This is a genomic window from Pseudoalteromonas sp. BZB3 (assembly GCF_040104455.1).
Classification (GTDB): Bacteria; Pseudomonadota; Gammaproteobacteria; order Enterobacterales; family Alteromonadaceae; genus Pseudoalteromonas.
In genome coordinates, this window is sequence record NZ_JBECOS010000019.1 from 1 (window position 1) to 115,343 (window position 115,343).

Annotated in this window: 88 protein-coding genes, 1 tRNA gene and 1 pseudogene; 29 read left to right on the forward strand and 61 right to left on the reverse strand. The window is 41.4% G+C overall.

What is annotated here, in order from left to right:
• Positions 1 to 122: 122 nt before the first annotated feature.
• On the reverse strand, positions 123 to 812 hold the full coding sequence (locus ABMY35_RS19680; RefSeq protein ID WP_349287776.1) for a hypothetical protein: 690 nt from the start codon (positions 810 to 812) through the stop codon (positions 123 to 125).
• 48 nt (positions 813 to 860) lie between these two features.
• On the reverse strand, positions 861 to 1,328 hold the full coding sequence (gene ybaK, locus ABMY35_RS19685) for a Cys-tRNA(Pro) deacylase (RefSeq protein WP_349287777.1): 468 nt from the start codon (positions 1,326 to 1,328) through the stop codon (positions 861 to 863).
• A 128-nt stretch (positions 1,329 to 1,456) separates the two neighbouring features.
• Here ybaK and ABMY35_RS19690 point away from each other — a divergent pair, with 128 nt between their 5' ends.
• Together ABMY35_RS19690 and ABMY35_RS19695 are read left to right on the forward strand one after the other, a co-directional pair.
• Positions 1,457 to 2,407, forward strand: coding sequence for an alpha/beta hydrolase (locus ABMY35_RS19690; RefSeq protein ID WP_349287778.1), 951 nt, complete (start codon positions 1,457 to 1,459; stop codon positions 2,405 to 2,407).
• A complete protein-coding gene (locus ABMY35_RS19695; protein WP_349287779.1) occupies positions 2,404 to 3,552 on the forward strand; it encodes a sigma-70 family RNA polymerase sigma factor in 1,149 nt (382 codons plus the stop codon). Before ABMY35_RS19690 ends, ABMY35_RS19695 begins: the two co-directional genes overlap by 4 nt.
• Before the next feature lie 169 nt (positions 3,553 to 3,721).
• Here ABMY35_RS19695 and ABMY35_RS19700 read toward each other — a convergent pair whose 3' ends face one another.
• From ABMY35_RS19700 to ABMY35_RS19740, 9 genes are all read right to left on the reverse strand, one after another.
• Complete coding sequence (locus ABMY35_RS19700) at positions 3,722 to 4,891, reverse strand: cystathionine beta-lyase (protein WP_349287780.1); 1,170 nt, start codon at positions 4,889 to 4,891, stop codon at positions 3,722 to 3,724.
• A 28-nt stretch (positions 4,892 to 4,919) separates the two neighbouring features.
• Entirely contained in the window at positions 4,920 to 5,840 is a 921-nt protein-coding gene (gene nudC, locus ABMY35_RS19705) for an NAD(+) diphosphatase (RefSeq protein ID WP_349287781.1), read from the reverse strand.
• Positions 5,841 to 5,961: 121 nt separating this feature from the next.
• Complete coding sequence (nagB, locus tag ABMY35_RS19710; protein ID WP_349287782.1) at positions 5,962 to 6,756, reverse strand: glucosamine-6-phosphate deaminase; 795 nt, start codon at positions 6,754 to 6,756, stop codon at positions 5,962 to 5,964.
• Positions 6,757 to 7,004: 248 nt separating this feature from the next.
• On the reverse strand, positions 7,005 to 8,132 hold the full coding sequence (locus ABMY35_RS19715) for a DUF5009 domain-containing protein (RefSeq protein WP_349287783.1): 1,128 nt from the start codon (positions 8,130 to 8,132) through the stop codon (positions 7,005 to 7,007).
• A gap of 66 nt (positions 8,133 to 8,198) precedes the next feature.
• Positions 8,199 to 9,323 (reverse strand): N-acetylglucosamine-6-phosphate deacetylase, encoded by a 1,125-nt coding sequence (nagA, locus tag ABMY35_RS19720; RefSeq protein WP_349287784.1) that lies wholly within the window; start codon positions 9,321 to 9,323, stop codon positions 8,199 to 8,201.
• The gene (locus ABMY35_RS19725; protein ID WP_349287785.1) at positions 9,323 to 10,234 is read right to left on the reverse strand and encodes a BadF/BadG/BcrA/BcrD ATPase family protein; all 912 of its coding nucleotides are present in this window, start codon (positions 10,232 to 10,234) and stop codon (positions 9,323 to 9,325) included. The genes nagA and ABMY35_RS19725 overlap by 1 nt, the downstream gene beginning before the upstream one ends.
• A 323-nt stretch (positions 10,235 to 10,557) precedes the next feature.
• Complete coding sequence (locus ABMY35_RS19730; RefSeq protein ID WP_349287854.1) at positions 10,558 to 10,746, reverse strand: YdcH family protein; 189 nt, start codon at positions 10,744 to 10,746, stop codon at positions 10,558 to 10,560.
• Positions 10,747 to 11,046: 300 nt separating this feature from the next.
• Positions 11,047 to 12,057 (reverse strand): LacI family DNA-binding transcriptional regulator, encoded by a 1,011-nt coding sequence (locus tag ABMY35_RS19735; protein ID WP_349287786.1) that lies wholly within the window; start codon positions 12,055 to 12,057, stop codon positions 11,047 to 11,049.
• Between the two features lie 233 nt (positions 12,058 to 12,290).
• Positions 12,291 to 12,959 carry an HD domain-containing protein gene (locus tag ABMY35_RS19740; protein WP_349287787.1) on the reverse strand — a complete coding sequence of 223 codons (669 nt, stop codon included), beginning with the start codon at positions 12,957 to 12,959 and terminating at the stop codon, positions 12,291 to 12,293.
• A gap of 69 nt (positions 12,960 to 13,028) precedes the next feature.
• On the opposite strand from ABMY35_RS19740, the gene ABMY35_RS19745 reads away from it, so the two are divergent.
• Positions 13,029 to 14,219 (forward strand): class I SAM-dependent methyltransferase, encoded by a 1,191-nt coding sequence (locus ABMY35_RS19745; protein ID WP_349287788.1) that lies wholly within the window; start codon positions 13,029 to 13,031, stop codon positions 14,217 to 14,219.
• A 136-nt stretch (positions 14,220 to 14,355) separates the two neighbouring features.
• Here ABMY35_RS19745 and ABMY35_RS19750 read toward each other — a convergent pair whose 3' ends face one another.
• Positions 14,356 to 16,257: a beta-ketoacyl synthase gene (locus ABMY35_RS19750; RefSeq protein WP_349287789.1), complete on the reverse strand. Its 1,902-nt coding sequence runs from the start codon at positions 16,255 to 16,257 to the stop codon at positions 14,356 to 14,358.
• A 113-nt stretch (positions 16,258 to 16,370) separates the two neighbouring features.
• Here ABMY35_RS19750 and ABMY35_RS19755 point away from each other — a divergent pair, with 113 nt between their 5' ends.
• A complete protein-coding gene (locus ABMY35_RS19755; protein ID WP_349287790.1) occupies positions 16,371 to 17,381 on the forward strand; it encodes a helix-turn-helix domain-containing protein in 1,011 nt (336 codons plus the stop codon).
• Positions 17,382 to 17,385: 4 nt separating this feature from the next.
• Here ABMY35_RS19755 and ABMY35_RS19760 read toward each other — a convergent pair whose 3' ends face one another.
• Positions 17,386 to 17,778: a hypothetical protein gene (locus ABMY35_RS19760; RefSeq protein WP_349287791.1), complete on the reverse strand. Its 393-nt coding sequence runs from the start codon at positions 17,776 to 17,778 to the stop codon at positions 17,386 to 17,388.
• A gap of 152 nt (positions 17,779 to 17,930) precedes the next feature.
• On the opposite strand from ABMY35_RS19760, the gene ABMY35_RS19765 reads away from it, so the two are divergent.
• The 3 genes from ABMY35_RS19765 (at position 17,931) to ABMY35_RS19775 (ending at position 20,296) form a co-directional block, all read left to right on the forward strand.
• Complete coding sequence (locus ABMY35_RS19765; protein WP_349287792.1) at positions 17,931 to 18,785, forward strand: hypothetical protein; 855 nt, start codon at positions 17,931 to 17,933, stop codon at positions 18,783 to 18,785.
• 87 nt (positions 18,786 to 18,872) lie between these two features.
• On the forward strand, positions 18,873 to 19,280 hold the full coding sequence (locus ABMY35_RS19770) for a hypothetical protein (RefSeq protein ID WP_349287793.1): 408 nt from the start codon (positions 18,873 to 18,875) through the stop codon (positions 19,278 to 19,280).
• Between the two features lie 101 nt (positions 19,281 to 19,381).
• Positions 19,382 to 20,296, forward strand: coding sequence for a M14 family metallocarboxypeptidase (locus ABMY35_RS19775; RefSeq protein ID WP_349287794.1), 915 nt, complete (start codon positions 19,382 to 19,384; stop codon positions 20,294 to 20,296).
• An 89-nt stretch (positions 20,297 to 20,385) separates the two neighbouring features.
• Here the strand turns inward: ABMY35_RS19775 and ABMY35_RS19780 are convergent, their stop codons facing one another.
• Positions 20,386 to 21,906, reverse strand: coding sequence for an aldehyde dehydrogenase family protein (locus ABMY35_RS19780; protein WP_349287795.1), 1,521 nt, complete (start codon positions 21,904 to 21,906; stop codon positions 20,386 to 20,388).
• Positions 21,907 to 22,062: 156 nt separating this feature from the next.
• Here ABMY35_RS19780 and ABMY35_RS19785 point away from each other — a divergent pair, with 156 nt between their 5' ends.
• Entirely contained in the window at positions 22,063 to 22,950 is an 888-nt protein-coding gene (locus tag ABMY35_RS19785; RefSeq protein ID WP_349287796.1) for an AraC family transcriptional regulator, read from the forward strand.
• A gap of 34 nt (positions 22,951 to 22,984) precedes the next feature.
• On the opposite strand, the gene sohB is transcribed toward ABMY35_RS19785, so the two are convergent.
• A complete protein-coding gene (sohB, locus tag ABMY35_RS19790; RefSeq protein ID WP_349287797.1) occupies positions 22,985 to 23,989 on the reverse strand; it encodes a protease SohB in 1,005 nt (334 codons plus the stop codon).
• 90 nt (positions 23,990 to 24,079) lie between these two features.
• The gene (locus tag ABMY35_RS19795; protein ID WP_349287798.1) at positions 24,080 to 26,470 is read right to left on the reverse strand and encodes a VolA/Pla-1 family phospholipase; all 2,391 of its coding nucleotides are present in this window, start codon (positions 26,468 to 26,470) and stop codon (positions 24,080 to 24,082) included.
• A 196-nt stretch (positions 26,471 to 26,666) separates the two neighbouring features.
• Between ABMY35_RS19795 and ABMY35_RS19800 the strand changes: the two genes are divergently transcribed.
• Complete coding sequence (locus ABMY35_RS19800) at positions 26,667 to 27,404, forward strand: YciK family oxidoreductase (RefSeq protein ID WP_058030016.1); 738 nt, start codon at positions 26,667 to 26,669, stop codon at positions 27,402 to 27,404.
• 85 nt (positions 27,405 to 27,489) lie between these two features.
• Here ABMY35_RS19800 and rluB read toward each other — a convergent pair whose 3' ends face one another.
• From rluB to ABMY35_RS19825, 5 genes are read right to left on the reverse strand one after another with little or no spacing between them, the layout of a single operon-like run.
• A complete protein-coding gene (gene rluB, locus ABMY35_RS19805) occupies positions 27,490 to 28,350 on the reverse strand; it encodes a 23S rRNA pseudouridine(2605) synthase RluB (protein WP_349287799.1) in 861 nt (286 codons plus the stop codon).
• Positions 28,350 to 28,937 (reverse strand): SMC-Scp complex subunit ScpB, encoded by a 588-nt coding sequence (gene scpB, locus ABMY35_RS19810; protein WP_349287800.1) that lies wholly within the window; start codon positions 28,935 to 28,937, stop codon positions 28,350 to 28,352. Before scpB ends, rluB begins: the two co-directional genes overlap by 1 nt.
• Before the next feature lie 48 nt (positions 28,938 to 28,985).
• Positions 28,986 to 29,774: a segregation/condensation protein A gene (locus ABMY35_RS19815; RefSeq protein WP_349287801.1), complete on the reverse strand. Its 789-nt coding sequence runs from the start codon at positions 29,772 to 29,774 to the stop codon at positions 28,986 to 28,988.
• A 19-nt stretch (positions 29,775 to 29,793) separates the two neighbouring features.
• Positions 29,794 to 30,414 carry an L-threonylcarbamoyladenylate synthase gene (locus ABMY35_RS19820; protein WP_349287802.1) on the reverse strand — a complete coding sequence of 207 codons (621 nt, stop codon included), beginning with the start codon at positions 30,412 to 30,414 and terminating at the stop codon, positions 29,794 to 29,796.
• Entirely contained in the window at positions 30,414 to 31,265 is an 852-nt protein-coding gene (locus ABMY35_RS19825) for a PHP domain-containing protein (protein ID WP_349287803.1), read from the reverse strand. Before ABMY35_RS19825 ends, ABMY35_RS19820 begins: the two co-directional genes overlap by 1 nt.
• 442 nt (positions 31,266 to 31,707) lie before the next feature.
• Between ABMY35_RS19825 and ABMY35_RS19830 the strand changes: the two genes are divergently transcribed.
• Genes ABMY35_RS19830 through trpA form a run of 6 tightly spaced genes read left to right on the forward strand, consistent with a single transcriptional unit; the run spans position 31,708 to position 38,240 of the window.
• A complete protein-coding gene (locus ABMY35_RS19830; protein ID WP_349287855.1) occupies positions 31,708 to 33,279 on the forward strand; it encodes an anthranilate synthase component 1 in 1,572 nt (523 codons plus the stop codon).
• On the forward strand, positions 33,279 to 33,869 hold the full coding sequence (locus ABMY35_RS19835; RefSeq protein ID WP_349287804.1) for an aminodeoxychorismate/anthranilate synthase component II: 591 nt from the start codon (positions 33,279 to 33,281) through the stop codon (positions 33,867 to 33,869). The genes ABMY35_RS19830 and ABMY35_RS19835 overlap by 1 nt, the downstream gene beginning before the upstream one ends.
• Before the next feature lie 8 nt (positions 33,870 to 33,877).
• On the forward strand, positions 33,878 to 34,882 hold the full coding sequence (trpD, locus tag ABMY35_RS19840) for an anthranilate phosphoribosyltransferase (RefSeq protein WP_349287805.1): 1,005 nt from the start codon (positions 33,878 to 33,880) through the stop codon (positions 34,880 to 34,882).
• The gene (trpCF, locus tag ABMY35_RS19845) at positions 34,875 to 36,242 is read left to right on the forward strand and encodes a bifunctional indole-3-glycerol-phosphate synthase TrpC/phosphoribosylanthranilate isomerase TrpF (protein WP_349287806.1); all 1,368 of its coding nucleotides are present in this window, start codon (positions 34,875 to 34,877) and stop codon (positions 36,240 to 36,242) included. Before trpD ends, trpCF begins: the two co-directional genes overlap by 8 nt.
• 7 nt (positions 36,243 to 36,249) lie before the next feature.
• Complete coding sequence (gene trpB, locus ABMY35_RS19850) at positions 36,250 to 37,434, forward strand: tryptophan synthase subunit beta (protein WP_349287807.1); 1,185 nt, start codon at positions 36,250 to 36,252, stop codon at positions 37,432 to 37,434.
• On the forward strand, positions 37,434 to 38,240 hold the full coding sequence (gene trpA / locus ABMY35_RS19855; RefSeq protein WP_349287808.1) for a tryptophan synthase subunit alpha: 807 nt from the start codon (positions 37,434 to 37,436) through the stop codon (positions 38,238 to 38,240). The genes trpB and trpA overlap by 1 nt, the downstream gene beginning before the upstream one ends.
• A gap of 136 nt (positions 38,241 to 38,376) precedes the next feature.
• On the opposite strand, the gene ABMY35_RS19860 is transcribed toward trpA, so the two are convergent.
• Positions 38,377 to 38,652 (reverse strand): HU family DNA-binding protein, encoded by a 276-nt coding sequence (locus ABMY35_RS19860; protein WP_349287809.1) that lies wholly within the window; start codon positions 38,650 to 38,652, stop codon positions 38,377 to 38,379.
• Positions 38,653 to 38,777: 125 nt separating this feature from the next.
• Between ABMY35_RS19860 and ABMY35_RS19865 the strand changes: the two genes are divergently transcribed.
• Together ABMY35_RS19865 and ABMY35_RS19870 are read left to right on the forward strand one after the other, a co-directional pair.
• Entirely contained in the window at positions 38,778 to 39,374 is a 597-nt protein-coding gene (locus tag ABMY35_RS19865) for an inner membrane-spanning protein YciB (RefSeq protein WP_349287810.1), read from the forward strand.
• An 85-nt stretch (positions 39,375 to 39,459) separates the two neighbouring features.
• Positions 39,460 to 40,110 carry a CPBP family intramembrane glutamic endopeptidase gene (locus tag ABMY35_RS19870; RefSeq protein WP_349287811.1) on the forward strand — a complete coding sequence of 217 codons (651 nt, stop codon included), beginning with the start codon at positions 39,460 to 39,462 and terminating at the stop codon, positions 40,108 to 40,110.
• Positions 40,111 to 40,372: 262 nt separating this feature from the next.
• Here the strand turns inward: ABMY35_RS19870 and ABMY35_RS19875 are convergent, their stop codons facing one another.
• The gene (locus tag ABMY35_RS19875) at positions 40,373 to 41,797 is read right to left on the reverse strand and encodes a sodium-dependent transporter (protein ID WP_349287812.1); all 1,425 of its coding nucleotides are present in this window, start codon (positions 41,795 to 41,797) and stop codon (positions 40,373 to 40,375) included.
• 178 nt (positions 41,798 to 41,975) lie between these two features.
• Between ABMY35_RS19875 and ABMY35_RS19880 the strand changes: the two genes are divergently transcribed.
• From ABMY35_RS19880 to ABMY35_RS19900, 5 genes are all read left to right on the forward strand, one after another.
• Positions 41,976 to 42,275, forward strand: coding sequence for a YciI family protein (locus ABMY35_RS19880; RefSeq protein ID WP_349287813.1), 300 nt, complete (start codon positions 41,976 to 41,978; stop codon positions 42,273 to 42,275).
• Between the two features lie 79 nt (positions 42,276 to 42,354).
• Positions 42,355 to 42,603 (forward strand): PepSY domain-containing protein, encoded by a 249-nt coding sequence (locus ABMY35_RS19885; protein ID WP_349287814.1) that lies wholly within the window; start codon positions 42,355 to 42,357, stop codon positions 42,601 to 42,603.
• 1 nt (position 42,604) lies between these two features.
• On the forward strand, positions 42,605 to 43,279 hold the full coding sequence (locus tag ABMY35_RS19890) for a response regulator transcription factor (RefSeq protein WP_138484580.1): 675 nt from the start codon (positions 42,605 to 42,607) through the stop codon (positions 43,277 to 43,279).
• The gene (locus ABMY35_RS19895; RefSeq protein WP_349287815.1) at positions 43,273 to 44,604 is read left to right on the forward strand and encodes an ATP-binding protein; all 1,332 of its coding nucleotides are present in this window, start codon (positions 43,273 to 43,275) and stop codon (positions 44,602 to 44,604) included. The genes ABMY35_RS19890 and ABMY35_RS19895 overlap by 7 nt, the downstream gene beginning before the upstream one ends.
• Entirely contained in the window at positions 44,597 to 45,007 is a 411-nt protein-coding gene (locus ABMY35_RS19900) for a hypothetical protein (protein WP_138484584.1), read from the forward strand. The genes ABMY35_RS19895 and ABMY35_RS19900 overlap by 8 nt, the downstream gene beginning before the upstream one ends.
• A 42-nt stretch (positions 45,008 to 45,049) precedes the next feature.
• Here ABMY35_RS19900 and ABMY35_RS19905 read toward each other — a convergent pair whose 3' ends face one another.
• Positions 45,050 to 46,090, reverse strand: coding sequence for an AI-2E family transporter (locus ABMY35_RS19905; RefSeq protein WP_349287816.1), 1,041 nt, complete (start codon positions 46,088 to 46,090; stop codon positions 45,050 to 45,052).
• A gap of 110 nt (positions 46,091 to 46,200) precedes the next feature.
• Here ABMY35_RS19905 and ABMY35_RS19910 point away from each other — a divergent pair, with 110 nt between their 5' ends.
• Complete coding sequence (locus ABMY35_RS19910) at positions 46,201 to 47,097, forward strand: TIGR01777 family oxidoreductase (RefSeq protein ID WP_349287817.1); 897 nt, start codon at positions 46,201 to 46,203, stop codon at positions 47,095 to 47,097.
• 102 nt (positions 47,098 to 47,199) lie between these two features.
• On the opposite strand, the gene ABMY35_RS19915 is transcribed toward ABMY35_RS19910, so the two are convergent.
• The 6 genes from ABMY35_RS19915 to ABMY35_RS19940 form a co-directional block, all read right to left on the reverse strand.
• Entirely contained in the window at positions 47,200 to 49,869 is a 2,670-nt protein-coding gene (locus ABMY35_RS19915) for a DUF349 domain-containing protein (RefSeq protein ID WP_349287818.1), read from the reverse strand.
• Positions 49,859 to 50,140, reverse strand: a complete 282-nt coding sequence (locus ABMY35_RS19920; protein ID WP_058030038.1) for a DUF1315 family protein — start codon at positions 50,138 to 50,140, stop codon at positions 49,859 to 49,861. The genes ABMY35_RS19915 and ABMY35_RS19920 overlap by 11 nt, the downstream gene beginning before the upstream one ends.
• A 1-nt stretch (position 50,141) precedes the next feature.
• Entirely contained in the window at positions 50,142 to 50,468 is a 327-nt protein-coding gene (locus ABMY35_RS19925; protein WP_349287819.1) for a hypothetical protein, read from the reverse strand.
• A gap of 98 nt (positions 50,469 to 50,566) precedes the next feature.
• Positions 50,567 to 52,243 carry an AGCS family amino acid carrier protein gene (locus tag ABMY35_RS19930; RefSeq protein ID WP_349287820.1) on the reverse strand — a complete coding sequence of 559 codons (1,677 nt, stop codon included), beginning with the start codon at positions 52,241 to 52,243 and terminating at the stop codon, positions 50,567 to 50,569.
• Between the two features lie 71 nt (positions 52,244 to 52,314).
• Positions 52,315 to 53,442: a M14-type cytosolic carboxypeptidase gene (locus tag ABMY35_RS19935; protein WP_349287821.1), complete on the reverse strand. Its 1,128-nt coding sequence runs from the start codon at positions 53,440 to 53,442 to the stop codon at positions 52,315 to 52,317.
• Between the two features lie 179 nt (positions 53,443 to 53,621).
• Positions 53,622 to 55,067, reverse strand: coding sequence for a glyceraldehyde-3-phosphate dehydrogenase (locus ABMY35_RS19940; RefSeq protein ID WP_138480116.1), 1,446 nt, complete (start codon positions 55,065 to 55,067; stop codon positions 53,622 to 53,624).
• A 246-nt stretch (positions 55,068 to 55,313) separates the two neighbouring features.
• Between ABMY35_RS19940 and ABMY35_RS19945 the strand changes: the two genes are divergently transcribed.
• The gene (locus ABMY35_RS19945; protein WP_349287822.1) at positions 55,314 to 56,114 is read left to right on the forward strand and encodes a DUF2989 domain-containing protein; all 801 of its coding nucleotides are present in this window, start codon (positions 55,314 to 55,316) and stop codon (positions 56,112 to 56,114) included.
• 57 nt (positions 56,115 to 56,171) lie between these two features.
• Here the strand turns inward: ABMY35_RS19945 and ABMY35_RS19950 are convergent, their stop codons facing one another.
• The 4 genes and pseudogenes from ABMY35_RS19950 to ABMY35_RS19965 form a co-directional block, all read right to left on the reverse strand.
• Positions 56,172 to 57,014, reverse strand: a complete 843-nt coding sequence (locus ABMY35_RS19950) for a 2OG-Fe(II) oxygenase family protein (protein WP_349287823.1) — start codon at positions 57,012 to 57,014, stop codon at positions 56,172 to 56,174.
• A 234-nt stretch (positions 57,015 to 57,248) separates the two neighbouring features.
• Positions 57,249 to 58,044 (reverse strand): annotated as a pseudogene (locus ABMY35_RS19955) (M48 family metallopeptidase).
• Positions 58,045 to 58,173: 129 nt separating this feature from the next.
• Complete coding sequence (grpE, locus tag ABMY35_RS19960) at positions 58,174 to 58,758, reverse strand: nucleotide exchange factor GrpE (RefSeq protein WP_349287824.1); 585 nt, start codon at positions 58,756 to 58,758, stop codon at positions 58,174 to 58,176.
• A gap of 54 nt (positions 58,759 to 58,812) precedes the next feature.
• Positions 58,813 to 59,748, reverse strand: a complete 936-nt coding sequence (locus ABMY35_RS19965; RefSeq protein WP_349287825.1) for an HrcA family transcriptional regulator — start codon at positions 59,746 to 59,748, stop codon at positions 58,813 to 58,815.
• Positions 59,749 to 59,831: 83 nt separating this feature from the next.
• Here ABMY35_RS19965 and nadK point away from each other — a divergent pair, with 83 nt between their 5' ends.
• The 3 genes from nadK to recN all read left to right on the forward strand — a co-directional run bounded on the left by nadK (position 59,832) and on the right by recN (position 63,083).
• Positions 59,832 to 60,716, forward strand: coding sequence for an NAD(+) kinase (gene nadK, locus ABMY35_RS19970; protein WP_138480122.1), 885 nt, complete (start codon positions 59,832 to 59,834; stop codon positions 60,714 to 60,716).
• A 52-nt stretch (positions 60,717 to 60,768) separates the two neighbouring features.
• A complete protein-coding gene (locus tag ABMY35_RS19975) occupies positions 60,769 to 61,338 on the forward strand; it encodes a hypothetical protein (protein ID WP_349287826.1) in 570 nt (189 codons plus the stop codon).
• Between the two features lie 68 nt (positions 61,339 to 61,406).
• Positions 61,407 to 63,083: a DNA repair protein RecN gene (recN, locus tag ABMY35_RS19980; RefSeq protein ID WP_349287827.1), complete on the forward strand. Its 1,677-nt coding sequence runs from the start codon at positions 61,407 to 61,409 to the stop codon at positions 63,081 to 63,083.
• A 108-nt stretch (positions 63,084 to 63,191) separates the two neighbouring features.
• Here recN and ABMY35_RS19985 read toward each other — a convergent pair whose 3' ends face one another.
• The 12 genes from ABMY35_RS19985 to ABMY35_RS20040 all read right to left on the reverse strand — a co-directional run bounded on the left by ABMY35_RS19985 (position 63,192) and on the right by ABMY35_RS20040 (position 91,920).
• Positions 63,192 to 64,607, reverse strand: coding sequence for an FAD-dependent oxidoreductase (locus tag ABMY35_RS19985; RefSeq protein ID WP_349287828.1), 1,416 nt, complete (start codon positions 64,605 to 64,607; stop codon positions 63,192 to 63,194).
• 10 nt (positions 64,608 to 64,617) lie between these two features.
• Positions 64,618 to 69,075 (reverse strand): glutamate synthase large subunit, encoded by a 4,458-nt coding sequence (gltB, locus tag ABMY35_RS19990; protein ID WP_349287829.1) that lies wholly within the window; start codon positions 69,073 to 69,075, stop codon positions 64,618 to 64,620.
• 503 nt (positions 69,076 to 69,578) lie between these two features.
• Complete coding sequence (locus ABMY35_RS19995) at positions 69,579 to 85,598, reverse strand: tandem-95 repeat protein (RefSeq protein ID WP_349287830.1); 16,020 nt, start codon at positions 85,596 to 85,598, stop codon at positions 69,579 to 69,581.
• Positions 85,585 to 86,781: a TIGR03032 family protein gene (locus tag ABMY35_RS20000; protein WP_349287831.1), complete on the reverse strand. Its 1,197-nt coding sequence runs from the start codon at positions 86,779 to 86,781 to the stop codon at positions 85,585 to 85,587. Before ABMY35_RS20000 ends, ABMY35_RS19995 begins: the two co-directional genes overlap by 14 nt.
• A 51-nt stretch (positions 86,782 to 86,832) precedes the next feature.
• On the reverse strand, positions 86,833 to 87,990 hold the full coding sequence (locus tag ABMY35_RS20005) for a S8/S53 family peptidase (protein WP_349287832.1): 1,158 nt from the start codon (positions 87,988 to 87,990) through the stop codon (positions 86,833 to 86,835).
• 4 nt (positions 87,991 to 87,994) lie between these two features.
• Positions 87,995 to 88,543 (reverse strand): tail fiber protein, encoded by a 549-nt coding sequence (locus ABMY35_RS20010; RefSeq protein WP_349287833.1) that lies wholly within the window; start codon positions 88,541 to 88,543, stop codon positions 87,995 to 87,997.
• A gap of 12 nt (positions 88,544 to 88,555) precedes the next feature.
• Positions 88,556 to 89,083: a tail fiber protein gene (locus ABMY35_RS20015; protein ID WP_349287834.1), complete on the reverse strand. Its 528-nt coding sequence runs from the start codon at positions 89,081 to 89,083 to the stop codon at positions 88,556 to 88,558.
• A 15-nt stretch (positions 89,084 to 89,098) separates the two neighbouring features.
• Positions 89,099 to 89,647: a tail fiber protein gene (locus ABMY35_RS20020; RefSeq protein ID WP_349287835.1), complete on the reverse strand. Its 549-nt coding sequence runs from the start codon at positions 89,645 to 89,647 to the stop codon at positions 89,099 to 89,101.
• 41 nt (positions 89,648 to 89,688) lie between these two features.
• A complete protein-coding gene (locus tag ABMY35_RS20025) occupies positions 89,689 to 89,982 on the reverse strand; it encodes a hypothetical protein (RefSeq protein WP_349287836.1) in 294 nt (97 codons plus the stop codon).
• Positions 89,983 to 90,039: 57 nt separating this feature from the next.
• Positions 90,040 to 90,552, reverse strand: a complete 513-nt coding sequence (locus ABMY35_RS20030) for a GNAT family N-acetyltransferase (protein ID WP_349287837.1) — start codon at positions 90,550 to 90,552, stop codon at positions 90,040 to 90,042.
• A gap of 5 nt (positions 90,553 to 90,557) precedes the next feature.
• Positions 90,558 to 91,199 (reverse strand): aspartyl/asparaginyl beta-hydroxylase domain-containing protein, encoded by a 642-nt coding sequence (locus ABMY35_RS20035; protein WP_349287838.1) that lies wholly within the window; start codon positions 91,197 to 91,199, stop codon positions 90,558 to 90,560.
• 4 nt (positions 91,200 to 91,203) lie between these two features.
• On the reverse strand, positions 91,204 to 91,920 hold the full coding sequence (locus ABMY35_RS20040; protein WP_349287839.1) for a hypothetical protein: 717 nt from the start codon (positions 91,918 to 91,920) through the stop codon (positions 91,204 to 91,206).
• A gap of 261 nt (positions 91,921 to 92,181) precedes the next feature.
• On the opposite strand from ABMY35_RS20040, the gene ABMY35_RS20045 reads away from it, so the two are divergent.
• Positions 92,182 to 92,715 (forward strand): hypothetical protein, encoded by a 534-nt coding sequence (locus ABMY35_RS20045; RefSeq protein WP_349287840.1) that lies wholly within the window; start codon positions 92,182 to 92,184, stop codon positions 92,713 to 92,715.
• A 26-nt stretch (positions 92,716 to 92,741) separates the two neighbouring features.
• Here the strand turns inward: ABMY35_RS20045 and ruvB are convergent, their stop codons facing one another.
• The 9 genes from ruvB to ABMY35_RS20090 form a co-directional block, all read right to left on the reverse strand.
• On the reverse strand, positions 92,742 to 93,749 hold the full coding sequence (gene ruvB, locus ABMY35_RS20050) for a Holliday junction branch migration DNA helicase RuvB (RefSeq protein WP_138630609.1): 1,008 nt from the start codon (positions 93,747 to 93,749) through the stop codon (positions 92,742 to 92,744).
• Between the two features lie 8 nt (positions 93,750 to 93,757).
• Positions 93,758 to 94,375, reverse strand: a complete 618-nt coding sequence (gene ruvA, locus ABMY35_RS20055) for a Holliday junction branch migration protein RuvA (protein WP_349287841.1) — start codon at positions 94,373 to 94,375, stop codon at positions 93,758 to 93,760.
• Between the two features lie 5 nt (positions 94,376 to 94,380).
• A complete protein-coding gene (gene ruvC / locus ABMY35_RS20060; protein ID WP_349287842.1) occupies positions 94,381 to 94,902 on the reverse strand; it encodes a crossover junction endodeoxyribonuclease RuvC in 522 nt (173 codons plus the stop codon).
• Between the two features lie 56 nt (positions 94,903 to 94,958).
• The gene (locus ABMY35_RS20065) at positions 94,959 to 96,314 is read right to left on the reverse strand and encodes an ATP-binding protein (RefSeq protein WP_349287843.1); all 1,356 of its coding nucleotides are present in this window, start codon (positions 96,312 to 96,314) and stop codon (positions 94,959 to 94,961) included.
• A 1-nt stretch (position 96,315) separates the two neighbouring features.
• Positions 96,316 to 97,719, reverse strand: coding sequence for a sigma-54 dependent transcriptional regulator (locus tag ABMY35_RS20070; protein WP_349287844.1), 1,404 nt, complete (start codon positions 97,717 to 97,719; stop codon positions 96,316 to 96,318).
• Positions 97,720 to 97,734: 15 nt separating this feature from the next.
• Complete coding sequence (locus tag ABMY35_RS20075; protein ID WP_349287845.1) at positions 97,735 to 100,155, reverse strand: ABC transporter permease; 2,421 nt, start codon at positions 100,153 to 100,155, stop codon at positions 97,735 to 97,737.
• A 10-nt stretch (positions 100,156 to 100,165) separates the two neighbouring features.
• Positions 100,166 to 100,873, reverse strand: a complete 708-nt coding sequence (locus ABMY35_RS20080; RefSeq protein WP_349287846.1) for an ABC transporter ATP-binding protein — start codon at positions 100,871 to 100,873, stop codon at positions 100,166 to 100,168.
• Positions 100,874 to 100,900: 27 nt separating this feature from the next.
• Positions 100,901 to 102,157 carry an HlyD family efflux transporter periplasmic adaptor subunit gene (locus tag ABMY35_RS20085; protein ID WP_349287847.1) on the reverse strand — a complete coding sequence of 419 codons (1,257 nt, stop codon included), beginning with the start codon at positions 102,155 to 102,157 and terminating at the stop codon, positions 100,901 to 100,903.
• A 185-nt stretch (positions 102,158 to 102,342) separates the two neighbouring features.
• Positions 102,343 to 102,933: a CBS domain-containing protein gene (locus ABMY35_RS20090; protein WP_349287848.1), complete on the reverse strand. Its 591-nt coding sequence runs from the start codon at positions 102,931 to 102,933 to the stop codon at positions 102,343 to 102,345.
• Between the two features lie 284 nt (positions 102,934 to 103,217).
• Between ABMY35_RS20090 and ABMY35_RS20095 the strand changes: the two genes are divergently transcribed.
• A complete protein-coding gene (locus ABMY35_RS20095) occupies positions 103,218 to 104,177 on the forward strand; it encodes an FHA domain-containing protein (protein ID WP_349287849.1) in 960 nt (319 codons plus the stop codon).
• Positions 104,178 to 104,202: 25 nt separating this feature from the next.
• On the opposite strand, the gene ABMY35_RS20100 is transcribed toward ABMY35_RS20095, so the two are convergent.
• From ABMY35_RS20100 to ABMY35_RS20125, 6 genes are all read right to left on the reverse strand, one after another.
• On the reverse strand, positions 104,203 to 104,715 hold the full coding sequence (locus ABMY35_RS20100) for an Mpo1-like protein (RefSeq protein ID WP_349287850.1): 513 nt from the start codon (positions 104,713 to 104,715) through the stop codon (positions 104,203 to 104,205).
• 275 nt (positions 104,716 to 104,990) lie between these two features.
• Entirely contained in the window at positions 104,991 to 106,928 is a 1,938-nt protein-coding gene (recD, locus tag ABMY35_RS20105; RefSeq protein WP_349287851.1) for an exodeoxyribonuclease V subunit alpha, read from the reverse strand.
• The gene (gene recB, locus ABMY35_RS20110; RefSeq protein WP_349287852.1) at positions 106,928 to 110,497 is read right to left on the reverse strand and encodes an exodeoxyribonuclease V subunit beta; all 3,570 of its coding nucleotides are present in this window, start codon (positions 110,495 to 110,497) and stop codon (positions 106,928 to 106,930) included. Before recB ends, recD begins: the two co-directional genes overlap by 1 nt.
• Positions 110,484 to 113,768 (reverse strand): exodeoxyribonuclease V subunit gamma, encoded by a 3,285-nt coding sequence (recC, locus tag ABMY35_RS20115; protein ID WP_349287853.1) that lies wholly within the window; start codon positions 113,766 to 113,768, stop codon positions 110,484 to 110,486. Before recC ends, recB begins: the two co-directional genes overlap by 14 nt.
• A gap of 187 nt (positions 113,769 to 113,955) precedes the next feature.
• A complete protein-coding gene (locus tag ABMY35_RS20120) occupies positions 113,956 to 114,987 on the reverse strand; it encodes a GGDEF domain-containing protein (RefSeq protein WP_138482038.1) in 1,032 nt (343 codons plus the stop codon).
• Positions 114,988 to 115,183: 196 nt separating this feature from the next.
• Positions 115,184 to 115,273 (reverse strand) — tRNA-Ser (locus tag ABMY35_RS20125).
• Between the last annotated feature and the right edge of the window lie 70 nt (positions 115,274 to 115,343).

Consider the following 115,343-nt stretch of genomic DNA (forward strand, 5'->3'; position numbering starts at 1 on the left):
GATGAATGGTTAGATATTTATAATTATGAGCGACCTCATGATTCACTTGGTGATATGACACCAATTGGTTACCTTGAGGCTGCATAAAATTCTACAAAAGAGCTGTACTAAATTGGGTGGAGTTACACTAAAGCATAAGTTGAATCTCCGATAACCAATCGTTCTACTTGATTTACATAATCTGACTGTAAAAATTGTTCTATAACTTCGATGCCATCTGAACCTAAATAAAAATAAAAACCTTTAGCTTCTGTCGGTAAGTTTCTAAATTCACGATAACTTTTAGGTAGGTTTGAAGGTATACCAAAATAAACATCGATTTGACGTTCCATCTCAATTAGTCGTTGCTTTTCTTTTCTGGCGTTTATTTCTTCTGATCTTTTAGCATTACCATCTGAGTCAGAATTAAATTCTAATATAGGTAAAAATTCTAAAGCCCACTCATCAACTCTGTTGAGATGAATACGTGCAGAGACAAAGCTAATACCAAATATTAAAGGAGTTAATAAGTAATAAAGTGGACTTAACTCTAAATATAAACACCCAGTAATATGCAGGCAAACCGCGATTAATCCTACTGGTATTCTATGCTTGGCCTTATGTGTTTTTCCTAAAAATTTTGCAGTAAATCCAACAATCAATGGGGGTAAAAGAAACAATAGTATTGCTGCAATGCGAATGTCTTCGATTAATAAATACAAGCATGCAGCTGGTATTGAACCAATAAATGCCCCTAATATAGCACCCGATGGACTTTCTTTTCTTATGAGTTCTTCATAAGCTGTTTTCATTTCTTCATTTGAGAAAAGCATGCAACATTCCTTTATACTTATAAATATCAGTTTTCTGGATAGACTGAATTAAGTATTGATTTCTGCAAACTGTCCTTGCGTTAATTCACATAGAGTATCTGCCGCCAATTCAATTTCGAGCCCTCTGCGCCCTGCACTCACAAAAATGGTTTCAAAGTTTTTGGATGAGCTATCTATTACGGTGGCGAGGCGTTTCTTTTGTGCCAATGGGCTAACGCCACCTAAAATATACCCAGTTGAACGCTCGACTAATTGCTGTGGTGCCATGGCAGCTTTCTTTGCACCGACGGCTTTTGCCAAAGACTTTAAGTTCAGTTGTTGGTTAACGGGTAAAACCGCGACCACAAGTTGTTTGCTGTCAGTTTCAACTACTAAGGTTTTAAATACTTGAGATGGGTTTAAACCTAGCTTTTCGGCCGCCTCCAAGCCATAAGATTGCGCTTTTGGGTCGTGCTTATACTCGTGTACGTTAAATGTAATTTTGGCTTTTTTGGCGAGTAAAATCGCAGGAGTCATGACTTTAATCCTTTTACTTAACTTTTCTAATGTAATTGCTGTTACTTTGGATAACAAATAAATTTAATAAAAGTTGTCACACTTTAGATTGCTCAGGTGACTTAGTTATATAACCAACAGGAGCTAATATGATTAAGTCACACATCAAACCAAATAAACCTACAAAATTAAGCCTATTGATTGTTTTGTTCATCGCGATTGCGGCAGCATTAAATACCGCTAAAGTTTGGGCGCATAATCACTTTACTGTTAAAACAGTCGGAAATAACCAAACAGAAAATGCCGATATCGTTCTGATCCCAGGTCTTATGTCTAACGGTGAAGTTTGGCAAGGCACTCTAGACACAATTAAAGATAAACACCGTGTACATGTGGTATCAATCACTGGATTTGCCGATAGTCAAAAACCTACAAACTTTTCGATGAACGAGTTAAAAAATGAGCTAATTGATTTTATTACTGAAGAGAGTCGCAAGTCAGAAGCTTCAAATGCTGTAGCAAATAAAACAATTCTAATTGGCCATAGTCTGGGAGGCTTTTTAGCTATGTCTATCGCATTAGAAAAGCCAGAACTTATTAGTAAGGTCGTTTCAGTAGATAGCCTACCCTATATTGGCCCGATATTTACCGGCACAAATCAAACGACACCTGCTTCACTTAGCAACCAAGCTGAACGTGTACTTTTAATGCACAAATCAATGACTCAAACACAACTAGCTGAGCAAACTAAGCGCGGTATATATATTCATGCGACTCAGGCTATGCATCAAAAACACATCATTGATATGGCTGAACGCTCTGATCCGGTTACCGTTGGCAAAGCTATACACTATTTAATGAACAATGATTTAAGACCATCATTGACTGAAATAAAAGCGGATTTGCTTATTCTGGGTGCATCAGGTGGATTTAACGATAACTCTCGCAAACAAGCCGTTGAACAACTTTATAAAGGGCAAGTGGCAAATTTACCTAACGCTGTAGTCAAAATGAATACAACCTCTCGCCATTTTATTATGTATGATGATCCTAAATGGCTAAACGACCAAATTACAGCATTCATTAAGGATAAATCATGAATACATTAGCGTATAAACTAGACATGAAAGACAGTACCAGTATTGCTTTATATGTGTCGCATGCACGAAAAGGTGATGTAAATGCCTTTGAAGCACTTCACAAAGCATGTCGACAACTCATTTGCAGTATTGCGCTCGCTATCACGAAGGACGTGCATGCGAGTGAAGATGTAGCGCAACAAGTATTTATCAATGCATGGCAAAACCTCGATAAGTTAAAAAACGATCACAGCTTTTTACCTTGGCTTCGCCAAACTGCTCGTTATAAAGCTTTAAACGTATTGCGAGAAAAGTCGAATTTAGTATCTGACAATGATGAGTCACTCGAGCAATCACTTGAGCAGTTGCTTGCTCACCATGATTGTCCTGATAGTGATTTATTAAAAGATGAACAAGTCATGTTGATGAATCAACTTGTTTCAGCTTTACCAGAAGAGAGCCGTGAGATTTTAATCTTATACTATCGAGAAGAACAATCGAGCAAGCAAGTCGCTGCATTATTAGATATCTCTGAGGAAAAAGTACGTCAGCAGTTATCAAGAAGCCGAAAGAAGCTTAAGTCTCAATATTTAAATCGCTTTGGTACATTGGCAATTTCGACGATTACCCCAGCTGTTGCTTTAGGCTTCGTCGCCCCAAGTGCACCCGTTGCTGCGGCAACACTGGTCAGCAATACAACGTATAGCTCACCAATATTTAAACTTTTTGCTGTGCTTGGTGGTGCTTTTATCGGCGCATTCGCAGCTATGCTCGTGGTGTTTTACAGCATGAAATTGCCAATTAAGTATGCAAAGACTGAGCAGACAAAAGCAATACTTAAAGTTATGAGAACCAGAATGTTAATCACCACGTTTGTATTTGGGGTGCTATTCGTTATGAGTTACTCATTTAGCGCGGGGTGGATTATGCCAGCGCTCGCTTATACAGCATTTGCATTGATACTTGGCTTACAGATTTACCAAGCTCAAAATATCATTAACAAAGACCTGCAACACATGACTGAAAGTGAAGTGGCAGCAAAACCATTTCTATGTCGCCCTAAATGGCAAAAGCTTTTTGGCCGAATTGGTCTGGTGCTTGGGTTTGCCAGCGGCGGCTTTGGTTTAGTGATGGGATTAATTGGCTCGGGCAGATTGGTTTTATGAGTTTAATTAGTGAATGAAGTTTTAAAAGTTGCGCGACATAAAGTCGCGTCTACAAGTTAAGGTTCGTTGTGGACTTTGGCTTGCACTTACTAAAGCAGCACAGATATGAAACAAAAACGCGACATTAAGTCGCGTTTTAATAAATCAGCTTCAATTTAATAATCGCACCTTACAAATTTTCTTTATACACTTGCAATGCTTGCTCTAAATCTGCGATCAGGTCTTCAACATCTTCTAGGCCTATGTGCAGGCGAATAATCGGGCCATGCTCCCACCCTGTTGTTGAACGAAGCTTCGCCATGGTTTTATTGGCAGTGACTAGGCTTTCGTAGCCTCCCCATGAAAAGCCCATTTTAAAATGATGCAATGCATCTAAAAATGCATTGATTGATTTTAGGTTGCCCTCTTTCATAACAAACGAAAATAAACCGTTACTGCCATCAAAATCGCGTTTAAAGAATTCATGCCCAGGGCATGTTTCAAATGCAGGGTGGCGAACATGATCAACCAATTCGTGTTCAGACAACCACTGCGCCACTTGTAAGGCCGCTTTTTCGTGTTGGGCCAAACGCACAGGCATAGTACGAAGACCACGTAATGCTAAGTAAGCATCATCGGCTGACGTACATTGACCTAACAAGTAAGAATGCTCTCGCAATATCGGCCAATAGGCTTCATTCGCTACCGCAACGCCCATCATCACATCTGAGTGACCAACAATGTACTTGGTTGCCGCTTGAATGCTTATATCTACGCCAAAATCAAGCGGTCTAAAATGCCAGCCATTTCCATAGGTATTGTCTAGCATTGTGATGATGTTATGTTTTTTCGCAACCTCAACAAGTGCAGGCACATCTTGAATTTCCATGGTGATTGAACCCGGCGATTCCAAGAAAATCACTTTGGTATTTTCTTGTATATGGGCTTCGATGCCAGCACCAATTGTCGGGTCATAATACGTTGTGGTGATCCCTAGGCCGGCTAAAATCTTATCGCATAGATCACGTGTCGGCTCGTATGCATTATCAACCATTAATAAATGGTCACCTGACTTCAAAAAAGACAATAAAGATTGACTGATGGCAGCGGCGCCCGATGGATAAAGTGCACACCCTGCACCATTTTCAAGTTCGGTAATGGCATCTTGCAGCGCATAGTGTGTGTTTGTACCACGGCGACCATAAAATAAAGTGCGATCAGCACGCTCTTTGATGGCAGTTTGCATTTCTTCTACGGTATCAAATACGACCGTTGAGGCACGTTGAACAACTGGGTTTACGACCCCTTGGGTATATTGTTTTTTTCTGCCAGCACTGACAATCTTAGTGTTCTTTTTCATTGTTAAACCTTGGTATTTCTAACTTAATTTATTCGCCAAGTGCGCGCCAATATTCGACCAAATAGCGTGAAATTGAATCTCTTCGGGTAAGTTTGAACCTAGGCGTATCATCGCCCCACTCAGCAAATGTATTTAATTCTGCTCTTGAGAACCACTTAGCATCTTGTAATTCATCTTGTTCCACTGAGATCTCTGTGGTTTTCGCTTTAGCAATAAAGCCCAGCATTAATGACGACGGAAAAGGCCATGGCTGCGATGCAATATATTGGGCATCATCTGCGATAATACCCGACTCTTCTTCTACTTCACGCAGTACCGCTTGCTCCAGTGATTCCCCCGGGTCGACAAAACCTGCAAGCGTTGAATACACGCCTTCTGGCCAGCTTTCTTGACGACCCATTAAACAACGCTCAATGCCATCGGCAAAAGTATGGGTTACTAACATGATCACCGCCGGATCAGTGCGCGGGAATGTAATATGACGACATTCACTATTTTGACAACGACGCGCATGACCGCCTTCATAGGGCTTATTTGCTGTACCACACCGGCCACAAAAAACATGAGTTTTATGCCAATAACACATGCCCCTTGCGAGCACACCAATAGACGCTTCAAAGCCATTCAGTTTTGGCCCAACTTTACGCATATCTTCAAATGTGCCACCGGCAGATAAATCATTCACTTCATCTGGATCTATATTCGACACATCTAACACAAAATAGTGTAATTCGTCTTGATGACCAATATACACGGCATCATCGGTATTTAAGTGTGCGACTGAAGACCAGAGTAATAGCTGAAGCTTTTGTAAATCAGCGCTAAAAAAGTTTTTATCTTGGTGAATTAAAAGCCATCGGCTGTTGGTCGTTTTTTGCGTGTTTAGCCAGTTGCTATCTTTGCGTTGCTGCGACGCTCTGTCTAAACTCATCTGCGTGTAATGAAGCATATTCACTCCTTTGCGTGATTTGAGCCTAAGCTAACACACAGACACTCTAAGCTAAATAAATAAGCCGTAAAATTTGCAAAAAAAAAGCCCTAACGGGCTTTTAAAACATGTAGTTGCGTTACTACAAAGAGGCTAAGTAGGCCTGAAGCTTTTGGTTTTCAGCTTCGATGTGCTGATAAAACTCAATGTCTTTTAACTTGCTTGCTGCAGCCTTATCAATCACGATAACCGCATCACGGTGCATTTGTAATGCAGATGCTGGGCAAGCTGCCGTTAACGGGCCTTCAATCATTGCATGAACCGCTTCAGCTTTGTTTTCACCCGTTGCCAGTAACACCACTTTTTTGGCATCAAGAATAGTACCGATACCCATAGTGATAGATAAATGCGGTTGGTATTCGTCTTCTTTGAAGAAACGCGCATTATCATCAATGGTTGCTTTGGTTAATGTTTTAACACGTGTACGTGAAGTTAAGCCTGAAGACGGCTCGTTGAAACCAATGTGACCGTTACGACCAATGCCCAATAGTTGAACATCAATACCGCCTGCCGCAACAATGTGACCTTCATATTCTTGACATGCAGTGATTGGGTTTTTCGCATCACCAGGTGGTACATGGGTTTTATCCTTGTCGATGTCTACATGGTTGAACAACTGCTCGTTCATAAAATAACGGTAGCTTTGCGGGTGTGAACCATCTAGACCTAAGTATTCGTCTAAGTTGAATGTTGTCGCATCTTTAAAGCTAATTTCACCTGCTTCGTTACGACGAATTAGTTCTTGGTAAAGCGCTACTGGTGTTGAACCGGTCGCTAAACCTAACACAGACTCTGCTTTCTTTTGTAGTTGTTTTGTAAAGATATCTGCGCCATAAGCTGCAACTTCATTGGCGTCGTTTAGGATTACTATTTGCATGGTTTTGGCTCGTTGTAGAAGAAAAGAAAAAATGGGATCTGGGCTTACTTCGCGTGCAATCAAAATAAGCGCCAGATCAAAACCTAATCGGGATAATCTTATTAGGCTGTACCATTATGACAACGCTGTCATTATTATCATTAATTGAGCGCTTGTAAAGTAAAAGTGAAAAAAAACTTGTGTTTTTTTATAACAAAAAGGCTCATTAATATGAGCCTTTTGCATAAGTAAATAATCAAGGTTTGAAATTAAACGCTGACAAAGATCTTACGACGATACATCCAGTGCAGCACTAGCATTTGCACCGCCATCAACCCAGTGACCGCCAATACCGGCTGCCATTCACTTGGGGCTGCGTTCACCACACCACCGAACACACTTCGGCTAATATATTCCCAATCGACTAAAGATGACGCTAGGTAGATAATGATTGAGTTTGCACCAATAATTACAAACGGGTAAGCCAGCTTTTGACCATTTAGAATGTCGACTGCTGCGTAGAAAACAGCAAGTAGAATCGCACTCCACCCTACTGTTACCAATACAAATGAACTGGTCCAAAGCTCTTTATTAACTGGGAAGTGTAAATCCCATGTCCAACCAAGCACTAAGCTTACAATACCTGCACCGAATAAAATGCCACAGGTTTTCCATTCGCCGCGCTCATTAGCTTTAGCAATCAGTTGACCTGCAAATACACCTGCAATTGCATTCACAATCGCAGGTAAACTCGACAAAATACCTTCAGGGTCAACTACACGGTTTTGATATGAAATGCCAGGTAAAAGGTGTTTATCGAACCATGCATTCCAACTACCTGCCGCAGATAAGTCACCTGCGACACCACCCGGCACAGGTATAAAGCAAAGTAGTACCCAGTAGAATATTAGAATACCAACCCCAGAATAAGCTAAAACACGTAAGCTAAAATGCCAAACTAATAAAGCACAGAAGAACCAAGCAATAGCGATTCGCCCTAGCACACTGGCATAACGTACTTCTTCAAATGCAAATGGTGCACCTGTACCCCAGCCATGGTTATACAAAACACCAAATGCCATAAGTAAAAACAATCGCTTGAGTGCTTTGTTGTATAACGGGCGTCTTTCGTTAAAAGGAAGGTGATCAATACGCTTTGGGGCCAGGCCCATGGCAACACCAGATAAAAAGATAAATAAGGGGAATATTAAATCGTAAAAAGTAAAGCCATGCCATGGGCTATGCACTGTGTGTGCTTCAAATGCTTTCCATCCCTGCCAGCCAGTTAAAACAAATAAAGCGGCAAATATACCTTGGCCGCCTAAAATCCAAAACATATCCATGCCTCGGAGTGCATCTAAAGATGCTAATCGTTTTTTTTGTGTTTTTGTTGTCATATTTTATTCCAGTACAAATAAAAAAAGCCCCGCTATACTGCAGCGGGGTTTTTTCCTCAGGGAAAATTAAATCTGAGCACCAGCGATATACGTTGCCTGTGCAAATAAATTCTCATCAAGATGAACGAAGTCTGCATCTGCCCCTTCACGCAAATGCCCTTTGCTGTTTAAGCCTAAATATTGCGCTGGATATAAAGATGCCATACGAAGCGCTTCTGGCAGACTTACGTCTAACCAATCAACCGTATTTCGTACTGCGCTTGCCATGTCTAACACACTGCCAGCAAGTTCGCCAGTTGTTGAATTTAAACGATCGCCAGTGCGAATAACTTTACGGCCATCGAAAAAAGCAAACTCAGTATCGTCTGTACCTACAGGCGGCATCGCATCTGTCACTAGCATGATTTTGCCACGCTGTTTAGAGCGGATCGCTAATTTAGCAGACGTGTTATGAACATGATGACCATCGACAATTAAACCGCACCAGCTGTTATCATCCCATAACGCCGCGCCAACAACGCCAGGCTCACGTGAAGTAAACGCAGACATAGCATTGAATAAATGGGTAAAGCCATCTGCACCGGCTTTAAGCGCAGTGTTAGCTGTTTCAAAATCTGCATTTGAATGACCAATACTCACTTTAACACCTAAACTAATTAAGCGTTCGATATCAGCTAGAGGCACTGTCTCAGGTGCTAAAGTGACCATTTTTATGCCCAAGTCTTGACGCGCATAAATATCAAATTCTTGTTCAGTGATAGGTCGAATAAACTGCTCGCTGTGCGTGCCTTTTTTCGGGTGAGACAAGTGTGGGCCTTCAAAATGGATCCCCACAACACCAGATTGATTGCTTTCAATGGCAGCTGCCATCGCATCAGCTGCCGCTTGCATCACTTCAATTTTATCTGTGATCAAAGTTGGCATAAGCGCAGTCGAACCAAATTGTGCATGCGCCGACACCATTTTCTCAAGGCAGGCTGTCGTTTGTTCAGCATTATAAAACGCGCCACCACCACCGTTCACTTGAACGTCGATATAGCCAGGCACGACTAGTCCATCAAGATTGATTACTTCAGCGTTTTCAGCCGAAACGTTATAACTAACTTTGCCGTCATCTACTGAGAAAACAACATCATGATGAAAATGTTCACCATCAAAAAGCTTTTTTGCTTTGTAAATATACTGGCTCATTAGTTCACCTTTCTTATTTCATGCTGAGTGCTTTCCATCGCAAAATAAATAGCACCAATTTCTGGCGGCTGTTTTGGTTGCTGAACAAGTTTAGCAATATCAGCATCTAACCATTTATTTAACGGCTCAGCTAAACCACCGATCATAGATAAGCGCGGTGGGTTAATTTCTAATAACCTTTTCGCAAGGTTGCTAATATATTCAGCACCTTGTTTAACAATTTGCAATGCAACTTCATCGTTATGCTCTGCAGCTGAAAATACGTGTCGTGCTAGCTTTGCATAACCGCTTGAAGGTTGACCTGCCATTTGCTCGGCGACCCCCATTGCATCTGTGACATGAAAATGTTGCTTTAACGTGTCTGATAACACGGTTTTTGGCCCGAGACCATCAAGATCTACAAGTACAGCTTTAACAGCCTCAAGACCCATCCATGCACCACTGCCCATATCACCTTGAGCAAAACCATGACCGCCGTAATTGACTGTTTCACCGTTTACAATAGCGAAACCGCATGAGCCTGTGCCCGTAATAATCACTGCGCCGTCACAACCGTCATGTGCACCAATACACGCAGTGTGCAAGTCGGTTGTAAGATACATTTCTTTAAATGGATGGTCCCATTGCATGATTTTGTCGTAAAGACCTGGAATATTCACACCCGCTAAACCAAGGCCAGCCACTATGTCATGCACCTGTTCAACACGAAGTCCCGCGTCTTGTAAGGCTAGCTGAGTTGATACCATGATTGACTCTAATGTGCGTTCAAGACCATGTAATGGATTGGCAGGACCACCTAACCCAGTACCTAACACCCCTTGTGTAGCAGAGTAGATAGTTGCACGACATTTTGTACCACCACCATCTATTCCAATAAATAACTGGTCTTGTTCAACCTGTTTAGCCATCATTTAGCGACCCCTGATCTGTAACGTATTGCTCAAATAGTTTGTGATTATTTGGCAGAGCATTTTTTCATGTTGATTTAATGTTACACACAAAATGACAGCGTTGTCATTAAATTTTTCAGAAAAATGTTCGAAATTGATAATCTCTAATATTGCACAAAAGAATCTCTTTGTCACCGAAACCAAAGTCTAACAACAGACAGAATTAGACTTTCAAATATAAAACATTAATAATTATAAGGATATTTAACTGGTATGATGTCTTTTATATTATTAGTAAAGACTAAAAAAGGAGCAGCAGGCTACTCCTTATATTGTGAAAACTTTTATGATGCGCTTTTCAAAATAGAATAAAGTTGGTCTTTTAGATGTAATCGTTGCTTCTTAAGTGACTCAAGATATTCGTCTGAGGTGTTTTCAACTCCCTCTTCAATACGGATCACTTCATGATCGAGGTTATGGTAATCATCAAACAAGCGCGCAAAATGTCGATCATTCATTTTTAGTTCGTGGATTTTTTCTTTAAATTCAGGTAAATCTTTGGCTTAGCTGTGGCGATCAATAATCATAATGAAGTCCTGTTTAAGTTGTCATTTTCCCAAACAAACCTGATGCTTGGCTCACTTTCATAGTACGCCTGCAGCCATGCTGAATGTTGATCTAGCACAAGTTTTAATACACATTTATAAAACGGTTTTATAAGGAGATTAAAACAGAATTTTTAATTTGATTGATGTGCTATAAAAGTTGTCAAAAAAGAAAAAAGCCTAACAGCGAACCGCTAGGCTTGGGCAAGTAAAGAAATTGAAAAAGGTTTATAGCTTAGCTGTCGATTCTCTTACGATAAGCTTAGCTTCAAGTGTGGTCTGCGTTTTTTCTACATCAGGATCGCTTATCTGAAGTATCAACTGCTCAACAGCTTGTCGCGTCATCTCTTCTACAGGCTGTGCGATTGTTGTTAACCCAGGCCAAATATGACGGGCTATCGGTGCGTTATCAAAACCCGCTATCGAAATATCTTCTGGTACATTCAACTTTGACTGTGTCGCCAATTTTAAAACCGCTGCTGCCATGTAATCATTCGATGCAAACACCGCACTCGGTCTTGGTTGTAAATCTAAGATTTCCTTTGCACTATCAGCACCTGAGTGATAACTGAAGTTACCTTCAGCCACCAGCTCTGCATCGAATGCAATATTATGCTCTGCAAGCGCTTTCTGATACCCCGAGAAACGCTGCTCTGTGGCACTGTGGTCTGGGTGACCTTTGATGAATGCGATTCGGCTATGACCCAGAGAAATCAAATGCTCTGTGATTTCGTAAGCACCTTGCTCATCATTACTTCTGACTGAAATTGACGTGTCATCTTCGATTGCAGATGCAACACGTGCGTAATTGATACCTTTGTTTTGCAGAAATTCGATTAATTCTTGTGAATCAGAAAATGGCGGCGTAAGAACTAGACCATCCAGACGAGACGTTGTAAGAAGGTGTTCGATGTTTTTAATGAGCGCTTCGCCACGTAGTTCGCATGGGTGTATAAGCAAATTGTAATTATGTTTGTGACATGCTTCTAAAGCACCACTTTGTACACGTGTGATATAACTTTTACTGGGGTTATCGTACAAACAGCCGATGATAAAGCTGCGATTGCGAGCAAGGCCTCTGGCGATAGGGTTCGGTGTGTAATCAAGTTCTTTGAAAACTTTTAGTACTTTTTCACGTGTTGCCGGGCTAACATTGGGCTCATTATTCAATACGCGTGAAACGGTTTTTTTCGATACACCGGCGTATTCTGCAACACTATTTATTGTTACTTTCTTCATCTGGTTTCCCGCTCTACATTCGAGGGAGTAAGCACTTCAACCTCTACTGCAATTCATCCTGAACGAAAGAAATATCAATCTAGAATTCTTTGATTAATGGGTTATCATTTATTTCAAAAAAATGCTGCCCACATACATGGGCAGCCAACACGTTTTGACAACAAAATGATAAAACGCCGACATTATGACACCGGTGTCAGACTTGCGCAATAAAATTTTTCAATTGACTATTTCTAGCTGCCTATTTCTTGCCCTAGCCTTTTCATAAACTCCATCATAAACAATACCCTAGCTTCTGCTTCTTGCTTTCCTGCATACGTGTGCATAACTTCAGGTAATTTAAAGAGTTTGTTATAGAAATGGTCAACGGTATATGAATAATCATCGGGCGCTCGATTTTCACAGAAGGGATCGTCAACATTATAAACGCTTCGATGCATCGCACCGCCAACGGTAAAACAGCGTGCAATGCCAATTGCTCCCAAGCTATCTAGCCTATCTGCATCTTGGACAATTTTAGCTTCAAGTGTTTCTGCTGACACATTCGCACTGTAGCTGTGCGCAACTATAGCGTGATGTACAGCAGACAACTTTTCACTTGGAAAGTCGATACTTTTTAAATAGTCGATGGCTTTGTCAGCTGCTAGTTTTGAAGCTTGACTCCTTAGCGGACTATTTTTAGCGACTGCCACACAATCATGTAGCCATGCTGCCGCAACCACCACTTGCAAATCTGCCTGCTCTTTTTCAGCCAATAGCTTGGCAGTTGTGACCACCCTTTGCACATGCGCTAAGTCATGCCCTGCATCGGCTATGGGTAATGCTTGTACAAATTCGCGACAATTTTGTTCTAAAGACGCTAATTTATCGTTATTCAATGCCCTACTCTCCGGATAATTCATTGATCAACATTGTATGTTTGTAAACGCTTAACTAAAATGCTCAGCATACAATTAAGTTAGGAAAAATTCATGTCTTGTGCAGTGTACTTGCAGCCTGGTAGAGAAAAATCATTAAAACGTAAACATCCTTGGATATTCTCCAAAGCCATCAAAAAAGTAAAAGGTAAACCTGCTCTGGGTGATACCGTAAAAATTTACTCTAATGAAGGTAAATTTCTAGCTACTGCTGCATATAGTCCTGACTCTCAAATTAGAGCACGTATATGGAGCTTTGATGAATCTGAAAGCATCGACAAAGATTTTTTCTTACGTCGTTTAACGCGTGCTTTTGATGCCCGCAGTCAAGTTATTGAAGAAGGCGGCTTAACCGGTTTTCGCTTAAGCGCAGCAGAGTCTGATGGCTTACCCGGTATCACCATTGATAAATTCGACAATTACATTGTATGTCAGCTATTAAGTGCGGGTGCAGAGCGCCATAAAGGCGATATCGTTCAAGCACTTCGTGAGCTTTTTCCTGATTGCCACATTTATGAGCGCTCTGACGTTGACGTACGTAAAAAAGAAGGCCTAGAAAAAACCACTGGTGCACTTTGGGGTGATGCACCGACTGAGCCTGTTGTCATTACAGAAAATGGCTTAAAGCTTGAAGTTGATATTTTAAACGGCCACAAAACCGGTTTTTATCTGGACCAACGTGATAGCCGTGCAGCACTAGAGCGTTTTTCTAAAGACAAAGAGGTTTTAAACTGTTTCTGTTACACAGGTACATTCGGTTTATATGCGCTACGTGGCGGCTGTAAGAACGTCATTAACGTAGATGTATCACAACCAGCCCTTGATACTGCAAAAAGAAATCTAGAGCACAATGACCTTGATTTATCACGTGCTGAGTTCGTTAAACAAGATGTATTTAAGCTGCTTCGCCAGTACCGTGAAGAAGGCCGTCAATTCGATACTATCGTGATGGACCCACCTAAGTTTGCTGAGAGCAAAGCACAACTAACTGGTGCTTGTCGTGGTTATAAAGATATTAATATGATCGCAATGCAAATACTGAAGCCTGGCGGCACATTACTTACATTCTCTTGTTCTGGCTTAATGGAGCAAAACCTGTTCCAAAAAGTTGTTGCTGACGCAGCCCTTGATGCGGGTAAAGAGTTGTTGATTATGGAGCGTCTGAACCAAGCAGCCGACCACCCTATCGCGGGTAACTACCCAGAAGGTTTCTACCTTAAGGGCCTTATTTGCAAGGTTTATTAATGTAGATAGAGTTTAGAGCAAAATTGGATAAGCTCGTTACTAAGGCCACAGAGTGGCCTTTTTTTATGTCTTGAATATAAAAAAGGCGCTCATCCCAGAGCGCCTAAGTTTGCTTAACATTCTTTTCTTCTTAAGCTTATTCGCTTAAGTCACCATATTGGTTATTTGTACTTAGTAATACTGCTTTATCAAAGCCAGGTAAACTTAAGCTGTCTTGGCTTAATACTAATTCGTTTTCATCAATCATACCGTTGCCAAAGCGATAAATAAGTTCATATTGGCCATTGTCAGCGGCTTGCTGGTAGTCTGCTTGAGCAAGCTTTGTTTGCTCTAACTTTGCTTGGTACGAGTTTAAAAGCTCTTCAGAATAGCGCTTCGCTAGCAACTTATTGGTAAAGTTTGGCGAAAATACGGTTGCTGTTGCGTTGTTACCACCGAAACCTTTTGAGTTGATAAACGCCACATCCATAGGTGCACACTCATAGTGCTCATTACGAATATCTAAATGTTCAGTGTGAACGTCGTCAGCCACTTTATCAATCGTTGTAATACCTGGCATGATGTTGTGACTAAATACGCCCAGCGCTAGCGCGAGTTGGTCGCCACTTGCTGGCGCAATGGTGTGCCCTACGTATGCCTTTGGAGCAACCACTTTCCAACCACTGATTGAAAACGCTTCTGCCACTTTATGGTAAATCAACGATTCAGTTACACGGTTTTGCGGTGTACTTGAGCCGTGCGCCAAAATAAAGCTACGCTCTTTAATAGCATCAGTGCCAGCAATTTGCTCAGCTAATGCAACTGACTTAGCCATTGTGATGTAGTTACCCGGGCCAGGTGCCGTAATAGACTTTTTAATACCATCTGCATTAACAAACACATCTACTACTGAGCCCATAACTTCTGCACCAAGCTCGAGGGCAAGCGCATCATCCATCAGGATCGCAACCTGAGCACCTTCACCGATTGTGAAACCACAGTTATCACCAAATGGACGGCTTGTGCGACGATAGTCAACGCTTTCTGTATTATCTAGCTTGCGAAGACCTTCTTCGTTTGCCAATGCGCTCATGTTACCAAAACCTTCAATCACTTCAGGCGTTAACGCACATTCCACGCTCGCTACAATCGCAACACGTGTTCGGCCTGCTTGAATATCATTCACTGCAGCGCGTAAGTTATATAAGAAAGTTGCACATGCACCAGAGGTTGTGAACGTCGTACCAACACTGCCTGTAACATAAGCATTAATAAAGTCTGTCGACATGGTATTTAAGCCCAATGCCAATTGTTTTGTACTTACGCGATCGCCTTGTTGACGAGAGCGGATCAAACCACCAAAACCTTCTTGCTGCATTTGACCAGCGACTGATGCTGAATAAGTACCAATTTTGTCTGGTTCAACACTGTTCATAACGGTATCCCAATCAAGACCCGTTGAACGTATTGCATCAGTTGCGGCAAAAATAGTAGCCTGTAAACCACGAGGTTGATAACGACTGTTATAAAGCGATGCAGGATCAAAGCCGGTTGGTAATTGACCCGCCGCTTTGATTGGATTATCACGATAGCTATCGTGTTTTACTTCTAAAGAATCAGGCACAACCACATCGACTGTTTTTGCGTCTAGTTCTTCAACTTGCCATGAGGCAGGCACTGGGTTTGGTAAATCACGCTTACGACAAGTGAACTTTAGTCCCGCCTCATCATTGGCATTAATGGTTAGCTTTTGCTGCCAATGCGTTGCATCACAATCAAAATGTTCTTTTTCTATTTTACGGATCAAAGTACCCGCTTTAATCTGCTCACCAAATTTCGTTTCGACTTGTCCAGCTGAAATTTCATCGCCTGTGTGTGTTACTAGTCGACCGTCTTCGAAACGCACTAAATTCATTAGTGTTGCTAGGCCTAAGAAAGTTTCTTGGCGTGCTTGCTGATCTAGCTTATCTATAACAATACGGCGATAGCCCTGATGAAAAGATGTACGGCCAGCAGCGTTAATGCCACCCATACCGACAATAATTGGTAATGCAGTCATAAATAATCGTTCTTAAAATTTTCACACAACTTAGATATGTTCGATTCTAGTTTGAACTTTAGATTACATTTTGCAAAAATAGCCAAATATCATTTATTTTTCGCCAAATCAGCATGGTCAGACCAGAAAACCCGATAAAAATTGGCTTTTGTATTTATTCAAGCATGCTCTTTACTAGTGTTTCGCTGCCCGCAGAGATGCTCAGAGCAGGTGAAGCTTTTGCAAAAAGACACTTAGGGCATGACTTTACGCCGTTACGCATAACTTGGCTGGCAAATGATACCTCGCCTATCAGTAATGAGCTTGGGTTACAAATACACCCCGATGAGGCATTTGGCTATTTGTCAGAGCAAGATTACATTATTGTGCCGAGCATTTGGCGAAACCCAAGACCTGTACTTAGAAAAAACCAATCTCTTGTAACAGCTTTAAACGAAGCTTGGCAACAAGGCTCGACCATTATTGGTGTCGGCACTGGCGTCTGCTTTTTAGCAGAATCTGATTTACTCGAACATCACCCTGCGACAACACACTGGCATTATGCGAAACAATTTAAGATCAATTACCCTTCGGTCGATTTGAAACCTGACTTCTTCATTACTCAGTCTGAGCGAATTTATACCGTAGCCAGTTTGAATGCCCTCGCAGATGTGATTGTGCATTTGATTTCACAATTATATGGTGTTGCCGCAGCGCAACACGTACAGCAAAACTTTTCTCATGAAATTAGAAAGCCCTACGAAGAGCAGCGCTTTCTTGAAGGTGATGCAGATACTCATCCAGATGAGTTAATCGCATCGATCCAATTTTGGTTGAAAAACAATTACCACTCCGAGATTGCCCTCTCAGATGTGGCGGAGCAATTTGATTTAAGTTACCGGACGTTTAATCGGCGTTTTAAAGCAGCAACGGACCAAACGGCCGCGCATTATCTGCAAACTATACGCTTAGAAAATGCCAAAGAGCTATTAGCTTCTAGTAATTTGTCAATTCAAGATGTGGCAATATCGGTGGGGTTTAATTCTCAGGGCTTGCTCACTCGGGTATTTAAACAAAGGCTAAATCAAACACCGAGTGAGTATAGAAAAATCGTGCGTAGAAAGTTGTTTTCGCAAAACCACTAAATAATTACAATTCAGCTTCAATAACTTTCAATGCATTAGATTCTGACTCAGTCACTATGCCATCAGCCTGTGCTAGTTGAGTGGTTAATCTTAAAGCCAGCTCCTTTATGGGTGCATCAACGATGTGTTTCATTCTATGGTGAATAAAATGCTCTGCATCACCTTTTGCAATCACGTCTTTACAATGGGTTATCATATTAGAGATATAAAGATCTGATTCTATCTCACTATTCCAACATAGCTTCTCTATCCACTGATTTAAAACTGATAACTCTTTTTCACATACCTCGCCATCAATTGACATAAGCAATACGGCTAAATCTACCACAGACTCAGTTTGTAATTGATCAACACAAACGCCTGAATCAAGATGATTAAGTAACTGTTCGAATTTCATAAAGTCCCCTTTTATAGCGCTCGATAAACACGATTTTCAATGTTTTAAATAACATCAACTTAACAAGATAGTGAACTAGTTTGCTCTTGTCACTTTAATTTATCTCAACTTATACGATACTTAACTCAAATACAGACCAATGAATCATGTTTATGAAATGGGTATGTCTATTTTTATGCTTTTTTACAGCTTTAAGTAGCAAGGCAAAAATTCCGATTTCGATTGAAACCGACATTTATAATTACGCACAACAAGTGCTCGGCGAAGAAAGCATAGAGTCTATCGAGCATTTCAAGCACCCAAGTTGCCTTAGGGATGTTGTTGAATTTATCCTAGTACAAAAAGCAATAAAACTCGGAGGCCTTAACCTGGAGTATGATCTTGTACTAGGTGATTATGATGCGAGAAATATTCGTCTTATCCAACACGGGCTACTCTTGATCAGTTTTGACTCAATTTGGCTTAATGAAGCATCCCAATACGAAAACGATGTATTCATATCTGATCCTGTGATCCGTAATGGAGAGTTTTATGCAGGTATATATGTCGCAACTAATAAAATATCTGAGCTAACGCCAAAGCTTAAGAATGGCATTTCAGACCTCAGCTTTGTGACCAGCGAAGCCTGGCACACTGATGTAAAAACACTCACCGCGCTCAAACCCAAAAATTTAGTCATTGAAGCAGACTGGTTAGTTATGGCTAAAATGGTAAGCAGTGGCTGGGTCGATGCCATGCTGGCCCCTTTTAAACCAGCTCTGCCTTTTGAGTACACAGGAAAAAACTACAAAATTCGAGCAATAGATGGCGTTAAAGTCGCGCTTCAAGACAGCAGACACTTTGTAGTATCAAAAAAGCATCCTCTCGGAAACAAAACATTTAAAGCACTACAAAAGGGGTTAAAGCAGCTCAGACAATCAGGATACATCGAGCGTGCTTATAAGGAATGTGGTTTTCTCAACCCACTTGTTGAAGACTGGCAAAAAATAAAAGCAAAATTGGATTAATTTAAGCTTTAAGTATTAGCTCCATATTTTATTCATTTTCTTACATTAATTTGCTCGCCTGTAAAAAAGGTACGTAGGAGTTAAGAAATGTACGAAATTAAATCTTCAATCAACTTTGGTTTTTATATTCTTGCCGTAAGCGTTATTGCGCTTATTGTGTCAATAAGCACGGTTTTTAACTTTACTGCTTGGTTCGAGGCGTTAGAAATAATTCTTATATTCGCTCTAACTTTATTTGTATGCGTTACATTGATACAAACCTTAATGGGTAAAAGAACATCATCTTGGTGTATTAATGGACTGAGCTATTGTAACTTTTTAGGTGCTCAGAGATATGTACCGATTGAGCAAATCCAACAAGTTAAAGTCCATACTATTATTTGCTGTAAAGTCACTCATGTAAAACTTGAAGACAAGAATATTTTTCTATTCAGCTGCAAATTAACGTCACAGCAAAAAAGTCGACTTGCGCAACTTGGCTACTTTGCAAAATAAACAGCTGTAATAGTGTTCAGATGGTGTGCAATTAGATTTAATTACTTTACTGACTCCTGCTTTATCACTAGGATGGCAAAAAACTTTCACCGAGGACGATTATGAGAACCGCATACCCAATTGGCACGCCGGGCACACCATGGCAAGAAGCAGAAAAAAAACAGTGGCTTGCAGCACAAGTAATTAAGCGTAGTTACCAACAAGAAGTAGAAACTAAAATACTTGCGCTCGATGACGAGTATGACGTTGAGCAATATGGCGAACTTAATTACGGTGAAAATGAATATAAATTGTATGCGGTGAAATCTCGTGATTTTTCTGACAATAAACCTACTGTTTTAGTGACAGGTGGTGTGCATGGTTATGAAACCAGTGGCGTACATGGTGCGATTGAGTTCATAAAATCACAGGGCAAACATTACCAAGCTGATTTCAATCTTGTGGTACTGCCATGTATTAGTCCTTGGGGTTATGAAACAATCAACCGTTGGAACCCAGAGGCGATTGATCCAAACCGCTCATTTTATGCTGACAGCCCAGCGGCTGAGTCAGAACAAGCAATGGCTTATGTCGCTCAGTTTGATGATTTATTGTGTCATGTAGATTTACATGAGACCACTGACACAGATAATTCAGAGTTTCGACCAGCGCTCGCAGCGCGTGATGGTGTAAGTCATGATAATTGGAATATTCCAGATGGTTTTTACTTAGTTGGCCATACTCAAAAGCCGCAATACTCGTTCCAAACTGCGATTATCAAAGAAGTAGAAAAAGTCACCCACATAGCGCCTGCTGATGAAGATGGTAAGTTAATTGGTGTGCCGATTGAGCAATTCGGTGTGATCAACTATGACGGTACTAAACTAGGTCTTTGTATGGGTATGACAGATGCAGAGTACGTCACGACAACCGAAGTTTATCCTGATAGCCCAACTGCAAACGACGAAATCTGTGTGCAAGGCCAAGTAGCTTCTGTCGTTGGTGCTTTAAACTACATAAAACCAATCGAAGACTAATAACTTCATAAAAAGTAGCGCAATTTAACATTGCGCTACTTATCCCTTTGCATTGTGATATCTAAATAACCAATTAGATAACTAGCCCTTTAGAAAAAGCCGAGCGGACTTTCGCTATAGCTAACTAATAGGTTTTTAGTTTGCTGATAATGGTCTAACGCTTTTTTATGCGTCTCTCTACCCACACCTGACTTTTTATAACCACCAAATGCCGCATGCGCTGGATACATATGGTAGCAGTTTGTCCATACACGTCCGGCTTCAATCTTGCGACCAAAATGATAGGCGCGATTCATGTTCCGAGTCCAAACACCCGCACCTAAGCCAAATTCAGAGCTATTCGCCAGCTCTAATGCTTCAGCTTCATCTTTAAACGTACACAGTGAAATAACTGGACCAAAAATCTCTTCTTGGAATACTCGCATTGAATTATTGCCCTTAAGCAAGGTTGGTTGAATGTAATAACCCGAATCAAACTCTTCAGATAATTGCTCAACTTCACCACCAAACAGTACTTCCGCACCTTCTTGTTTACCAATTTCGATATAACTTAAGATTTTATCAAACTGTTGCTGAGAGGCTTGCGCGCCAACCATGGTTTCTGTATCTAATGGGTTGCCTCGCTTAATTTGCGCTGTTCGTGCCTTAACACGCTCAATAAACTCGTCATAAATGTCTTCTTGGACAAATAAGCGCGAAGGACAAGTACATACTTCACCTTGGTTGAAATAAGCTAATACCGCACCTTCAATACACTTACTTAAATAATCATCCTCTTTGTCGAGCACGTCATTGAAGAAGATATTTGGTGATTTACCACCAAGCTCAACGGTCGATGGAATGATATTATCGGCAGCGCATTTCAAGATGTGCGAACCAACAGGGGTTGAACCCGTGAATGCAATTTTAGCAATACGTTTGCTCGTCGCGAGCGCTTCACCTGCTTCTTTACCAAAACCATTCACCACGTTTAAAGCACCCGCAGGTAATAAATCACCGATCAGTTCAACTAATAACATGATCGAGGTAGGCGTTTGCTCTGCTGGTTTTAGTACAATACAGTTACCCGCAGCCAGAGCTGGAGCTAATTTCCAAGCGGCCATTAATAGCGGGAAGTTCCAGGGTATAATTTGCCCAACTACACCTAGCGGCTCATGAAAATGGTAGGCCACGGTGTGCTCGTCAATCTCGCCAATACTGCCCTCTTGCGCTCGAATACAGCCAGCAAAATATCTAAAATGATCTGCTGCTAGTGGAATATCAGCGGCGAGGGTTTCGCGTACGGCTTTACCGTTATCCCAAGTTTCAGCAACGGCCAAATACTCTTTGTTATCTTCAATAACTTGAGCAATTTTCAGTAAAATATTACTGCGCTCAGTGACACTGGTTGTGCCCCACGCCTCTTTTGCTTCATGTGCTTTGTCGAGTGCCAACTCGATATCTGCTGCTTTAGAGCGTGCCACTTGGCAAAACACCTTTCCATTCACAGGGCTTTTGTTTTCAAAATATTCACCACCTAAGGGAGCAACCCACTCACCACCGATGTAATTGTCATACTTGTCTTTAAAATTAACGACGGCGCCTTGGGTATTCGGGTTTGAATAAATCATAGTGTCCTCTTCTATCAACTTGTTGCCCGGCTCATACTTCAGTTATGTGTTTATTTTTGAGCCGATTGAATTGACTTTAAGCGAAAGGAGGCTTAAAAAATTAACTCTAGGTATTTTTTGCTTAACTCTCAGTCTTGATATTCATAAGGAACAGATATGCGCTTTGATTTGCAAGCTAGGCACCAAAACATTGATAAATTGGTAGAGAATAAGCTCAGCTTTGATTCAGATCACGCGCAATTGAGTATTTATGACACTTATGAAAGCGCATTTAATGTGCCCTTGTCATCAAGCAATGTATTGTTTTGCGGTATGCTACAAGGCAAAAAGATGATGCATGTAGAAACATGTGATTACCACCATGATTTTTTGCCTAATGAAAGCTTTGTACTTGCACCAAACCAAACCGTCCATATTGACTTTCCTGACGCATCAGGGACAACACCCACAACCTGCTTAGCCATTGAAATTAACCCTGATAAACTGGCTGATATTGCTCAAAAGCTTAATATACAAAATCAAACTAGTATCGAAGTGGCTTATCAAAATGAACTCGTCCATGTCGAGCACAATTGGCAAACTCAGGCATTACTCGACCGTATGGTGCATTTATTTACTGAAAATGGAGATCAACGCGGATTTTTGATTGATTTAGCACTGAATGAATTGGTGACACGATTGCTCACTCAGCAAACTCGCGAACTTATTTTAAAGTGCGCAAGCTTGCATAATCATCAAGACCCAATTACAGAAGTCGTTCAATACATAGAGCATCATTTGAGCGAGCCTCTAGATATCGATACTTTGTGTAAAATTGCCTGTATGAGTCGCAGTAAATTTTTTAATTACTTTAAGTCATGCTTAAACATGACCCCGCAACAGTGGCTGCAAACACGGCGACTGTCAAAAGCCAAAGAGCTGCTTAAAAAAGGTAAAAGTATTACCCAAATAGGGTTTGATTTAGGCTTCAATCATACCAGTCAATTTAGCCGTACATTCAAAAATGCCTTTGGTGTTTCTCCAAAGGCATTTCAAAAGAACTAAATTAAATTTCGCCAATCAGTAGTGCGTGCTATATCTACCATTTAGCGTCTTGTAATTTAGTCCAAAGCATATTTGTCGCACTAGCCACTACATGACTCACGCCAAGTCCTAGCTTTTCTGGCAGCGATTTTTTGCTGGTATATTTGACCGTGTAAATTTGATGACTCTCTAATAACGATAAAATATGATCATCACTGGTGTTTAGCTCATCGACTAAACCCAATTTCAGTGCATCAGTTGCAAACCAGTACTCACCTGTTGCCACTTGTTCAAGTTCTATATCTTGTCTATGAGTTTGCACAAACTCTTTAAACAAGCAATGTGTTGATTCAACTTCTTGTTGAAATTTATCACGCCCCTTATCGGTATTCTCACCAAATAGTGTCAACGTGCGTTTAAATTCGCCAGAAGTGATCATTTCAAAATCAATGTCATTCTTTTTAAGAAGCTTATTAAAGTTAGGAATTTGCGCAATGACGCCAATGGAGCCAATAATTGAAAATGGAGCCGCGACAATTTTATTTGCCACACAGGCCATCATATAGCCGCCACTTGCAGCAATTTTATCAACACATACTGTTAAAGGGAGTTCTGCGCTAGTAAGACGCTTTAACTGTGAAGCACCTAATCCGTAGCCATGAACCACACCGCCGCCACTATTGATATTTACAATCACTGAATCCTTCTCTTTATCAGCAATTTGTAACACAGCGGTTATTTCTTCACGTAAATTATTCACTTCATGGGCATCTGAACTACCATCGAAATTAATCACAAATGCCTTTGCAGCAAGCTTATCTTCTTGCTCTTTCTTTTGCGCTTTTTTGTAAGTCTTAAGCTCTTTTTTATCTAGAGTCTGCTCGATAAAGTCTTGCTTATTTCGCTTTAGATTTTTAGATAAGTCTTGAAGCTCGACTTCACCTGCGTTTGCCTTAGGCTTTTGACTTGCGCTCACAGCCAAAATGATGATGATCCCAATCGATAACACGACAGTGACAGCTTTGGCTAAAAATAAACCGTACTCAAATAAGAACGTCAATCTAGTCTCCTCGGTGTTCTTACGATTAAAATGATTTTTATAAATAAAAAAAGCCGCTTAACGCGGCTTTTCATCTTCTCGTAATTAAACTTAATTAGCAATCACTGCAGTGTTTTCAACTGGTAACTTCATACCTTTTGATGCCAAGAAGGTTGCAAGTTGAGTTTGCATTTCAAGCGTAGTCATAGCTTGACCTTGCGCTGTACCACCTACGGCTTCATTAAATGAAGTCGTTGCAATTGATGAGTGATGACCTTGAGAGAACTTAACAACATAATTCTTAGGCTCACCCATTTGTGTTTCAGTCACTGGTGTCATACCGAATAACTGAGCCATAGGCATAGTACCAGATAAAGGCAGTGCCGTTGTTGGCGGAATAACTGCATCTGGTTGGTTACCATCAACCCCACCTGTCACTACACTTAAGTAGGTTGGTGTACCAAGTGCTTGCACTGCTGCTGCGTAGTTCACTGGATCTGCACTGTCTAAAGCTGTTTGAGCAACGGTCACAAACTGGCTGATCACCGATTCAATGCCAGCAAGTGCCGCTGTATTTCCAGCTTCAACAAGTTGCTTTTCGTATAGTGCATAAGAACAAGGGATCTTAGTCTCTGCAGGGCAAGCTGCTGTTGCTTCACTTGCAACAAATTCTAAGAAAGCTTTAGAAGACAAATTACCCGCTGCAGATAACACAGAGCCTTTCACAAATGAGCCAAATGAACCTGACTCAGTTAAGAAGTTAGCAATACCTGCACCACCACTTGCTAGACCAACTGTATTCACTTTAAATAAGTTATCAACCGTTTCATTACCGATAGGCTTATTTGTATGCGCGATAAAGTTAGGTGCAACAATTGAACCTAGAGAATGGCCAAAGAAGCTAACATCTGTAGGGTTAATACCAAGTGTTGGGTCAATAAAATTCAAGCCAAGTCTAAGTGCAAGTAGGTCAGCTGAAGACTGTCTTAGGTTATCACGTGCGACGAGTAGTGACGTCAAATTCATGTATGAAAGTACTGAACCCTGACCACTTGTTGCATTGAAGTCATCTTTGCCGTCTAAATCGATATCAAGACCGCGAGCACCGTGCATTGGGTGATCAATAGCGACCGTTGCAAAACCGGCGTTACTCAATGCAAGTGTTAAACCTAATAGGCTTTCTTTGTTAGCAGTAATGCCGTGTTGTAAAATCACTACTGGCCAACCTGTTGCTGGCATTTCAATACCAAGCAATTCTGCACGTGGCTTAGTAATTTGTACAGGTACGTTTGCAATCCACTCAATTGAAGGAATGCTATTAAATTTAGTTAAGAAGCGGCTTTGATCTAAGCCAAAGTCTCGAAGTACACCACCAGACGCTGCGTTACAGTACGTGTCATTTTCACCTGGTGTTAAACCAGATAAATCAACACCAGCAGCAACTGCACCGGCAAGTGTTGCGGCACTATCACAACGAGCTTTCCAGTATGTACCTGCTAAATCTTCAATAGCTGTACCTTCAGGTTTCTTTGAGTACATAGGCAACATAATGCTACCTTGCATGTATTGAACAGCTTGGAAAGGTGCACGAGTTTCAGCATCTGGGATAACTGTTGCTAGCGCATCTGATACAGTGATCATCGGTTGCTCAGGAACTGAGATTCTAGGGTTAGTTTGTGTTTGTAGGCTTTGCGCCAAACCTAGCTTAATGTTATTCATTACCGCCCCCACTGACTGAATCGTCATTGCTGCGGTATAAATTACATCTTCTTTTGCCACCTGGCCAGAGATAACATTTTCATATTGTTGTACAACAGCCTGAAGGCTTCTTTGTGAGTCGGTAACTAAAGGCGCTTCCGCTTTCACTAAACTATATGAAGATGATGGCTCAAGTGGACGGCCATCAGCCATTACAATACTTTTTGTTAGTGCAGTAATATACGATGCACCAGACTTAAGTGGTTTAAGCGGCACGACCATGATGCCTTTGCCAGAATCTGTCAGCTTGGCGATGTAATCAACACCGAACGTCAATTCACCGACATATTTACAAGCAATACCCGCAGGGACTTTGTCACTTGCGCAATCAGGATCTGTAATACTCGCACCCATGACAACTTCAAAAATGCGAACAGCATCAGGTGTGGCAACAGACTCAGCATTAATGCTAACTTCGCTTGGCACATCTAAATCGATGACGTAAGGCATATTAGTAGACCAACCGTCCAAACCGCCCATTGCTAGAGTTGGATTAGCGTAAGCTGCTGCTGGTAAAGGTTGGCCTTGATCGTCAAATTCACCTGGTAAGTTTAAAGTACCATCTTTGGTACCGCTTAAAAGTAAATCATTCGGAATTGATATCACACCATTTGATGGATCGAATTTCACTGAAGCTGAAGGCAGTACAGGGGTCGTTTCTTGTTTTACATCTTGTAGTGTTTCACCGCCGCCACAGCCGACCAAAGCCGTAGAAATTGCGAGTGAGAGAAGCATTTTTTTCATTGAATGGGCTCCGACAAATTTTATTATTCTTATGCAATTAACGCGTTAATATAATGTAATTCTGTTTTTAATGAGACATTAGACCAGTTAAACTTAACCCAATATGTAAAGTTTCGCCACCCAAATTTACAATAATTTAGATAACTTACCCTAATGCTGTGATAAAATGCGCAAAACGTTCAAATAGAGATCTACAATGCATAATTATCAAGCAGCAGACAACGCACTAGAAAATAAAACCATTTTAATCACAGGTGCTGGCGATGGAATTGGCCGTGTTGCGGCATTAACATATGCGAAACACGGTGCAACTGTAATCCTACTTGGTAAAACAACTAAAAAGCTTGAATGCGTATACGATGAAATCGTGAATGCAGGCTATCCACAACCGGCTATCGTTCCTATGGATATGCGCGGTGCAACAAAACAAAACTACCGTGACCTTGCAGCAACCATAGAGCAGCAGTTTGGTAAATTAGACGGCCTACTTAACAATGCGTCAATTTTAGGCTCGCTTGGTCCACTAGAACACTTCTGTGTATCTACGTTTGAAAATATCATGAAAGTAAATGTCACTGCACAAGCAATGATCACAAAATATATGTTCCCACTACTTCGTAAATCACCTTGTGCATCTGTGATTTTCACTTCATCAGGTGTAGGCCGTGAAGGTCGTGAATTTTGGGGCCCTTATGCAATCTCAAAATTTGCAACTGAAGGTATGATGCAAACTTGGTCTAAAGAAGTGGGTAAGACAAACATTCGTATCAACTGTATTAACCCTGGTGCCACACGAACTAGCATGCGTGCCTCTGCTTTCCCTGGTGAAGACAAAGAAAAGCTTAAAACTGCAGAAGAACTCATGCCGACGTATTTATACCTGATGGCAGATGATTCTAAAGACGTTAACGGTGAGTCAATCAACGCACAGTAACTTATCGTTCTGACACCATTAAAAAAGGCACTCAATCGAGTGCCTTTTTTAATATTTATTGATTTATATCGATACTTTTATAAAGTTACTTTCTCTTTGACTTCTGCGCGCGTTGATTATGCTTTTTCACAGCCTTTCTGATCTGATTAATCTTAGCGCGTTTGTCTTTACGCTTTTCTGGCATCACAGAAAGCTTAGTTTGCGTTTCAGGGCGCATTTTCACAGATTTACGTAAGTAGTTTACGTCTTCTAACTTAAGCTCTTCCCAGCCACCTTGAGGAAGGCGTTTGTTAAGCTCTAATTTACCGTAACGGATACGAATTAGGCGAGATACTTCTACTTCTTGAGATTGCCATAAACGACGTACTTCACGATTACGACCTTCAGTTAGCGTAACATTGAACCACTTGTTAATGCCCTCACCGCCCATAGGCTTAATTTTTAAGAATTTAGCTGGGCCATCCTCTAACTCAACCCCTTTGGTTAAAGTACTCAATGTTTGATTTGTTACCTCACCAAATACACGTGCAGAATACTCACGCTCTACTTCATATTTAGGGTGCATTAAGCGATTTGCTAACTCACCGTCATTGGTAAATAACAATAAACCTGAAGTATTGATATCTAAACGGCCAATCGCAATCCAACGATCACCTTCTAAACGAGGTAGTCTATCGAAAACCGTACGGCGACCTTCAGGATCTTTACGCGTACACAACTCGCCTTCAGGCTTGTGATACATTAAAACACGACAAACACGCTCTTCTTGCTGCTCAATTTTAACAACATGACCGTCAACACGGATAACCGCATTTTCTTCAACACGATCACCTAAACGTGCCACTTTACCGTTAACGCTGACACGATTAGAGTCAATGTATTTTTCCATTTCACGGCGTGAACCCACACCAGCACGGGCCAATACTTTTTGTAACTTTTCACTCATTAGGATGGTTCTCTCACAGAAGGATCACTCAATATCTGTTCTAGTTTTACATCTTGTTGCTCAGGTAAATTAGGCAGCTGTTCTAAACCAGATAAAGAAAAATAATCTAAAAATTGTTTGGTGGTTGCATATAGCGCAGGTTTACCAGGCACGTCTTTTTGCCCAACAACCGATATCCATTCACGCTCTAATAAACTTTTCATGATATTGCTGCTTACAGCAACCCCTCTCACCTGCTCTATCTCACCTCGGGTAATAGGTTGACGATAGGCTATCAGGGCAAGGGTTTCTATGGTCGCTCGTGAGTATTTCACCGCTTTTTCAGGCCATAGTTTACTTAATGGCTCAGACAAAGAAGGTCCCGCTTGAAAGCGATAACCAGACGCCACTTCAACCAACTGAACACCTCTTGTTGAATAGTGCTCAACCAGTGAGTCTATGGCTTGGGTTAATCTTTTAGCAGAAATATTGAAATCTTGCAGAACGGTTTCTTGTAGGCGACGCTTACTTAATGGCTTCTCAGAAACAAAAATCGCTGCTTCGACTAGCTCAACGAGTTGTTCATCACTAAGACGCTTAAAAGCCATATTAATCTACAATTGCAAACACAAGGCAATATTATGACAGAGGTTCGGTTACTCTTGTAGTTTTAAAGATAAATAAATCTCTGATTGCGGGGTAATTTGGGTAAAAGTGACTAATTGCTCTTTGATCAGTTCAAGCATTGCGATAAATGTAACCACCACACCTTGGCGCCCTTCATTAAAATCAAACAAATTAACGAAGGCACACGGACCATTATTTTCTGAAAGGTGCCTTAGAATTCTCGACATACGCTCACGAGTAGACAAAACTTCACTTGATATTTGATGGTGAGCGAGCGTTTTTACCCGAGCCATCACATTACCAAATGCAAGTACTAAGTCTTTTAAACTTAAATCAGGTAGTTTTTCTTCATCAGGTGCATTGTCAACATACTCTGCATTAGCTATGAAGAAGTCTTTTCCGACATGAGGCTGCTCTTTTAATGTTTCCGCCGCGGTTTTGAACTGTTCATATTCTTGCAAACGCTTGACTAATTCAGCACGCGGATCGGCTTCATCTTCAATCTCTTCATGGGTCGGCAACAGCATGCGCGATTTAATTTGTGCCAATAACGCTGCCATTACTAAGTATTCCCCTGCTAATTCAAGCTGTAAGTCTTTCATCAGCTCAACATAGCTCACATATTGTTTAGTTATGCTATGGATCGGCAGTTGCAGAATATCGAGTTTATGGCGCTTAATAAGATATAAAAGCAGATCGAGCGGGCCCTCGAAGCTTTCTAATATCACTTTAAGGGCGTCGGGTGGTATGTATAAGTCTTCTGGCTTTTCTAAAACGGCTTCACCATGAAGAAAGGCCAGTGGCACAGAATTACTCATTTAATGACTACTTCGATGGCTACTGAAACGGCGTAACATCACCGCATCCTTCGCGAAGGATTACAATATCATCGTCAGAGAAGTCAATTACTGTAGTCGCTTGTTCGATCAAATAGCCACCATGAATAATTAGATCCACCTGTTTTTCTAGGCTCATACGAATGTCATCAGGGTCTGATTCGGTAAATTGCTCACCAGGTAAAATCAAGGAACATGACATCAGTGGCTCATTGAGCTCTTCGAGTAAAGCTGAAGCAATTGGGTTATCCGTTACACGCATACCAATGGTTTTTTTCTTCTCGTTTAATAGACGCTTAGGTACTTCTTTGGTTCCTTTAAAAATAAAAGTGTAAGGCCCTGGTGTATTGTTTTTTATTAAACGAAAAATTTGATTATCGACACGGGCATACGTTGCTAGCTCTGATAAGTCTCGGCAGACAAGTGTAAAGTTATGGTGTTTTTCAATGCCACGAATACGCTCAATTCGCTCTTTCGCTTGCTTGTTACCAATACTGCAACCAAGTGCATAGCCTGAATCGGTCGGGTAGACTATCACCCCACCCTTATGAATAATTTCGACCGCTTGTTTAATTAAGCGTGTCTGCGGGTTTTCTGGGTGAATATGAAAAAATTGGCTCATTAGTTACACTCCTGTGCGTCTTGCCAAAACTGCCAAACAGCTTGGCAATCTTTTGGTAAGTATAGGTTTTTTCCGAGATCTGACCAAGGCATAGGATAATGAAAATCTGACCCCTGACTCGCGAGTAGATCAAATTCTTGGCTTAATTGTCCTAAAAACTGTCTTTCGCTCGGTGCTTGTTGCGGTAAAGCGACTTCCATCGCCTGCCCACCAGCGAGTTTAAATTCGCTCAGCAATTTACGAAGCCACTTATTAGACATTTGATACCGACCAGGATGCGCTAACACTGAAACGCCACCAGCTGCCTGAATTGCTGCAATGGCAGTCGCCATATCACACCAGTTGCTTGGTACATAACCCGTTTTGCCCCTGGCTAAGAACTTTTTAAACACACCTTGAATGTTCTTAGCTACACCGCGTTCGACTAACGCTTGTGCAAAGTGTGCTCGGGTGATTTCAGCATCCTTAGCCAATGTTTTGGCCTGCTCATAAATGTCTTCATAGCCTTTTTTCGCTAGGCGTCGACCAATCTCTTGTGCTCGTGCTTCACGTTTGCCTTGTTGCTCAGTCAGTAAATTAAGAAGATGAGTATTTTCAATATCTATAGATAGGCCGACAATATGGATTTCAAAACTCTCCCATTTTGTCGAAATCTCAACCCCTGCCACTAGCTCTAAATTTAAATCTTGGTCAGCTATAAATTGCTTTGCAGGTTCAACACCCGCAACGGTATCGTGATCGGTGAGGGCTAAAACATCAACGCCCTTTTCTGTTGCTCGCTCAAGTAATGCGTCTACGCTTAAACGACCATCAGAAAAGGTGCTATGACTGTGTAAATCATATTTTATCAAGTTTATTTCTCTTCATTATTATTCGTGTTCGTGTCAACGGGTCGGATTATATCACTAATACGCCTCATTGAATTTTTGTATACTTTATATTTTTAATGTTTTTGCAACTTTTTAGCTTGACTCACCCGTTCCGATAAGGTTTACTGTGTGCATAAATTGATTCGACATATACCTGATATGAAAACATTAACTAAAAACAAAATCTGGTGGTGGCACTCGTAACATTGCGGGCGCTTTGTCGTATCTATACGAATTCAAAACCCGCACACAAATGCGGGTTTTTTTATATCTAAATCTTTTGGAATACAAACATGATTAACAACAATATCAACACACATTCTTGGTGGTGGCGCCTGAACTAGCGGGACGGCATTGTTGTATCTGTTACACAACCCCCGCAAGTTAACACTGGCGGGGGTTTTTTATTATGGGGAATGAGGTTTTGATTTTTAGTCATATTACGACAACACCAGGGGAAGTGACGAGTATAAGACAACGGCGCGATTACATCAGCAGCCCACTGTCTTTATATGCGGCACTTGATAAAACAAATTCACTATTACTAGAATCAGCAGAAATTGACTCTAAAGATAATGTTAAAAGCATTATTTTAGTCGATGCAGCACTGCGCATTGAGTGCAGAGGCAAAACCGTGATTGCCAAAGCACTGTCTAACAATGGACAGCAAGTGCTAAGTTACTTGGCCGAACAAGTTGAAAACTGTACTGCGGTTGTAGAAGGCGATGTATTAACACTTGAATACGCACCGTTTGAAGCTGAGCTCGATGAATACAGTAAGCTTAAAGCAGATAATGCATTCAGTGCCTTACGTACTTGTATAAATAAAATCAAACGTAACTCAGATACCCCTTTTGCACTATTTTTGGGCGGTGTATTTGCTTACGACATGGTGGCGAACTTTGAAACACTCCCTAACGTCCCAGACGGTGATAATGACTGTCCCGACTATGTGTTTTATTTAGCAGAAACCCTAGTGTTAATCGATCACCAAGCCCAAACAACTGAGTTAATTGGTAATGTTTTCAACGGACCAGAAGTTCATGCAAACTGTTTTGAAGTTGGTAAACAGTTAGAAGAGCTTAATACGCGTTGTGATAATTTAACGCCGTATTTAGCAGCGCCAAATGAAGGCCAGTCTGAAGTAACAGTAAACATTGACGATGAGACTTACTGTCAGCAAGTCAAAACTTTAAGGCAAAACATTATCGATGGTGATATTTTCCAAGTTGTGCCTTCTCGTACATTCTCTTTACCTTGTGCTCAGCCACTAGCTGCTTATCAACAACTTAAAAAGCAAAATCCAAGTCCATATATGTTTTATATGCGAGATGAGTCTTTTGTTTTGTTTGGTGCCTCACCTGAATCAGCATTGAAATATTGCGTCAACAGCAATCAAGTTGAAGTTTACCCTATTGCAGGCACACGCCTTCGCGGTAAGTTTGCAGATGGCAGTATTAATCCAGATCTAGACAGCCGCATTGAACTTGAGCTTCGCAACGATCAAAAAGAGCGTGCAGAGCACCTAATGCTGGTAGATTTAGCACGAAATGACGTAGCGCGAATTAGCGTTGCAGGCACTCGCCACGCAAAAGAGCTGCTAAAAGTAGACCGCTATTCACAGGTCATGCATTTAGTATCACGCGTTGTGGGTCAATTAAAACCAGATTTAGACGCACTGCATGCCTATCAAGCTTGTATGAACATGGGCACACTAGTAGGTGCACCTAAAGTAAAAGCTGCGGAGTTAGTCAGACATACTGAAAAGCAACGTCGTGGTAGCTATGGTGGTGCAGTTGGATACTTAACGGGCGATGGTGCAATGGACTCTTGTATCGTTATCCGCTCTGCATTTGTAAAAAATGGTACCGCATATGTGCAAGCAGGTGCCGGTGTTGTATATGACTCAGATCCACAATCAGAAGCAGATGAAACACGGGCTAAAGCACAAGCCGTCATAAAAGCCGTGCAATCTACGTATCAAGGAGCCTGCTAATGTCTAGTAACAAAAAAGTATATTTTTTAGATAACTTTGATTCATTCAGCTACAACCTTGTTGATGAACTGACGCTACTAGGCCTAGATTTAGTGGTTTACCGTAACAATATCTCCGCTGAAAAGATCTTCGCCAAGATGCAGCAAGAAACTTCACCGGTAATTTTAGTGTTATCGCCAGGCCCGGGTAACCCAGCTCAAGCAGGCTGCTTATTAGAGCTAATTGAACTCGCTAAAGGCCAATTCCCTATGCTGGGAATTTGTTTAGGCCAACAAGCTTTAACACAAAGCTATGGCGGAGCTGTTGGTCATGCAGGTGAAACAGTTCATGGTAAGTCTTCAATTATTGAAGCAGACGACCACCCTGTATTTGCAGGTATTGGCAAACGCTTCCCGGTTGCACGTTACCACTCTCTTATGGCGACTCATGTTCCTGAAAGCTTAAAAGTGATTGCCAAATACGACACTATTCCGATGGCTATTTATCATCCTGAAGATAAGGTGATCGGCTATCAATTTCACCCTGAGTCTATTCTTACCCCAGACGGTGCTCAGTTATTAAAACAAAGTATCGACCACTTAACACAATAGGAGCCAACATGGACAGTTTAAATCTATTACTTGAACAACAAGACTTAACATTTGAGCAAGCAAATAGCTTCTTCGATTTAGTAATGCAGGGTGAAGTGTCTGAAATTGAACTCACCGCCGCACTGATTGCATTAAAAATTAAAAAAGAAACGGCACAAGAGATTGCTGGGGCAGCAAAAGCCATGCGCGATCATGCTACTGCTTTCAACGCACATAATATTGTTTGTGCTGATAGCTGTGGCACAGGTGGCGACGGTTCAAATACCATCAATGTCAGCACAACAGCGGCAATTGTGGCTGCGGCATGTGGTATCAATTTAGTGAAACACGGCAATCGCAGTGTATCAAGCAAGTCAGGCTCTGCGGATTTACTTAGAACACTAGGCATTAATATCGAAATGACACCTGAGCAAGCCAGTGTATGTTTAAAAGAAACCGGCTTCACCTTCTTATTCGCGCCGCTTTATCACTTAGGTGTGAAACACGCGATGCCAGTACGTACCACGTTAAAAACTCGTACAATTTTTAATATTTTAGGTCCACTGACTAACCCAGCAGCCCCACAAGTACAGTTACTGGGTGTATATGATAAAAGTTTATGCCGTCCGATGGCCGAGACATTAAAGACACTCGGTACTGAGCGAGCAATGATAGTACATGGTGAAGGCACAGATGAAATTGCCCTACATGGCGCAACCCATGTAGCTGAACTGGTTGATGGTGACATTAAAGAGTACACCTTAACCGTTGACGACTTTGGCGTTGAACATTATTCATTAGACCAAATCGCCGGAGATACGCCAGAATACAATGCCAAAGCCAGTATTGAGATTTTAAATGGCTCAGCACCTGATGCACACAATGCCGCTATTGCAGTAAACGTCGCTGCATTATTGGTCATGCATAATTTGGCTGCTGATTTTAAAGCCGCCACGCAGCAAGTATTAGCAGTTTTAAAGTCTGGACAAGCCGCAGACAAACTGAAAGAAATCGTTGAGGTAAGCAATGGCTAACGTATTAGAAAAAATCGTTGCAGATAAGCAGCAAGAAGTCGCTCTAAGAAAACAACAAAAGCCACTAGACTCTTTTATTAACGACCTTGTGCCAAGCGACAGAGATTTTCAAGCGGCACTGACAGCATCAGGCACAAAGTTTATTTTAGAGTGTAAGAAGGCATCTCCTTCTAAGGGCCTGATTAGAGATAATTTTAATCTTGATGAAATTACTGGCGTATATGGCAAATATGCAACGTGCATCAGTGTGTTAACCGACGAAAAATACTTTCAGGGTAGTTTTGATTACCTGACGTATGTCAGCAAAAAAGTTGACCAACCGCTTATTTGTAAAGACTTCTTCATTGACGAGTATCAGGTTTATCTGGCGCGATTACATGGTGGTAACGCTATTTTGCTTATGCTGTCAGTACTTGATGATGCGCAATATGTACACCTTGCCAATGTGGCAAAGTCACTGAATATGTCTATCTTAACCGAGGTCAGTAACGAAGAAGAAGTACACCGCGCACTTGATCTGAATGCTGAGATTATCGGTATTAATAATCGCAACTTACGTGACTTAAGCACAGATTTAGCGACAACCGAGAAGCTCAGAAAGCTAATCCCTGATGGCAAAGTTGTGATCTCTGAATCAGGTATTTACACCCATCAAGATGTAAAGCGTCTAGCACCACTTTGTAATGGTTTCTTAGTGGGCAGCTCTATTATGGCTGAGCAAGACTTAGAAGTTGCTTGCCGTCGTCTTATTCTGGGTGAAAATAAAGTTTGTGGTTTAACACGCTCTCAGGATGCCCAAGCGGCTTTTAACGCAGGGGCTATTTACGGCGGCTTGATCTTCGCCCCTAAATCGCCCCGCTACGTTGACATTGACTGCGCAAAAGCCGTCATCGATAGCGCACCTTTAAAATATGTTGGTGTATTCGTAAACGAAGACCTAGAACAAGTCAGTGAAATTGCGCAAACATTAAAACTTGCAGCCGTGCAGTTACACGGCAATGAAGATAAAACGTATATTGAAGCGCTGCGTGCAAAGTTACCTTTAACTTGCCAAATATGGAAGGCACAAGGTGTGACTGATGTGCTGCCTGAACCAATCTCAGGAGTAGATAAACATTTGTACGATACTAAAACCTCTGCAGGATTTGGTGGCACAGGTGAAGTATTTGATTGGTCTTTACTGGCTGAAATGACCGCAAACAGCTTTATGTTAGCTGGCGGTTTAAACGCAGAAAATGTACTTGATGCAGCTTATACAGGCGCACAAGGACTAGATTTGAATTCAGGGGTTGAACTTAGCCCTGGTAAAAAGTGTTCGCAAAAAATTGCAGATGCTTTTAAAAACATAAGAGGTTATTGAGGTGGAAATGAATAACGCAGCATATTTTGGCGATTTCGGTGGCATGTTTGTACCCGAACTACTCGTCCCTGCACTAAAGCAGCTTGAAGGTGAATTTAATAAATCACAAAAAGATCCTGAATTTCAGGCTGAGTTTACAAAACTATTAAACGAGTACGCGGGCCGTCCAACGCCACTAACGCTTACACGTAATTTAGTTACAAACCCAAAAGTAAAACTGTATTTAAAGCGTGAAGATTTACTCCACGGTGGTGCACACAAAACCAACCAAGTACTTGGCCAAGCATTGCTGACTAAGCGCATGGGTAAAAAAGAAGTAATCGCCGAAACAGGTGCAGGTCAACATGGTGTGGCAACAGCCCTTGCCTGTGCCCTACTTGGCTTGAAATGCCGTGTTTACATGGGTGCAAAAGACGTTGAGCGTCAACAGCCAAATGTATTCAGAATGCGTTTAATGGGTGCCGAAGTGATCCCTGTAACTGCAGGCTCTGGCACGTTAAAAGATGCTGTAAACGAAGCCATGCGTGACTGGTCTGCAAACTATAAAACAGCCCACTACCTTTTAGGTACGGCTGCTGGCCCGCACCCATTCCCGACCATCGTACGTGAATTCCAAAAAATGATCGGTGAAGAAGCAAAACAACAAGTGTTAGACACTGAAGGTCGTTTACCTGACGCTGTGATTGCCTGTGTTGGTGGTGGTTCAAACGCCATTGGTATGTTCAGTGACTTCATCGGTGATGAAAATGTGAAACTCATTGGTGTTGAGCCTGCGGGTAAAGGACTTGATACTGAAGAGCACGGCGCTGCTTTGTGTAAAGGTACTAAAGGTATTCTACACGGTGCGTATACTTACATTATGCAAAACTCAGACGGCCAAATCGAAGAATCATACTCTGTTTCTGCAGGTCTTGATTACCCTGCAGTTGGCCCTCAGCATGCATTTTTGCATGAAACAGGCCGCGCACAATATGTGGGTATTTCTGATAAAGAAGCACTTGATGCTTTCCAAGCGCTTGCTAAGCATGAAGGTATTATTCCTGCGCTTGAGTCAAGTCATGCCCTTGCATACGCATTAAAATATGCCGAAAAGCAAACTGAAGAGACAATTTTAGTGGTGAACTTAAGTGGTCGAGGTGATAAAGACTTAGCACACGTTCACCAAGTACTAGCAGAACAAGGAGCGCTATAATGAGCCGTTATGCACAATCTTTTGCTGCCCTTGCAGAAAAAAATCAAGGCGCGTTTGTCCCGTTCGTGACAATTGGGGATCCAAACAAAGAACTGAGTTTTGAGATCATTAAAAGCTTGATTGACGGTGGTGCCGACGCGTTAGAGCTAGGTATTCCATTTTCAGATCCAATTGCAGACGGCCCAGTGATTCAAGCTGCGAACATTCGCGCCCTAGAGCAAAATATTAATACCCAAGACTGCTTTGATATCATTAAACAAGTTCGCGAATACAATCAAGATATTCCGATTGGTCTATTGCTGTATTCAAACCTTATTTTTGCGCGTGGTATCGATACTTTTTATCGTGAAGCAAAAGAAGTTGGCGTAGATTCAATTTTAGTGGCTGATGTACCGCTTCATGAATCTAAAATGTTTAGAAACGCTGCAAAAGCTGCAGACATTGAGCCTATCTTCATAGCAACACCAAACGCTGATGATGATGCAGTTCGAACTTGTGCAAGCTACGGCCGCGGTTACACCTACTTGCTTTCACGTGCTGGAGTAACCGGCACAGAAACAAAAGCACAAATGCCAGCTGACTCTATGATTTCTAAATTAAAAGAATATCATGCAGCGCCTGCACTGTTAGGCTTTGGTATTTCAACGCCTGACGATGTAAAAGCGGCACTGAACTCGGGTGCTGCAGGTGCAATCTCAGGCTCTGCTGTGGTTAAAATTATCGAGCAAAACCTGAACGAGCCAAGCGCAATGCTAGACTCGTTACAAAGCTTTGTTGCGACGATGAAAACCGCAACCCAAAAATAGTTTCTTCGTTTACTTGAAGCTGCAGCGGTGTTGGCGAAGCTCGTTAACCCAACTTACATAGAAAACCTATGTTCATTGGGATTAACTCACTTGCCGCCTAGCTGCAATTCCAAGTAGTTTGACGAAACTTTGATGCTTAGTTCGCTAAGGCGTCTTTCAGCGCCTTAGCAACTTTAAATTGCACCTTGTTTGCCCCTTCAATCATGATCTCTTCACCCGTTTGTGGATTTCTGCCCATCTTAGCCGGATGATAACTCAGTGCAAACGTACCTAAACCAGAGATAGGCACCTGATCGCCCTCAGATAAGCGCTTTTTTATGATCGCCAAAATACTATTCAAAGCTGCCTGAGAATCCTTTTTAGTTAACTCACTGTGTGCCGCCATGGCCGATACTAATTCTGACTTGTTCATATATACTGGTTTATTACTGCTAGAGGGTGGCAGAGCCTAAAAATATTTTTTGTGAATGTCAACTTGCAGTCTTACTCAAATATTGTTAATACTTTGTTGTAGGAAGTAATTTAAGAGAGGTATCTATGGCTGCATTATTTGAATACTTACCCCTTATCCTATTTTTCTTAGTCTACAAATTGGTCGATATATTCTGGGCGACTGCGGTATTGGTCGGTATATCGTTACTGCAAATTGCATATCAATATTTCACTAAGGGTAAAATCTCTACCAAAACGTGGGTTTTCTGTGTAATTGCTTTATTCCTAGGCGGTATGACAATCATATTCCAAGATGAACAGTACATTATGTGGAAAACGACAGCTATTTATGGCTTGCTTGCGGCTGCCTTAGTCATTTCTCGATTTATATTTAACAAAAACCTCGTGAAAACGGCATTACTCAGTATGTTAAAGACTGCTGCCGAGAAACAGGGTGAAAAAGAACTTAAAATTGATGTTCCAAAACCTGTGTATGAAAAACTCAATACGATTTGGTTTATATTCTTAATCAGTATTGCTGTCTTAAACCTCTACGTTGCCTATAACTTCTCACTCGACTTTTGGGTTAATTTCAAAGTCTTCGGTCTCGCAATCGCCACATTTATAGCTGTATTGCTCACTGTTTTTCGGATTTTTGAATACTTACCTGATGGGTTTCAAGAACAAGAAAACAAAAAATAATCCCGCAGATTTAATAAAACTGTCGCTTTTTTAGTCTAGGGGCAACCTATACTTTTTTTAGTTCTGTTTAAGTATGGAGTTGCCTTTGACTGCTTCGCAATATCGTTGGTTTGAGCTCTGTGGCGTTTTTTTCTGCTTGCCGTTATTTACTTATTTATTTAAAGATTACCTGTCTAGTTGGTTGTTCCCTGCTTTACTCATCCTTATGATTGTTTGTACCTTTCTATTGCTCACTGACCCGCACTTTAAGCGCTTTCGTTTAACTTCTTTAGGACAATTTTCACAAGTCAAACATCGACTTTTTACTGGCTTCTTCATTGGCGCATTGTTTAGTGCCATGTTATTTGGCTTGGCCAATCAAACGCTTTGGTTTGCTATGCCAAAGAATGAAACCACTCAATGGTTAATATTATTGATTGCATATCCACTGCTTTCTGTTTTGCCTCAGGAGCTCATTTTTAGGAGCTATTTCTTCCATCGTTATAAACATATTCTGCCAAGTAAAAACGTGCGTATCTTTTTAAGTGCACTCAGCTTTGCCCTCGCCCATTGCGTCTACGACAATTGGATTGCAATTGCGCTTTCATTTGCAGGCGGGCTGTTATTTTCTTACACCTATGCACACAGTCGTTCATTGATGGTGTGTGTACTAGAACATAGCTTGTGGGGTTTATGGATGTTTACTATTGGAGTTGGCAGCTATTTAGATTCCGGGATGAGAATAACCACAAGCTAGAGATTAATACCAATCCTCAATAATGCTTAATCATTTTGAGGGATTAAAATTGACGCTAGCTTAGTTAAAAATTCCACATTTAGAGCAACTAAATAGCAAAATTTTCGCCTTGCCTACATGGAAGTAGGTACCTCAGCGTGAGCAGGATGCGTGAGCGGCGCTATCGACAAGTTTTTCTTTCCTCAAAATAGACCACTTAATTTAGAGGATTGATATAAAAAGGCCGAATAATCGGCCTTTTTTAGTTTTAATCTTATACGGGTTAAAAACCAAATAAGCTTACTGCAAAAAACTTAGTGGCTACGGTATTTACAAAGATAAGTAGCAAGATCACAGGTATAAAAGTAGATAGTGAGAAATTCACATATTTTTCCATAAAACTACCTGAGTAGCTGTCACAGCCCTGAGATAACTCTTCAGAAAGCTTTGCTTTCTTCCAGCGATAAGTGACAAACAAACACACCATTAGACCATTCAGGGGTAAAATTGTGTCGTAGAAAACATCGTATACGATATCGAACATACTCTTGTCTGCACCACCATAACTAACAAACTGAGTTAGCCAATCAACCATACCAAATGACATAGTACACAGCACTGTCAGTAGACCTGTAGCACCAGCTAAAATTAATAATGCTACCTTGCGACTTACGCCTTTTTCTTCGATTAAAGCAGCTGTTGGCACTTCAACAATTGATACAAGAGAGGTAATTGCCGCAAAAAATACCAGTAAGAAGAAGACAAACGCCACGATTGACGCACCGGTATAACCAATGTCAGTTTGCAGTGCTAAAAGAATTTTAGGTAGATAAACGAAAATCATTGAAACCGATGAATCAGATAGCTCTTCTGGATTCGTCGCTGGATTGAAGCTGAAGATAGCAGGCAGAACCATAAGGCCAGCAATAAATGCCACTAACGAGTCAGTTATGGCGACCATTTTTGCGCCACCTACAATGTCGTCTTTTTTAGAGATATAAGACGCATAAGTCATTAAGATACCCATACCTAAAGATAATGAGAAAAATGCTTGAGACAAAGCGCCATTTAGAACACTGGCATCCATCTTAGAAAAGTCTGGGATAATGTAATACTCAACACCAGCCATGGCGTTATCTAGCGTGAGTACATACGCTACTAAACCAATTAGTAGTACAAATAGTGCGGGCATTAGAAACTTAGCTGCTTTTTCAATGCCTTCTTTAACACCACCCACTAGAATTAAGTTCACAATGATTGCAACTACAACCATGTAACCAAAAACCGTGTTTTGATTAATGAACTGACCAAAATGATCTGGATCAGCCAGCATGTCCAAGTTACCTAATGCAGTTTGCGCTAGATAACCAAATATCCAAACTGTAATTACCATATAAAATACAGCAATCATAAAAGGAGTTAGTACAGCGAGGCCGCCCGCAAAAGACCACTTTTTGTCATTACCAGATAAAGATTTATATGCACCGTATGGGTCTTTTTGCGCTTTTCGACCCATTGCCATTTCAGCCATCATCACAGGCAAACAGATAAAAGCCACAAATAATGCATAAACTAATAGAAAGGCTCCACCACCATTTTTTGTTGCAGAGACGGGAAAACCAACTAAGTTACCTATACCTACTGCAGAGCCTGCAGCAGCTAAAATAAAGCCTAGTTTTGAACTAAAATGCTCTCTGTTCGAACTCATTAAAACGTCATCCTGTTGTTATTGTTTTTTTACTTCCGCCCGACTCTACCGTCATAGGATACTGTTATCAAGTTTTTAACGTGAAACACTGCGTCTCATAGTATTGCCATTTACAAAGGGCGTATAGAAAGCTTACCATTGCATACAATTTCATACAGACCCGAATAAAGTGAATTTTATGTTGTATATGATCTACTCTACTGATGTAGAGAATTCTTTAGAAAAACGTTTAGCGACTCGCCCTGCTCATTTAGAAAGACTCGTGGCTTTAAAAGAACAAAATCGTCTATTCGCAGCGGGTCCTCTTCCTGCAATTGATAGTGAAGAACCAGGTTCAGCTGGTTTTACAGGCTCACTAGTTGTCGCAGAGTTTGAGTCTCTTGAAGCTGCCCAGCAGTGGGCTGATGCAGATCCATATATTGCTGCTGGCGTATATGCTCACAGTGTTGTTAAACCATATAAAAAGGTTTTGCCTTAACAACAAGTTCAGCTTTGGTTAATTCGTTAACTTATATTCTGAACACAATTGTTAAGCAGCCCTGTAACTGGAGCTCAAAATGCGTCTAACACTAGTTGGTTTTGTTGTTAGTTTAAGCTTGTCACTGATGTCAGCGACAGTCATTGCCAATAACAAAGCCAATATCGACAAAAAACAAGCTATTACGCTGGCCCTAGCAGAATATGCAGGAAAAACGTTAAAAGTATCAGAAGAAAACACCTATTTTGTCGTGAGGATCTTGCAACAGGACGGACGCATTGTTGACCTCAAAGTAGATAAAAAAACAGGCAAAGTGAAGAAGGATTAGTATGCGAATTTTAGTGATCGAAGATGATATTCAACTGGCTGAGAATTTACGCTCAGCACTAGAAAAAGAAAAATACAGTATCGATTTATGCCATGATGGTGAATCTGGTTTATTTCACTTACAAGAATACCCGCTTGATTTAGCTGTAGTTGATTTGGGTCTACCTAAATTAGACGGTATCGAACTGATTAAACGCGCCAGGAAAGCGGGGGTGACTATCCCCATTTTAATTCTAACTGCCCGTGAACGTTGGCAGGATAAAGTAGAAGGCCTAGATGCTGGTGCTGATGACTACTTAACAAAGCCATTCCATGTTGAAGAGCTTGTGGCTCGTTGTAACGCGTTAATTCGTCGTAGTGCAGGCCAAGCAAATCCAGAAATTAATATTGGTCCTGTTAAAATTCACACCCGCTCACAACAAGTGTGGGTCAATGAAAAAGAATTAACGCTCACTGCATATGAATACAAAGTGCTTGAATACTTAATGGTCAACCCGCAAAAGGTGATTTCTAAATCTGAACTTACTGAGCATATTTATGATCAGGACTTCGACTTAGATTCAAATGTAATTGAAGTGTTTGTGCTTAGGCTACGTAAAAAACTCGATCCTGAAGGCGTACTTAACCCAGTCGAGACTTTAAGAGGCAGAGGCTACAGGTTTAAGAGTCAGTGGTAAATTCTATACAGGTGCCATTAAAAATAAGACAAGGCTTCGTCCTTGTCTTTGTGCTTATAATCGCCCTTCCCGTATTGTTTTACTCTGTAAGCAGCGCCTATTATGCGTCACTTGTCGATGCCACCGAAAAAAACTTAGAAGCGCACTTATATTCACTCATTTCAGAAGTTGAGTTTATTGATGAATCGGTAAAAATGCCCAATACCATATTGGCACCCGAATTAAATCGCATTGACTCCGATACTTTCGCTCTTATCTATCAGAACAATGATTTGGTTTGGTATTCGGAGTCTGCTGTCTCACTAGAATTTAACCCTGACTCAATAGACTCTGAGACTGGCGCATCTGAATTCAAACAAGTGCACTATCAAGGCAATGCATACTGGCAACTCAGCCTCACTGTTATCTTGGGTAATGCCGAACAATCTCAACAAGCTGTGTTTATCCTGCTGCGAGACGATAATGCTTTAGAAGATATATTGTCCGAGTTTACAGACACATTAATGACTTGGATGTTAATTCTCGGTGCCATCATGACACTTTTAATGAGTTTAGGTTTTATCTGGAATATGCGACCTCTACAGCGTTTAGACAAAGAGATAAAAGCGATTGAATCTGGCAAAAAGGAGCGCTTATCGCATACTTACCCTGTTGAGCTTCAAGCTATTACAGAAGATCTAAATTTACTCCTTGAGTCTCAACGCCGACAAAAAGAACGATATAGAGCGTCATTAAGCGACTTAGCACATGCACTGAAAACGCCTTTAGCTATCTTAAAATCTAGTCCTATGGCAAATGATAATGATGCACAAGAGCAACTCGATAGGATCAACAGTATGATAGAACATCAGTTAAAGCGTGCTGCGACTGGTGGTACCGATACTTGGAAGAAAACCACCTCTGTTGCACCTGTACTTGAATCGATTTTAAATGCGATGAAAAAGGTATATCATGAGAAAGCAATTGATTTTCAATCGAATTGTGCTGATAAAACTAAGTTTTTAGGCGATAAAACAGATTTAATGGAGATACTGGGCAACCTTATCGACAATGCCTGTAAAGCCTGTCTAAAGACTGTCCATGTCAATGTCACAAGTGATGAAAAGACCCTGAAAATTGAAATTTGTGATGATGGCCCAGGCATTGAAGTCAGTGCTCGTAAAAAACTATTACAACGCGGCACTCGCTTAGATACTTATGAATCGGGTCATGGCGTTGGACTCGCAATTGTGGCAGATTTGGTGAATGATTATCAAGGAAACATAGAGATAGGCTCTGCTTCATTAGGCGGTGCGTTGTTTATTGTTGAGTTTAAATATGACTAAATTTTTTAGATTACTTTTTTGTGCAGGATTACCACTAATAACACTTTCAACACACGCCTATGAGCTCAGAGAGTGTAAGCCAATACAAAGTAACTCCCCTGCTGAGGCTAGACAGTTTATAAAATGCCTTGATAGCAATATTGAGACATTAGACAGGGAAAGAACTATCTGGATTAAAAAGCTGGTGATGGATATGGAAGAGCTTGAGCAAGACACCGGCAATACTCAACTGTTACCGATTATAAGACGAAGTTTAAAACATCAAGACAACTACATTGAAGATAGCTGTAGATGGCGCTACCTTCATAAAATGCCAAACTCAACCAAAGCTGCTGTTGCATATAAAGAATGCAAGATACGTTTATATACACGCCATATTGAAGATTTGAAACTTAGTTATTAATCAACAATAAAAACGGCGCTTTTTCAGCGCCGTTTTCAATAATTAACTTAGCTTTGATTCTGTTTCTTCACCACTACCTAGCATAGTCGCTAGCCACTGCCCTTGTTCGCTATTTTCTAAGGCAATTTTCACCACCATGGTTAATGGTACTGATAACAGCATTCCCACAGTCCCAAACAACCAGCCCCAGAAGATTAAAGAAAGGAACACAACTAAAGTAGATAAGCCAAGCCCTTTACCCATATATCTAGGCTCTATAACGTTCCCCATAACCGTATTTATCGCCACATAACCAAGTGCAACAAAGCCACTGACAAGAGGACCTTGGGTGATAAGTGCAATTAAAACCGCAGGCACTGCGGCAATAATAGAGCCGATATTAGGAATATAATTTAATAAGAACGCGACAACGCCCCATAAAACAAAGTAGTCAACATCTAATATCCAAAGTAACAACGCAGCGCAAAAACCAGTTGCTAAAGACACCAAAGTTTTAATGGCCAAATAAGAGTTAATAGATTCTAGAAATTTATCGATTTGTTTTTGTCGCATTTCAGGGTCATCTAGCGCCAAATGTACTTTTTTATTGATCATCGGTGCTTCGAATAACATAAACACCACTGTTAATATGATTAAAAAAATATTGGCCATGGCCGCACCAAACCCAGTCAGCATATTGGTAGCCATATCAATCATTTTACCCGGATCAAACAAGGCAATGAGCTGTTGTTTGTCGATCAAAATATTGTACTGTGCAGCAGTATCTACTAACCAGACAAAACGGGTCTGTAAATCTTCTCTGTATTGTGGCAATTGCTTTGAGAAATCATTCAGAGATTGACCTACTAGGCCTGCTAAACTAGAGCCAACAGCCACTATCATTAACATGATGAGTAAAATAGCAATGCCTTTAGGTACTTTATAGCGGGCAAAGAATCTCAGTAATGGATTACAGATGATGGCAATAAATGCAGCCAGTATAAAAGGCACAATGATATCTGTGGCCAGTTTTAGGCCTGCCAGCACGATAAACAGCGATGCGATAATCACCAAGCTTTTACTTAAACCTTGAAGAGACGACACATAAATTCCTTCGAAAACAAGTTTACATTTATTCTACTTCAACAATACTTAATTGATCCATCAATGATTTTTAACGTATCAAAACTAAATATAAGCGCTAAGGTTGTAGGATGAAAATACTGATAACAGGTGCAACGGGATTAATTGGCTCCGCACTTTGTAAACTGCTCGCTAACAAGCACGAACTGATAGCTTTAACGAGAAACATAAACAAAGCTAAAAACACATTACCAAATTCAATCGACGTTCTAGATAATCTTGAAGATTTAAATTTTGATGATTTAGATGCGGTGATTAATCTTGCTGGAGAGCCCATCGCAGACAAACGGTGGAGCGCTCAACAAAAGCAAAGAATTTTTCAAAGCCGTTTAGGTATTACCGAGCAGATCGTCACTAAAATAAATGCCAGTGACGCTCCGCCTAAAGTGTTTATTTCTGGAAGTGCTATTGGGTTTTATGGTCGTCAACCTGCTGAGAATGTCATTACTGAGTCATACTCGTCAACTTACCCTGAATTTAGCCATCAGCTATGTAAACAATGGGAAGAACTCGCACTACAGGCACAGTCACCTGATGTGAGAGTTTGCCTGCTACGAACAGGTATTGTGCTGAGTAAACAAGGTGGTGCTTTGGACAAAATGCTCCCCCCCTTTAAGTTAGGATTGGGTGGCAAAATGGCATCAGGAAAACAAATGATGTCCTGGATCCATATCGATGACATGATCAACGCCATCGTATTCTTACTTGACGAGCCAAATGCCCATGGTGCGTTTAACCTCACAGCCCCTGAGCCTGTTAGTAATACTAATTTTACTCAAATACTCGCAAAAACCTTAAACCGCCCTGCTTTGTTTCCTATGCCAGAATTTGTTTTAAAACTGCTCTTTGGTGAAATGTCCGACTTATTAATATATGGGCAAAATGTAATCCCAGAAAAGCTCGAACAGCAGGGTTTTAAATTCAAGTTTGAAACACTTGATACTGCTCTGAATGAGGTTTTAAATTGACCTCAATCTGCGACCTAGTTTTTTCTAGACATGATTTTGAAAGTATATAAAAACAAAAAAACCACGCATTAGCGTGGTTTTTATCATAAGAATTACCCAGTGCTAAAGAAGTTTGAGTAATCTTTCTGACTGTAATTCAGCAGCAGGCGTATTTGATAAGTATGCAGATAAATAATGATCAAAACCTACGTTTTGACCTTGCAATTTATCATCTAACATAGCTACTTGTTCTGCCATACGCTCTGGGCTTGAGCTCTCATCCTTCATTTTCTCAGATAAGATTTCAAGGCGTAAAATTATCTGCTCACTAGACAAATTCACGTCCATTTTGCTAATAAACTCAGCTGGGATCGAACCACCATTTTCAAGCGCCACCTTTAACGCATCAAATCGAGCTGTATTGGCACGCTGCTCAAGGTCAACTAATTGCTGCTGCAATTCAGAAATAAACTTTTGGGCTTGCTTTTTGACTGCTGGTAGAAAGTCAATTTCGGATAATTGAGAAATCAACTTTTTGATTTCACCTTCGCTACTGTTCTCAGACAACTGAGCTTTAATTTCATCAAATTGTTGCTGCTGCTCTGAGTTCAGTGCATCTTTCTCTGCTTTTTGAGATTCAAACTCCGCACTGCGTTTCGCAAACACGGCATCGTTATGCTCTCTGAAAGCTTGCCACAGCTGGTTTTCTTTCTTGTTACCTGCAAAACCGATTGTTTGCCACTGCTTTTGTAACGATTTCAATACGTCGCACGCTTGTGCCAAATCCTCAGCAGCAATTTGCTCAGCCGCTGTATCAACTAGACCTTGCTTTAATTGAGCATTGTGTTCATGTTGCGAACGGATCGCATCACCAATAAGTTGGGCTTTAGCTTTAAATGCATTATTCAGTGATTTGTATACATCACTGTCTACGCTGCCAGCTGCACGCCACTGTTTATTTAGCTTATTAAACTGGCTTTCATATTCACGCCAGTTAAACTCACCTACTGATGTGTCTGTTGCGGCAAGTTCTGACATTTGTGCAATCAAAGCTTCACGCGCTTGCTTTGCTTTTTCACGTTGTTGCTCTTGTTCAGCAAAGAAGGCACGACAAGGTGCAAATAGCAGTTCTAGCTTTTCATCGAACTGCTTCGCTTGTAGCTTCTCTTCGTCAGTATCAACTCGGCCTAATTCATGCCATTGTGCACGTAGCTTCTTAACTAACTCAGCACGTTGTTTAGGCGCTAAATCACAGCTTTCAATATGCTCATCTAACACAGCTAAAAGCTCTACACGCTTTGGTGCTGAAGCGTACTTTTGCCAATCACGAATATCATCTAACTGCGAAGCAATTTGCTCACGAAGCGGTTCAAGCTGTGCTTGGTTTGCTGCAGTTAAACGCTCGAAGTGCTCGTTGAATCCTTTAAAAACGCCAAATGCCACTTTACTTCGGCCTTGCTCAAGCAGTCGTTGGACATCTTTGGCTTTGCGTCTAGCTTGTTTAAGCTCATTTTGTTGCGCATCAAGTTGTTCAGCCATGGCTGATTTAAATTGCTTGCTTAACGCACTAAGCTTTGCTTTTGCTGGTTTTTTTAATGTGTTAGGTAACTGTTCAATAATGCTTTTCGCATTGTTGTAAGCCGATTTTTGCGAATTTAAAGTGTCATCAAGCTCACTCAACTCTGTTGATGGCGTGATATTAGCAAGTGCGTCAAGTGCAGTTTGGGCGGCTTGGTTTGCAACAACCAGTTCAGGTAATTGCTTTAATTGACTTTCAAAGTCTGCAAGTAAGCTTAAATGCTTAACAAGCTCAGCACTGTATGCACTAGATGTTATTTCATTACGTACCTGACTAAGCTGAGTCTCTAACTCCGTCTGTTTTGAAACATCTAGTTGTTCTAGAGCATTAACTAACGCTTGTTCAGCTAGATTCAAGTGTGACACAATTTCTGTCAGGAACGCCTCTTTTTCTCGCTTCGCTTGCTCAGCTTTTTCTGCTGCTTCAAACTCAGTTTGTAAAGCAGTCAAATGTGAAGAAATACGCGTTTCTATTGCACTGTATTTTTGTTGATTTTCTTTAACCGCTTCCTCATCTAACCAAGACAGCTCTAGACCTACCCACTGCTCAGTTAAAATTCCGAATTGGTTGTTTACTTCTTTGTAATCGTGCTTGTCTCTAAGCGCATTAAGCTTAGCTAAAATCATTTTGACTTGTGCAAGTACTTCAGCCGGTTTTTCTTTTGCCAGTTTTTGTTGCTCAAGAGCTTGCTCAAGTGCCGATTTCGCTTGGCCCTTCGCTGATTTCAATAACTGCTTTTGTAAGCCGTATTGCTCTACCAAAGGTAAAAGCAACAACTGGAGTTGCTCATCGTCTTGCTTAAAGCTCTGCTCTATCAGTTTAGGCTGAGCAAGGCGTTTTAATAATTTTACACGAACTTCTAAGCTTGACTCAGAGAACGCTAACTTTTCTAGCACTCGTTTCGATGCATATCGATCTACATATTCTTGGCGAATAGTACCGTCAAGTTCACTTTTGCCGTTTAATACTGCGCTACTAATATGTTGTTCTGCTAGGTCTTTAAGCGCTTGGTCTTGTTTATAAGCTTGCCACCAAAGACTCAAACTATTTAATTTATTTAAAGCTTTTTGTCTGATTTCAATCGAATTATCTTCCAATGCCATTGTCTTTAAAACATCGGCATCCTTGTCTTGCTCTAGCTTATTAAGCGCCTGAAGTCTTACTTCAGTTTTTGGGTGTTTCCATTTTGGTGTAAATAGGTGTTTAAAGATCATTTTCACTGAACCTAGCTATCTCATTTTCTTTTTTAAATTCTTGTTGTAGTTCTCTTTTGGACTTCTGAACCATTTCACCTTCTGCGTTTATGGTGAATTGCTCATTAGTCTTGGCTACTTTCGCCTGATAAAGCATAACGAGTTGTACTGTTTGCTCTTTTTGAGCTTCTGTCAGAGGAGTGCCATCAGGCCACTTACCTGTTGAGGCCCCATACTGCAAACGCTCAAATAATTCGGGTGTTAAATTATTTACTAAGCTGTCTATGTTCATGTCACTTTTTCTTTTTTAAATACACTAAAATAATTCTGTTAACTAAATACCAAAAACAACCAACTGCGATGACGCCTCTGGTTAACCACATTTCAATTGAATCAGGTACTGGTTGGCGTGAATAAAGGTATAAGAAACCACCGAGGAAAAGGATCAATGCAAGGAAAGAGTGATTCATAAACATCTGCTGCTTTTTAACTCTTTTACGTGCAGCAATTCGAGCTAATTGCTCTTCGCTGACTTCTCCGAGCTGAAGGTCACAGTGTGGACAAACCTTGTTTTTACTTGAAATAGACTCGTTACAACTTGGACAAGAAACTATTGCCATATTTATGACTCCTGCTGATACAAAAAAGGCGTCTCGAGGACGCCATTTTACTCGTTTTTGTACCAAAAGTCTTTTACTAAGGTACGTTCAAAAACGATTTATTTTTCGTTTGGATGCTCTTTGTTGAACTTATCCCAGTATTCAGTGACTGACTCTTTCATTTCTTTACGAAGTAAGAAAATACCGAATAAGTTAGGTAAGGTCATCACAACGATTGCAACTGCTGCTAGTTTCCAAACTAAAGTCGTGTCTGCAAATGATGCCCAGAAAAAGCCTGCAACATAAAATACTCGGTAGGGCATCACTGATTTGCTACCAAGTAGATAAATCATTGCACGGTCGCCATAATAGGACCACGCAATTGCTGTCGAGAAAGCAAATAATAACAAGCCAATTGATACGATATATTTACCATTTTCACCAAAGAAACCTCGGCTAAATGCTTTAGTTGTCAGCTCAGCAGAATGTACTAAAGATTTACCTGTGATCATAATGTCTTTGTCTACAGGCATACCATCTTTAATCTCAATAGTGCCGGTATAAACATGCTTTTCAGTTAAACCAAAGCGCACATCTTCAGCAATTGAACGAGAGTGAATAATGGTAAAGTCTTTTTCTACCGCTTTACCCTGAATTGAATGAAGTTCACCATTATAAAGCTCAACACCATGGTCTTTTTCATCATTTAGGTAATTGTATAGCGCTAGACGATCTTGTTCGTTATCTTCAGAATACTGACCTTGTAAAATGACCATTGACGAACGTTCAAATTGTGTTTCAAATTTTTCCGTCCACACACCTGAAGAAAGGATTACTAAACCGGTTAAAGTACAGATGATGATAGTATCGATGAAAGGTTCAAGAATTGACACCATACCTTCAGATACTGGCTCATCTGCTTTTGCAGATGCGTGTGCAATTGGTGCAGAACCTTGACCTGCTTCGTTAGAGAATAAACCACGGTTTACACCACGGTTGAAGGCGTAAGCAAATGATGCGCCTAAGAAACCACCCGCTGCGGCAGAACCTGAAAATGCGTCTGTGAACACAGCTGCAAATGAAGGTGCAATGTTTTCAATGTTGTAGAAGATTACCGCCAATGCACCAATGATATAAACCGCTGCCATCAGTGGCACAACACGAGAAGTGATTGCGGCAATACGCTTGATGCCACCTAAAATAACAAGTGCAAGTAGGATAGATAGCACACCACCTGTATGCCAAGGCTCAAAACCAAAGGTAGACTCCATACCCTGAGCAATATTATTAATTTGCGGCAGGCTACCTGTACCAAAAGAACTAATTACAGTGGCAACAGCAAATAATACAGCTAACCACTTCATATTCAAACGACGATCCATGTAATACATTGGACCACCAGCCATCGTGCCATCATCGGTTTTTACACGATACTTGTGTGATAGGGTCACCTCTACAAATTTAGTCGTCATACCGAAGAATGCAGTCATCCACATCCAAAATAATGCCGCTGGACCACCAATTGAAATTGCCAGGGCCACACCACCGATATTACCAGTGCCTACGGTGCCTGAAAGTGCAGTCGCAAGCGCTTGGAAGTGCGTGGTGTCACCTTCATGGCTTTTTTTATCAAACTTGCCGGTTACCACCTTACAAGCATGTTTGAAATATCTGATCTGTGGAAATTTAAGATAAATGGTGAAGAATAAACCCACACCAAGTAATACGTATGGGAACCAATCTGCTCCCCCCAACATGCCATCTAGAGAATCTAGAAACCGCCCAAATGCATCCATGGAACATCCTCATTATTGTTATACATAAAAGGTAGCACCGTGGCGCTACCTTTTGATTTTACTGTTGATTATTATCTTAGTTTGTCTACAACCGAAACAATTGCAGCAAGCGTATCTTGACCGAATTGGTATGAGCGTCTGTCAGACCAACCGTAATATGGGTCTGGTAGATTCGCGTTATCTTTAAACGGCATTTCAATCGTATAAGCCAACGCTTTAAACGCCTCACCCACAGCACAAGATGCAACCGTTAAGTTAGCTTCACCTGGCGCATCTTTTGGATAGCCAAACTCATCTTGGAACTCAGGTGTTATAGTAAGTAGTGCTGCTTTAAAATCGTTTTCTAATGACTCTAAACGCGCATCATAACTTGGAATGCCTTCACTACCAGCAACAAAGTTATAAGGCAATGCTTCGTCACCATGAATATCTAAATACATATCAAGGCCTGCGTCATGCATCTTATTTAACACATGGAAAACCTCTGGTGATTTTTCAAGGCTCGGTTCAGCCCACTCGCGGTTAAGGTTAACACCCACTGCGTTTGTACGAAGGTGACCTCGAACACTGCCATCAGGGTTCATATTTGGAACAATATAGAAAACCGCTTTAGAAAGTAACGCTGCTGCATGCGGGTCTTCGTCATCTAGAAGCTTGTGAAGTAAGCCCTCGACAAACCACTCTGCCATTGTCTCACCCGGGTGCTGACGGGCAGTGATCCAAATTTTCTTTTTACCTTCTTCAGGTTCGCCAATCGTAAGCAAACTGATATCACGACCGTCTAGCGTTTCGCCAAGAGTTTCAATTTCACATGCATCATGGCTTTGCGCCCAATAGAGTAAGTCTAAATGACGCTCATAACTATAAGGTGCGAAATAAGCAAAATAGGTATGGCTCTGCTCAGGTTCGAAATCAATAGTAAGAGTACCGTTTTCGTATGCTGTAGGAACACGGAACCAAGTTTGGCGATCATATGATGCCACCGCTTGATAGTCATCCCACCCTTCCGGATAAGCTGATTTTTCTAGACCACCAATTTGCATTTTATGTTGTAAAAATGGTGTGCTTTCTAAACGAAAATGAAACCACTGAAAAAATTCAGATTCATTATCGTTGTTGATAGCTAGTTGAATATCGAGTGGCTCGTTGCTCGCAAGCACCTTGATATTACCACTGTCAAAATTACTGGTGATTTTCATCCGTAACCTTCTTTTTATAAATTAACGACGCAATAGTCGCAGACAAACATTAACTTTTTGTCTTTATCGTTTAGGAAGTGTAATTCACTTGTAAAAATAATTTTTAAAGAGTATCACACCGATTTAAGTTCAAAAACTAAAAAAGCCAGCTAAAGCTGGCTTTTTATTACTTTTCGATATTAGCGAGGTAGGCTTGGGAATTCAACTTCAGCCATATCGTGCATAACACGAATAACCTGACAGCTGTAACCAAACTCGTTATCATACCAAACGTATAATACAACACGGTTACCATCAACAATTGTTGCTTGAGAATCAACAACACCTGCGTAACGGCTGCCTACTAGGTCAGTAGAAACGATTTCTGTTGACGCTGTGTAATCAATTTGATCACGAAGGTCAGAGTACAGTGATGTTTCACGTAAGTACTCGTTTAGCTCTTCAACCGTTGTCTCTTTTTCAAGGTTTAGGTTAAGAATAGCCATTGAAACGTTTGGCGTAGGAACACGGATAGCATTACCAGTTAACTTACCTTCAAGTTCAGGTAGTGCTTTAGAAACAGCTTTAGCCGCGCCCGTTGACGTGATAACCATGTTCAGTGCTGCTGCACGACCACGACGCTCTGCTTTGTGGTAGTTATCAATCAGGTTCTGGTCGTTAGTGTAAGAGTGAACTGTTTCAACGTGACCATTCTGGATACCAAACTTATCATTAAGTGCTTTAAGTGTTGGTGTGATTGCATTCGTTGTACAGCTCGCCGCTGAAACGATTGAATCTTCAGAAAGGATGTCTTTATTGTTAACACCATAAACCACGTTTTTGATGTCACCTTTTGCAGGCGCTGTTAGAAGCACTTTAGCAGCACCATTTGACTTAAGGTGAAGGCCTAAGCCATCTCTGTCTTTCCAGATACCTGTGTTATCAACGATAAGTGCATTGTTGATGCCGTATTCATTGTAATCAATTTCATCTGGAGAGTTAGCATAGATAACTTGGATATAGTTACCGTTAGCTTTGATTGCGTTACGCTCGTTATCAACCGTGATTGAACCGTTGAAAGGGCCATGGATTGAATCACGACGTAACAGACTTGCACGCTTTTCAAGGTCACCGTCACGGCCACCACGAACAACGATTGCACGTAAGCGTAGATCAGTGTGAGAGCCACCACGCTCGATAAGTAGACGTGCTAATAAACGACCGATACGGCCAAAACCGTAAAGAACAACATCACGAGGCTCTTGATTGTCGCCTTTGTTTACGATGTCTGCTAATTCAGCGTTTAGGTATTCTTCAATTGAACGACCTTCGCCTGCATTTTTATGAACATAACCATAAGCTAATTTGCCTAGGTCAATACGTGCAGGTGCTAAATCCATTTTGCTAATAGCTTCTAGGAATGGGAAGCTTTCACGTAAGCGTAGTTTGCTTTCTTCGAAACGTGCCACAGTCTTGTGAGCTTTGATCACGTCGATTGTGCTTGTATTTACAAGTGGACGACCGTAAACAGCGATTTCAACACCCTTGTTACGGTACAAACGACCAATGATTGGTTGCATGTTTTCAGCATAATCTTGGCGTTCTTGCCAGCTATTTTGATATTCTTGCTCGTGAGATAAGGTCATTTTTTCTGCCTAATTAAACAATTTTTTTGAACGGATAGCCCCTTAGGGCAACGCTATTCTAATTTAAACTGCTACGATTCTCCACTGTTACTGTCTAATTCATTAGGCTAAACTAGGCAGAGTTATTTTTTATGCGGTTTTTTTAGTGTAAAAACAAGTAAAACTCATAAAAACATGTATATCAGGCTTATCAAATAACATAGCAAACATAACCTGACAGTATTAAAGCAATGAAGAGGAAGCAAGATGGCACTGCGGACGCTGCTCGCACTAAGTATTTTTACCCTTGTAGGTTGTGAGCAATCCCTGACCTTAAGTAAAGTGTGCGAAGAAACACCTGGGTTTTGTGAAGATTTAAATAAAGATAGTCACTGTAAAGATCTGCGCTCTGATCTTATATTTGCCAGATATCACGAATACAAATCACCTACTGATGACAACAAATATGACTTACTAAAAAAGTTAGAGTCATATGACTCTTGTGTATCTCTGGCTGCTAAAATTGAGCATATAAAGTTAAAAGAAAAAACCACATCACGTGTTGAAGGTCACTTAACTAGCCTTAAAGAAATGAACCGTATTTTTCAAGATACAAAACAAACTGATCATCCAGGTTTGCTCTTCTACCATTGGTCCAGAAATAACAGTCGTTTTGCAATGAACAAGCTGTTGAATATGCAAGACCAAGACAATGTTAAAAATGATGCTGAAATACAGTTATTTTTAGCAACCTATTACGCTAAATTTGATGATGAGAAAACTGTAGATTTACTTTATCGAGTACTGGAATTAAACGAAGCGGGTCAACAGCCAAAATTAGAGGTATACAGCAGCCTTGTCAGTATTTTCTTCAAACAAAAGAAATACAAACATGCTTATACGTTTGCAAAAATAGCGCAAATGTCTGGATTTGAAGACATTGATATTTTACCTGTAACACATGAAATCACCAGTCGAGGTCGCTCACTTGACCCATTAGATGAACTTGCTATGCAAACCTATGAAGAAATTCAAGCAGGCACATTTATCTCACCTCGTGGTTTTTAACTTAAAAAACCCTAACAAATGTTAGGGTTTTTTTGTGTCTTGAATTCCAGTAGAAGTTTACTTAACACCTAGTTCTTCAAGTCGCTCTTGTAAGTAACTATCAGCAGTGTAACGCTCAGATAATACAACTTCAGGTTTTGGGTGTAAGAATAATGGTAGAGAAATACGTGAATTCTTAGACGCTTTACCTGATGGATTGATAACACGGTGAATCGTTGATGGGAAGTAGCCACCTGATGCTTCTTGAAGCATGTCACCGATATTAATAATTAAGTTACCAAAATCACATGGTACGTCTAACCAGCCACCATTTTGTGTTTGAACTTGCAAACCTGGCTCATTTGAAGCTGGAAGTACAGTAAGTAAATTGATATCACCGTGTGCCGCTGCACGAATAGCACCTGGTTCTTCATCACCCGTCATTGGCGGATAATGAAGAACGCGAAGTAAAGTTTGCTCAGAATCTTTGATCATATCTTTTAGATCAATTGAAAACTTCGCTTTAACGTCTTCTGGTGCCTGTGATTGAACCCAGCTTAATAGCTCAGCGGCAAACTCATTCGCAATACGGTAGTACTCACGGATCTCAGCGTCTAATTGTGCAGGAACACGGCCTTTTGGATAAACATGGAAGTATTCTTTTATGTCTTTAACAGTAAAGCCTTTTGCAACTTCTGAAACTTCTGGTGGGAAGTAACCATCTTGATTTTCTTTATCGAATAAGAAGTTGTGTTTCTCTTCTGTATAGAAGAACTCTTGCCAATTTTTATAAATTGATTCAACTAATTCTTGTGGGATTGGGTGGTTCTTTAAAACGCCGAATCCTGTATTACGAAGAGATTCAACGAATTGCGCAGCTGCGTCATCTGCGCGGTAATCTACCGTAGGTAATTGTTGCATAATGGTCCACTCAGTTGTGTTTAGTTAAAACAGCTTTTTGATAAGTGTAGCCAATTATTTACGAGCCTTATCAAATAGTGTTGACCCTTGACATAAGAGTGCGGCGAGCATAAGAAAATAGACCGAGCTACATAAGGACTTATGTCCGCCTTTTGCGTAAGTGTTAAACTAAATTGAGATAGATCAATTAATCTAAATACATAAAAAAGGCTGCATAAATGCAACCTTTTCTCTTTATTTACACTCAGGTTTTAGCCCTTTTTGCCATGCTGAACGCTTTAATGTCTCAGCTTCAGGCATTTTACTATTCAAAGTTTGCATACGTGTGTCAGGCGCTGGATGAGTTGATAAAAACTCTGCTGGGCGCTCACCACTGAGTTTATTCATATTTTCCCAAAGTTTCACTGAACCAGTTGGTTCGAATCCCGCTTTTGCCATTAGATCTAAACCAATTACATCGGCTTCACTTTCATGAGAACGGCTAAAAGGTAAAGCGACCCCTACTTGAGCACCAACACCTAAACCTTGCATAATCGCTTGGCGGTATTCCACATTACCCATTTGCAATGCCACATCACTTGCCTGCAAGCCAAACTGCAACAAGCTATTTTGAGAAACTCGTTCATTGGCGTGCTCGGCGATAACGTGACCCACTTCATGGCCCATTACCGCAGCAAGTTGATGTTGATCTTTAGCGACCTTTAATAGCCCTGTATGCACACCAATCTTTCCACCTGGTAAAGCAAAGGCGTTGGCGCTGTCTTCTTTAAAAACGACAACCTCCCAGTCTTGATTTGCATATTGCGTAGGTAACTGAGCTATTAGCTTATCTGCGATACAGCGCACATAAGCATTGGTGTTTTTATCTGTTTCTATGGCTTGCTGCTCTTTCATTTGAGCAAAACTTGCAACCCCCATATCATTCATCTTTTGTGGTGAGTAAAGCGCAATTTGTGTTCGCCCTGTTGGAGAAGGTTTTACAACCTGCAGCCAATAAAGATAAGGCAACTATGCCGATCAGTTTTTTCATAGCGATTCCTTTAAAGGACGTTTTAAGTGTATATGATTATTTTATAATAAAAATTTACGTAAACAATATAATTCAGGCAACAAAAAACGGGCTAAATGAGCCCGTTTCAATTCAAAAAGCAGAAGCTGATTATTCAGCTGCTTTAGATACCATTACCATAGCAGGGCGAAGTAAACGACCGTTTAAAGTATAACCTTTTTGCATCACAGCTAGCACTGTGTTTGGTGCTACATCATTGCTAGGTTGAATTGACATTGCCTGATGGAAATCTGGATTGAACACTTCACCTTGTGGATTTACTGTTTCAACACCAAACTTAGCGACAGCATCTTCAAAACTCTTAAGCGTCATTTCAACACCTTCAAGTACTGGCTTAAGTGTTTCATTCTCTTTGTCAGAAAACTCAATAGCACGGTGAAGGTTATCGATCACTGGTAAAAGCTCATTAGCGAACTTTTCAAGTGCAAATTTATGTGCTTTTTCTACATCTTGTGCAGCACGGCGACGAATGTTCTCTACATCGGCTGCGGCACGTACAACACTGTCCTTTTGATCTGCAATAGTCTGTTTGGCTGCTTCAAGCTCTGCGTATAAACCAGCAATTTCTTCTTCTGGGCTTAGTTCAGTTTGTACTTCTTCTTGAGCTTGCTCTTGTTCTACTTGCTCAACAGGCTCTACCGCTTCTTGCTCAGGGGCATTATTTTGCTCAGACATATTTTTCTCCAAAATCTTACAACTTCGGACATTATGGGGATGGAAAAATCAGTTTCAAGTACTCGCCAACGAAAATTCATCAATTATTGCTTCGATTGGTGCACAAGTTGAGCAAATCACACAAAAGCGGCTCTGATATTCACCATTTTCAAAGTAAGGCAGGCTTAAAATCACTGTTTTGCCCAATTGATAACTCGATAACTCATTACCCATGATAAGTGATAAACCATTTTTAAAAGCCAATTTATCTTCAATATCGTGAAGAAACCCAACTCCAAGGTTAAGCTCTTTATTTGACTCTAAGGCGTTATATAAATGCCTTTCTCCAAGTAAAATACAGTTATCTGAACCTAGTTGCTGATGAAGTTGAGCAGTCCATTGGGTCAATTGAGCTGTACAAGTTTTAGGTGCGCTATTTGCCATTGCAAACATACGTTGCAAACCTTCTTTCAAAGGCTGTTGACTAAAAACAGTATTCATCCAAGAAGCAAATTGATAACGCTGTGCGTCGGTTTCAAAGTCAGGTTTATCAATCAAAATATTCTGTGACTGCCCAGCTCTATCAATTAACAGTACTAACCATGAACTACTATCAAAACCAAGCACTTCTACCCTAAAAATGATTTGTGAACTTGCCTGTGGTAAACCAACACAACAACACACTTGATATTTTTGACTCAGAGAATGCGCCAATTCGACGAGTTTAGACTGCTCAGGTTGCCAGTAGTGGCCAATATCAGATAAATTTAAATATTCACTTAGCCAGAACTTAAAACCGGCATCGGTGGGCATTCTTCCTGCTGAAGTGTAAGGAGAGCAAAGCAAGCCAATCTTCTCTAGCCGAGCCATTGCGTTTCTGACTGTAGCAGAGCACACAGCCATACCTTTTTGCTTGGCTATTTTACTCGACGGCACAGGCTGGCCTTCGCCATTGCAATACATACTCATCACAGCAGTAAAAATTTGCTGATCTCTGGGACTTAATTTCATACTTTATCCACAGGCCATCAAAAAAGTTTTCTCTTAAATGTTTTTCGGTTAGTCTTGCGCTAACTTAATCAAGGAAAATAATCATGACAAGCCCTTTTAAAACCATAGGCTTAATCGGTAAACCTAATCACAAAGGTGCGGCATTGACATTACACCGCCTTTATACCTTTTTGCAAGCATTAGGATACGAGGTACTTGTAGAAGAGCGTGTTGGCGCACAAGTTCAAGAAATTGCCCCTGAAGGACTCATTGAATTAGTTGAACTGGGAAAACGCTGTGATCTGGCCATTGTTATTGGCGGTGATGGCAATATGCTCGGTGCCGCTAGGGTACTAGCGCGATTTGATGTCGCCGTTATAGGTGTTAACCGGGGTAACCTAGGCTTCTTAACCGACCTTAACCCTGATGGCTTTGAGCCTGCGCTTGAAGAAGTGCTAAGAGGTGAATTCATTGCTGAATCACGCTTCTTATTAGAAGTCGAAGTCTATCGTCATGATGAATTAAAAAGTGCCAATTCCGCCATGAACGAAGCAGTATTACATGCCGATAAAGTCGCACACATGATTGAGTTTGAAGCATTTATTGATAATCAGTTTGTGTTCTCGCAGCGTTCAGATGGTTTAATCGTCTCAACACCGACAGGCTCAACAGCCTATTCTCTTTCTGGTGGAGGCCCAATCCTTACACCAGAATTAAATGCCATGGCGCTTGTCCCTATGTTTCCCCACACTTTATCAAGTAGGCCGTTAGTTGTGGATGGCGATAAAGAAGTCAGGTTAAAACTCAGCTTGGAAAATACAGATAGCTTACAAGTCAGTTGTGACAGCCATGTGGTCCTAGCTGTTTTACCAGGTGATGAAGTGGTTATAAAAAAAGCAGAAAAATCTTTACGCTTGATTCATCCGAAAAGCTATTCATACTATGATGTCCTAAGACAAAAATTGAATTGGGGCAGTAGACTTTACTAAGCCCATTAAAACATTCAAAATCGGTACATAACTAGCAGGAAGTACACACGTTATGAATTACATTATTATCGCCACAATCGTGCTACTAATCACACTTTTAGGCGTTTATCTTGTTATCGAAAATAATAGAAAAAAAGCAAAAAATGCTGAGAAGCAGGTTTTTAACCAAAGACACAATGAAGTAACACTGCATTTCAAAACTAAAACCTCTGAATTTGTTGCAGCCGGCGCTATACCCTCAAAATACAGCGGTACGATTAACGCCATCGTTAATAACTTTTTTGTTGTGCAAGCACATACAGAAGACAATTTAAATCAACTCGAGCGCATAGTTGAGTTGTTTATTTTAACTGTGGGTGAAGAAGTGCATAAGCATCGTGAAAAGGACACCATGGATACTTTAAAAGATACCATGACTGCTTTTGCAAAAGAGCTTCCGACAAATGGTGTCGCGTATAACAAAGATTTCTACTATGAATCACTGCCTGCAATGATCACTTTATTAAAAACTGCTGACATTACCGATGTTGAAAACCAAGATAAAGATGAAATAGATATAGACGCTGATTCAGATCAGAACAATCAAACTGAAGTGAATAAACTCGCTACAGCACAAATTTAATTTCACGCTTGATTTATCCTTAACTACTGTATAAATTAACAGTGTAAATACTGTTTGGATATACAGATATGTTGATCAGCCTTGAAATTAGTAACTTCGCAATTGTAAATGATTTAAATATTGAATGGCGTGATGGCATGACAGCCATCACGGGCGAAACTGGTGCAGGCAAATCTATTGCCATAGATGCTCTATCACTTTGCTTAGGTGAAAGAGCGGACGCAGGTGCGATCAGACCGAGTGCAGATCGCGCTCAGATCGTGGCACAATTCAATATTCAGCAACTCACTAAGGCTCAGCAATTTCTTAAAGAACATATGCTAAATAACGATGAGCATGATTGTATTTTACGTCGTGTCATTAGCCGAAGTGGTCGCAGTAAGAGTTACATAAATGGCGTTTCAGTTACTGCCAGTCAACTTAAAGAGTTAGGCGAATATTTAATCGCCATCCATGGACAACATGCTCACCAATTACTATTAAAAACTGAACATCAACTTCATCTCATTGATGCTTATGCAGGCCACACTCACCTACAAACTGCCGTAAAAAATCAATTTCAGCATTACCAGCAATTACAGCGAGAGTATTCAACTCTTTTAAAAGAACAGCAGGCTAAAGCGGCACAACAGCAACTTCTAGAATATCAAGTAGCTGAATTAGATGAGTTTTCACTTGAAGCTGATGAATTTAAGCAAATTGAAGAAGAACAATATCGGCTGAGCCACAGCCAAACCATTATTAACACCTGTCAACAGGAGTTAATGGCTTTGTATGAGCAAGATGGCACCACAGTGTTAAGCCAGCTACAGCATAGTGCACAACAGTTCAATAGTTTAACCAGTGTTGATAGTAGTCTCGCTAACATCGCTCAATTGCTAGAAGAAGCCGTTGTACAAGTCGAAGAAGCAAGCCGCGAAATTCGAGACTATGCAGACCAAATTGACCAAGACCCGCTCAGATTACAAGAAGTCGAAGATCGTCTATCTAAAATCATGGATCTATCGCGTAAACATCATGTGAGACCTGAAGAACTTTACGAGCATCATCAATCGTTAAAAGCGCAGCTAGATAATATAAGTTCAGATAACGCACGTATTGATATTCTAGAGCAAGAAATCGCCCAAACTCTGTCAGCTTACCAACAAGCTGCAATGGCGCTGAGTGATAGCCGAAGCCAGTCGGCGAAAAAGCTACAGAAACTTATTAGTGCGAGCATGGATGATTTAGCCATGAAACACTGTAAGTTTGCAATTGAATTGCAGCCAAAACCAGAGCTTAGGCCTAATAGTGAGGGTTATGATGCCATAGAGTTTTTAGTTTCAACGAACCCAGGTCAACCTTTGCAAGCTTTAGCAAAAGTTGCTTCGGGTGGTGAACTCTCTCGTATCAGTTTGGCTATTCAAGTGATTATCGCTGAAAAAGTGACGACGCCAACGCTTATTTTCGATGAAGTCGACGTGGGTATTTCTGGCCCAACCGCCTCTCAGGTTGGTAAATTACTTCGTAAGCTTGGAAAATCGACGCAAGTCATATGTGTCACCCATTTACCGCAAGTCGCGTGTAGTGGGCATCAACAGTTTTTTGTTAGCAAGAAAGTCATCAAAGGAGAAACTTTTACTTCGATGAAGCCATTAGAAGATGCGCATCGTGTTGACGAAATTGCCCGTCTTATTGGTGGTGAATCGATCAGTGAAACAACCCGAGCCAGTGCAAAAGAACTATTGGCTATTCAAGCAGCATAAGCGATAAGCGATAAGCGATAAGCGATAAGCGATAAGCGATAAGAAAATAACAAAAACCCAGTTTGAAAACTGGGTTTTTTTATGGATAAAGATATTTAATATTGGACTTTAAACTTCTAGATAATCCAAAATGCCTTCGGCAGCATTACGGCCTTCAAAAATAGCTGTTACAACCAAGTCTGAACCTCGAACTGCATCGCCGCCGGCAAAGATCTTAGGGTTACTTGTTTGGTGCGTGTAGGCGCCCTGCTCAGGCGCAACAATGCCACCCCAACGGTTAATTTCAACATCGTATTGTGCTAGCCAATCAAGATTGTGTGGTTTAAAACCAAACGCCATGATCACCGCATCAGCGTCAAGCACATGCTCTGTGCCTGGTACTTCTTCTGCACGTTGACGACCTGCCGCATCGGGTTCGCCTAAGCGGGTTTCGACCATCTTCACACCAACAACTTTGCCTTCGGCATTTAATTCAATGCCTTTTGGTTGAACATTAAACTTAAAGTTTACGCCTTCTTCTCTGGCATTTTTTACTTCACGAACTGAGCCTGGCATATTTGATTCGTCACGGCGATACGCACAGGTAACATGCGCTGCGTTTTGACGGATAGATGTTCGAACACAGTCCATCGCTGTATCACCACCACCTAACACCACAACCTTTTGATTCGCCATGCTGATATAAGGTTGTTGAGCTTCATCGTACCCCATCACTCGGTTTGTATTACCAATCAAGAATGGTAACGCGTCATATACGCCCTCAGCATCTTCGTTCTCAAGGTTACCGCGCATACTTTGATATGTGCCCACGCCGATGAATACTGCATCATATTCAGCAATGATTTCATCAAGACTGATATCTTTGCCAACTTCTGTATTTAACTTAAACTCAACGCCCATCTCAGTGAAAATTTCACGTCGATTTTCCATCACCGATTTTTCAAGCTTGAAAGATGGAATACCAAACGTCAGTAGACCACCAATCTCTGGGTTTCGGTCGAAAACAACCGGTTTAACCCCATTGCGGACTAGAATATCTGCACAGCCTAAACCGGCAGGACCCGCACCGATAATGGCGACTTTCTTGTCCGTCCATACAACATACGACATGTCCGGCTTCCAGCCCTGGGCAAAGGCAGTATCCGTGATGTATTTTTCGATATTACCAATTGTTACCGCACCAAACTCTTCATTGAGCGTGCACGCCCCCTCACACAAACGGTCTTGAGGACACACTCGTCCGCATACCTCTGGTAAGCTGTTGGTGCGATGTGACAGCTCTGCAGCCTCTAAAATACGACCATTTCGGATCAACTTTAGCCACTGTGGAATATAGTTATGCACCGGGCACTTCCATTCACAATATGGGTTACCACAATCTAAACAACGGTCTGACTGAGAATTCACTTGGTTTTGTGAAAATGGCTCATAAATCTCTACAAATGATTGCTTACGTGATGAAATTGGTTTTTTTCTTGGATCAACACGTTGCACATCGATAAATTGGTAAACATTTTCGCTCATACTCTCCCCCTTACTGCGCCTGTACTCTTAATTCAGCGCTACTGCGAGCACGATGACCTAATAGGCTCTTTACATCACTTGAAATTGGTTTAACTAGTTTGAATTTAGGTAAATACAACTCAAATTCAGCTAGGACCTGTTCTGCTCTAGCAGAGCCTGTAAGCTCTAAATGCTCAGCAATTAAACCACGTAAGTGCTCTTGATGTGTATTAAGCTCTGACAGCTCTACAATTTCAACCAACTCTGGATTTATACGCTTTTCGAAGTCAGCTTTTTCATCTAGCACATAGGCAAATCCACCTGTCATGCCAGCACCAAAGTTGATACCTACATTACCTAGTACGCAAACAACGCCGCCAGTCATATATTCACAGCCATTGTCACCTAAGCCTTCAACTACTGCTATGACACCTGAGTTTCTAACCGCAAATCGCTCACCTGCCTTTCCTGCTGCGAACAACTTACCGCCTGTCGCACCGTATAAGCAGGTATTCCCGACAATACTTGCTTGATGTGACTCAAAACTTGAACCAACTGGGGGACGAATTACTAGTTTACCGCCAGCCATGCCCTTACCGACATAATCGTTAGCGTCACCGACTAGAGTCATTTCAAGTCCACCGGCATTCCAAACACCGAATGATTGACCTGCAGTGCCGTGTAGTTCAATTGCCACCGGATCTGCTGCCATGCCTTGGTTGCCATGTAAATTGGCAATGTAACCAGATAGCATCGCGCCTACCGAACGGTCGGTGTTGCAAATACGATTAACCAATGAAATACCTGATTTGCTCTCAATCGCAGCTTGTGCTTTTGATAACAGTAGTTCGTTTAGCTCCCCCTTATAATGAGAGGTATTCGCTGCTGAGCAATATAAAGTCTCATTGGTTGGGTTATTCGGCTTGGCTAACAAGCCTGATAAATCAAGCTTGCTTTGCTTGCTCGTCTTGCCTTCGATCGTTTCTAGTAAATCAGTTCGGCCAATTAAATCGACCAAACGAGTTACCCCAAGTTGCGCCATAATTTCACGGGCTTCTTGGGCAATAAACTTGAAGTAGTTCATCGCCATATCAGGTAAGCCATGATAGTGCTTATGGCGAAGTGTGTCGTCTTGAGTTGCAACACCTGTTGCACAGTTATTTAAGTGACAAATACGTAGATATTTACAACCAAGCGCCACCATAGGACCAGTACCAAAACCGAAGCTTTCTGCACCTAAAATAGCTGCCTTAATAATATCCAACCCTGTTTTAAGGCCGCCATCTGTTTGCAGGCGAATACGATGACGAAGCCCATTTTCAACTAAAGCTTGTTGAGTTTCAGCAAGTCCCAGCTCCCAAGGGCTTCCGGCATATTTAACCGAAGTCAGTGGGCTTGCTCCTGTACCACCGTCATAACCTGCAATCGTAATTAAATCAGCATAAGCTTTGGCAACACCCGTTGCGATTGTGCCGACACCTGGCTCTGATACCAACTTAACCGAGATCATCGCCTCTGGATTAACTTGCTTTAAGTCAAAAATAAGCTGAGCTAAATCCTCAATTGAATAAATATCATGATGTGGTGGTGGCGAAATTAGCGTCACACCCGGTACCGAGTAACGCAATTTAGCAATATAAGGCGTTACCTTTTCACCAGGTAGTTGGCCACCTTCACCAGGTTTTGCCCCCTGTGCAACTTTGATCTGAATAACATCGGCATTTCTTAAATAATGCGGAGTGACACCGAAACGGCCTGATGCAACTTGTTTAATACGAGAATTTTTCTCAGTGCCAAAACGCAGTTTATCTTCACCGCCCTCACCAGAGTTCGAGCAACCACCTAAGCGGTTCATAGCAATAGCCAGCGCTTCATGAGCTTCTGGTGATAATGCACCAATACTCATGGCCGCTGAGTCAAAACGCTTATAAAGCTCTGTTACAGGCTCTACATCATCAAGGCTGACAGGTGATACGTCCGATGTAAGCGCCAATAGATCTCGGATATTTGTAACTGGACGATTGTTAACAAGATCCGCGTATTTTAGGTAATCTTGATATTCACCAGATTTAACCGCAACTTGCAGTGTTTGTACCACATCAGGGTTATAAGCATGATACTCACCACCGTGAACAAACTTTAATAAACCGCCATGTGACAACAGCTTACGCTTACTGAAAGCGAGCCTATGAAGTTGCGCTTGTTCATAGGCAAAATCTTCAAAATCTGCGCCCTTGATACGGTTCGCAACGCCTTTAAAACACATTTCAACAATGTCATCTGATAGGCCAACAGCTTCAAATAGCATAGAGCAACGATATGACGCGACCGTACTGATCCCCATCTTAGACATGATCTTGAATAGACCCTTATTGATGGCATTACGATAAGCCAGCGTCACCTCGCGGTAGGTTTTATCAATCACTTTAGTGTCGCACATGGCAACGAGTGTTTCGTATGTTAGATACGGATAAATCGCCGTCGCACCAAACCCTAATAAAACGGCAAACTGATGTGGATCTCTGGCACTGCCAGTTTCAACTATGATGTTGGCATCACAGCGTAAATTAGTATTTACCAAACGTTTTTGTACTGCGCCCACTGCCATAGCCGCAGGAATTGGCAGCATATCTTTGCTGATATTTCTGTCACTCAACACTAACATAACACACCCTGCGCGTGCTTTTTGTTCAGCTTCGTCACAGACTCGCTCTAGCGCTGATTTTAAAGACTCTGTTTTGTCATAGTTCAGCTGAATTTTACAGGCGCAGTAATGTTCGTCATCGGCATTCACTAACTGCTGCATATCAGAAAATGTGAGTACTGGTGAGGCAAACTGAAGACGCTTGGCATGGCCTGTGGTTTCATTGAAGACGTTTTGCTCACGGCCGATACAGGTCGCTAATGACATTACGTGATTTTCACGAAGTGGGTCAATCGGTGGGTTTGTTACCTGCGCGAATTTTTGACGGAAGTAATCGTACAAAGAGCGATGGCCTTCAGACAAAACAGCAAATGGGGTGTCGTCACCCATTGAACCTGTTGCCTCTTGGCCATTTTGTCCCATAACACGAATAACGTTGTCTAACTCTTCATTGCTGTATCCGAATAGCTTTTGATAAGTCAGCAATAATTCGTCGTCAAAATCGCGTACACCCGCATCCTCTTCTGATAAATCTTCAAAAGGCGTAAGACGTTTTACGTTTTGCTCAAGCCAAGTTTTGTAAGGATGACGTGATTTTAAATCTTGATCGATTTCATCAGACTGCCAAATTTTGCCATGAAGGGTATCGATAACCAGCAATTCACCTGGACCAACACGACCTTTTTCAACCACTTCATCGGCTGTGTAATCCCAGATACCGACTTCAGATGCAAGCGTGATAAACCCATCTTGGGTTATCACGTAACGCGCTGGACGTAGACCATTTCTATCTAGGTTACATGCCGCAAATCGACCATCTGACATAACGATCCCTGCTGGGCCATCCCAGGGCTCCATATGCATAGAGTTAAAATCGTAAAAGGCGCGTAAATCATCGTCCATAGCTCTGTTTTTTTGCCATGCAGGCGGCACGAGCATGCGCATAGCACGGAAAATATCCATACCACCGGCAAGGAATAATTCAAGAATGTTATCTAGGCTTGATGAATCTGAACCTTCTTCATTTACAAATGGCGCGGCCGTTTGTAAATCTGGCAACAATGGTGAAGAAAACTTATAAGCTCGTGCTCTTGCCCACTGACGGTTACCAGCAATGGTATTAATTTCACCATTGTGCGCCAAATATCTAAATGGCTGGGCTAACGGCCAACGCGGCTGCGTGTTCGTAGAAAAGCGTTGGTGAAAAACACAGATAGCACTTTTCATACGCATATCTGCTAAATCTAAATAAAAGTTTGGTAGGTCCACAGGCATCATTAAGCCTTTGTAAACTGTTACCAGACCTGAAAGACTCGAAATATAGAACTGGTCATCTTCAACTAAGCGCTTCTCTATTCGACGTCTTGCGATATACAAGCGACGCTCTAGATCTTTCGGGCGCCAGCCTTCAGGTGCTGATACAAACACCTGTTCAAATTTAGGTAGTTGCTTTAAGGCAATAGGCCCTAGCATGCCTGGTTCAGTTGGCACTTCTCGCCAGCCAACGAGCGTTAACGTTTCTTTTTCTAATTCTTCGTTAATCACTTTTCGGGCTTGAGATGCAAGCGTTTCGTCAGCATTCAAAAACAACATACCGACAGCGTAATTTTTACCTAAGTGCCAACCGTTTTCAGTGGCAATGGCTCTAAAGAAGCTGTCTGGTTTTTGCAGTAATAAACCACAGCCATCACCTGTTTTGCCATCTGATGCAATACCACCACGGTGTTGCATTCGGTCTAACCCTGTAATTGCATTGCGGATCAGTTTATGACTTGCTTGCCCGTTTATCTGAGCAATTAAACCAAAACCACAATTATCTTTTTCTAACTTAGAGTCATATAGCATGCACCCCTCCCCCTGCTACATCTATGGTCGGAAATGAACAAGACGATTGTTCCGACAGATATTCAAAACTAGCTTTGTTTTAAAATGGAGTCAACAAAATTATGAATAGATATTCACTAACTTGAATATTTCTCACTGGTCTGACAAATTCACCAAGAGAAGTAAAAAACATCAAATATGTTAAATTATGACAAACAAAAAACAAATGACACCGGTGACATTTTAAAGAATATTTAATAAAGGTTGTGTTAAGTCACTTAAATCACCACCTTTACGTTTACGTAAACTGAAAATTAACAGAATAAATATTCACAATAAGCAGTATTAATAGATGTTTATAAAGAGGTAAATATTTGCTGGTGAAACTGAATCTAATCGGGCTTTTTATCGCTAATCAATTAAAGAATCATACTTATGAAAATTGTTACTACAGGCTAAATTAATACTGACCATAAAAAAGCCTTACATTAGTAAGGCTTTCTTATTGATTTAACGCTCTGTTGCTAGAAGCGATACGATAATCCGAGCTGAAGATCTGAGACAGACTCAGGCTCTAGATTAAAGTGACTATAATCAAGTTGAACACTAAGAGAGTCTGTTAATGCATAGCTCATCCCAACACTATAATATAAGTCTGTGCCATCCATCTCGCTTTTTATCAGTTGGTTATTTCTCACGCTTTCGACTTTGTACTCCCATTTGTAAGCTCCTAAGAAAGCGCCAATTCGAGCATGACCAAACGTTAAGAAATTATATTTGGCTTGAAGTGCAAAGCCTTCAGAAAAATTTGGTGCTTGTTCAGCGACGCTCTGGTGGACTGAATCCGGCGTTAGAGACTCCCCTTTAAAAGAGACTCTTCCTTGCCCTAAGTCGATATAGCGTAATGAAGTAGACCAATCGGAAGTAAGTTGATAATAGACACCAGCTGACCAACTATTACTGCTGTCGTCAACCATGACTTCTGTGACGCCATCTACGTTTGTCGTTGAGTAATCAGCTTTCGCTTGCCCGACTCCAGCTTCTATCCCCCAATTAGATGCCATCGTTTCAGAGCTAATTAAACAACTAGATGTAATTAACGCAAAGCTTGGTAGTAAGGTCTTCCTTCTTCTCATTAATAAAATTGAAATCATAATGATAACTGCCCCTCCTAGGCTACCTGATGATTTGTTTTCAATCGCAACACTTTGATGGGCTGTGACGGTAACACGCGCTTCACCTTGTGAAAGTGCGCCTTTACTGTCTTTTAAGGTGTACTTGATAACATCAATGCCATTAAAACCAACTTTTGGCACATACGTCAGTGTACCATTGAGATTAACCTGTGCTTCACCATGCTGAGCAGTTGCACTGACAAGCTTTAGCTCATCTCCATCTTTATCTGTGTCATTTGCTAAAACATCTATAGTGATAGTTGCTTTATCATTTGTATTTGCAATATCAAGAGCTGCTGTTGGTGCGCTATTTACTATCAAGTTCACTGTAGCAGTACTATTAGATGTACCGCCTTTGCCATCAGAAATGCTGTACTGAATAATTGCTTGGCCAATTAAGTCATTTGGCGGAGTGTAAACCAACTTATTATCTTCAATCACGACCGAGCCAAAATCTACGCTCGCTCCCGTTATTGTCAGCGTATCATTATCTGCATCACTGTCATTATTCAATACATCAATAATAATCGCTTCACCAGAGCGAATTGTTACTTCATCAGACTGAGCTTGTGGTAAGTTATTGCTAGTTTTAGGTACTGCAATACCACCGGGGTCAACCACAGCTCTGTTAGCAATACCATCATCATCGTTTGGTCCACCGTCAACAATCTGCAATTGCACACACCAGTCACCTTCAGTTAGACCTTCAGTCCATTCATTACTACCAGGAGGAGGACAATAACCCGGTTCACCCGTTGCTGAGAGAATTTGGTTGCCATTGCCGTTGACGAAATCAACCCATTCGCCTCCTTTTAACTTACGATATACTGCATTGAGTGGAATTGGCCTTCTCTGAGGAATTACAATACTGTAAGTATCACCTGCTTGTGGTAACCCCGTAGCAATAAAGTCGAATAAGCCACCAATGTTAAGTGCACTTTCATCAGTAGGCAGTTCATTTTCTAACAATTGCACACCACCAGTGCTATTTTGAGTAACAGTGGCCCCCTTACGTAAACAAACACCAGGCTCACCCTCAACTAAGAATTGACTGGACTCGCCAGCTTGTTCTTGCATCACGTTACAGTCTGTAATCGCATCTTGAAAATCAGGAATACCATCGTTATCACTGTCAGAGTAACCTTCTTGATCATCCGGTATTAAGTCACCATCTGTATCCTGTGATGTTAATGGTAAGAGCCTTTCAATAAGTTCAACATACACATCTGCTGCAGAAGATAGACTAGGTTCTCCATTATCTGTTGCTGACACTGTGAATTGATAAATACCTGCTGACATTTGTTCTGGGTTGAACTCGAATGTATTAGCATCACTACTTAAATTGATTACGTCAGAATCAACTGCAGTCCATTCAATTGTTAAGCTATCATTAGGATTTGTATCTGTTGCGCTTGCAACTAGCTTAATCGGCTGATTGTTTATTTCGGCTAGCAATCGCTGTTCACCATTTTGCGAAACAGTAACAAACAATTCCGGAGCTACATTTTCTTCTACAATCGTCACTGATGTGGATGATTTCGCACCTACGTTCACAGAGTCAGACAGTGTAATTACAAAAGACTCATTACCTTCGCCAAGGGCGTCTTCAAATACCGAAAAGCCAATCATAGCTTCAGTGCCTTGGGCAATCGTTACCTCACCAGAAACTAAATCATGGTCCGATGAATCTGCTTGACCTGAAACATTGAAGGGCACAATAACAGGGTAAACAGGAGAAGGACCATTCAAATGGAGTGTAATCTCATGATTTTGACCTTCAGCAATTTGAGAATCTTTAGACAAAGATACTAATGGGTTTACAAATACATTTTGTGTTGCTATAGACTGCAAACCTTGGCTGTCTGTCGCTTGCCAATATACTAAATGACTTCCTGGCGAAAATAGATTTGTTCCATTAACAAGAGAAACTGCTATAGGATTATTGTTAAAATCTAATGCCGTAGCTGTACCAATATCAACTTTGGTAAATAGCCCAGTTGCATCCACTGTGATATCACTTGGAACAGTAATCACTGGTGCGGAACCTAATACAGAATTTATTACTAATTCAACTTCAGCTTGAGCTGTGCCATTATCACTATCTGATACTACATATGAGAGTGCTATTTGTCCTAATACGTCAGCAGGTGCAACAAAACTAAGCTTACCATCCACAATGCTAACAGTTCCTATTGAAGCCCTAGCCCCTATTATGTTTAGTTGACTATCTTCAATATCTGAATCGTTTGCTAAAACATCCAATAAATAGGTATTAGTGTCAGTTTCATCAAAGCTAAAACTATCTGCATTCGCAACAGGTGAATCATTGACGCTGCTTACTGTAATTGAAACTGTTTGCTCAGCAGTCGTCAACGCACCATCAGATACTCTGTAAGTAAAACGATCGCTACCATTAAAGTTAGCCTCAGGTGTATAAGTGAAACTTGTGCCCTGAACAACCACAGCACCTTGTTGAGACTGATTAACTATAGTCACAGATAAGTTATCACCATCGCTATCGGTAGCGCTGAAGTTTTGCGAAGTTGTCGTATCTTCATCTAATGAGATTGACATAGCATTCGCTATTGGTGCCGCATTAACATAGGCAACATTGATGTTAAATGATGAAAGCGATGCAGTTAACTCGCCATCAGATACTGAGATTACAATATTCTCAAATATGCCAACATCCCCTCTTGATGGTACGCCTGATAACAGACCTGTAGCACTATCAAATTGAGCCCAGTTGGGTTTGTTAGATATGCTAAAACTAAGTGTTTCGCTATCAAGATCTTGTGCATTAGGCGTAAAGCTATAGACAGCATCTTGATTGACTTGCGTTATTGGCGAGCCTAAGATCTCAGGCGCATCGTTGATAGCCGAGACAGTCACAGTGAAAGTTGCAGGCTCAGAATCAAGCTCACCATCATTCGCGACAATCATAAAGTTATCACTGCCGTTAAAGTTCGTGTCTGGCGTATAAGTAACAACTCCACCATTGATCTTAGCAGAACCATTACTCGGCGAACTAGCCATACGATAAATAAAGTCTGTATTGTCCACATCACTGGCTGCCAAATTGATATCTAAGGCACTATCTTCATCTGTGGAAACAGCTTGTCCTATCAGAATAGGCGCGTCATTTACATCAGTAACTGAAATTGAAACTACCACAGGCTCAGAGTCTAACTCACCATCATTTGCGACAAAGTTAAATGAATCTGAACCCGCAAAGTCTTGATTAGGTGTATATAACCACTGTGTCGATGACTGCTGAACTAAATTGCCACTGGTAACATCATCAGTAATACGATACGTCAGTGCACTGTTTTCTGTATCAGTCGCACTCAGTGTAATGGTTAAACTGGTATCTTCTGATACTGTCAATGACTGTGTTTCAGCAACAGGCGCATCATTGATTGCATCTACTTGTAGATCCACAGTCGCAATATTCGATTTTGCACCAGCAAAATCTTTTACACTGTAGGTAAATGCATCATCACCAAAATAATTCTCGTTGGCGATGTAAACAATTGATCCTGTTGAAGTGATCGTGGCTTGACCAAATTGTGGGCCAGATTCAATTACGACTGATGACGGGTCTATACCATCATCTACATCGGAATCATTGCCAAGTACATTCACTTCAAACTGACCATCTTCTTGCAGCTGAACTGTGTTGTCTACTGCAACAGGTGCATCATTGACAGGTGTTAATGTCACCGTTACTGTGGCAGGCTCAGATGTCAGACCATCAGTATCAGTTAGGGTGTAAGTGAAGCTGAACTCACCGTTTTCATCTTGCTTAGGCGCAATATTAAGTGACCCATCCGCATTGATAGTGACAACGGCTTTGGCATAATCCCCAGTGCCGTTGCCTTGGTCTTCTAACGATACATTTGCACCATTAAACTCACTTTGTTCTACATCACTATCGTTTGCTAGGATATCCAGAGTGACAGCCACATCTTCATTAGTTGTAACATTGTCATCCTGAGCAACAGGCCTGTCATTGACTGCACCGATGTTAATGGTCACTGTCGCTTGCTCAGATACCAGCCCTTCACTATCTGCAACGGTATAGTTGAAACTATCTACACCATTTTCATTGTTATTAAGTGAATAAGTGAAAGTGCCAGCTTGCTGATCAAAGCTTACTTGACCTTTACTAGGTTGCGAAATCGCAACTAACTCGCCACTAGGGGTCCCATCTTCAATGTCTGAGGTGCTTTCTCTAATAGCAAAAGCTGTGGCCGCAGCGTCCTCATCAAGGTTAATAGTAAAGTTGTTAGCAATTGGCTTATCGTTCACCGCAGCAATAGAAATTGTTACTGTCGACGTATTCGACTCATTCCCTTCTGCATCGGACACTGTGTAGGTGAAAGTATCTGTACCATTGGCATCCTTATTAGGCGTATAGGTTGCCACTCCGTTATTAACAGAGACTGAGCCTAGTTTCGGTTGAGTTACAATACTCGTAGAAGACGCAACCATATCACCTTCAGCATCCGAATCATTACTCAATAAATTAATGCTCACAACGGTGTCTTCATTCGTTGAAGCATTGTCATCTTGTGTAATTGGCGCATCTGCCACAGGTGTTATTGTCAAAGTAACGGTATAAGTTGCGGATGTGGCATTCGCGCTGTCGACTACTTGATAAGTGAAACTGTCAGCGTAATCTTCTCCACCATTATGCTGATAAGAGAAGCTTCCATCGGTATTTAAACTAAGCTGTCCATAAAGTGACTGAGCTACAAGTGAAACTTGTAAGCTATCACCGTGAATTAAATCATCATCGGTGGCCAAACTTAATAGACCTGACTGGGCATCAACACTCAGCAGTGCAGCTTCATCTAAAGTAAAGCTGTATGCGCTACCTACTGGCGAATCATTGACGTTATTAACTGTTAAATCAAACGCGCTTAATTCAACTGCGACTGTTCCATCCGATACCGCAATCACAACATTGTTTGTTATGCCCACTTCATCGTTTGTTGGTGTACCTGACAAGGTACCTGTTGAAGTATTAAAACTTGCCCAGCTAGGCTTATTAATGATTGAGAATGTCAGGTTATCTCCTACGTCAACATCGCTGGCCGTTGGAGTAAAGCTATACGCCGAATCTTCATCTATAGAGGTTGCAGGTGTACCCGATATGCTTGGTGCATCATTGGTATTATTCACCGTAATAGAGAATGCATCGAGTGCTGTGCTGGTTGTACCATCTGAAACACTGATCACGATATTGGCAAAACTACCCACACCATCATTCGTTGGCGTACCTGACAACGACCCCGTTGAAGTGTCAAAACTTGCCCAACTCGGTTGATTACTGATAGAGAATGTTAGGATATCGCCAACGTCAACATCGCTTGCAGTCGGTGTAAAGCTGTATGCTGAATCCTCATCAACAGAAGCTGCTGGGCTGCCCGAAATAACCGGTGCATCATTAGTGTTGTTTACTGTCAAACTAAACGACGGAAGCTCAACTGATAAGGTCCCATCAGATACAGCGATAATAATATCTGAAAAACTTCCTACATCATCATTCGTTGGTGTACCTGACAAGGTGCCTGTTGAAGTATCGAAGCTTGCCCAGCTAGGTTTATTAGTAATTGAGAATGTCAGGTTATCGCCTACGTCAACGTCGCTGGCCATTGGAATAAAGCTATACGCCGAATCTTCATCTATAGAGGTTGCAGGCGTACCCGAAATGCTTGGCGCATCATTGGTATTATTCACCGTAATAGTAAATGCATCGAGTGCAGTGCTGGTTGTGCCATCTGAAACACTGATTATGACATTGGCAAAACTACCAACATCATCATTCGTTGGTGAACCTGACAAGGTGCCCGTCGAAGTATCAAAACTTGCCCAACTCGGTTTATTGCTGATAGCGAATGTGAGGTTATCGCCTACATCCACATCGCTTGCAGTCGGTGTAAAGCTGTATGCTGAATCTTCATCGACAGAAGCTACTGGGCTACCCGAAATAACCGGTGCATCATTGGTGTTTATCACTGTGATGCTAAACGAAGACAATGCAGAGATTTCAGAGCCATCGCTTACTGAGATCTGAATATCACTGTAGACTCCAACGAAGCTGTTCGTCGGAGTACCACTTAATTGCCCCGTTGTGCTGTCAAAATTAGCCCAGCTAGGCTTATTGGCAATAGAAAATGTTAGGTTGTCACCATCAACATCATTGGCTGATGGTGTGAAGTCAAAAGTAGTATCTTCATCGACCGTGCTGCTTGGCGAACCGGAAATAGTCGGTGCATCATTCACACTGTCAATGGTAATGCTCACAGTTACTTCGTCTGAATCTAACTCTGTATCATTAGCAACAAAAGTAAAACTATCTGAACCATTGAAATCTGTGTTACCTCTATAAGTGACGACATTACCAACTAATGAAGCTGAGCCACTTACTGGCGCACTCACGATTCTATAAGTTAGCTCACTATTTTCAGAATCGGTCGCAGAAAGTGTAATGGTGATATCAGTATCTTCATCTCCTGAAACACTTTGCGCTGAAGCAACTGGTTTATCATTTACTGCATTGACAGTAATGCCAACAGTAGCCTCAGATGAATCATCAGTACCATCATTGGCAATAAAGGTGAAGCTATCCGCACCATTAAAGTCTGCATTTGGTGTATACAACCAAGTTGTTTCAGTTTGCTGTACCAATGTACCGCTTGTCACATTAGTAGCAATCGAGAACGATAAATCGTCATTTTCTTCATCGGTTGCTGCAAGCGTAATAATCAATGATCCATCTTCATCTAAATCAACTGACTGAGCTGTGGCAACCGGTGCATCATTGACAGAGTTAATAGTCATAGTAACTGTGGCTTCATTCGAAACAGCACCTGCTGCATCCGCTACCGTATAGGTAAATGTGTCATTACCATAGTAATTTGCATTCGCCGTGTAAGTAATTGAACCATCAGCATTAACGACCGTTTGACCATTTTGTGCTGCTGTCACTACTTTCACACTACTTAAGTCGAAGCTGTCGTTTGCATCTACGTCAGTATCATTACCTAAAACGTTAACTTCATAAGAACCATCTTCTTGGATCTCAGCAGTGTTATCTAAAGCAACTGGCGCGTCATTTAAGGCGGTTAAAGTAACCGTAACTGTTGCTGTTTCAGATGCTAAGCCTTTGCTATCTGTCAACGTATAAGTAAAGCTAAAGCTGCCATTTTCATCTTGTTTCGGAGCAATATTAAGTGTGCCGTCGGTGTTAATCGAGACAGTCGCTTTAGAATACTCTCCAGCACCATTTCCTTGATCTTCTAAAGAAACATTCGCACCGTTAAAGCCTGCATCTTCAACATCTGAGTCATTTGCAAGAATATTCAGAGTGACTGACACATCTTCGTCGGTGGTAACGGAATCATCACCAACAACAGGTCTATCATTCACAGCACCAATATTAACGGTCACGGTCGCTGTGTTTGAGACTAAATCGTCACTATCTTTAATGGTGTAAGTGAAAGTATCTTGTCCTACTTCGTTGGCATTTGGAGTGTATATAAATGTCCCTGCATTTTGGTCAAACGTCACAGCCCCTTTTGCAGGGTTAGTAACTAGAGCAAGCTCACCCGTAGGATTTGTATCTTCAACATCTGAGGCAATGTCTTTTAAGCTGGTTGCTTGAGATGCTGTGTCTTCATCAATAGCTATAGTTGTATTGGCAGCTACTGGCGCGTCATTAACCGCATTAATCGTTAAAGTGACTGTCGCCGCAGAAGAGGTATTACCTTGTGCATCTTTCACTGTATAAGTGAAACTATCTTGACCATTTACATTCTCATTCGGCGTGTACGTTGCCACACCATTTGCGATAGATACTGAGCCTTTAGTCGGTTGAGTCACTATCGCCGCAGACGAAGCGACCATATCACCTTCAGGATCCGAGTCATTATCAAGTAAGTTAATATTTACGGCAGTGTCTTCATCTGTTTGTGCTGTGTCATTGACCACTGTTGGCGCATCTGCCACAGGTGTGATTGTTAAAGTAACAGTATAAGTCGCAGAAGTTTCATTACTGCTATCAACTACTTGGTAAGTGAAACTATCGGCGTGATTTTCACTGTCATCATGCTGATAGCTGAAGCTTCCGTCTGTATTAAGGGTTAACTGACCAAATTGCGGCTGTGCAACCGCCGATACTGTTAACGTATCCCCGCTGTCAGTGTCATCATCACTCGCAAGCGTTAATAAACCTTCATTCTGCGCTTTAGTCAGTAACCCGCCTTCATTCAGACTAAAGCTCATATTTTGTCCAACAGGCGCATCATTGGTGTTATTTACGGTGATATCAAAAGAAGTCAGACTCGCTGAATCAGTGCCATCACTTACCGTAATTACAATGCCTGTATATGCGTCAACATGCGTATCAGTTGGTGTACCAGATAACTTACCCGTTTGAGTATCAAACGCAGCCCAGATAGGTTTGTTCACAATGCTATAAGTGTGCGTATCACTTGTATCTGGATCGGTAAGTGTTGGTGTAAAGCTGTATTCAGCATCTTCATTCACTGATGCTGCTGGTAAGCCTGTCAGTTGCGGCGCGACATTATATCGTTTCGTCACTGTATCAGTGACCGCTTCTGCGTTATTGCCAGCGGTATCACTTACAATGACAGATAAAGTCAATGTGCCTTCATTCAAGCTAGAGACGTTAACCCCTGTGACAGACGCCGTAGCCGAAGTAATAGAACCTGAGCCGTTTACACTGCTAGTACCATCAGTAATGGTATAAGTAAATGAACCTGAACTTTCTAAGCCATTCAGACTAAAACTAAGTGCGGCTTCATTTTCTCGGTTAATTTCACTTTGATCAATACTGACAGTATGACCCGCTGGTACTTGGGTATCGACATCAATGATTATTTGAGCCGCAGCTGTGTTGTTATTCCCTGCTGCATCGGTAAATACGCCAGCATGAATATCTAATGTGGCATTGGCGTCATAATTTTCAGACGGTGTAAAGGTGACTGAATACTGAGTAGCTGAAGTTGCAGTGAAGTTACTTACACTTCCACCTACGGCAGTAATATCTTGAGAAGCAAAATTGCTACTAGATTCACTTAAGGAAATATTTATGGTTGCCGTTTCTGTCGATTTTAAGGATGTCGCAGAAGCAGTAAACTTTGTCACTGATGGACTTGCTTTGTCTAACATACTACTTGCAGTGATAGCCGATGCCGCATTGCCCGCCGTATCTGTGAGTGTCACAGACAGCGTTAAATCACCATCATTTAAACCCGATAAATTAAGATTGCTGATGGTATCTGTAGCTGTGCTGATCGTGCCCGTGCCGGTAACAGCCGTACCACCGCCACTACTTGAAATGGTGTAACTATAAGCTGCCCCCACTTCTGCGCCGCTAAAGCTAAACGATGCCGCTGTTTTCTCGGCGTCACCATACAAGCTATCTCCAAAAGACACACTGTGGCCACTTGGTGCTTGGGTATCGACAGTGATAGCCAGTTGAGTCGCGGCTGTGTTGGTATTGCCTGCCGCATCGGTGAAGGTATCGCCTGCAATGTCTAATGTGGCATTGGTTTGTGAGTTTGCTGTTGGCGTGAATAGCACACTATACACAGTGCTACTGGTCGCCGCAAAGTTGCTCAAGGTCCCGCCAGTTGCCGCAATATCGTCCACAGTAAAGTCTGTGCTGGCTTCACTTAAAGTGATATTAATCGTTGACGTTTCACCCGACTTTAAGCTGTTGTCCACGGCACTGAATGAAGTCACCGTCGGTTTGGTTGCATCTAGGCTCGCAGTATCTGTGACCGCCGTCGCTGCATTGCCCGCAGCATCTAATAATGACACAGAAAGCGTGAGCGTACCGTCATTCAAACCGCTGATGTCGGACAGGTTTACCGTCTGTGAGGCACTGGTCACATTGCCGTTACCTGTGACTGACGTGCCACCATTACTGCTAGTAAGCGTGTACGTATACGACGCACCGACTTCAGCACTGCTAAAGCTAAAGTTCACTGCGTTGGTTTCACTACTGTTATAAACAGTGTCATTCAATGCCACACTATGACCGCTTGGCGCCGCAGTATCAAGGCCACTGGTAGCAGTCACAGCAGAAGCCGCATTGCCTACTGTATCTGTTAACACTACTGACAAGATCAGTGTACCGTCATTCAGCGCACTTAAATCAATATTCGATATAGTTTGACCCGCAGAGGTCACCGTGCCTGTGCCGGTAACAGCCGTGCTACCATTACTGCTAGATATAGTATAGCTGTAAGTGCTGCCCACTTCTGCTCCGGTAAAGCTAAAGGACGCAGCAGTTTTTTCATCATTTGAGTAGAGCGGATCGTCAAATGCCACACTGTGGCCGCTTGGGGCTACCGTATCAATACTCACCGCAAGAGTACTTAATGCTGATGTCACGTTACCGGCTGCATCAGAAGCCTGTGCACTTACTGTGTGCGAGCCCACTTGCATAGTAGAGGCTGTAATACTCCAAACACCACCCGACACAGTTGTTGTACCAATAGAACCATCTAGATTAGATGACAGTGAAATGGTGTCACCATTCGTGCCCGTTCCTGAAAATGTTGGCGTAGTGTCATTGGTGAAATTATCTGTATTCGATGAGCCACTGTCACTTGATGCCGCTAAGTCTGGTGCACTTGGTGCGTTAGGCGCATTCGTATCTATGGTAATTATAAGAGCTGAAGACGAGACACTTTCGTTGTTGCTTGCATCCGTAGCCTTCGCCGTAATGGCATGTGTTGCTGCCGACAACGCACTCACTGTAATTGACCAACTTCCGTCTGTTGCCGTAGCAGAGCCAATCACAGTGTTGCCTGATAAGTCACTGAAAAGACGAATGGTACTGCCTGACTCTGCTGTTCCGCTAAATGTTGGTGTTGTATCAGTTGTTAAATTGTCAGAGGAAGACGCTCCCGTGTCAGAGCTTGAAATCAAATCTGGCGTGCTTGGCGCATCTGGCGCTACGTCATCTGATACTGTAATGGTGAACGCTTTTTGGAAGCTGGTTGTACCATCATGAGTTTGCACACATACAATATAGGTACCTGCGGCAATTGCCGCTTGAGTTTGTAAATTAGAACCACTGATTTGTAAACTCGCGTTGCCAGTACTTGCACTACAAGTCCCAGTTACACTCGCCCCACTGTTAACCAAGGTATATGCATGGCTATTTGAGGCGTCAACATCGATAGTAGTTAACGCCCCTACAGTTACAGCACTGCCCGTCACTGACTGATTGATACTGTTTGCACTTAGGGCTATGTCTGTAGGTGCATCATTTTGAGCAGTAATATTCACCACTGCTTGGTTTGTCCCTGAGCTATTCGCAGTACCATCATTAAACGTATAGTCTAAGGTCACACTGCTGACAGGATCGTCTGAAGAATTTGAGTACGCAATGGATTGCAATACCTCATCTACAATCGCAGAAGTTGCACTGCTATTAAAGGTTAAAACCAGTGTGCCATTACTGTTTGTAGTAACGGTACCCACTGATGTGCCATTGTAAGTAAAGGCATTTCCTTGAACGAGCGCCCCTAATAAGTTTAGGTTACTAAATACATCATTTGTATTTGCTCCGCCACTTCGAGCAATGGTGATTGACGCGCCATTATAATTACCGTTACCTGAATTCAGTGCATCCAACTCAGTATCAGTAACCGTCATGTCATTATCGATAGCAACAGCAGAGCCATTTTCAGTAAAGGTAGATAACCCGTTCAGCGAACTAAAAGTAGGTGTATCATTTGCGGCAACAAAGGTAATCACCGTGTCCGCGCCACTGTCAGCTACGGTAAAGTCTAAACTTGCACCCGGTGAATTACTTAAACTAAGCGCAATCTCTGTTGTGGCAAAATCTGTTGCATCTGTATCAATTTGTAAAGTGCCATTACCGTTAAATCTAACATTACTGGTTGTTAAGCCTGTAGACCCTGTCACTGTGATCATATCACCTATAGCAAGATCAAAAATGGTATCGCCATTTAAATCGCTGGCACTACCGATAAAGTTATCATTACCACCGTTACCTGTTATAGAGTCTGTGCCCGAACCAGGTCTTAGCGTATCGGCACTGTCACCACCTGTTAAAGTGTCATTACCCGTTAAATCTGTTGCAGAAATTACCAAACTCTCACCCGCTAATGCAGATGCGTCAATGGTGACCCCAGCATTAATCGCTGAGCCCGATGAGTTACTTACTGTAACTGTCCCGCCATCAGAAGAAAAATTATCAGTAATGATCACCGAAGTGATGCTGTTGGAACCTAGCGAGATATTTTCAATACTTGAGACACTGGTCGAACTAAAGTCAAACGCGTCACCGCTGACCAAATTTAATGTTTCAGTACCCGCAGCACCGTTTATTGCTGTTGAAAAGTCGCTGACATTTTGAGCATTAATCGTTACTGTTGCGCCACTTGCCAATGACAGTGTGCTCACATTATTAAAAGTTGCTCCTGTTGTATTTGCACCATCACTGACAGACACAATATCGGCAGCAGTCGATTGACCCGTTAACGAACCCAAAAAGGTTTGTCCTGCAACATTAAAGGTAATTGCATCGGTCGCCGATGCCGCTGTAACACTTGTTGTTGCGCCTACATTTATCGTACGTGTATTACTAGAGTCATCACCTACCGTATAATTTTCTATGCCTGAGCGCGTTGTTATATCGCCATCACCTGAAATCACGATGGTTTCTGTACCATCAGCGGTGATTGAGCCACTAAAGCTCTCATTTTGCGCGGCGGTCATGGTCACCGACGCGCCAGTTGCCAAAGCAAGATTGCTGATATTTGAAATGGTCGCGCCACTAATATCTGCACTATTAGATAAGCTCAAGGTGTCAGCAGAAGTATTTTCCCCTGTAAGCGTCCCTGTAAATGCTAACGTACCGACATTGAAAGTGATTGCATCATTGGCACTGATAGCGGTTACCGAGTGATCAGCAGCAGATACTGTTACCGTACGCGTATTCGTGCTGTCATCGTCAATGTTATAATTTTCGATGCCAGCAAGCGTGGACAAATTGCCATCACCAGATACTGAGATAGTCTCTGTGCCAGCTGCCGTAATCGTACCCGAAAACAGAGACAATTGTGCAGCACCAAACGTCACAGATGCGTCACTTAATAAAGTGAGGTTTTCAAAACCTGACACCGTTGCACCTGCTATACTGCCGCCATTTCCGACACTAAGCGTATCTGTGCCACTGCCGCCTGCCAATGTACCTGTCGCACTAAGTGTTCCCACATTGACCGTATCGTTGTTAGCACTCCCTGTGAGATTTTGCCCAGTGCTGCCCAATGTAAACGTATTTGAGGTAGATAAAACATAGCTCTCTATTGCTGAATTACCTGTTAATCCATCGCTTGCCGCAGAGATAGTAATGGTCTCTGAGCCCGGTGCCGTCATTGAGCTAAAGCTATCATGCTGGGCTTCAGTCATGGCCACCGAAGCCCCCGAGTTCAACTCCAATACTTCGGTATTTGATATAGTCGCACCTGCGATATTTGCCCCCGTTGCAAGTCGCAGTGTATCTCCTGTACCACCACCAGCATTGAGCGTACCGGTAGGCGTAAATGCAGCGACATTGATGACATCATTTGAGCCACTACCAGTCACATTTTGCGATGCACTACCTAAAGTAAAGGTAAAGGCATCGCTAAGCACATAAGTCCCTACCCCAGCATTACCTGTTAATGCGCCGTCGCCATCCGCATTGGAGAGTGTAAATTGATGAGTGCTGTCACCATTAATGGTAGCAAACGCATCATGCTGAGTTTCTTTTAAACTAATCAAAGCACTTGAAGACGGTGACAAGGTCTCAAAGTTAATCAAAGACGTTAAATTACTGATGTCGACACCATTAGCAATAATCAGCGTATCCGTACCATCGCCGCCATCCGCTGTAGACCCTGAAGCATGGGAGGTTTGGGCTATAGTGAGAGTTTCATCTTCCCCACTAAATGAAATGGCAGGATTTAAATTAGCACCGGTTGTGGTATCGAACGATGCACCTGATGATGAAGTAGAAGTGACATTCGCGACACTTACCGTTGCGGTGCGTGATACGCTGTCATCAGTACCATCGTTGACGACGACCGTTACATTTCTAGCAGTTGTATCAGGCGTTGACGACGTATTGTTATAAGTTATGGCGTCTAAAAATGTTTGCACTTGGGCAAGTGTTGCAGTCGCACCTGTAATCGAAATGGTATCTTGCAGGGTGATATCTGAGCTGCCCGAAACTCCATTTAGAGCATTTTGCGCTGCGCCCGAAACATTTAGTCCTTCCAAAGTTCCATCTTGGTCGTTTGTCAGAGATACCGTAATTGTTTTAATGGTATCTGATTCAGCATCAGAGACGCTGGCACTGTTAGTGATAGCCACAGCTCCACCGCCCTCACTGAATGATGACGACCTGTTGTTACCAGCAACAATTGTATCTAAATCTATAACAGGTGCCGTATTTGCAGCCGTTATTGTTGCGCCCACTTTAAAAGTATAACTACTTTCATCTGGGTCATTACTGGAAATCGTCACTGTCGCTTCAGGTGAGCCAACCGTGGTCGGGTCTAGCTGAACAACAAATGTCGTGCTAGTTATCCCATTTAAAGAACTTGAGCAAGGCTGGCTGGATATTGAAAAGTCACTGGAGCCAGAAATACTAACCGATGAAGCGCCACTCAAAGTTAGCGTAGAGGATGCAATGATATTTTCTATGGTAAAGGTGCGGGTAAAATTACTGGCCCCAGTTTGATGTGTGCCAAAATCAGTATGATCTGCGGCACTTGGGGTGGTGTCCCCAGAGGTGATTGAGCTACCGTTACCTTTTACATTAATATCAGCTGATGCCGCCGCAGTACAGTTATCAGTGTCTGGGTACCATACTCCGCCGGATTGTGCACAACTGGCTTCACTTCCGAAAGCTTGAGTGCAACTATATGAGCTAGGCCAAGATGCTATTCTGCAAGATGCTGCAAGCTCTTTGTTTAAGTTCACCTCGCCACTGACTTGCATTAATTCCTTGCCGTCACTTTCCAGTAAACCTTGTTCTTGCAAAAAGGTCAAAGTGGCGTGCTTTTTATAATCATCTTTTGCTGCTGATACTTTTTGGGTTGTGAAGTCTAAGGCGGTTGTCACTCGATTATTTTGCTCAACAGCTGAATCTTTAAAATAGTGCGAAGACGCAAGTGTCAAAGACGTAAGCTCTGTGTTTTCATAGCTTTTAACAGTCGACAATTCATGATATTGAATGCTCGGGCTTGCATTTAACAAAGACGGGATCATGGCACCAATAATAGTTGCCGTCATATCAGATTTTTTCATTGACTAGTTCCTTTGAGAATTCAAACAAATGTGCTGAAACTGCATCGTCTGCACTCATTAACTCAGGGTAGGTAGACTCAGGAAGAACAGCGATATCGTAAAGCTGCTCTACGTCACCACTAAATATAATGTTTGAGATTATCTCGCCGTTATGTTTATTTAAAACCCAAATACCGCACTGTGTTTCGTCAGGCTGTATTTGCTCAGCTAAGGGGTATTTTTGCACTGCATCAGATCGGCGTATTCTACTAGTGCCCACAATAATCAAATCCCCAAACACAATGAGTCCTCTGGTAAATCCAGGTAAAGTACAGATCACATGTTTTGTATTTTCTAGTGGGTCAAAGCGTATAATTTGTCCCCTACCTGAATCGCATAAATATACTGCTCCATCGTGGCACTTTGGTGAGTGCGGTGCGCAAAGACCTGTTAAAAGGAACTCGTTGGTTTTTACATCAATCAGTGTCCCATTTAACTCTTCTCGCCATGAGTCCTTCTTATCAGTCATATTAAAAGTGGTCACATACCTAGGAGCACCATTTAACATTGCCATGCCATTTAAATGACATTTATCATCGGGCGTCAATTCACTTATAAAAGGCGGCTTCCAACGGGCCTTAAAGCCATACTCTGGTGACAGGGTCGCCAAACACGAGAAGCTTGTATTAACAACCCATAACCCTTCATCTCCCCAAGCAATATCATGGGTATTTATCATGCCAGTAGATAATGAAGCTCGCTCTGTATAAAGCACGTCACTTTGTTTAATAGCAGCTATTTGCTCTTTCCTCATGGTCAAAAAAGCGTCGTTGTCTCTTTCTTTATCTTGGAGTTTTTTAGACATTGCAGTGAGGTCATCCAAACTGCCTTGCTGAACACTTTCATAAGATTGAGGGCTAGCTTTAAAATCTAAAACTCGATACGCAGTGCTAATTGTTAGCCTATCCTTACTAACTGTGACTCCCATCGGACGTATGAACTTTTTTACTCCGCAGTTTAATTTGCCATCTTTGCTGCGTATTAACATGACAGAATGTGAATGGTAACTAGTCACCACCAAAGAAACCCCAAGGGCTTTTAGCAGCTTTGGAAAGTTTTCACTGTACTCACTTGAAAAGTCGACGCGCACTGGCTCTTTGTTTTCTGATACATCAGCTAAGTCTAATTTTTGATACCCTTGCAAGTCTTTACTCCTTGATAAATGCAAATTGAATCTAAAAGTGTCTTATTGATTTTATGTTTTTAACTTTTTGTGTATTTGTGCTTTTGTTAAGCCACAACTTAACAGTCGAGCAAGCTCACCCGACACCATAGCCGCAGCAGCAGAAGTACCGAGGGCTTTTAATGTGCCTTTTTTATGGTTCAAAACCACCTTTTCAGGTGCGTAAATATCTACACATTTGCCATAGTTTGAAAAACCTGAAATCGCCCCCTCAGTAGTATGTGCTCCTACAATAGTGACCCCTTTAATTTTTGCCAGATGATTAAACTCACATGCCGGCTGGCTGTGATTTCCGGCCGACACCACCACAAAATCGACCCCACCATTTACTAAGCCATGATCAATCACTTTAGAAAGAAAGTCTGACAAAAAAGGTAAAGTCCAACTGGTGTTGATGATGTGCGCGTTCATCTTTTGAGAAATACTAAATGCTAATATCATGGCTGAAGTGAGCGTACTAGATTGCTGCAGTGCGATATATTGAGCTGTAACCGGCGATTGATCATCCGATAATTGTTGAGCAATTGTTGCTGTAACCATACTGGCGTGGCCATTTTGCTGAAACATTTTGGAGGTGGCTCTTTTATCCGCATCGTACGCGAGTATGAAGTCCAAGTCAGAAAGTAAGGGATGCTCAAAATTGAAGCCATCATCAATTATGGCAATACGCTTAGATGTAGGCGATGAGCAAGATGATAGGGGTAAATCTTTTAATGTAATCGCATCAAGCTTAAATGGTTGCTCTTGTATTTGTTTATTGAAGCTTGATTCTTTAACAATGGCAAAATCAGGTTGAACCTGAACAACATTTAATTCGTTCTTTAACGAATTAAATACTTGAATAAATAGCTCTGCTTTTGCAGTTAATAAGACTATTTGAGTGTGCTCTAATTCAGCAAGTATCTGAATTTTACTGACACCTTGAGTCTCATTTAACTGGCTAAAATAATGCTTTTTTGTCTCAACGATAATGCGTTTATTTAAAAATAACTCTATCCCCACATTACTTTGATAAATCCCTTCTCTGTCAGTCTCATAAAGCTTGACCAATCCAGATTGGTTATAAAAAGACAAAAAGGGCTCGTCAACCACAGTAGCAAAGTCGCTGCTAACAACGGCATTGCTACATAGGAATAATAAACAAACACTTAACCACTTAATGAGGGGCATATTTTTAACTTCTTGGAGGAAATATACCATCTATACAAATACAGAATTGTATTGCTAGATATGGCTGTCTATTTTCGTGTGCTTGATTTTGTCCACTGTTTAATACCGCTTGTGGGTTAAGGGTAATGTTTGACCCTCCCGAATCATCTGATGAATAAACTCGGGCTAAACCCCCTGTTGTTGCTCTTGCCGCAGAGAGTAAACCTGTACCGTTCGATCTATCAATCAAACCTGCTTTAATCGTTTTACCAGCGTATAACTCGTGAGTGTGAGAAGGTAATTGGCTCTCCATCAGTACAACATCCGGTAATCCAACTTTGTTACCTAAATCCCCCGGAGACAACCCCGGTGCTTGACCAAACATGGTTGGACTTCTGCCTTGTAGATCCGGCATTTGCATGTTGGTTTGACCATTGCCGCCGTAAATAGTACCTATAACTGCAAACAATGCCTGATTTTGTGAGATATCAATAACTTGCCCATCACAGAACGTATAACCCACTGGCGCGAAGGTATAAGGCAACATATCGACCTGACCAATAAATGGATCCATTTTATTACTCCTTTAGTTACGAGACGGGTATAAGCCGTTCATGCAAATGATAAAACCGAGATACAGCATTGGCATTCTATTCTCGTGCGCTTCATCACCACCGGTTTTGCCAATTACTCCGCTGCTAAAGGGCCTTGTCTCTAACCCTGCGGTAGAATCAGGTAAAAAATGTAATTCACTACCAATGTAAGACTGCCCATCAACTGGTGCTTGTAATTCTGACGCTGCACTGGCTACTTGAACGGCGTGATTGTGCACTGGCAATTGATCCGTCGACAACACAACTTGTTCAACACCATACCGCTGACCTATCACTCGATTTGTCAGGCCTGGCCCCTGCCCATCACCGACTGGGATTCGCCCGCGCATGTCTGGAAGGCCGTAAGTTGACCGACCATCACCACCATAATTAGAGCCCAGTAGACTAAACAAAGACTGATTATCAGTTATCGCTTGTAGCTGACCTGCACAGTATGACCAGTGGTATGGAGAGTACACACCTGCAAACATGCGAATTTCACCCAAATATGCATCACTCATATTATGCTCCTTTACTTAGTTTCTTGGTGGATACGCACCGTTAAGTGCAATAATAAAACCAATTACCGTGGTCGGTTGAAGGTTAGTGTGTGGCGCATTCGACCCCACAGTACCCATGCTTTGAGACGATAAAGTATCCAAATCACCTGAATTGTTCGCATAAAACTTTTTCACACCTTGTGCGTACTGTGTATTTGCCGTCGATATGGCATATCGCGCCGTTGGATTAGTATTGCTAAAGGGTAAAAAGCTATCACCTTCTGCTGAGCTAACTTGAAAGTCATGATTGTGCCCTGTTTGCGCATTTGTCAAAGTAACCTCTTCAAAGCCACTTTTTTGCCCTTGCTTCATGATGCCATACTTGCCTTGATAAACAGGCGCTCGCCCGCGCATATCTGGTAAGCCAAAGTTCGTTCGAGCATTACCACCAAACGTATTTCCGAGTAATGAAAATAACGCGGGGTTGTCGTGGATATTAATCAATGCGCCATTACATGATGCCCAATGAACAGGTGGAAAATTAAAGGCAACCATCTGCATCATGCCCAAATACGGATTAACCATAAAAACCACTCCTTACTTTTAAATTGGGTTTAACCCACTGTTTAACTACGCTTACGCGAAATAACAATCTGATATTTATCAACGTCATAAATGCTCATAAACATCGGATATTCACCAAACGCACTATGCTTAAATAAATAGTTATCTTGAGGAAGTTGGTTATTCGGATCACCATGAAGGGAAATACTGAATGAAGAAAACTCCTCAGTATTTATTTTGCCAGCCTCTACATTATCAATTTCAAGCACACCAACCTGTTGTTCATTTTGTACTGAAAATACGTCTACTGTTTCACCCACTAACGAGTGCATCAAATCATGCGTTACTATTCCCATTTCTTGCTACTCTTTATATTTTTATTTAAGAAAAAGCCCGTCCATTGACGAACGCGTTTAAACGCCCACAATTTGCTTCATAGAAGGGGGGTACCAAATCATGAGCTCGTATGGTGTCTGAACTTCAGAAACTTGAAACCCAAGCTCTAAATACAAGCGTTTCACAGCCAAGTTGTGGCTTAAGACAGAGAGAGTTAAAGGGGCTGCTGACTGAGCAGCACAATGCTGAAAAGATTGGATAATTGCCCTGCCAAAACCATGTCCTCGAGCTGCGATCAAAAAGCCTATGTCAATTAAGCGAATTTCATTATGACCAAAATCAAGGGTTGCCTTGCCTATCGGTTCTCCATGTTTTTCAATAATGAAATACATTGCATTAGGATACTGAGCACCGTAGCCTTGTATTTGGGCTTTAAGCTGCATGTCGACTATTGACTCAATAAAGTCCTGTTCACCCTCTATACATTGCAGATCTTGCCTTACTTCTCTGTGCAGTTTTTCTAAAAAAGGTGTATCACTTGGCTTTGAGGGGCGAATATGCAGCCCTTGCGGAATTGTAAATTGCACCATGATCCTTATCCTATAACGTGCGTTAAATTGGTATCATTAACGTCTATATTTCTTTGCTTGTTTTTAATCAAACATGCTAACCATTCATTAACATCACTATCGATTACTAAATTTACTCTGCTTTTGTTGCTATTGTTTGTCACTTGATGAGTCAAATGGGTATTGATGTACCAAAGCTCTCCTGAGTTCATAGGAACACATTGCTCTTCAACATAAAAACCGACGTCATCACCAAAAGACAAAGGGACATGTAATCTCGCTTCACCGTACTCAATCGAAACATGGTTATCAGAATGTGGTAATATTTGGCTTTGAGGTTTTAACCTCATCAAGCGCGCAGATCTTACTGGGCACTGGAGTGAATTAATAAACGCCTTTATACACGGCAAACGCTCTAAAATCGGTAAATTCATCCAAGATGTTTGCGGCCCTTCTAAAGAAAAGCACTGCAAAATAGGATGGCATTCTAAATGCTCATGCCGAGCCCTTAATGCAACCACATCCCACTCCCCCTGATAACACGTTTTGTTTACATGGGTATGCCAGTCAAGTTGCTCTAACTTGTTAAGCTCATCAAGTGCTTGCTGTGCATCTAAGGTTTTGTCTAATTTAGCAAAACCAATGACCCCATTTATCATGCGTTGCATTTTTTTACCCAATTGGCTGGCCACTGGGTGCAAAAAACCACTCTCTGTCTTTAAACTGTCCGCCAACAACCTTTATTTCGCTCTGTCCATCCAATTGATGCAATGTTGGCTTTGAAAGCAACGACTTAGCGCTATAGCTATAGAGCAAAGTCCCTGAGTTATCGAATACTTTTATTGAATTAGACTGGCTACAAAGAACATGTAAACGCCCGGAATCATCTAGGGTAATTGATTTAATACCGTTTAATTGTTCAAAGTGATTGAGACCTTGGCTTCCCACATCACCATAATGGCCGCCATCAAAGCCTATCACCTTAATCGTGCCTGGGCCGGTCACTAAGAATACCAACTGATTATCTTCATCAACGGCAAAGTCTTTGATTAAGCCATATTTTAGATTTAGTGGAATACTGCCAAGCACTTGTCCAACTTGGTCATATATGTAAATTTCGTCTGTGTGTTCAAAAAGTACAAATAGTCCATTTGGATAATATCTGGCTGCTAAGGGGTTGAGTTCAAAAGTGACATCTTGCCCTGATGGTGATGTCATGGTCATTTCAGGAAAGCTAATCGATAAATCTTTAAGGGCTTGTTTACTTATCCGTCGAGTCAATTTTGACGTATTTAGTTCAGCATTGGCTGCCAATGCAGTTACAGAAGCTGGTGCTAAAACTAGTCCAACGACCGAAGCCGAAGTTTTTAAAAAATTGCGGCGTTGCATTACCTGTTCCTTATTCTGAAATAAATAATTTAAGCCACTATATAATTACACAAATATAAAAAATCCCTAATTACAGCTCATTACACCTTGCTAACTTTACCTAAAAAAATACACACATATGTTACACAATCACTTTTACCAATTTAGATATACAGGGTTCGACTACGCTTACAGTCCATTACACTCTATTGCACTGGTGCCTTTAGAGTTGATAACTTAATAAAGGGAAAGTCGAAAGGCTTGAGTCAAAGGAGTTCGCTCATGATCGATCACACAAGAACGATTTTAAATTTTTTAACTGAAATAGAGCTGGCCTTTGAGCTTCAGCCCATAACTGAAAAGACTTTCTTACCCGGGTTAATACTCAAACATGGCGTGTTATTGATTGATAAAGACAAACTTCTTTTCCCCGGAGACATATTGCATGAAGCTGGTCATGTTGCTGTGTGCGAACCTATTTTTAGAGAGTGCTTAAAAGGCAATATATTTAAAAACGGTTTGCTGGTAGGCAGAGAAAAGCAAGCCATGTATGGAGAAGAAATGGCGGCCACAGCTTGGGCTGTCGCAGCTGCTAAGCATTTATCTATCTCACTAGATATTATTTTTCACAGTGATTCTTATCGCGGCGCCAATAATACGTTAATTAATGACTTTGAAAGTGGTAATGGGTTTGGCTTTCCACTATTACAGGCATGGCAAATGACGTGCCCTGAAGCGGGCTACCCTAATATGGTGAAATGGATAAGGGATTTACGTTGGGTCGAGTCTCGCCCAAATGAGACTCAACCAGATTAATGGGCTAATACCCAAGGGTATACTGCTTAGTCTTGTTTTGGTGCCAAATCAAAATGCAAATAAGCGGCATTTGATGCTATACGCCCTCTTGGCGTGCGCTGAATAAAGCCTTGCTGAATTAAGAATGGCTCAATCACGTCTTCAATGGTTTCGCGCTCTTCACCAATTGCTGCGGCAATATTGTCGAGGCCGACAGGGCCACCAGCAAATTTTTCTATCAGTGCTAGCAGATATTTTCTATCCATATAGTCGAAGCCGCATTTATCGACATCGACCATATCAAGGGCTTGTTTTGCGATATCTTGGCTGACTTTACCGTCGCCTTTGACTTGGGCAAAATCTCTTACTCGACGCAGTAAACGGTTAGCGATACGTGGTGTGCCGCGTGAACGGCGGGCCACTTCATCGGCACCTTCTGGGCTAATAGCTAGGTCTAAATAGTATGCCGAACGAGAAATAATAGTTGCTAAATCTGCAGCTGAGTAAAACTCTAAGCGCTGCACAATACCAAAACGATCTCGTAGTGGTGAGGTCAATGAACCAGCGCGCGTGGTGGCACCGATCAGTGTAAATGGCGGCAGGTCTAGTTTAATCGAACGTGCTGCAGGCCCCTCGCCTATCATGATATCAAGCTGATAGTCTTCCATTGCAGGGTAAAGAATTTCTTCTACCTGTGGGCTCAAACGGTGAATTTCGTCAATAAACAGCACATCACCTTCTTCTAAGTTTGTTAAAAGCGCGGCTAGATCACCGGCTTTTTCAAGCACAGGGCCTGATGTAGTTTTGATGTTTACTTCAAGCTCATTGGCAACAATATTAGCCAATGTCGTTTTACCTAAACCTGGCGGGCCAAAAATAAGCAAATGATCGAGCGCTTCTTGACGTGAGCGCGCCGCCTCAATGAAAATCTCCATTTGCTTTTTCACATGGGGCTGACCTGTGTAGTCATCGAGTAACTTAGGTCTTATGGCTCTGTCTATTACTTCTTCGTTGCCTTGAACACTTGGCTCAATCAGTCTATCAGCTTCAATCATAAGGTTAATTACATCATTGATTTAAGCGCTTCTTTGATCAGCGCTTCGGTATTCATATCTGGCTGGCTTACTGCCTTAACCGCTTTTTGTGCTTGCGCTAGTTTATAGCCTAATGCGAGTAATGCAGCAACTGCATCATCGGCTGGATTATTAGCAACCGTCGGATCTTCTTGTGGCGCAATGACTGCATTATCGCTAAATGGCGTGAGCAAATCATTGCCGAAGTCTTTTAAACGATCTTTCATTTCTAGCACTAAACGTTCTGCGGTTTTCTTACCTACGCCTGGAATTTTCACCAAAGTGGTCGCATCTTCGTTATTCACACAGTGGATGAATTGCTCAGCTGACATACCCGATAAAATCGCTAAACCGAGTTTTGGACCAACACCATTGGCTTTTATCAATTCTCGAAATAAAGCGCGCTCTTTTTTATGATTAAAACCGAATAACAACTGGGCGTCTTCACGTACCACAAAATGCGTGTAAATCGCTGCTTGCTCGCCAACATTAGGTAACTCATAGAAACAGGTCATTGGCATTTGAACTTCGTAACCTACCCCATTTACATCAAGTAAAATCTCCGGTGGTTGTTTTTCTAATAGTATGCCGTTTAGTCTTCCAATCATGTTTATTACCTTAATCTTCGACGAACTGTTTTACTGGCGTTACCAGCTAAACGAATTAAATTTTGCTCAGAATGTGCATGACAAACGGCAATGGCTAATGCATCTGCTGCATCTGCTTGTGGTGTTCCTGGTAGCTTCAGGATACGTTTGACCATTTCTTGGACCTGCTCTTTTTTAGCGCCGCCTGTACCTACTACCGCCTGTTTTACTTGCCTAGCGGAGTATTCATAAACAGGAACATCTTGCATAGTAGCGGCAACAATCGCAGCGCCTCGGGCTTGCCCTAGTTTTAATGCAGAGTCTGGATTATGTGCCATAAACACTTGCTCTATGCCAAAACTTTGCGGGTTAAATTGCTCAATCAGCTGGGTGACACCTTGGAAGATCATTTTTAATCGGGTCGGAAAATCATGCTCCCCCACTTTAATACACCCACTGCCTAGGTAGGTAAACTTACTTCCTTGATGATCAATCACACCGTACCCGGTAAATCTTGAACCGGGATCTATGCCTAAGATTACTGCCAAAGCACATTCTCATTTATTTTTTTGGCATAATGCCAAAATACTGTATGAATTACCAGTTATTCGTTATCTCTTTGCAACATTGGCAAAGTCACGGTTGCGATTGCACCTTGATCAAGATGATTCTCTAATTGTAATTGCCCGTCATGGTTAAGCATTATCTGTCGACTTAATGCTAAGCCTAAGCCAGTGCCTTGCTGCTTTGTGGTATAAAAAGGCACAAATAAGTTATCAAAATTAGCGATCCCCTGCCCAAAATCTCGGATGCTAATTTTCAACATGTCATCACTTGCTTCAAGTTCTAGTTCAATGCCTTGCTGGTTATTTACTGTATTGGCTTCAATGGCATTTTTTATCAGATTGATAAGCACTTGCTGAAGCTGTTTTTTATCAACATTCAGCACTAACTGTGAGGCAGGTTTTGGCCAATTTTCGCTATAAGTAAATTCACAATCAAACAAAGGCAGAATAGGACCAAACAAACTTTGTACGGTGACCGCTGATTTACTCGGCTTTGGCAATTGAGCCAATTCTCGGTAACTGGTAATAAAGGCTTGCAAAGAACTTGCCCGCTCAGAAATGATTTCAAGCCCTTGTTGAAACTGAGGTTGTTTAGGAAATTCACATTGTTGAATTTTCTTATTAAGGCTACGACTGATTGTCGCTATTGGCGTGAGTGAATTATTAAGTTCGTGACTTAATACGCGCAATAGGTCTTGCCATGCTTGCTGTTTTCTCTCATCTAGTATTTGTTCTGCTTTTATTAACAGCAGCAGCGTATGTGAGTTGCCAGCGCTTAAATACTTATCTTTAAAAGCAAAATACTCGCCTTGTAACTGCGTAGTCTTTAACGTCACAACTGCTGAATTTTTCTCAGTGATTGATTTCATCCAATGGAAATCTTGAAGTGAACAAACTTCTAACTCTTGGCCTAAAAATAACTGGGTAAGTGCGGCATGATTTGCCATCACGATATTTTGCTCATTGTCGTAAGCAAAGCACATAGCTTGAACCTGATCTAAAATTTTATCGATCAGGATCTGCTTTTCAGATACTTGGCGACTCTTTGTTTGTAAATTATCTGCGAGCGTATTGATTAGTTTCAACAGTGGCGCGATGGCGGCATCTTGCTGTAAGTTTCCACGCAATGTGTAATCTTCTTCAATCAAAGCCGCCAATAAGTTACTGATAAGCTGTTGTTGTTTGTCTATGTTATTTCGCGTGGTATACACCACATAAAACAACCCTAACAATGCGATGATGCTGAAAAAGGCCAATAAATAGATGTTGAACCCTGCGTAAAATAAACTAAAAAAAGCCACTAAAATCGTAGGGATCGAAAGCCCCAATAATAACCGAGTCTGCTGCTGTTTATGATCAACCGCTTTCGTTTTGGAGCGTGCGAAAAATTGCATGCTATTGCGCTTCGTATTTAGCTAAACGACGGTAATAGCCGCTGCGACTAAGACCCAGAGATTTGGCTGTTTCGGTGACATTCCCAGCAAAGTGTTTAAGTCTTTGCTCCATGGCCTGAAACTCTATTTCATCTAAGGTTAAATTGGCTTGGCTGGTAATACTGTCTTCTGGCATCGATGTCAGTGCATTTTGCTGAGTGAGATTACTGGTTACGTTGAGATTCAGGCTCTCAGCTGTGATACTTGTTTCACTTAAAAACAGCGCGCGCTCTATACAATGGCTTAACTCTCTTAAATTGCCCGGCCAGTGATATGCGAGCAATGCAGCTTTAGCACACTCAGACAAACAAACATCGTTTTTGCCGTAATGCTTACTGTGCTTTGCAACAAAGTAATTTGCCAATGGCACTATGTCGTCTTTGCGCGCTTTTAACACAGGCATGTGCAAGGTAACCGTGTTTAAGCGATAAAATAAATCTTGTCGAAATGACCCTGCTTGAATGGCACATTCAAGATCGGAATTTGTCGCAGACACTAATCTTACATCAGCACATTGGGTTTTGCTTGAACCCACAGGCTCAAATTGTTTTTCTTCTAATACGCGTAGCAATTTTGCCTGCTGAGCGAGCGGAATATTACCTATTTCGTCTAAAAATAATGTACCATGCTGCGCCATTTGAAAGCGCCCTGCACGATTTTGTTTGGCATCTGTAAATGCGCCTTTTACATGACCAAATAGCTCGCTTTCAAATAAACTTTCTACAATCGCGCCCATATTTGCACTAACAAAGGGCCCTGAAACTCGCTTTGAAAACTGATGAATTTTACTTGCAAGTAAGCTTTTACCTGTGCCGTTTTCACCTGTGATCAAAATGTTCATATCACTTTTTGCTAAACTTTGTGCTTGTTTGAGCAGTTGCTGCATCACTGCAGATTCAGCAATGAGATCGTCATGTTGGAGATATAAGTCTTGTTTAAGTTGACTATTTTCGTCTTGCGAAAGTTCGAGCTGTTGCTCGCGCTCGGCCAGTGTAATTTGAGTTTGAATGGTATTGATGAGTGCGTCGTCTTGCCACGGCTTTTGCACAAAGTCTTTTGCACCGGCCTTCAAAGCTGAAACCGCGATATCTATGGTCGCCCAGCCTGTCATGGCAATTATTGGCGGCAGTTTATCGGCCAAAAATTCATTCATTTGTTGAATAAATTCAATACCTTCACTGCCTGATGTGGTATCACGATGGAAGTTCATATCCAGCATGACAAGATCAAATGTATGTTGCGTTAATTGGGTTTTAGCCGCTTCAAGAGACGTTACCCCTTGCACATCAAAACCATGATCATCTAGTAAAAACTGTAGGCTGGCGATGATGTTAATATCATCGTCAGCCACTAAAATATTTGCCATTATTATTGTTATTCCTTACTCATAGCGAAGCACCTGGCTTGGCTCCAATACTACCGCATTTCTAGTCGGGAAATAAATGGCAAGTAACACCGCACTGGCAACTAGCACTGTTACGACGCACGCAAGTATCGGATAAATGTAAGCCGGTACTAGCTGCTCAGTAAAATTATGAAACAAATAAGCAATCAAGACAAAAAGTAGTAAGGCTAAGCCACTCCCCAGTACCAACAATTTACTACCTTGCTTTACGAATAAACTGACTATCGCTCTATCTGTCGCACCGACAGCGCGGCGGACGCCAATTTCGTTGTAGCGTTGGAAAACTGTACCCGCACTCAAGCCATAAATACCTGTTAATGCTAAGAACAACGCGAAGAAAGCACATCCAAAAGTAATAAAGAACGCTGTTTTGGCCATTTTATGCAGCATGCCAAAGTCATCTTCTTTCGATCTAAAATAACCAGGATCAGACGCTGGATCTAATCGATAAAATACATGATAAAAATCGGTCTGAGCTTGTTGGCTATCTCCAAAGTGCTTTAATGTCACTCTTAAAGGCACAACTTCACCTTGTAACGCCGATGTATAAATTTCGTCTTCTTTATCAAGTGAAGCAAATAGAGACGATGCATTCATTCTGTTTGTCACAACTCCCACAATTGTGTGTGTCTCTTTTCCTGATTTAAGTTCAACGTCTATTTGCTCCCCAAGCGGGCTGGCATTCGGCCAGTATCGTTTTGCCATTGAATCTGAGATCACAGTTGTTCGCATTGCATTGCGATGATCTTGTTTGTCAAGGTGACGACCCTCTAGCAAATACGGACCGTAGCTTTGTGTGTTTCCAATCAGCTCAATCACATCTACTTGTGGTTTGTCCTGATCTCTTTCAATGATTTGGCCTGCTGGGTAGACAGGCTTTTTACCCAAGTACGCACTGAGAGAGACATCGCTGATACTATCTTGCTGTTCAAGTTCAGCTTTTAGTAATTGATAATAAGTAAGTTTTTGTTCTGCAGAGGTATAGCGGTTTTCATCTAACGTTAAATTCACATCTAGACTATTCTTGAAGTCTACGCCCATATCCATATTAATAATAGTTTGGGATAAAAACGCAGATAACCCACCAATAAGCATTAGGGTAGAAATTAAAAATATTTGTGCGGTCAATAATACTTTAGAAAGTCGACCCGCTTTTTTACCTTGAGCTCCTCGTGTACCATCTCGTAGAGTGGCATTCACATCTTGTGTTGCTGCTTTACACGCAGGTAAGAAACAAGCAAAGAAAAGCGTCACTATTGCAAACACTAAGGCTGCGAATAAGGTGTCAGTATCCATTCCCCAATGCCACCAGAATGCAAGGTTATCAGCCATATGACTTTGTAAAACGATTTCTGTATAACTCAGGGCAGCTCCTGCTAATAAAACCGCTAACACAGAACCAAGAATGGTTAAAATGCTCCCCTCCCACATTAACTGAGAAATTAAACGCTTTGTGGGGGCACCTAACGCAGCACGGATCGCCGTCTCTTTATTTTTCTCTAACGCTCTAGCAAGCAATAAGTTACCAACATTGATACAAGCGAGTAATAATATGCATAGTGCAACACCATTGATAAAGGTAAAAACAATACCACCCGCACCATTTACTTGTGCACTCGGAAACGATGTAATCGCAACTGTTCTTGGCTCATAGTCACGGCCCAGTGCTTGCTGCTTCTGAGCATAAAACCCTTTTAACAAGCTAGATAATTCAGTTTCGGCTAGCTCAACAGACGTGCCTTTATTTAAACGACCGTAGGCACTAAGCCACTCATCGTTGCTCATTTGTGGCTGTCTATATTGCAAAGATAAAGGCTGCCAAGCTCTACCTGCGACTGGAAACGCAAAACCTTCAGGCATAACGCCTATAACCGCCGTTAATTGATTATTAAGATTTATAATTTGACCAACTATATCTTGCTGACCATTAAAAGTGCTCTGCCAAATAACATAACTTAACACCACCACAGACTCTGCACCGGCTTGGTAGTCTTCAGCTTGTAGTGTACGTCCCATTAATGGTTGAACTTTTGCAAACTCAAAGAAGTTACTATCCACTTTTTCTAAACTAAGTCGTTTAGATGTTTGTTCAAATAATATATGCCCAAATGTTGATACATAACGACCTATCTGCGCGAAACTGGTTTGTGATTCGATTAGATTCGCGGTTTCCCAAGCAGGCATAGGATCTAGGTCTGCATCTTCTTGTGATTGAGAAGATATATGTAAAATGGTATCGCCTTCGGGTAAAGGTAAATCTTTGTATAGCACTGAATTCAATAATGAAAAACTATACAAGCTGACAAATAGCCCGCCAATAAGCACCAGCAGCGTCAAGGCTGAGAATTTAGGCGACAGAAGTAATTGTCTGAGTGCATACTTAATATCAAGCCACATACTGTGCTCCTTACGCTGGTACTTTTTCGATGGAATGAAGCATGACATCATTGACTAATGTGCCATCAAGAATACTAACTTGTCGCTGCGCCATCTGAGCACTACGAGGGTCGTGCGTCACCATGCAAATCGTGCTGCCATCTCGATGTAACTGGTCAAATAACGCCATCACTTTTTCTGCATTTTGACTGTCTAAGTTACCTGTTGGCTCATCGGCAAAGATAATTTTAGGATCGTTCACCAAAGCTCTTGCAACGGCCACTCTTTGCTGTTGACCACCAGAGAGCTGAGAAGGAAAGTGATTCGCACGATGTTGCATACCAACACGTTCCAATACTTCATCCACCTTACTTTGCATCAAGCTCTTAGAGACATCATTTTGGTAAGTCAGCGGCAACATGATGTTTTCACTGATTGTGAGACTAGAAATTAAGTTAAAAGACTGAAAAACAAAGCCGATATCATAACAACGGATCTGAGCCCGTTTATCTCGGCTAAAACTCGTGACATCTTGACCATTAAATAAATATTGTCCGCTGGTTGCGGTGTCGAGTAAGCCTAAAATAGACAGCAAGGTAGATTTACCACAGCCAGAAGGACCAGACAGGGAAACATACTCACCTTGTGCAATTTCAAGATTAATATTATTTAACGCATGGGTTTCGATGTCTTCAGTTAAAAATGATTTATTGATGTTACTTAAACTTAATAATGACATGAGAGATCCTTTTTAAACCTATTGATATTATTGTATTTTGACACTGCTATGAGATGCCCATGCGCTGGTGTCAGAGATAATAATTTGATCGCCTGGGTTAAGACCAGAGAGAATTTGAATATATTTTGCAGTACTAGCGCCAAGTTTGACTTCATGTTTTTGTGCAAAGACGCCGCCATTGGTCGTTTTGAACAGTTCTACCGTACGATTTTTTGGTGCAAATGCAGGGCGTTTTACATAAAGCGTGTTTTTGATGTTGGTCACTTCAATATAACCATCAATATTGAGATCTGATCGCGCTTCCTTAGGCAGTTCAGAAAGAATCCCCACCTCCACTGCCACTAGACCATTTTCAGATAGCGGGGAAATACGTTGCACTTCACCCACGAGCTTATTAAAGCGGGTATCAATGGTGACGGGTTGACCCATTACAACGTCTTTAACTTGTATTTCTTGTACGTTTATCTCGGCAAATAACGAATCAGGATCTATTACTAAGGCAGCATTTTCACCGCTATTAAGTTGCTGACCAAGTTCAATCGGCAGCTTTTGTATTACGCCTGAAATACCCGCTGTGATCGTTAAACCACTTACCTGCTGCTGTGCTTTTCTGAGGTTATTTTCAACCTGCTCAAGACGTGCTTGTCTTGCTAATTCGCTGGCTTGATAGTTTTGTTGCATTTTATCAGCACGTTTTATTTGCGCCTGCCAGCGGGCATACTGTTGCGTGACCGCAAGTTGAGTGCGTTTAAAATCTAATGCAGACAATGAGCCTTTACCTTGATCTAGCAACGATTGCTCTGCATCAAGCTTTAATTTCGAGCTTTTGTAATTAAACTCAGCTTCCATAACGGCATTTTCAAGATCAAGTTGTTGAGCTTGTTGCGCAACAGCGGCCGCATTATTTTCAGCCTTAATGGCTTTAAGTTCCCATTGAATTTTCTCTAGTTCACTCAGCAGTTCGACATTTTCTAACACCGCAATTTTCTGTCCTTGCACCACACTGTCGCCGGGTTTTGCAAGTAACTGCTGAACTCTGCCTCTAGATTGCGCTGCACTCCATTGCAATGATTTTGGCTTTAAAACCCCAGAGCCTCTTACTTCAATTTTAAAGTCTCCCTGCTTCACATTAGCCATTTGTAATTTATCTCGTGCGACAAAATAAGACGCATCGCCTAAAAACTGCTTTGATAGGTAAATCGCTAGAACAATCAAAGATATAACAGGTAAGTACCAATATCGTTTAATTGCAGGTTTTGGTTGTGGGGTTCTCTTCGTATCCATAGCTGACTCCAATAGTTGAACTAAGTAACTTAAATCAACTATCGAGCCAACACTTATCTTGTTGTTATTTGATGATTTTTATGTTCTTAAAGTTAAAGACGGTACTAAATTGTGTCGAAACTGAAACAGCTTACAAAATAAGAGTGTCTCAATTATGAGACACTTTTATAACTTCAAAATTGTTTTTAAGCTGTGACTTCTTGGTGATCATGGATAATTTCGAAGATTTCTTTAAATGAATGGGCTGTTTGAAGAATATTAACTGGAATATGTAACGCCCTAGCAATATCACTGGCTGACATCATACCTCTTAAGCTACCTTTTTCATCAACCAACAAGATGTGTTGATGACCTAACCCTCTTAGGGTTTCGAGTACATCGCCTATTTTAGAATTTTCTACCATTGAATAAGGCATCGCACGTAGATCAGATTTCTTTGTCATTAAATCTTCAACAGTCAGATCATTGCGCGACTGGTTGCGTTTTTGCGCCACAGTCAGTACTTTTCTACCCGTTAAATCACGAGAGTTAATAACTCCTAAAAAAGTATCGTCATGGTCTATTACTAACTTAGACCTAACATGCCCGTTTACCATCATAAATAAAGCATGATCAACATCGACGTCTTTTAAAATAACTTGCGGCGTTCGTCGGGTAAAATCGGTCACTATCTTAAGGGCACTACTATTAAGGTCTAACTTTTCTGAGTCGAAATGATCGCAGAATTGATACACTCCTTTTAACTCGACTGTGTCTATTTTTTTAAATTCACCCATCTTATTACCTCTCAGAACCAATCTTAACTTTATTGCAATAATAAAAATATGGTTCAGTAAGCTCGAATGTGCAAGCTGGTGTAAGTGACTGTAATCGCATATTACAAAAAAAAGGCTTAGACTTGATTTGGGTTAATACAATTTGAACTTTTCAAAATTTCATTATTCGTTCAATGTGTGCATTAACAAGTTAAATCATATTGTGCTGAACAACTGGACAGTTTAGTATCAGCCGATTGTTTCAACGGAAAAATTTTGGTTTTAATTAAGAAAAGGAAGCATGTATGGCTTATCTCATTGATGAACAAAAGCTTGAAAAGGTCTATCTAAAAAGCTACCACACCATTGGGCGATTTAAATATAACGTTGATACGCTTATCAATTCTCCTGAAATCTCTCGTCATCACGCAATTATCGAACATACCCAAGGTAACTGGTTAATTCGAGATGTGAGCACCAATGGTATTTGGATCAATGATAAGAAAATAAGCAAAAACCTTCCTTATCAATTATGTTTAAACGATAAAATTGATTTTGCGGCACCTGGTCGTAGTTCTTTTGTTGTCGGCGACCTAAGCACTGATTGCCAATTCTTAGTGTCTCAGTCTGACAGCAATAAAGTGATCGAAATAAAAGATCAGTTGTTACTGCCAAACGAGCAAGAAGCTACACATATTGCATACTTTGATAGCATGCTTAATTATTGGTTTTTAGAAGACTTATTCACAAATGACAGGCAAGTTTTGATTGATGGAGGACTGATCAGTATTTTTAATGATCAGTGGCAATTTTACTGCTCAAGCCCGTCGACCATTACCAAGCAACTTAAAAGCGAAATAGCACAAAATATTGAATATGCCTTGTCTTTTAACGTGAGCTTGGATGAAGAAAACACGCAGCTTACATTAAATGTTGCGAGCAAAACATTCGATTTAGGGACGCGTTCACATCATTACCTGTTATTACTACTAGCACGCACTCGTATCCTTGATAAACAAGCTGGTTTAGAACCTGAATTACAAGGTTGGATGTATAGAGAAGAGCTTGCTAAGTCGTTAGGCATCCAAATGAATCATATGAATATCATGGTTCACCGAGCCAAAAAACAGTTAGGAGATGCTTGTATGGAAGTATGTCCTGAATTTGCTTATATGCTTGAGTCTGAAAATGGTAAGGTCAGACTTAACTGTAACGACATTACCATTGTTAAAGGCAGTAAACTTGAGACCCGCATCTCTATCTAGAGCAAGTCTCACATTTTTATAAAAGCTAATTTCTGTAGGGGCCCGCATGTTCAATTATGCGGGCTTCTAAGCTTTTAAGTAGGCCAAGCTTAAATAGTAATTCGACCACGACAAATAACGGCCCGACTAGTAAGCCAATTAAATCATCAACAAATGCAGGCTTTTTTCCTTCATAATAGTGCCCGATGAATTGAATTATCCAACCAATAACGAACAACACCGCAAATAACCCATAGAAACTCGCCGTTTGCGCGTTCATACTTTCAAAAATACTGTCTACCCACCATAGCCCTAATAGATATAAACCACTCATGAGCAGGCCAAGTTTAATATCTAAGGCTAAGTAAAACAGCATAGCGAGTATCGCAATGATCAATGCTGGGGTGATCAGAAGGCTGTTGACTGACATTAAAGGAAAATACAGCAAGCCAATTACCGCAAATACGATCAGCGGCACGCCTACAAAGTGGGTTAAAATATTGCGCTCATCACGATGGTAGAGCGCATATTTAATTAAGTGTTGGTCTAATTTTTTCATTTTAGTTCTACTTATAAATAGAGTCTTAACACTAAATTAGAACCACACTTCTTACCTCATTGTCAATTTATACCAATCCTTTTAATTAAGCGATCTATTTTGAGGCAAGGAAAACTTGTCGGTAAATAGGCGGAAATTTTGCTATTTAGTTGTTCTCGGCAATTGCTTCTGCATTGCTCTACCTTCTGCATCCATGCAGTCGTAAATAAGAAATTTCTAACAAAGTTAGCGTCAGTTTTAGTCCCTCAAAATGATTGAGGATTGGTATTCACGAACTAACTTGTCTGCAATCTTTGCCTTAAACCTGAACAACGTTGCAACTGTCTAGACATTGAAAGCGTCAAAACAGACATCTGTGCCACCAGCTCAAATCTTTGTTTTGCTCGCGTGATCCCAGTATAAACTAGCTGTCGGTTGATCCCTGAATGTGCTCTTTGCATTGGTGGTAACAACATTGCGGTATGTGCAAACTCAGACCCCTGAGATTTGTGTATGGTCATGGCGTACACTTTCTCGTGCCTAGGTAGTCTATTCGGGTAGAAGTCCCGAACATGACCTTGCTCATCAACAAACACAGCTTTTAAACTCGCCGATGCTGAACTATTTGATTGATAATTGACTAAAATCCCAATATCACCATTAAATAAATTCAGCTGATAGTCGTTTTGGGTGATCATAATTGGCAAGCCCGCATATTGGCGCTGCGTTAAATCAATTAAACCACTTTGATGCAGTCTCTGCTCAATACGTTGATTTAGTGCGTTTACCCCGTAAGGGCCTTCTTTCACCGCTGCAAGTAACTGGTACTGGCTAAAAGCATGATGCACTGCTTGCACATCTTCGGCATTCAAGATGGGTTTACCTTGAATAAGGCGTAAGTAGTTTTGGTAATGCCCTGCTGCTCTGTCGATTAACGCGTGATAGGCATCATTACTGAAGTCATACAATTCTAAATCTTCAAAGCCATGTTGAATTGTCTGCTGTAAATGCTTCTGATCGTTATTGTTCACCGCTTGTGCCAACTGACCAATACCACTTTGAGCATTAAATCTATGGCTCTGTTGTAAAAATGCAATGTTATCAGAGAGTAAAAAGTGACTCGGCTTTTCGTGCAATTTTGTCGCATTATTAAAACAAATTTGATTAAGTGCGTTTACACAGTTTTGTGAGTAATGGGGCTGCTCGCCCAACTTTAGATGCTCACATAAATCCCCTAGCACATTACCGGTATCGACTGAGGCCAATTGATCTTTGTCACCAAGTAAGACTAGGCGAGCATGAGGTGGCAACGCTTTAACTAATTTGCTTAACAAGGGTAAATCTATCATCGACGCTTCATCGACAATAAGTAGGTCTAAGTGCAGCGGATTGTGCTCGTTATGCCTAAAGTGATGAGTATGTGGCACAACCCCAAGTAAGCGATGAATGGTTTGCGCTTGCTCTGGCAACAAATCAAACAGCTCGTCATCTATCATGCCGCTTTCGATTAACTTTTTCTTCGCGCCTATCATAGATTCAGTTAGGCGAGCAGCAGCTTTACCAGTTGGCGCAACCAGCTTAATACTCAGTGGTGCACTGCGATACAATGACTGTAAAATTGCCAACAACTTAGTGACTGTAGTGGTTTTACCTGTGCCTGGGCCGCCAGTGATCACACAAAAACGATTTAATGCGGCCATCGCACTCGCCACTTTTTGCCAATCGATATCATCTTGATCATCAAAGAAGTGACTGAGTAATTCAGTCAGTGTGTCTAGGTTCAAGGTCACTTTGTTGTTGTTCAACGCTTGGAATGCTTCAGCAAGGCTTGCTTCATAGTCAAAGTAACGGGCTAAATATAAGTTATTATTCAATAACCTCATTGGTTTAGCGTCACCCACAGCAGTGTGTGATGCTAACGCTTTTATCGCAGCTTGTTTGTGTTCAGACCAAGGGGCGGTTAACACATTTTCGCCTTGTAATTTTACTGGTAGCGAAAATGGGTTTTGCCAATCAATCTGCTCTAACTCCAAGCAGCTATGTTGTTGTCTTTGTGCTCTAAGTAGCAGCAAGATTAGATAAAATGCGTCATCAATTTTCGACGCATTGAGTAATGTCGCCAGCGCAATATCGCTGTGCAGCAGTTTTTCTTGCTCGATTAAAAGCCCGATAAAACTTTGATGATCAAAAGGCGCTGTGAATGCGGGTTGAGCAAATAAATCGGTTTGTTCCATTATGCTGCTCCTTGTAAAAATAAGGCATCTAACTGTTCAAGTTCACTGAGAGATAGCTGTTTAAAGAACACCCCTTCTCCGTCGCCCATGGCGCGTAAGAAAACATAATAGACGCCACCTAAATGTTGTTCTGGCTCATAGTTAGGTAAGCGTGCTTTAAGTAAGCGATGTAATGCCACGGTATAAATCATATATTGCAGATGATATTGGTGTGCGTTCATCGCTTGCACTAGGTTATCGCTGGCATAGTCGCTCGGTTCATCGCCTAAATAGTTGGATTTGTAATCAAGAATATAATACTTGCCCTGATGCTCGAAGATTAAATCTATAAAGCCTTTAAGTAGCCCTTTGACATTATCAAATTTAAGGCTACTTGGATGCTGGGTGATGTTTGAGACAATATTATTCAGCGTCACTTGATCTAATGGCGCAAGAGGTAAATTAAACTCCATCTCCACTAAACGCTGCGCAGGCGTTATGTCTTTAAGCGCTAAATTATTATTAAGTTTACATGCGAGACACGCTGACATCCAATGCTTGACTGGCGCTTGCCATTTCTCTTCAAAACCGAATTTATCTAGCGTCTGTTTTACTGCTTCTTCTAGTGTCAGGTTCGGTGCTTGCGGCGTTTCTGGCTCGCCAAAATCAATTAATTCAAAAATTTCGTGTAAACAGCTACCTGCTTTTGCCCCTTTTGGAAAGGTGTAAGCATTTAGGGTTTCTTGGCTTTCTGCCAATGGCAGGTCAAGCAAGTGGTTTTCATCTATTGCCCCTAATGGTCTGTCATCATGATCTTGATGATAAGTTAACTGGCTAAAGCTGGTTGCTCGCCAATCTCGTTCTATATTCGCTGACACCGCTTTTACAGCGCAATCAATCGTCTGCGCTTGTTGAGCTGGTATGTAACTTTCGCTTGGCAAACCATTAATATCAAAATAAGCGACCTGTAAATTCGCATCACTTGTACAAAGTGCGTCAAGTCGCGCGTGCCACTGTTCTGCAGAGGTCATAATATCTGGAGCAAAAAGCACGTAGCCTAGGGCTGTGCGAGTAATACCAGGCTTTTTACTTCGCCCTTCGGCTAAGTTATACATGCCTACATCACAGTGGTGTACAGCGCGTGTCAATGCCACATACAACAGACGAATATCTTCAGCTAAACGCTCTTTTTCAGCCAGTTGCATGCCGTCATCGGATTTAGATAAGTCATACACGAGTGCGTCGTCTTTGTGAAAGATCGCTTCGCTCGCTTCACGATAGCCGCTGGCAAACGGTAGATACACTATTGGATATTCCAATCCTTTTGAAGCGTGCATGGTGATGATTTTAACTAGGTTCTCGTCGCTTTCTAAGCGAACCTGTGCGGTATCGCTTAACGACTCGGTATATTGTTTTTCATACCAACGCAAAACCCGCTGTGTGCCTTCGAGTTCAATTTGCTTATGTTGTAAGAGCTCTGCAAGGTGGCGATAATCCGTCAACCAACGCTCTACATGATGGCCTTTTTGTTGCCAAAGTAACGGTAGGTTATTCTCAACCAACAACTGCTCAAGCATGGCCATCACGCCCTTTTTGTACCACAAAGCTTTTAGCTTAGAAAATTGTAACAAGTATTCCTGCCAAGTTTTATGCGCTACATTATTTTGAGCTGCTTGAAGGCTGTCCGTCTCGTTTTGCAATGCAAAAATTTGCTGGTAATTGAGGCCAAATAAATCACTGGCCAAAACACCTCTTAAAAGAGCTTCGTCATATGGGCCATGTAGCACCATCAAAAATTGCATCAGGGCTTGGCTGACTGGCTGTTGGAAAACACTTTCTCTGGCAAGATACACGCTGTCGATGCCTTTATTGGTAAGAGCACGTTTTATCAAAGCCGCTTCATTTCTGTCTCGTACTAAGAAGCAAATATCTCCTGCCGCCACAGGTGTGCCTGCGATTGTAGCAGCCCCCTGCTGCGCTTGATTCAAAAGCGTTGCAGTTTTACCCGCATAAAGCTCTGCCAACGCTGGATGCGCCACGCCCTTACTGGTGACCTCAGAGGCATCTTTTAAAACGCTAAAACACAATGGTGCTGCAGGCTCATTGCTTAGCTCAAAGCCTTCGCCAGGCTTTTTGCCATTTGCAGCCACGGCTTCAAACGGAATGTATTTGTTATAGATAAAGCTATTTTCATTTTGTTTGAAAATACTGTTAACCGCATCGACCACGCCTTTTGCTGAGCGGAAGTTAGTAGCAAGGGTATACTGATGTGTTTCTTGCACCTGCTTTTTGGCATGAATATAGGTGAAAATATCTGCCCCCCTAAACCCATAAATCGCTTGCTTTGGATCGCCTATCATGGTCAAAGTAGTCGTTTCACGCGTGCCGTAAATCGATTGAAAAATACCATATTGAATGGGATCGGTATCTTGGAATTCATCGATCATCGCCATTGGGAAAAGCGTGGCAATCTTTTCTGCTAAAACCTCGCCTTGTTCAGCAGTGAGTGCAGCATGCAACTGAGTAAGCAAATCATCAGGCGTTAAAACACCCTGCTTTCGTTTTTGTTTTTCTAATAAGGATGCAACTTGCTTCGCCGCTTGTTGCACTATGGCCAACGGTAACCCTTCTTGTAACTTTTGGTGTAGTGCAAACATCTCAGAAAACGATTTAAGCAAGGGATGCGACATCGGCGCTTGCCCTTTCTTGTAATACTGACTGTCTGACAGCGTTTCTTCACTCCACAAGTTGAATGAGTGCTTCGCAGAGCCAAATTCAAAATACCAATTATCAGATTGGCAATAGTCAATCAAAGCTGCAATATTGGCTACTCTCCCAGGCGCTTTATTTTTCGCAAGGCCCGAATTATCTAACGCGGTAAAGAAGTCGCTTGCTAACAACGCACTTTTAAATGTCTGTGCTTGTTGCTGGTATTGCACTTTAGTAGCCAGTACATCATCTAAGTCATAACTCGGTGTGATGGTGATATTGCCCTTACTCAGCAGTTTACTCACTTTACTATTGAGAGATTGCGGGTTTGGCACATGCTCTAAAATAGTCTGAGTGGTATCGGTATCGAGCGGGTAAATAAAACTGCGCCAGTAGTCTTTCACTGCTTGATCGATTAAATCAGCACTGTCGAGGACAAACGTTTGGTTAAAACCCATATTCGACTCAAACGCATGCTGCTTCAGCATTTTCTGGCAGAAACCGTGAATGGTGTAAATCGCGGCTTCATCCATCGACTTGGCCGCAGCATCGAGTAACGTAAAAGCCTGCTTTTTGTCTCTGACGTCTTTTAACACTCGCAGAATAAGGTCATCTTTTGATTCTTTGCCAAGTAGCACATCCCGCGCTTCGACAATGCGTTTTCTTACTCGATCTCTGATCTCAGCGGTTGCCGCATCGGTGAAGGTCACCACTAAAATTTGCTCAACGTTTAATGGCGTGCTTTCTTGCTCAGGTACGGTCAAACCCAGTAAACAACGTAAATACAAACCTGTAATGGTATAAGTTTTACCCGTCCCCGCACTGGCTTCAATTAGGTTTTGCCCAACCAAAGGCATGACTGTTGGATCAAGCATTTGCATATTTTTCTTCCTTCGCAAGGTCAATCAGTTTGCCAAATAACGATTTACTTAAGCTGACAAATTCAGCTTCAAAATCAAATAGATTTTTAAAATCGAGCGCCACGTAAGGGTTTTCGCTGTCGCCCATGCCGATATATTGGCCACCGTTAAATTTATTGGCCGCTTTATTGATGTCTTCAGTGAGCGCATATTCATAACTAGATGAAACAAAGAAAGGTTGCGGACTGCTCATAAGCGAAATGTAAAAATTGACCCATTTCTGTAGCTCGATTTTTGCCTCTTCTGCCTCTAACGGCGCAAAGCTAACTTGCTCGTCTAAACCATAAACAGAAGTCGTGACCGATTGGCCCATACAATTCGCTGCGCAGTGGTAAATAAAAGCTCTTAGTTTATCTTTGGCTTTAATACTCGCTGGGCGATAAAAGATTTGTTGCGACGTAAAGAGTTTATCGAGCCATCCTTGTAGTTTTATTGCGCCGCAGTCGATATCAATTTCAACTGGCTCTGAAGGAGATGTAAGTGTTGTTTTTAAACGCTCAGCTAGGGGGGTGATCCTTTGCTGTAATTGACCAAGTTGCACTTTACCCACTTCGGCTTGCGGCAAGTCGCCTCGTTGTAAAAGTTGCTCAGGCACTTTTTCTGAATCATTCAGAGAGTCTGTTAGTAACTCATCAAGATATTGATAGCGAGACAAAGCATCGAGAGCAAATGGTTCATCGTCGTCAATCACTTCTTCCGCATTGTATAAACGCACACCCACACGTTGCTGATAAAACGCTGCTTGTGGGTTTAAAACAGCTCGGATTAACTGATTAATATCTACTTCATGATCTGTTGTATCAAACGGATTTGGCAGGCCTTCGTTAAAACTTTCGTTGTCTTTATTGCTAGGCTGCTCTTTAGCAGCCTTTGAAATCAACCAAGTGGGGTTAAAGCTTTGTTGATCGCTCTCAATATAATTTAACGTAGAAAACGGCTGCAGTGTGGCTTGGTTTAGTAGATATGCTGAAGGCTTACTCGCATTGCCTTCGATATAAAAACAGCGGTCAATGTAGTCAATAAGTTCGCTGACCAAAATTGACGGTACTTGCGGCTCGTTGTTGTAGCATGAGCGCCCCACGTAACTGAGTAAGAGTTGTTGTCGAGCACTCAATAATGCTTCTAAAAATAGATACCTGTCATCGAGTTTACGTGAACGGTCACCTTTTTTACGCTGACTTTGCGATACAAGGTCAAAGCCTATCGGCTGAACACTTCGCGGATAGTCACCGTCGTTCAAGCCAAGTAGACAAACGACTTTGAACGGCACAGCACGCATTGGCATTAGTGTACAGAAGTTAACAGCGCCCACAAGAAAACGTTGCCCGACCCCTTTCTGTGCGACCCCTTGTTTGACCCAATAACTGATGATTTCGGGGCTTACCGCTTCAAGCATATCTTTATTGTCAAAGTGGGTCTGTAAAGTTTCAATCACTTTATTGAGCACTTGCAGATCCCAGCTTTGATCTGAATCTGGGTGATAAAAAGTCTTTATCAGTGATTTGAGCTGTTCGGCTTTGATATCAAGTGGGTTATGTTCACTCAAAATATTTTTGTGACTTATTAAATCATCAATAAAGTGAATCAGTTTACTGAGCGACTCAGTGGCCATGCCCTCAACTTGATCGCTTGGGAAAATGCCTTCAAATTCTAAAGACTCATCGCTCATAGCAATGCCAAGCAATAAACGATTTAAGCCCTGTTGCCAGGTATTAAGCTGCATTTTTGGCAGTTCATGCTCGGCCTTATGCTCTGCGTTAATACCCCAGCGTACCCCTACTTCTTCAAGCCAAAATCTGAACTGCTCGAATTCATCTTCACTACACTGATATTGTTTCGCAATTGGCTCAACAGCAAATAAATCTAAGATATCTGATACGCCAAAGCGGCTAAAAGGTAAGTCAACCAAAGACAAAAATGAATTGATCACAGGCTTTTCTTGATCAATGGCCAAGTCAGCCAAAGAGTAAGGTATATAGCGCTCTGCAGTTGCCCCGCCAAATACTGCCTCAATATAAGGACTGTATTTAGCTACATCTGGCATCATAACAATAAAGTCTTTCGGCGTAAGGCTTGGATCTTCGTGCATCAAAGCTAATATATGGTCGTGTAAGCGTTCAATTTCACGAAGTGGAGTATGGCTGTCTTGAAACACAATAGAGTTATCATCTTCTTCGATGGATAATTGACCCTCTTGGTTTATAAACCACTGTGTGTTTTCGACTAGGGTTTCGCCTTTAAACGATAAATCGAAAATTTCTTTTTGTACTTTGCCCAATAAGTTATCGCTAAAGTCTTCGACAAAACCGTCTATCCATGAGGCGTCAAGTTGCAGGAGCTGTTCAAAGTAATCACGGCCTAACTTACCCCATGCCGATAGAAGAGGATTACCGATTTGGAAATATTCCCCTGATTGCGCTTCGAGCTCTGGATATTTTACAAATTTAGCAGCAATTTTAGCCTGTGTTTTTTCATCAACCACATCGCCCCAATAGTGTTCACTCGGATTGAACAAGAATAGCAACACATTGGTTTTCTGAGCTAGCGCTTGGAAAATCTCAAGCTGGCTACTTGGAATGGCTGACAGACCAAATAAGCTTATTCTCTGGGGTAACCGCTCTGCAGAGGCATCAGTTAAGGCTTCGAGTAACATGCCATGCATGTTGGCTCGGTGATAAGGACTTTGTCCTAAGTCTTCAGTTAATAAAACAAGCTTTCGCCATAAGTCAGGCTGCCAAGGCGCAATAGAAACATCCACATCTGGCAACTCGTCCATGCCCGACTCCCAAGTGTCTAACCATTCAGGACGATACATTAAATATTGATCAAACACGTCGGCAATTTTTTCACACAAAGCAAAACGCTTTTTGCCAGCTTCATCATCTTCTAAATAACGTTTAAGAGGCTCATACACAGATAATCCGAGTTGCTCAGGCAACAACGTCATCAGCTTCCAAGTTAAGTTAGCTTTGTTAAAAGGCGACTCTTTTGGTACTTGCGGTAGAAAGGTCTGATATAGCTGCCAAATAAAACTTGAAGGCAATGGAAAATCGAGTTGCGCAGCCAAACCTGAATGTTGGCTCACCCCCAGCTTTAACCATTGCGACATACCAGGTGACTGAACAAGAATAATTTCTTTACTAAAAATACTGTCTAAAGGCGCGGTGTCTAATACTTTATGGAGTTGCGCTTGCAACGCCTCCATGCGATTTGACTGAATGATATGTAACATGATGACAAGCCTCTGCGTTCCAGTGCATGTTGAATACAAGGTAAATATAACACAGGGCTGAGTGTAATTTATTTATGAAAAACAATATAGTGACAGGGATCTAGTAAACAATATTTATCTAGAAAAAATTAAACCCCATAACAAGTTATGGGGTTTAATCATTAAAAAACTCATGCGAATTTAGTCTTTAAAATAAGTCTATATCGTTACTTTCATCACTATTTTTTTCATCAATCAGTTGATCGTCTATTAGTTGCTCAAAGAAACACAACTTATCTCGGCCATTTTCTTTTGCGTAATAAAGCGCTTTATCAGCTTGTTCTAAAACCGTTATAGGAAAGTCATAAGGGCTGATCCTGGACATACCTATACTCACCGTCATGGTTTTAACAAATGGGAAATGAGTTTGTCTGATTAGCTCCATAAACTGATCAATTTTAGCTTTCATTGCATCAAAGTCACATGGCTCAAAGACTAAAACAAACTCTTCACCACCGAAACGGAATATCAAATCACTGGAGCGAAAGTATTGACGCATTTTTTGCGCTAGCAATAATAAAACTTCATCACCACATACATGGCCATAGTTGTCATTAACTTTTTTGAAATGATCAATATCTACCATGGCAAGCCATGAAGTCGCACCTAAAGTGCGTTTTCGATTTTCATTTGGAAAGCTTGACTTGTGATGGTCTATTAATTGTTTTTCTAACAGCTGCTTTAGCTTCTTTTCAAACGTTTGTCGGTTGAGAAGGCCAGTTAACTTATCTCGTTCATTTTCGTGCAAGATACTTAAATAATTTTCAAAAATACGGCAAAAAGCATTCAATAAGACCTGATCTGAGCTGCTTAACCCCTTACTCACAATTGCAAGTGCGCCAATTGGTTTCTCTTGCAACGTAATAGGCAACCAGCGTCGCTCTGTACCATCCGCAGATTGAACAGTTATGATACATGCAGATTGTAAACAAGAAACCAGCTCTGACGGCGGCTCTTGAACTACGTCTCTGTCTTCCCAAAGAAAGTCATCATGTGGTAGTACTTTTAAACATAAACTGCGTTCAATTACCAACTTCCCCTGAACTTGCAAATCTTTATAAATACCAACTTCTTCACATCCAATAAACTCTTGAATAGTAGAAATCAAACTATATTCAAGAGAATCTACATCTCTAGTTTTAGTTATTTTTATGACTGAGTTAAGTAGCTCTTCTTGCATAATACTTCCAATCGATCATCGACTAGTACGAAACAACCTAAATATGTCAATTAGTTAGCAAGTATTCGCTCAACGACATTTAAGTTAATTTAAAGGATTGAAGTTATTCTAATCGAAAGCCATTAAGATAGGAATAAAGAATTTAACACATTGTACCAATGTAAGGGAATAAAACAGAACTTAAATAGAACAGAAATGGCGGAGAGGGAGGGATTCGAACCCTCGATAGGGGTTAGCCTATACACGAGTTCCAGTCGTGCGCCTTCAGCCACTCAGCCACCTCTCCACTGCGCCTTAGCGCGAAGCTATACTAAGTAAAGCACCACACTTAAGCAAGCTTTTTTGCCAATATGCTA

What these genes read in the sequence shown, in the direction of transcription:
- ABMY35_RS19680 (WP_349287776.1), bottom strand. Translation starts at nt 812, where the DNA reads ATGCTTTTCTCAAATGAAGAAATGAAAACAGCTTATGAAGAACTCATA.
- ybaK (WP_349287777.1), bottom strand. Translation starts at nt 1,328, where the DNA reads ATGACTCCTGCGATTTTACTCGCCAAAAAAGCCAAAATTACATTTAAC.
- ABMY35_RS19690 (WP_349287778.1), top strand. Translation starts at nt 1,457, where the DNA reads ATGATTAAGTCACACATCAAACCAAATAAACCTACAAAATTAAGCCTA.
- ABMY35_RS19695 (WP_349287779.1), top strand. Translation starts at nt 2,404, where the DNA reads ATGAATACATTAGCGTATAAACTAGACATGAAAGACAGTACCAGTATT.
- ABMY35_RS19700 (WP_349287780.1), bottom strand. Translation starts at nt 4,891, where the DNA reads ATGAAAAAGAACACTAAGATTGTCAGTGCTGGCAGAAAAAAACAATAT.
- nudC (WP_349287781.1), bottom strand. Translation starts at nt 5,840, where the DNA reads ATGCTTCATTACACGCAGATGAGTTTAGACAGAGCGTCGCAGCAACGC.
- nagB (WP_349287782.1), bottom strand. Translation starts at nt 6,756, where the DNA reads ATGCAAATAGTAATCCTAAACGACGCCAATGAAGTTGCAGCTTATGGC.
- ABMY35_RS19715 (WP_349287783.1), bottom strand. Translation starts at nt 8,132, where the DNA reads ATGACAACAAAAACACAAAAAAAACGATTAGCATCTTTAGATGCACTC.
- nagA (WP_349287784.1), bottom strand. Translation starts at nt 9,323, where the DNA reads ATGAGCCAGTATATTTACAAAGCAAAAAAGCTTTTTGATGGTGAACAT.
- ABMY35_RS19725 (WP_349287785.1), bottom strand. Translation starts at nt 10,234, where the DNA reads ATGATGGCTAAACAGGTTGAACAAGACCAGTTATTTATTGGAATAGAT.
- ABMY35_RS19735 (WP_349287786.1), bottom strand. Translation starts at nt 12,057, where the DNA reads ATGAAGAAAGTAACAATAAATAGTGTTGCAGAATACGCCGGTGTATCG.
- ABMY35_RS19740 (WP_349287787.1), bottom strand. Translation starts at nt 12,959, where the DNA reads ATGAATTATCCGGAGAGTAGGGCATTGAATAACGATAAATTAGCGTCT.
- ABMY35_RS19745 (WP_349287788.1), top strand. Translation starts at nt 13,029, where the DNA reads ATGTCTTGTGCAGTGTACTTGCAGCCTGGTAGAGAAAAATCATTAAAA.
- ABMY35_RS19750 (WP_349287789.1), bottom strand. Translation starts at nt 16,257, where the DNA reads ATGACTGCATTACCAATTATTGTCGGTATGGGTGGCATTAACGCTGCT.
- ABMY35_RS19755 (WP_349287790.1), top strand. Translation starts at nt 16,371, where the DNA reads ATGGTCAGACCAGAAAACCCGATAAAAATTGGCTTTTGTATTTATTCA.
- ABMY35_RS19760 (WP_349287791.1), bottom strand. Translation starts at nt 17,778, where the DNA reads ATGAAATTCGAACAGTTACTTAATCATCTTGATTCAGGCGTTTGTGTT.
- ABMY35_RS19765 (WP_349287792.1), top strand. Translation starts at nt 17,931, where the DNA reads ATGAAATGGGTATGTCTATTTTTATGCTTTTTTACAGCTTTAAGTAGC.
- ABMY35_RS19770 (WP_349287793.1), top strand. Translation starts at nt 18,873, where the DNA reads ATGTACGAAATTAAATCTTCAATCAACTTTGGTTTTTATATTCTTGCC.
- ABMY35_RS19775 (WP_349287794.1), top strand. Translation starts at nt 19,382, where the DNA reads ATGAGAACCGCATACCCAATTGGCACGCCGGGCACACCATGGCAAGAA.
- ABMY35_RS19780 (WP_349287795.1), bottom strand. Translation starts at nt 21,906, where the DNA reads ATGATTTATTCAAACCCGAATACCCAAGGCGCCGTCGTTAATTTTAAA.
- ABMY35_RS19785 (WP_349287796.1), top strand. Translation starts at nt 22,063, where the DNA reads ATGCGCTTTGATTTGCAAGCTAGGCACCAAAACATTGATAAATTGGTA.
- ABMY35_RS19795 (WP_349287798.1), bottom strand. Translation starts at nt 26,470, where the DNA reads ATGAAAAAAATGCTTCTCTCACTCGCAATTTCTACGGCTTTGGTCGGC.
- ABMY35_RS19800 (WP_058030016.1), top strand. Translation starts at nt 26,667, where the DNA reads ATGCATAATTATCAAGCAGCAGACAACGCACTAGAAAATAAAACCATT.
- rluB (WP_349287799.1), bottom strand. Translation starts at nt 28,350, where the DNA reads ATGAGTGAAAAGTTACAAAAAGTATTGGCCCGTGCTGGTGTGGGTTCA.
- scpB (WP_349287800.1), bottom strand. Translation starts at nt 28,937, where the DNA reads ATGGCTTTTAAGCGTCTTAGTGATGAACAACTCGTTGAGCTAGTCGAA.
- ABMY35_RS19815 (WP_349287801.1), bottom strand. Translation starts at nt 29,774, where the DNA reads ATGAGTAATTCTGTGCCACTGGCCTTTCTTCATGGTGAAGCCGTTTTA.
- ABMY35_RS19820 (WP_349287802.1), bottom strand. Translation starts at nt 30,414, where the DNA reads ATGAGCCAATTTTTTCATATTCACCCAGAAAACCCGCAGACACGCTTA.
- ABMY35_RS19835 (WP_349287804.1), top strand. Translation starts at nt 33,279, where the DNA reads ATGTCTAGTAACAAAAAAGTATATTTTTTAGATAACTTTGATTCATTC.
- trpD (WP_349287805.1), top strand. Translation starts at nt 33,878, where the DNA reads ATGGACAGTTTAAATCTATTACTTGAACAACAAGACTTAACATTTGAG.
- trpCF (WP_349287806.1), top strand. Translation starts at nt 34,875, where the DNA reads ATGGCTAACGTATTAGAAAAAATCGTTGCAGATAAGCAGCAAGAAGTC.
- trpB (WP_349287807.1), top strand. Translation starts at nt 36,250, where the DNA reads ATGAATAACGCAGCATATTTTGGCGATTTCGGTGGCATGTTTGTACCC.
- trpA (WP_349287808.1), top strand. Translation starts at nt 37,434, where the DNA reads ATGAGCCGTTATGCACAATCTTTTGCTGCCCTTGCAGAAAAAAATCAA.
- ABMY35_RS19860 (WP_349287809.1), bottom strand. Translation starts at nt 38,652, where the DNA reads ATGAACAAGTCAGAATTAGTATCGGCCATGGCGGCACACAGTGAGTTA.
- ABMY35_RS19865 (WP_349287810.1), top strand. Translation starts at nt 38,778, where the DNA reads ATGGCTGCATTATTTGAATACTTACCCCTTATCCTATTTTTCTTAGTC.
- ABMY35_RS19875 (WP_349287812.1), bottom strand. Translation starts at nt 41,797, where the DNA reads ATGAGTTCGAACAGAGAGCATTTTAGTTCAAAACTAGGCTTTATTTTA.
- ABMY35_RS19880 (WP_349287813.1), top strand. Translation starts at nt 41,976, where the DNA reads ATGTTGTATATGATCTACTCTACTGATGTAGAGAATTCTTTAGAAAAA.
- ABMY35_RS19885 (WP_349287814.1), top strand. Translation starts at nt 42,355, where the DNA reads ATGCGTCTAACACTAGTTGGTTTTGTTGTTAGTTTAAGCTTGTCACTG.
- ABMY35_RS19890 (WP_138484580.1), top strand. Translation starts at nt 42,605, where the DNA reads ATGCGAATTTTAGTGATCGAAGATGATATTCAACTGGCTGAGAATTTA.
- ABMY35_RS19900 (WP_138484584.1), top strand. Translation starts at nt 44,597, where the DNA reads ATGACTAAATTTTTTAGATTACTTTTTTGTGCAGGATTACCACTAATA.
- ABMY35_RS19910 (WP_349287817.1), top strand. Translation starts at nt 46,201, where the DNA reads ATGAAAATACTGATAACAGGTGCAACGGGATTAATTGGCTCCGCACTT.
- ABMY35_RS19915 (WP_349287818.1), bottom strand. Translation starts at nt 49,869, where the DNA reads ATGATCTTTAAACACCTATTTACACCAAAATGGAAACACCCAAAAACT.
- ABMY35_RS19920 (WP_058030038.1), bottom strand. Translation starts at nt 50,140, where the DNA reads ATGAACATAGACAGCTTAGTAAATAATTTAACACCCGAATTATTTGAG.
- ABMY35_RS19925 (WP_349287819.1), bottom strand. Translation starts at nt 50,468, where the DNA reads ATGGCAATAGTTTCTTGTCCAAGTTGTAACGAGTCTATTTCAAGTAAA.
- ABMY35_RS19930 (WP_349287820.1), bottom strand. Translation starts at nt 52,243, where the DNA reads ATGGATGCATTTGGGCGGTTTCTAGATTCTCTAGATGGCATGTTGGGG.
- ABMY35_RS19935 (WP_349287821.1), bottom strand. Translation starts at nt 53,442, where the DNA reads ATGAAAATCACCAGTAATTTTGACAGTGGTAATATCAAGGTGCTTGCG.
- ABMY35_RS19940 (WP_138480116.1), bottom strand. Translation starts at nt 55,067, where the DNA reads ATGACCTTATCTCACGAGCAAGAATATCAAAATAGCTGGCAAGAACGC.
- ABMY35_RS19945 (WP_349287822.1), top strand. Translation starts at nt 55,314, where the DNA reads ATGGCACTGCGGACGCTGCTCGCACTAAGTATTTTTACCCTTGTAGGT.
- ABMY35_RS19950 (WP_349287823.1), bottom strand. Translation starts at nt 57,014, where the DNA reads ATGCAACAATTACCTACGGTAGATTACCGCGCAGATGACGCAGCTGCG.
- grpE (WP_349287824.1), bottom strand. Translation starts at nt 58,758, where the DNA reads ATGTCTGAGCAAAATAATGCCCCTGAGCAAGAAGCGGTAGAGCCTGTT.
- ABMY35_RS19965 (WP_349287825.1), bottom strand. Translation starts at nt 59,748, where the DNA reads ATGAAATTAAGTCCCAGAGATCAGCAAATTTTTACTGCTGTGATGAGT.
- nadK (WP_138480122.1), top strand. Translation starts at nt 59,832, where the DNA reads ATGACAAGCCCTTTTAAAACCATAGGCTTAATCGGTAAACCTAATCAC.
- ABMY35_RS19975 (WP_349287826.1), top strand. Translation starts at nt 60,769, where the DNA reads ATGAATTACATTATTATCGCCACAATCGTGCTACTAATCACACTTTTA.
- recN (WP_349287827.1), top strand. Translation starts at nt 61,407, where the DNA reads ATGTTGATCAGCCTTGAAATTAGTAACTTCGCAATTGTAAATGATTTA.
- ABMY35_RS19985 (WP_349287828.1), bottom strand. Translation starts at nt 64,607, where the DNA reads ATGAGCGAAAATGTTTACCAATTTATCGATGTGCAACGTGTTGATCCA.
- gltB (WP_349287829.1), bottom strand. Translation starts at nt 69,075, where the DNA reads ATGCTATATGACTCTAAGTTAGAAAAAGATAATTGTGGTTTTGGTTTA.
- ABMY35_RS19995 (WP_349287830.1), bottom strand. Translation starts at nt 85,598, where the DNA reads ATGAAAAAATCTGATATGACGGCAACTATTATTGGTGCCATGATCCCG.
- ABMY35_RS20005 (WP_349287832.1), bottom strand. Translation starts at nt 87,990, where the DNA reads ATGCCCCTCATTAAGTGGTTAAGTGTTTGTTTATTATTCCTATGTAGC.
- ABMY35_RS20010 (WP_349287833.1), bottom strand. Translation starts at nt 88,543, where the DNA reads ATGGATCCATTTATTGGTCAGGTCGATATGTTGCCTTATACCTTCGCG.
- ABMY35_RS20015 (WP_349287834.1), bottom strand. Translation starts at nt 89,083, where the DNA reads ATGAGTGATGCATATTTGGGTGAAATTCGCATGTTTGCAGGTGTGTAC.
- ABMY35_RS20020 (WP_349287835.1), bottom strand. Translation starts at nt 89,647, where the DNA reads ATGGTTAATCCGTATTTGGGCATGATGCAGATGGTTGCCTTTAATTTT.
- ABMY35_RS20025 (WP_349287836.1), bottom strand. Translation starts at nt 89,982, where the DNA reads ATGGGAATAGTAACGCATGATTTGATGCACTCGTTAGTGGGTGAAACA.
- ABMY35_RS20030 (WP_349287837.1), bottom strand. Translation starts at nt 90,552, where the DNA reads ATGGTGCAATTTACAATTCCGCAAGGGCTGCATATTCGCCCCTCAAAG.
- ABMY35_RS20035 (WP_349287838.1), bottom strand. Translation starts at nt 91,199, where the DNA reads ATGCAACGCATGATAAATGGGGTCATTGGTTTTGCTAAATTAGACAAA.
- ABMY35_RS20040 (WP_349287839.1), bottom strand. Translation starts at nt 91,920, where the DNA reads ATGCAACGCCGCAATTTTTTAAAAACTTCGGCTTCGGTCGTTGGACTA.
- ABMY35_RS20045 (WP_349287840.1), top strand. Translation starts at nt 92,182, where the DNA reads ATGATCGATCACACAAGAACGATTTTAAATTTTTTAACTGAAATAGAG.
- ruvB (WP_138630609.1), bottom strand. Translation starts at nt 93,749, where the DNA reads ATGATTGAAGCTGATAGACTGATTGAGCCAAGTGTTCAAGGCAACGAA.
- ruvA (WP_349287841.1), bottom strand. Translation starts at nt 94,375, where the DNA reads ATGATTGGAAGACTAAACGGCATACTATTAGAAAAACAACCACCGGAG.
- ABMY35_RS20065 (WP_349287843.1), bottom strand. Translation starts at nt 96,314, where the DNA reads ATGCAATTTTTCGCACGCTCCAAAACGAAAGCGGTTGATCATAAACAG.
- ABMY35_RS20070 (WP_349287844.1), bottom strand. Translation starts at nt 97,719, where the DNA reads ATGGCAAATATTTTAGTGGCTGACGATGATATTAACATCATCGCCAGC.
- ABMY35_RS20075 (WP_349287845.1), bottom strand. Translation starts at nt 100,155, where the DNA reads ATGTGGCTTGATATTAAGTATGCACTCAGACAATTACTTCTGTCGCCT.
- ABMY35_RS20080 (WP_349287846.1), bottom strand. Translation starts at nt 100,873, where the DNA reads ATGTCATTATTAAGTTTAAGTAACATCAATAAATCATTTTTAACTGAA.
- ABMY35_RS20085 (WP_349287847.1), bottom strand. Translation starts at nt 102,157, where the DNA reads ATGGATACGAAGAGAACCCCACAACCAAAACCTGCAATTAAACGATAT.
- ABMY35_RS20090 (WP_349287848.1), bottom strand. Translation starts at nt 102,933, where the DNA reads ATGGGTGAATTTAAAAAAATAGACACAGTCGAGTTAAAAGGAGTGTAT.
- ABMY35_RS20095 (WP_349287849.1), top strand. Translation starts at nt 103,218, where the DNA reads ATGGCTTATCTCATTGATGAACAAAAGCTTGAAAAGGTCTATCTAAAA.
- ABMY35_RS20100 (WP_349287850.1), bottom strand. Translation starts at nt 104,715, where the DNA reads ATGAAAAAATTAGACCAACACTTAATTAAATATGCGCTCTACCATCGT.
- recD (WP_349287851.1), bottom strand. Translation starts at nt 106,928, where the DNA reads ATGGAACAAACCGATTTATTTGCTCAACCCGCATTCACAGCGCCTTTT.
- recB (WP_349287852.1), bottom strand. Translation starts at nt 110,497, where the DNA reads ATGCAAATGCTTGATCCAACAGTCATGCCTTTGGTTGGGCAAAACCTA.
- recC (WP_349287853.1), bottom strand. Translation starts at nt 113,768, where the DNA reads ATGTTACATATCATTCAGTCAAATCGCATGGAGGCGTTGCAAGCGCAA.
- ABMY35_RS20120 (WP_138482038.1), bottom strand. Translation starts at nt 114,987, where the DNA reads ATGCAAGAAGAGCTACTTAACTCAGTCATAAAAATAACTAAAACTAGA.